96 protein-coding genes and 1 other RNA gene are annotated in these 114,928 nt (G+C 64.8%); 35 read left to right on the plus strand and 62 right to left on the minus strand.

The window, feature by feature from the left end; translation table 11 throughout:
* Positions 1 to 89: 89 nt before the first annotated feature.
* The 9 genes from VE092_RS10505 to VE092_RS10545 all read right to left on the minus strand — a co-directional run bounded on the left by VE092_RS10505 (position 90) and on the right by VE092_RS10545 (position 8,033).
* Positions 90 to 347: a hypothetical protein gene (locus VE092_RS10505; protein WP_324876439.1), complete on the minus strand. Its 258-nt coding sequence runs from the start codon at positions 345 to 347 to the stop codon at positions 90 to 92.
* A 99-nt stretch (positions 348 to 446) separates the two neighbouring features.
* Positions 447 to 710, minus strand: coding sequence for a translation initiation factor IF-1 (infA, locus tag VE092_RS10510; protein WP_102663301.1), 264 nt, complete (start codon positions 708 to 710; stop codon positions 447 to 449).
* Positions 711 to 1,222: 512 nt separating this feature from the next.
* A complete protein-coding gene (locus VE092_RS10515) occupies positions 1,223 to 2,275 on the minus strand; it encodes an ABC transporter substrate-binding protein (RefSeq protein WP_324876442.1) in 1,053 nt (350 codons plus the stop codon).
* On the minus strand, positions 2,272 to 3,480 hold the full coding sequence (locus VE092_RS10520) for an FAD-binding oxidoreductase (RefSeq protein ID WP_324876444.1): 1,209 nt from the start codon (positions 3,478 to 3,480) through the stop codon (positions 2,272 to 2,274). The genes VE092_RS10515 and VE092_RS10520 overlap by 4 nt, the downstream gene beginning before the upstream one ends.
* The gene (locus tag VE092_RS10525; protein ID WP_324876446.1) at positions 3,477 to 4,928 is read right to left on the minus strand and encodes an NAD(P)/FAD-dependent oxidoreductase; all 1,452 of its coding nucleotides are present in this window, start codon (positions 4,926 to 4,928) and stop codon (positions 3,477 to 3,479) included. The genes VE092_RS10520 and VE092_RS10525 overlap by 4 nt, the downstream gene beginning before the upstream one ends.
* The gene (locus VE092_RS10530) at positions 4,925 to 5,239 is read right to left on the minus strand and encodes a (2Fe-2S)-binding protein (protein WP_234295282.1); all 315 of its coding nucleotides are present in this window, start codon (positions 5,237 to 5,239) and stop codon (positions 4,925 to 4,927) included. The genes VE092_RS10525 and VE092_RS10530 overlap by 4 nt, the downstream gene beginning before the upstream one ends.
* Positions 5,236 to 6,030, minus strand: coding sequence for an ABC transporter permease (locus tag VE092_RS10535; protein ID WP_006713200.1), 795 nt, complete (start codon positions 6,028 to 6,030; stop codon positions 5,236 to 5,238). Before VE092_RS10535 ends, VE092_RS10530 begins: the two co-directional genes overlap by 4 nt.
* Positions 6,031 to 6,033: 3 nt before the next feature.
* Positions 6,034 to 6,951: an ABC transporter permease gene (locus tag VE092_RS10540; RefSeq protein WP_414653459.1), complete on the minus strand. Its 918-nt coding sequence runs from the start codon at positions 6,949 to 6,951 to the stop codon at positions 6,034 to 6,036.
* A complete protein-coding gene (locus VE092_RS10545) occupies positions 6,948 to 8,033 on the minus strand; it encodes an ABC transporter ATP-binding protein (protein ID WP_324876452.1) in 1,086 nt (361 codons plus the stop codon). Before VE092_RS10545 ends, VE092_RS10540 begins: the two co-directional genes overlap by 4 nt.
* A 268-nt stretch (positions 8,034 to 8,301) precedes the next feature.
* On the opposite strand from VE092_RS10545, the gene VE092_RS10550 reads away from it, so the two are divergent.
* From VE092_RS10550 to yacG, 9 genes are all read left to right on the plus strand, one after another.
* The gene (locus VE092_RS10550; protein WP_077235791.1) at positions 8,302 to 9,159 is read left to right on the plus strand and encodes an IclR family transcriptional regulator; all 858 of its coding nucleotides are present in this window, start codon (positions 8,302 to 8,304) and stop codon (positions 9,157 to 9,159) included.
* On the plus strand, positions 9,156 to 10,112 hold the full coding sequence (locus tag VE092_RS10555) for a glyoxylate/hydroxypyruvate reductase A (protein WP_324876455.1): 957 nt from the start codon (positions 9,156 to 9,158) through the stop codon (positions 10,110 to 10,112). Before VE092_RS10550 ends, VE092_RS10555 begins: the two co-directional genes overlap by 4 nt.
* A 155-nt stretch (positions 10,113 to 10,267) precedes the next feature.
* Positions 10,268 to 11,560 carry an HlyC/CorC family transporter gene (locus VE092_RS10560; RefSeq protein ID WP_324876456.1) on the plus strand — a complete coding sequence of 431 codons (1,293 nt, stop codon included), beginning with the start codon at positions 10,268 to 10,270 and terminating at the stop codon, positions 11,558 to 11,560.
* Positions 11,561 to 11,665: 105 nt separating this feature from the next.
* Positions 11,666 to 12,802 carry a GspE/PulE family protein gene (locus tag VE092_RS10565; protein WP_324876458.1) on the plus strand — a complete coding sequence of 379 codons (1,137 nt, stop codon included), beginning with the start codon at positions 11,666 to 11,668 and terminating at the stop codon, positions 12,800 to 12,802.
* Positions 12,789 to 14,030 (plus strand): type II secretion system F family protein, encoded by a 1,242-nt coding sequence (locus VE092_RS10570; protein WP_324876460.1) that lies wholly within the window; start codon positions 12,789 to 12,791, stop codon positions 14,028 to 14,030. The genes VE092_RS10565 and VE092_RS10570 overlap by 14 nt, the downstream gene beginning before the upstream one ends.
* 80 nt (positions 14,031 to 14,110) lie before the next feature.
* Complete coding sequence (locus VE092_RS10575; RefSeq protein ID WP_324876463.1) at positions 14,111 to 14,974, plus strand: A24 family peptidase; 864 nt, start codon at positions 14,111 to 14,113, stop codon at positions 14,972 to 14,974.
* 9 nt (positions 14,975 to 14,983) lie between these two features.
* On the plus strand, positions 14,984 to 15,604 hold the full coding sequence (gene coaE / locus VE092_RS10580; RefSeq protein ID WP_324876465.1) for a dephospho-CoA kinase: 621 nt from the start codon (positions 14,984 to 14,986) through the stop codon (positions 15,602 to 15,604).
* A gap of 191 nt (positions 15,605 to 15,795) precedes the next feature.
* A complete protein-coding gene (zapD, locus tag VE092_RS10585) occupies positions 15,796 to 16,551 on the plus strand; it encodes a cell division protein ZapD (RefSeq protein WP_324876467.1) in 756 nt (251 codons plus the stop codon).
* A 29-nt stretch (positions 16,552 to 16,580) separates the two neighbouring features.
* Positions 16,581 to 16,766: a DNA gyrase inhibitor YacG gene (gene yacG / locus VE092_RS10590; RefSeq protein WP_034336666.1), complete on the plus strand. Its 186-nt coding sequence runs from the start codon at positions 16,581 to 16,583 to the stop codon at positions 16,764 to 16,766.
* Positions 16,767 to 16,853: 87 nt separating this feature from the next.
* On the opposite strand, the gene VE092_RS10595 is transcribed toward yacG, so the two are convergent.
* The 7 genes from VE092_RS10595 to VE092_RS10625 form a co-directional block, all read right to left on the minus strand.
* On the minus strand, positions 16,854 to 17,267 hold the full coding sequence (locus VE092_RS10595; RefSeq protein ID WP_324876470.1) for an NUDIX domain-containing protein: 414 nt from the start codon (positions 17,265 to 17,267) through the stop codon (positions 16,854 to 16,856).
* Positions 17,267 to 18,142, minus strand: coding sequence for an ATP-binding protein (locus VE092_RS10600; protein ID WP_006713179.1), 876 nt, complete (start codon positions 18,140 to 18,142; stop codon positions 17,267 to 17,269). Before VE092_RS10600 ends, VE092_RS10595 begins: the two co-directional genes overlap by 1 nt.
* 178 nt (positions 18,143 to 18,320) lie before the next feature.
* A complete protein-coding gene (argJ, locus tag VE092_RS10605; RefSeq protein ID WP_324876473.1) occupies positions 18,321 to 19,556 on the minus strand; it encodes a bifunctional glutamate N-acetyltransferase/amino-acid acetyltransferase ArgJ in 1,236 nt (411 codons plus the stop codon).
* A gap of 35 nt (positions 19,557 to 19,591) precedes the next feature.
* Entirely contained in the window at positions 19,592 to 20,335 is a 744-nt protein-coding gene (locus tag VE092_RS10610) for an SGNH/GDSL hydrolase family protein (protein WP_324876475.1), read from the minus strand.
* Positions 20,336 to 20,353: 18 nt separating this feature from the next.
* The gene (locus tag VE092_RS10615) at positions 20,354 to 21,187 is read right to left on the minus strand and encodes a DUF2272 domain-containing protein (RefSeq protein WP_414653461.1); all 834 of its coding nucleotides are present in this window, start codon (positions 21,185 to 21,187) and stop codon (positions 20,354 to 20,356) included.
* Between the two features lie 139 nt (positions 21,188 to 21,326).
* Complete coding sequence (gene secA / locus VE092_RS10620; RefSeq protein ID WP_324876477.1) at positions 21,327 to 24,080, minus strand: preprotein translocase subunit SecA; 2,754 nt, start codon at positions 24,078 to 24,080, stop codon at positions 21,327 to 21,329.
* A 242-nt stretch (positions 24,081 to 24,322) separates the two neighbouring features.
* The gene (locus VE092_RS10625) at positions 24,323 to 25,300 is read right to left on the minus strand and encodes a M23 family metallopeptidase (protein ID WP_324876479.1); all 978 of its coding nucleotides are present in this window, start codon (positions 25,298 to 25,300) and stop codon (positions 24,323 to 24,325) included.
* A 53-nt stretch (positions 25,301 to 25,353) separates the two neighbouring features.
* Between VE092_RS10625 and VE092_RS10630 the strand changes: the two genes are divergently transcribed.
* Positions 25,354 to 25,908: a DciA family protein gene (locus VE092_RS10630; protein ID WP_324876481.1), complete on the plus strand. Its 555-nt coding sequence runs from the start codon at positions 25,354 to 25,356 to the stop codon at positions 25,906 to 25,908.
* A gap of 74 nt (positions 25,909 to 25,982) precedes the next feature.
* Here the strand turns inward: VE092_RS10630 and lpxC are convergent, their stop codons facing one another.
* The 17 genes from lpxC to mraZ all read right to left on the minus strand — a co-directional run bounded on the left by lpxC (position 25,983) and on the right by mraZ (position 45,940).
* Positions 25,983 to 26,918, minus strand: coding sequence for a UDP-3-O-acyl-N-acetylglucosamine deacetylase (lpxC, locus tag VE092_RS10635; RefSeq protein ID WP_324876483.1), 936 nt, complete (start codon positions 26,916 to 26,918; stop codon positions 25,983 to 25,985).
* Between the two features lie 179 nt (positions 26,919 to 27,097).
* Positions 27,098 to 27,604 (minus strand): peroxiredoxin, encoded by a 507-nt coding sequence (locus VE092_RS10640; RefSeq protein ID WP_006713165.1) that lies wholly within the window; start codon positions 27,602 to 27,604, stop codon positions 27,098 to 27,100.
* 182 nt (positions 27,605 to 27,786) lie between these two features.
* The gene (gene ftsZ / locus VE092_RS10645) at positions 27,787 to 28,974 is read right to left on the minus strand and encodes a cell division protein FtsZ (RefSeq protein WP_324876486.1); all 1,188 of its coding nucleotides are present in this window, start codon (positions 28,972 to 28,974) and stop codon (positions 27,787 to 27,789) included.
* Between the two features lie 335 nt (positions 28,975 to 29,309).
* Entirely contained in the window at positions 29,310 to 30,542 is a 1,233-nt protein-coding gene (ftsA, locus tag VE092_RS10650; RefSeq protein WP_008334543.1) for a cell division protein FtsA, read from the minus strand.
* 10 nt (positions 30,543 to 30,552) lie between these two features.
* Positions 30,553 to 31,323, minus strand: a complete 771-nt coding sequence (locus tag VE092_RS10655; RefSeq protein ID WP_324876488.1) for a cell division protein FtsQ/DivIB — start codon at positions 31,321 to 31,323, stop codon at positions 30,553 to 30,555.
* 30 nt (positions 31,324 to 31,353) lie between these two features.
* The gene (locus VE092_RS10660) at positions 31,354 to 32,358 is read right to left on the minus strand and encodes a D-alanine--D-alanine ligase (protein WP_324876490.1); all 1,005 of its coding nucleotides are present in this window, start codon (positions 32,356 to 32,358) and stop codon (positions 31,354 to 31,356) included.
* A complete protein-coding gene (gene murC / locus VE092_RS10665; protein WP_324876493.1) occupies positions 32,355 to 33,782 on the minus strand; it encodes a UDP-N-acetylmuramate--L-alanine ligase in 1,428 nt (475 codons plus the stop codon). The genes VE092_RS10660 and murC overlap by 4 nt, the downstream gene beginning before the upstream one ends.
* The gene (murG, locus tag VE092_RS10670) at positions 33,779 to 34,861 is read right to left on the minus strand and encodes an undecaprenyldiphospho-muramoylpentapeptide beta-N-acetylglucosaminyltransferase (RefSeq protein WP_324876495.1); all 1,083 of its coding nucleotides are present in this window, start codon (positions 34,859 to 34,861) and stop codon (positions 33,779 to 33,781) included. Before murG ends, murC begins: the two co-directional genes overlap by 4 nt.
* Positions 34,858 to 36,123: a putative lipid II flippase FtsW gene (ftsW, locus tag VE092_RS10675; protein ID WP_324876497.1), complete on the minus strand. Its 1,266-nt coding sequence runs from the start codon at positions 36,121 to 36,123 to the stop codon at positions 34,858 to 34,860. The genes murG and ftsW overlap by 4 nt, the downstream gene beginning before the upstream one ends.
* Positions 36,120 to 38,252, minus strand: a complete 2,133-nt coding sequence (gene murD, locus VE092_RS10680) for a UDP-N-acetylmuramoyl-L-alanine--D-glutamate ligase (protein ID WP_324876499.1) — start codon at positions 38,250 to 38,252, stop codon at positions 36,120 to 36,122. Before murD ends, ftsW begins: the two co-directional genes overlap by 4 nt.
* 95 nt (positions 38,253 to 38,347) lie before the next feature.
* Positions 38,348 to 39,517 carry a phospho-N-acetylmuramoyl-pentapeptide-transferase gene (mraY, locus tag VE092_RS10685; protein WP_324876501.1) on the minus strand — a complete coding sequence of 390 codons (1,170 nt, stop codon included), beginning with the start codon at positions 39,515 to 39,517 and terminating at the stop codon, positions 38,348 to 38,350.
* A gap of 1 nt (position 39,518) precedes the next feature.
* A complete protein-coding gene (locus VE092_RS10690) occupies positions 39,519 to 40,961 on the minus strand; it encodes a UDP-N-acetylmuramoyl-tripeptide--D-alanyl-D-alanine ligase (RefSeq protein ID WP_324876503.1) in 1,443 nt (480 codons plus the stop codon).
* Positions 40,958 to 42,484, minus strand: coding sequence for a UDP-N-acetylmuramoyl-L-alanyl-D-glutamate--2,6-diaminopimelate ligase (locus VE092_RS10695; RefSeq protein ID WP_324876505.1), 1,527 nt, complete (start codon positions 42,482 to 42,484; stop codon positions 40,958 to 40,960). Before VE092_RS10695 ends, VE092_RS10690 begins: the two co-directional genes overlap by 4 nt.
* Complete coding sequence (locus VE092_RS10700; protein WP_324876507.1) at positions 42,484 to 44,262, minus strand: penicillin-binding protein 2; 1,779 nt, start codon at positions 44,260 to 44,262, stop codon at positions 42,484 to 42,486. Before VE092_RS10700 ends, VE092_RS10695 begins: the two co-directional genes overlap by 1 nt.
* Positions 44,259 to 44,531, minus strand: coding sequence for a cell division protein FtsL (gene ftsL, locus VE092_RS10705; RefSeq protein ID WP_324876509.1), 273 nt, complete (start codon positions 44,529 to 44,531; stop codon positions 44,259 to 44,261). Before ftsL ends, VE092_RS10700 begins: the two co-directional genes overlap by 4 nt.
* On the minus strand, positions 44,528 to 45,499 hold the full coding sequence (rsmH, locus tag VE092_RS10710; RefSeq protein ID WP_324876511.1) for a 16S rRNA (cytosine(1402)-N(4))-methyltransferase RsmH: 972 nt from the start codon (positions 45,497 to 45,499) through the stop codon (positions 44,528 to 44,530). The genes ftsL and rsmH overlap by 4 nt, the downstream gene beginning before the upstream one ends.
* Before the next feature lie 12 nt (positions 45,500 to 45,511).
* Positions 45,512 to 45,940 (minus strand): division/cell wall cluster transcriptional repressor MraZ, encoded by a 429-nt coding sequence (gene mraZ / locus VE092_RS10715; RefSeq protein WP_006465511.1) that lies wholly within the window; start codon positions 45,938 to 45,940, stop codon positions 45,512 to 45,514.
* Between the two features lie 871 nt (positions 45,941 to 46,811).
* Between mraZ and VE092_RS10720 the strand changes: the two genes are divergently transcribed.
* Together VE092_RS10720 and VE092_RS10725 are read left to right on the plus strand one after the other, a co-directional pair.
* A complete protein-coding gene (locus VE092_RS10720; protein WP_006465510.1) occupies positions 46,812 to 47,096 on the plus strand; it encodes an HU family DNA-binding protein in 285 nt (94 codons plus the stop codon).
* Between the two features lie 406 nt (positions 47,097 to 47,502).
* Positions 47,503 to 47,982, plus strand: a complete 480-nt coding sequence (locus VE092_RS10725) for a nuclear transport factor 2 family protein (RefSeq protein ID WP_324876514.1) — start codon at positions 47,503 to 47,505, stop codon at positions 47,980 to 47,982.
* A 42-nt stretch (positions 47,983 to 48,024) separates the two neighbouring features.
* Here VE092_RS10725 and VE092_RS10730 read toward each other — a convergent pair whose 3' ends face one another.
* Positions 48,025 to 49,185 (minus strand): enoyl-CoA hydratase/isomerase family protein, encoded by a 1,161-nt coding sequence (locus tag VE092_RS10730; protein WP_324876516.1) that lies wholly within the window; start codon positions 49,183 to 49,185, stop codon positions 48,025 to 48,027.
* Between the two features lie 69 nt (positions 49,186 to 49,254).
* Positions 49,255 to 49,589, minus strand: an RNA gene (gene rnpB / locus VE092_RS10735) — RNase P RNA component class A.
* A gap of 180 nt (positions 49,590 to 49,769) precedes the next feature.
* On the opposite strand from rnpB, the gene VE092_RS10740 reads away from it, so the two are divergent.
* The gene (locus VE092_RS10740; protein WP_324876518.1) at positions 49,770 to 51,035 is read left to right on the plus strand and encodes a D-amino acid dehydrogenase; all 1,266 of its coding nucleotides are present in this window, start codon (positions 49,770 to 49,772) and stop codon (positions 51,033 to 51,035) included.
* A gap of 85 nt (positions 51,036 to 51,120) precedes the next feature.
* Positions 51,121 to 51,873: an HpcH/HpaI aldolase family protein gene (locus VE092_RS10745; RefSeq protein ID WP_324876680.1), complete on the plus strand. Its 753-nt coding sequence runs from the start codon at positions 51,121 to 51,123 to the stop codon at positions 51,871 to 51,873.
* Between the two features lie 26 nt (positions 51,874 to 51,899).
* Here VE092_RS10745 and VE092_RS10750 read toward each other — a convergent pair whose 3' ends face one another.
* The 3 genes from VE092_RS10750 to VE092_RS10760 form a co-directional block, all read right to left on the minus strand.
* Entirely contained in the window at positions 51,900 to 52,907 is a 1,008-nt protein-coding gene (locus tag VE092_RS10750) for an aldo/keto reductase (protein WP_324876520.1), read from the minus strand.
* 125 nt (positions 52,908 to 53,032) lie between these two features.
* The gene (locus tag VE092_RS10755) at positions 53,033 to 54,061 is read right to left on the minus strand and encodes an AraC family transcriptional regulator (protein WP_324876522.1); all 1,029 of its coding nucleotides are present in this window, start codon (positions 54,059 to 54,061) and stop codon (positions 53,033 to 53,035) included.
* 305 nt (positions 54,062 to 54,366) lie between these two features.
* Positions 54,367 to 55,380 carry a LysR family transcriptional regulator gene (locus tag VE092_RS10760; protein ID WP_324876524.1) on the minus strand — a complete coding sequence of 338 codons (1,014 nt, stop codon included), beginning with the start codon at positions 55,378 to 55,380 and terminating at the stop codon, positions 54,367 to 54,369.
* A gap of 420 nt (positions 55,381 to 55,800) precedes the next feature.
* Between VE092_RS10760 and VE092_RS10765 the strand changes: the two genes are divergently transcribed.
* The 5 genes from VE092_RS10765 (at position 55,801) to VE092_RS10785 (ending at position 63,329) form a co-directional block, all read left to right on the plus strand.
* Positions 55,801 to 56,664 carry an alpha/beta hydrolase gene (locus tag VE092_RS10765; RefSeq protein WP_414653462.1) on the plus strand — a complete coding sequence of 288 codons (864 nt, stop codon included), beginning with the start codon at positions 55,801 to 55,803 and terminating at the stop codon, positions 56,662 to 56,664.
* Between the two features lie 10 nt (positions 56,665 to 56,674).
* A complete protein-coding gene (locus VE092_RS10770) occupies positions 56,675 to 57,880 on the plus strand; it encodes an efflux RND transporter periplasmic adaptor subunit (RefSeq protein WP_324876528.1) in 1,206 nt (401 codons plus the stop codon).
* A gap of 102 nt (positions 57,881 to 57,982) precedes the next feature.
* Complete coding sequence (locus tag VE092_RS10775; RefSeq protein ID WP_324876530.1) at positions 57,983 to 61,207, plus strand: multidrug efflux RND transporter permease subunit; 3,225 nt, start codon at positions 57,983 to 57,985, stop codon at positions 61,205 to 61,207.
* A 34-nt stretch (positions 61,208 to 61,241) separates the two neighbouring features.
* Positions 61,242 to 62,759 (plus strand): efflux transporter outer membrane subunit, encoded by a 1,518-nt coding sequence (locus tag VE092_RS10780; RefSeq protein WP_324876532.1) that lies wholly within the window; start codon positions 61,242 to 61,244, stop codon positions 62,757 to 62,759.
* Positions 62,760 to 62,825: 66 nt separating this feature from the next.
* Positions 62,826 to 63,329, plus strand: a complete 504-nt coding sequence (locus VE092_RS10785) for a DUF1993 domain-containing protein (RefSeq protein WP_324876535.1) — start codon at positions 62,826 to 62,828, stop codon at positions 63,327 to 63,329.
* A gap of 118 nt (positions 63,330 to 63,447) precedes the next feature.
* Here the strand turns inward: VE092_RS10785 and VE092_RS10790 are convergent, their stop codons facing one another.
* The 5 genes from VE092_RS10790 to VE092_RS10810 form a co-directional block, all read right to left on the minus strand.
* Positions 63,448 to 64,932, minus strand: coding sequence for a SulP family inorganic anion transporter (locus VE092_RS10790; protein WP_324876537.1), 1,485 nt, complete (start codon positions 64,930 to 64,932; stop codon positions 63,448 to 63,450).
* A gap of 90 nt (positions 64,933 to 65,022) precedes the next feature.
* Positions 65,023 to 65,763, minus strand: coding sequence for a response regulator transcription factor (locus VE092_RS10795; protein ID WP_324876539.1), 741 nt, complete (start codon positions 65,761 to 65,763; stop codon positions 65,023 to 65,025).
* Entirely contained in the window at positions 65,760 to 67,829 is a 2,070-nt protein-coding gene (locus tag VE092_RS10800) for an ATP-binding protein (protein WP_324876541.1), read from the minus strand. The genes VE092_RS10795 and VE092_RS10800 overlap by 4 nt, the downstream gene beginning before the upstream one ends.
* An 8-nt stretch (positions 67,830 to 67,837) precedes the next feature.
* Positions 67,838 to 69,412, minus strand: a complete 1,575-nt coding sequence (locus VE092_RS10805; RefSeq protein WP_324876543.1) for a hypothetical protein — start codon at positions 69,410 to 69,412, stop codon at positions 67,838 to 67,840.
* Between the two features lie 107 nt (positions 69,413 to 69,519).
* Positions 69,520 to 71,175, minus strand: coding sequence for an HD domain-containing phosphohydrolase (locus VE092_RS10810; protein ID WP_324876545.1), 1,656 nt, complete (start codon positions 71,173 to 71,175; stop codon positions 69,520 to 69,522).
* A gap of 452 nt (positions 71,176 to 71,627) precedes the next feature.
* Between VE092_RS10810 and VE092_RS10815 the strand changes: the two genes are divergently transcribed.
* Positions 71,628 to 72,401, plus strand: a complete 774-nt coding sequence (locus VE092_RS10815; RefSeq protein WP_324876547.1) for a 3',5'-cyclic-nucleotide phosphodiesterase — start codon at positions 71,628 to 71,630, stop codon at positions 72,399 to 72,401.
* 88 nt (positions 72,402 to 72,489) lie between these two features.
* On the opposite strand, the gene VE092_RS10820 is transcribed toward VE092_RS10815, so the two are convergent.
* The 4 genes from VE092_RS10820 to VE092_RS10835 form a co-directional block, all read right to left on the minus strand.
* Entirely contained in the window at positions 72,490 to 73,269 is a 780-nt protein-coding gene (locus VE092_RS10820; RefSeq protein ID WP_324876549.1) for a FecR family protein, read from the minus strand.
* A 21-nt stretch (positions 73,270 to 73,290) separates the two neighbouring features.
* The gene (locus VE092_RS10825) at positions 73,291 to 77,502 is read right to left on the minus strand and encodes a filamentous hemagglutinin N-terminal domain-containing protein (RefSeq protein ID WP_324876551.1); all 4,212 of its coding nucleotides are present in this window, start codon (positions 77,500 to 77,502) and stop codon (positions 73,291 to 73,293) included.
* 1 nt (position 77,503) lies between these two features.
* Positions 77,504 to 79,180, minus strand: a complete 1,677-nt coding sequence (locus VE092_RS10830; RefSeq protein ID WP_324876553.1) for a ShlB/FhaC/HecB family hemolysin secretion/activation protein — start codon at positions 79,178 to 79,180, stop codon at positions 77,504 to 77,506.
* Positions 79,181 to 79,713: 533 nt separating this feature from the next.
* Positions 79,714 to 81,987 carry an adenylate/guanylate cyclase domain-containing protein gene (locus tag VE092_RS10835; RefSeq protein WP_324876555.1) on the minus strand — a complete coding sequence of 758 codons (2,274 nt, stop codon included), beginning with the start codon at positions 81,985 to 81,987 and terminating at the stop codon, positions 79,714 to 79,716.
* A gap of 216 nt (positions 81,988 to 82,203) precedes the next feature.
* On the opposite strand from VE092_RS10835, the gene VE092_RS10840 reads away from it, so the two are divergent.
* Positions 82,204 to 83,046: an aldo/keto reductase gene (locus VE092_RS10840; RefSeq protein ID WP_324876557.1), complete on the plus strand. Its 843-nt coding sequence runs from the start codon at positions 82,204 to 82,206 to the stop codon at positions 83,044 to 83,046.
* A 33-nt stretch (positions 83,047 to 83,079) separates the two neighbouring features.
* On the opposite strand, the gene VE092_RS10845 is transcribed toward VE092_RS10840, so the two are convergent.
* The 5 genes from VE092_RS10845 to VE092_RS10865 form a co-directional block, all read right to left on the minus strand.
* Positions 83,080 to 83,745 (minus strand): aspartate/glutamate racemase family protein, encoded by a 666-nt coding sequence (locus VE092_RS10845; protein ID WP_324876559.1) that lies wholly within the window; start codon positions 83,743 to 83,745, stop codon positions 83,080 to 83,082.
* 22 nt (positions 83,746 to 83,767) lie between these two features.
* A complete protein-coding gene (locus VE092_RS10850; protein WP_324876561.1) occupies positions 83,768 to 85,216 on the minus strand; it encodes an MFS transporter in 1,449 nt (482 codons plus the stop codon).
* A gap of 467 nt (positions 85,217 to 85,683) precedes the next feature.
* A complete protein-coding gene (locus VE092_RS10855; protein ID WP_324876563.1) occupies positions 85,684 to 86,532 on the minus strand; it encodes a MurR/RpiR family transcriptional regulator in 849 nt (282 codons plus the stop codon).
* 63 nt (positions 86,533 to 86,595) lie between these two features.
* Positions 86,596 to 87,852, minus strand: coding sequence for an Hsp70 family protein (locus VE092_RS10860; RefSeq protein WP_324876682.1), 1,257 nt, complete (start codon positions 87,850 to 87,852; stop codon positions 86,596 to 86,598).
* Positions 87,853 to 88,016: 164 nt separating this feature from the next.
* Positions 88,017 to 88,760 carry a CDP-diacylglycerol diphosphatase gene (locus VE092_RS10865; protein WP_324876565.1) on the minus strand — a complete coding sequence of 248 codons (744 nt, stop codon included), beginning with the start codon at positions 88,758 to 88,760 and terminating at the stop codon, positions 88,017 to 88,019.
* A 211-nt stretch (positions 88,761 to 88,971) separates the two neighbouring features.
* Here VE092_RS10865 and VE092_RS10870 point away from each other — a divergent pair, with 211 nt between their 5' ends.
* The gene (locus VE092_RS10870) at positions 88,972 to 89,436 is read left to right on the plus strand and encodes an Lrp/AsnC family transcriptional regulator (protein ID WP_077235834.1); all 465 of its coding nucleotides are present in this window, start codon (positions 88,972 to 88,974) and stop codon (positions 89,434 to 89,436) included.
* 131 nt (positions 89,437 to 89,567) lie between these two features.
* Entirely contained in the window at positions 89,568 to 90,662 is a 1,095-nt protein-coding gene (locus tag VE092_RS10875) for a saccharopine dehydrogenase family protein (protein WP_324876570.1), read from the plus strand.
* Positions 90,663 to 90,675: 13 nt separating this feature from the next.
* Here VE092_RS10875 and VE092_RS10880 read toward each other — a convergent pair whose 3' ends face one another.
* From VE092_RS10880 to gcvA, 3 genes are all read right to left on the minus strand, one after another.
* Positions 90,676 to 91,437, minus strand: a complete 762-nt coding sequence (locus VE092_RS10880; RefSeq protein ID WP_324876572.1) for a glucose 1-dehydrogenase — start codon at positions 91,435 to 91,437, stop codon at positions 90,676 to 90,678.
* A gap of 62 nt (positions 91,438 to 91,499) precedes the next feature.
* On the minus strand, positions 91,500 to 92,336 hold the full coding sequence (locus VE092_RS10885) for a DMT family transporter (RefSeq protein WP_324876574.1): 837 nt from the start codon (positions 92,334 to 92,336) through the stop codon (positions 91,500 to 91,502).
* An 89-nt stretch (positions 92,337 to 92,425) separates the two neighbouring features.
* Positions 92,426 to 93,328, minus strand: coding sequence for a transcriptional regulator GcvA (gene gcvA, locus VE092_RS10890; RefSeq protein WP_324876576.1), 903 nt, complete (start codon positions 93,326 to 93,328; stop codon positions 92,426 to 92,428).
* A 139-nt stretch (positions 93,329 to 93,467) separates the two neighbouring features.
* Here gcvA and VE092_RS10895 point away from each other — a divergent pair, with 139 nt between their 5' ends.
* The 3 genes from VE092_RS10895 to VE092_RS10905 all read left to right on the plus strand — a co-directional run bounded on the left by VE092_RS10895 (position 93,468) and on the right by VE092_RS10905 (position 95,661).
* Entirely contained in the window at positions 93,468 to 94,130 is a 663-nt protein-coding gene (locus VE092_RS10895; RefSeq protein WP_324876578.1) for a helix-turn-helix transcriptional regulator, read from the plus strand.
* Between the two features lie 92 nt (positions 94,131 to 94,222).
* Entirely contained in the window at positions 94,223 to 95,203 is a 981-nt protein-coding gene (locus VE092_RS10900; protein WP_324876580.1) for a threo-3-hydroxy-L-aspartate ammonia-lyase, read from the plus strand.
* 98 nt (positions 95,204 to 95,301) lie between these two features.
* Positions 95,302 to 95,661 carry a 5-carboxymethyl-2-hydroxymuconate Delta-isomerase gene (locus tag VE092_RS10905; protein WP_324876582.1) on the plus strand — a complete coding sequence of 120 codons (360 nt, stop codon included), beginning with the start codon at positions 95,302 to 95,304 and terminating at the stop codon, positions 95,659 to 95,661.
* A gap of 174 nt (positions 95,662 to 95,835) precedes the next feature.
* Here the strand turns inward: VE092_RS10905 and VE092_RS10910 are convergent, their stop codons facing one another.
* Positions 95,836 to 96,246 carry a hypothetical protein gene (locus tag VE092_RS10910; RefSeq protein ID WP_324876584.1) on the minus strand — a complete coding sequence of 137 codons (411 nt, stop codon included), beginning with the start codon at positions 96,244 to 96,246 and terminating at the stop codon, positions 95,836 to 95,838.
* 558 nt (positions 96,247 to 96,804) lie between these two features.
* Between VE092_RS10910 and VE092_RS10915 the strand changes: the two genes are divergently transcribed.
* Positions 96,805 to 97,899, plus strand: coding sequence for a GGDEF domain-containing protein (locus VE092_RS10915; protein ID WP_414653465.1), 1,095 nt, complete (start codon positions 96,805 to 96,807; stop codon positions 97,897 to 97,899).
* Between the two features lie 54 nt (positions 97,900 to 97,953).
* Here the strand turns inward: VE092_RS10915 and VE092_RS10920 are convergent, their stop codons facing one another.
* Complete coding sequence (locus VE092_RS10920; RefSeq protein WP_324876586.1) at positions 97,954 to 99,180, minus strand: arabinose transporter; 1,227 nt, start codon at positions 99,178 to 99,180, stop codon at positions 97,954 to 97,956.
* Between the two features lie 176 nt (positions 99,181 to 99,356).
* On the opposite strand from VE092_RS10920, the gene VE092_RS10925 reads away from it, so the two are divergent.
* Positions 99,357 to 99,989: a TetR family transcriptional regulator gene (locus tag VE092_RS10925; protein WP_324876588.1), complete on the plus strand. Its 633-nt coding sequence runs from the start codon at positions 99,357 to 99,359 to the stop codon at positions 99,987 to 99,989.
* On the opposite strand, the gene VE092_RS10930 is transcribed toward VE092_RS10925, so the two are convergent.
* On the minus strand, positions 99,990 to 101,012 hold the full coding sequence (locus tag VE092_RS10930; protein ID WP_324876590.1) for a LacI family DNA-binding transcriptional regulator: 1,023 nt from the start codon (positions 101,010 to 101,012) through the stop codon (positions 99,990 to 99,992). It lies immediately after the preceding gene.
* A gap of 6 nt (positions 101,013 to 101,018) precedes the next feature.
* Between VE092_RS10930 and VE092_RS10935 the strand changes: the two genes are divergently transcribed.
* The 6 genes from VE092_RS10935 to VE092_RS10960 all read left to right on the plus strand — a co-directional run bounded on the left by VE092_RS10935 (position 101,019) and on the right by VE092_RS10960 (position 107,879).
* On the plus strand, positions 101,019 to 101,315 hold the full coding sequence (locus tag VE092_RS10935) for a hypothetical protein (RefSeq protein ID WP_324876592.1): 297 nt from the start codon (positions 101,019 to 101,021) through the stop codon (positions 101,313 to 101,315).
* A gap of 58 nt (positions 101,316 to 101,373) precedes the next feature.
* The gene (locus tag VE092_RS10940; RefSeq protein ID WP_324876594.1) at positions 101,374 to 102,537 is read left to right on the plus strand and encodes a sn-glycerol-3-phosphate ABC transporter ATP-binding protein UgpC; all 1,164 of its coding nucleotides are present in this window, start codon (positions 101,374 to 101,376) and stop codon (positions 102,535 to 102,537) included.
* A 72-nt stretch (positions 102,538 to 102,609) separates the two neighbouring features.
* Positions 102,610 to 104,586 carry a beta-galactosidase gene (locus VE092_RS10945; protein ID WP_324876596.1) on the plus strand — a complete coding sequence of 659 codons (1,977 nt, stop codon included), beginning with the start codon at positions 102,610 to 102,612 and terminating at the stop codon, positions 104,584 to 104,586.
* 150 nt (positions 104,587 to 104,736) lie between these two features.
* On the plus strand, positions 104,737 to 105,984 hold the full coding sequence (locus VE092_RS10950; RefSeq protein WP_324876598.1) for an ABC transporter substrate-binding protein: 1,248 nt from the start codon (positions 104,737 to 104,739) through the stop codon (positions 105,982 to 105,984).
* 90 nt (positions 105,985 to 106,074) lie between these two features.
* A complete protein-coding gene (locus VE092_RS10955) occupies positions 106,075 to 107,007 on the plus strand; it encodes a sugar ABC transporter permease (protein ID WP_324876600.1) in 933 nt (310 codons plus the stop codon).
* Between the two features lie 20 nt (positions 107,008 to 107,027).
* Complete coding sequence (locus VE092_RS10960; RefSeq protein ID WP_324876602.1) at positions 107,028 to 107,879, plus strand: carbohydrate ABC transporter permease; 852 nt, start codon at positions 107,028 to 107,030, stop codon at positions 107,877 to 107,879.
* 11 nt (positions 107,880 to 107,890) lie between these two features.
* On the opposite strand, the gene VE092_RS10965 is transcribed toward VE092_RS10960, so the two are convergent.
* On the minus strand, positions 107,891 to 108,739 hold the full coding sequence (locus tag VE092_RS10965) for a hypothetical protein (protein WP_324876604.1): 849 nt from the start codon (positions 108,737 to 108,739) through the stop codon (positions 107,891 to 107,893).
* A gap of 260 nt (positions 108,740 to 108,999) precedes the next feature.
* On the opposite strand from VE092_RS10965, the gene VE092_RS10970 reads away from it, so the two are divergent.
* Complete coding sequence (locus tag VE092_RS10970; RefSeq protein ID WP_161625977.1) at positions 109,000 to 109,146, plus strand: hypothetical protein; 147 nt, start codon at positions 109,000 to 109,002, stop codon at positions 109,144 to 109,146.
* A gap of 59 nt (positions 109,147 to 109,205) precedes the next feature.
* Here the strand turns inward: VE092_RS10970 and VE092_RS10975 are convergent, their stop codons facing one another.
* From VE092_RS10975 to VE092_RS10985, 3 genes are read right to left on the minus strand one after another with little or no spacing between them, the layout of a single operon-like run.
* Positions 109,206 to 110,678 (minus strand): efflux transporter outer membrane subunit, encoded by a 1,473-nt coding sequence (locus tag VE092_RS10975; RefSeq protein WP_324876608.1) that lies wholly within the window; start codon positions 110,676 to 110,678, stop codon positions 109,206 to 109,208.
* Positions 110,678 to 113,821 (minus strand): efflux RND transporter permease subunit, encoded by a 3,144-nt coding sequence (locus tag VE092_RS10980; RefSeq protein WP_324876610.1) that lies wholly within the window; start codon positions 113,819 to 113,821, stop codon positions 110,678 to 110,680. Before VE092_RS10980 ends, VE092_RS10975 begins: the two co-directional genes overlap by 1 nt.
* On the minus strand, positions 113,818 to 114,900 hold the full coding sequence (locus tag VE092_RS10985; RefSeq protein WP_324876686.1) for an efflux RND transporter periplasmic adaptor subunit: 1,083 nt from the start codon (positions 114,898 to 114,900) through the stop codon (positions 113,818 to 113,820). Before VE092_RS10985 ends, VE092_RS10980 begins: the two co-directional genes overlap by 4 nt.
* Between the last annotated feature and the right edge of the window lie 28 nt (positions 114,901 to 114,928).

Consider the following 114,928-nt stretch of genomic DNA (forward strand, 5'->3'; position numbering starts at 1 on the left):
GCGAGTCAAACGACTCGCTGTTTTTGTTTCTACGATCCGCAGCGCCCCTTCGCTCCGGCGCCCCACATTCCCCAATCTCCGTCCTTGCGTCAGACCGGCATCGTGCCATCCAGCGCCGGATCCAGCTTGTCGATGACAGCCCTGGCCCAGGCCATGCCGCGCTCGATGGCGCCGAGGGCGCTATCGGATCGGCCCGGGAGGCGACGTCGGGGAAACAGCGGCGGCTCGCGCCCACTGTCATGGGCGATCTGCACCGCACTCACTTCCCATCGGCCTCGCTGGCCGCTACAGCGCAGCGATACCCGGAAACCCTTGTACTGCTCCTGATGATCGACCGGAGTATGCATATTCTTTTTCTTTCGCAAAACCGATCCATGAGCACGTGTCCGCCAGACGTGCCGCTGGTCGCGGCGAGGTCAAGGCGGCGTCACGCGTGACGCCAGCCGTCAGCGGCGACGGAAGCCCGGACGGGGGCCGGTGGGGCCGCGCTGCTCCAGGTGACGGAAGATGATGCGACCCTTGTTCAGGTCATAGGGCGACAGTTCCAGGGTGACCTTGTCACCGGCCAGAATCTTGATGAAGTTCTTTTTCATGCGACCAGCCGTATAGGCGATCAGCGAGTGGCCGTTGTCCAGCGCGACACGGAAGCGCGAATCAGGGAGGACTTCGGAAACTTGTCCTTGCATTTCAATCAGTTCTTCTTTTGCCATTTTCTCTTTCTTGTGCATGAGCGCGCGACCTCCAGCGAGGAAGGGCTCGGGGATTTGCAATCTCTGGCTTTGACGACTGGCCACGCAAACAGGCGGCCGGGAGCGTTAAGGTCGGAGGACAGGCGAACGCGCTTGCGGTGAGACCGATAGCGTTGGTTCTTTACTCGGGGAAGCGGATGAAGATGCGGATCACGCGGATTGCAGGGATCGGACTGCGGCAAGGCGCGTGGAGATCAGGATTTCCGCTCTTTTCTTGAGCGATCCCCTCATTATACGCGCATTTTGCCTTTAAGGCCAATGAGCCCCCGGCGCCCCGCTCATCTGCGCCACAGCAGAATCGAGAACGATTGATCCATCCGGCAGATAAGCTGCGGTGCCGGCACAGAAAAAAAGCGCCACCGCGAAGGGTGGCGCCAAAGACTGCCAGAGGTTCTGTCATTGGCTGCAATCGGCCAGATGATCCGGCTGCGCCATAGGAGCAGATCACCCGCCGACCTCGCCTGCACGGCGAATCATCGTTCGATGGTGCGGCTCCAGCGGGTATTCCAGACGGCCCGGTTCTTGTTGATCTCATCCCAGTCCACCGCACGAGCCGCCTTGACGAAGCCATTCATGCGGGCCTGCTCGGCGGCGGCCGCGCCGCTGACCTGGACCTTGGTATTGGTCGGGTTGTAGTTGCCGTTTTCCAGCGCCAGGGCCTGCGCCTGTGGCGACAGCAGGTAGGCTGCCAGTTCCTGGGCCAGTTGCGGCTCGGTGTTGTTGGCAATCACGCACTGCGCCACCATCAGCACGATGGCGCCTTCCTTGGGCTGCACATATTCCACCGGCACGCCCTTGCTCTTGAGGATGGTGGATTGGGTCGGGGTGTAAGGGAACAAGGCGGCTTCCCCGGTCTGCGCCATCTCGGAGATCTTGGCCGAGTTGGAGATGTACTCCAGCACATTGGGGCCGATGGTCGATGGCCAGGCCTTGAAGCCCGGATCGACGTTGGCATCGGTGCCGCCCTTGAGCTGGTTGAAGGCAAGGAAGGCATGCAGGCCGAAGGTCGAGGAAGGCAGCGACTGGAACACCACCCGCCCCTTCAGCTTGGGATCGGCCAGGTCCAGCCAGGAGGTCGGCGGCGCCCAGCCCTTCTCTGCATAGACCTTGGTGTTGTAGGCCAGGCCGGTGACGCTGATGGTCACGCCGGTGGCCATGTCGTCCTTGATGTGCGCCACCGGCAGCAGGTTGGCCAGGTTGGGATTGGGCTTCTGTTTCTCGCACAGGCCCATGCCGACGGCGCGGTACATCACACCATCATCGAGAAACATCAGGTGCATCTGCGGCTTGTCCTTGGCGGCCTGGGCCTTGGCCAGGATATCGGCGGAACCGCCCGGCACCACTGCGATCTTGACGTTGTGCTTCTGTTCGAAGGGGCCGAAGACCGCTTGGGTGAAGGTCTTTTCCATGTTGCCGCCGTTCATGCCGATGTAGAGCGTGCGGGTCTGTGCCTGGGCACCTCCACAGGCCAGCAAGGTCATGCCAAGGGCGGCGGCCAGCGCGCCGGGACGGGAAAGCGACATCATGAGATCTTCCTTTCAGGGTGGGAGGACAGCAGGTCGGAGGTATCTGTGCCATGGGTGCCGACCACGGAGACCGTGGAGACGGCAGGCCTCGGCGCAAAACGGGCAATCGAGAATGCATCCAGGTCGATATTGCTGCGGCCATGCAGCACCAGCTCGGCCAGCGCTTCGCCGGCAGCCGGGCCGATCTGGAAACCGGCGCCGCAGAAGCCGAAGCCATGCAGCAGGCCCGGCTGCGTGCTGCTGGGGCCGATCACCGGGTGGTGGTCCGGCAGGTAGCCTTCCACCCCGCTCCAGGTGCGGATGATGTGGACATGCCGCAGCGCCGGCAGCAAGGCCGCCGCCTGCGGCAGCAGACCGAGGATGGAGTCATGCGAGGCGCGGGCGCGCTGTTCATCCAGCACATAACCGCGACCGCCGCCTAGCACCACGTTGCCACGGGCCACCTGGCGGCAATAGATTGATCCCCCTTCCACGCCCAGGCTCCAGGGCAGGAAATGCGGGATGGGTTCGGTCACCACCATGCTGGGATGACCACTGGTCAAGGGGGCGGCCTCACCGAAGGCTTGCGCCACCCGGTTTGCCCAGGCACCGGCGCAGTTGATCAAGACCTCGGCGCGCAACTGCAAAGGCGCTTCGCCATGCCGTGCTTCGGCCACGAAACTCTGGCCGTCATGGCCCACCTGCAACACTTCGCAACCCTCGATGATGCGCGCCCCGGCCGCCTGCGCAGCGCGGGCGAAGGCTGGCGATACCAGACGCGGATTGGCCTGGCCGTCTTCCGGACACAAGGAGCCGCCGACCGCCGCGCCGCCCAGCCAGGGGCATTGCTCACGCAGGCGCTCGCCGCTGATCAGTTCGATGCCCAACCCATACGGCCGGCTCAGTTCGGCGTAGGCTTCCAGGGCCTGCATGTCGGCTGCGCTACGGGCCAGCTTGAAGTGGCCACTGCGTTCATATTCGCCGGTGGTGCCGATGAGCGACTCCAGCTCGCCCCAGATCTGGTGCGCCCGCTGCGACAGCGGCAACTGCACCTCGGGCCGACCCTGACGACGCACGCCGCCGTAGTTCACGCCACTGGAACGCGAACCACAGAGATCGCGCTCCAGCACCGTCACGCGACGGCCGGCCTTGGCCAGCACCAGCGCAGCCGATGCGCCGACGATGCCGCCGCCGATGATGAGCACTTCAGTAGAAACGGTATTCACGATGCATCCTCCCCGGCATGCAGGGCAATGACCTGCGCCGACGGCAACGCAGCCGCCGGCACATGCATGCCCATGGGAATGGGCTTGATCGGCGCCTGACCGCGCAGGCGACCGACCTCGGCCACCGGTATCGCAGCCGCATGGGCCAGGACCTCCGCTGCCGCGGCACCGCACATGCGTCCCTGACAGCGCCCCATGCCCACGCGGGTCAGGGCCTTCAGGCGATTCATTTCAGCTGCGCCTTTTTCGCGCACGGCTGCGCGCAACTCTCCGGCGCGGATGTTTTCGCAGCGGCAGATCACCAGATCATCGGGGGCGCTGGCTGCCCAGTGCTCCGGGAAGGGAAAGGCCCGCTCCAGCCCCACGCGGAAGGCGCCGATCTGCGCGAGCGTGGCCTCGATCTGCGCCACCCGGGCGCCATCGACGGTAAGGCCGCGATCCTGCAACAGCGCCAGTGCGGCACGCTCACCGGCCAGTTCGGCAGCGTCCGCACCCATGATGCCGGCGCCGTCGCCGGCCAGATATACGCCCGGCACGCTGCTGCGGGTAGCGCGATCGCGCACCGGCAGATGCGCCCGCTGCAGCGGGTCGAAACGGAAGCGGCAACCCAGCAGGTCGGCCAGTTGCGTTTCGGAGCGCAGGGCATAACCGAAGCCGACGGCATCACAATCGATGCGCCGCTCGGCAACTGCCCTGGCACCGGCGCGGGCAGGCAGGTGACGCCGCCAGACCACGCTCTGCACGCGCGACTCGCCCTCCACCCGCAGCACCTCGGCATGGGTGTGGACGGGCACGCCATGCAGCCTCAGCCAGGCCAGATAATAGATGCCCTTGGCCAGCAAGGCCGGCTGGCCCAGCATGGCGGGCAGGGCCGCGATACGGTCGGCCAGGCTGCTGCTGTCGAGCACGGCGGCCACATGGGCACCGGCCTTGGCGTATTGATAGGCCACCAGATACAGCAGCGGACCATTGCCGGCCAACACCACCGAGCGACCGATGGCACATCCCTGGAACTTGAGTGCCACCTGCGCGCCACCCAGCGTATAGACGCCCGGCGTGGTCCAGCCCGGGAAGGGCAGGACACGGTCGGTGGCGCCGGTGGCGACAATGATGTCTTCCCAGGCCAGGGTAGCCGCGGACTGGGCCTGGCTATCCATCAGGTCGAGCAAGCCGGGCTGGGCATTCCACACCAGGGTCTGAGGACGATAATCGATGGCATCGCGCAAGGCATGGAAGGCGGCATGCACCGACTGCGCGCGCCCGGCTTCGAAACCATAGAGCGTCTTGCGGCTGCGCCGGAACCCGCCGGGCGGCTGACGATAGATCTGGCCGCCCGCCTGGGCCGCCTCGTCGATCAGCACCGGCCGCAGGCCATGGGCCAGCAGCGTCTGCGCCGCACGCACACCGGCCGGCCCGGCACCGACGATCACGGGAGGAAGCCGGCTCATGCGCCCTCCCCCTGACCGCTGCGCAATTGCATGCCGGCGCGGATGAAGGTGGAGCAGGCACGCAGGCGTTCACCGCTGTCGGTGGCGATCCAGCAATCCTGGCAGGCGCCCATCATGCAGAAGCCGGCGCGAGGCTGGCCGCTGAATTCATTGCGGCGCAGGCTGCCGGCGCAGGTCAGCACGGCGGTCAGCACGGTATCGCCTTCCAGCGCGGTGACGGCGCGACCATCGAGGGTGAAGCTGACAGTGGCGCGATCCTGCTCGGCCAGCCGTACCAGCTGCGCACCCTGGGGAGAAGCGAAATCGCTCATGTGCGCCCCACCAGTACGCGGTCCAGGCCGTAGACACGATCAAGGATGATCATCGCCACCGCCGTGATGGCCACCATCAGGGCCGACACCGCCGCCATCATCGGATCGATGGATTCGGTGGCGTACATGTACATGCGCACTGGCAGCGTCACCGTCGAGGGCGAAGTCACGAAGATGGACATGGTGACTTCATCGAAGCTGTTGATGAAGGCCAGCAGCCAGCCACCGGTGATGCCCGGCAGGATCATCGGCAGTGTGATGCGCAGGAATACCGTGGAGCGGCTTGCCCCCAGCGACAGCGCGGCCTGCTCGGCACTGCGGTCGAAACCGATCAGCGCGGCCATGATCAGGCGCATGGTGTAGGGCGTCACTACCAGCGAGTGCGCCAGCACCAGCCAGCCGAAACTGCCGGCGCCGCCCACCACCGAGAACAGGCGCAGCAAGGCCACGCCCAGCACCAGGTGGGGAATGATCAGCGGCGACAGGAACAGGCCCTGCAAGGCGCCCGACCAGCGATGCGGATAACGCACCAGCGCCATGGCTGCCGGAATGGCCAGGACGGTGGAGATGGTGGCTGCCGCCAGCGCCAGCCACAGGCTGTTCCAGAAGGAGCTGACGAAATCGGGGAATTCGAATACCGCCTTGAACCAGCGCAGCGAGAATTCCGGCCCGTTCATGGTGAGGGTGTTTTCCGGGGTGAAGGCGATTACGCACACCACCAGGATCGGCGCCAGCGTGAAGAGGATCACCAGCGCATTAAACAGCAATGCAATCGGTCCGTTCTTGTTCATGGTTCAGCCCAGCGCTTTCTTGTAGCGACGTTCGATCATGCGGTTCCAGCCCAGCATGATGACCAGGTTGGCCACCAGCAGCAGCAGCGCGATGGCCGCGCCCAGGGGCCAGTTCAGTTCGTGCAGGTATTCGTCGTAGATGATGGTGGCCATCATCTTCAGGCGACGTCCGCCCAACAGACCCGGAATGGCAAAGGAGCTGGCCGACAGGCCGAAGACGATCAGGCTGCCCGAGAGAATGCCCGGCATGATCTGCGGCAGCACGATACGGCGCAGCACCGTCATGGGCGAGGCGCCCAGCGACAGCGCGGCATTGGCCACACCCCCATCGAGCTTTTGCAGCGAGGTCCACACCGGAATCACCATGAAGGGCAGCATCACGTGCACCAGGGCGATGACGATGGCCGTCTCGGTGTAGAGCAGCTTGACGCGGCTGAAACCCAGCGCCATCAGCAGGCTGTTGATCAGGCCTTCCGGCCCCAGCAGCATGCTCCAGCCGAAGGCCCGCACCACCACCGAAATCATCAGCGGCGCCAGCACCACCAGCAGCATGACGGAACGCCAGGGCTTGCGCATGCGATTGAGGATGTAGGCTTCCGGCGCGCCCAGCACGATGCAGATCAGCGTGACCAGGCCCGAGATCCACAGCGTGCGCCAGAAGATGGCGTAGTAGTAGGGATCGGTGAGCACCGCCTGGTAATGCTCCAGCGTGAAGGTACCGGCCTTGGGACCGGTCTCGGCGTCATAGGCATTGAAGGACAGCACGAAGGTCAGCAGCAGCGGGATCAGCAGCATCACCGTGCACAGCAGGATGGCCGGGGCCGACATCAGCCAGGGCAGGCTGCGCTGGCCGGGGGCCTTGCCGCCTTGCGGTGCCGTCACGACGGGGGCCACCGCCGGCGAGGTACCGGCCGCACTCATGCCGGCACCCGTTCGTCGCTACGGGCGGTGGAGACCAGGCGCAGGTTGAAGTCACTCCAGGCCAGGCCCAGCGTCGCGCCCTGCTCCAGCGCCTCGGCGCCATCGTTGGGGGCCAGCACGGACAGCAGTCCCAGCGGCGTCTGCACCTCGTACATCCATTGGCTACCCAGGAAGAAGCGACGTACCACCTCGCCATTGCAGCGGCCCTGGCCGGGCTCGGTACAGCGGATCTTTTCCGGACGCAGGCCCAGCACCACGCGACCACCGCCACGCAGGCCACTGTCGTTGCTCTCCAGGCTGAGCATCATGCCGCCCACGGCGATATCGGCGCGCTCGCCGGCGGCACCCACCACCTGGCCTTCCAGCAGGTTGGCCTTGCCCACGAAGGTGGAGATGAAGCGATTGGCCGGATGTTCATACACATTGATCGGACGGCCCACCTGGGTGATATGCCCGGTCTCCATCACCACCACGCGATCGCTGATGGACATGGCCTCGCTCTGATCGTGGGTCACCATGATGGTGGTGGTACCGACCTTGCGCTGGATGTCGCGCAGTTCGAATTGCATTTCCTCGCGCAGCTTGGCGTCCAGGTTGGACAGGGGTTCGTCGAGCAGCAGCACGGGCGGTGCGATCACCAGCGCGCGCGCCAGGGCCACGCGCTGACGCTGGCCGCCGGACAGCTCACGCGGATAACGGGCGCCATGCTTTTCCAGGTGCACCAGGGCCAGGGCCTGCGCCACGCGGTCGCGCTTCTCGGCGGGCGCGCACTTGCGCATCTCCAGGCCGAAGGCCACGTTCTGCTCCACCGTCATGTGCGGGAACAGCGCATAGGTCTGGAACACGATGCCCAGGCCACGGGTATTGGGCTTGGCATGGGTGATGTCGCGGCCGTCCAGTTCGATGCGGCCGCCGCTGACGTTCTCGAAGCCCGCAATCATCTGCAGGGTGGTGGTCTTGCCGCAACCGGAGGGGCCCAGCAGGGAAATGAATTCCCCCTTCTCCACCGTCAGGTTGAAGCCCGATACCGCCTGGGTATCGCCGTAGAACTTACTGACATTGGTCAGCGTGAGAAATGACATTGCAAGCTCCCTGTCGCAAAGTTCGGGCGCTGCGCGGCTGGCGGGCTTGTCGGCCGGCGGGCACTCCGATGCATTCATCTGTAAAGTCGCATCCACCTCAAGGACTGGGGTGATATGCGCGTCTCCTGTTTCGTTATTGATGCAATTTCGGTGCCAATTCTGCTATCGTATTTCGATAGACAGGAAATTTTTAATAATTATTTCGTCAGATGGAATAACTCGGAGGGCATGACGCCACCGATTCCACCCAGCAGACAACAGCCCCCTCATGAGCGACGACAACGACGAGGCCTCCTCGACCACCGCCCCGGCCACCCTGCCGGTCAATGGCATCCAGCGCACCTTCGCGGTGTTGCGCGCACTGGCCGATGCACCACCGCAAGGCATGCGGGTGACCCAGGTGGCCAAGGCCATCGGCCTCACGCAAGGCACCACGCACCGCCTGCTGCAGGCTCTGGTCAGCGAAGGCGTGGTGGAGCAGGATGAACGCAGCAAGCTGTACCGCCTGGGGATGGACCTGTTCGCGCTGGCCGCGCGCGCCGGCAATGCCTCCGACCTGCGCAGCCTGTGCCGGCCGGCGCTGCTGCGCCTGTGCGGCAGCCTGGGCGACACTGTCTTCCTGCTGGTGCGCTCGCGCTTCGACGCGGTCTGTGTGGACCGGGTCGACGGTCCCTTCCCGATCCGTGCCTTCACCGGCGACATCGGCGGCCGGGTGGCGCTGGGCGTGGGCCAGGGTGCGCTGTCCATCCTCGCTTTCCTGCCGGAGCAGGAGCGCGAGGAAGTGATCCGCTACAACGTGCCGCGCCTGCGCGAGTTCGGGGTCTATGACGAGGTCTACCTGCGCACCGAAATCGAGCGTGTGCGTGAAACCGGCTATGCGGCACGCCAGGCGGGTCTGCTCGACGGCATGGCCGGCCTGGGCGTGCCGCTGTTCGACTGCAGCGGCGCCATCGTCGGTGCGCTCAGCGTGGGCACGCTGACCTCGCGCCTGACCGAGGAGCGCCTGCCGACCGTGGTACAGATGTTGCAACGGGAAGCCGCGGCGCTGTCGCGCCAGATCAATCCCTTCGACCCGGCATTGCGCCGTCCCATGCATCAGGCCAATCCTGTGGAGCCCCGCCCATGAGTTCTTCCTCCCCCGTACTGCTGGTCAAGTCCGGCGGTGCCGCCGCGCTGCCGGAGTGGCGCGCCAGTTTCCATGAGTTCGCCCCTGGGCTGGGACTGGAGGTGTGCGCCTGGGACGACCCCGAAGTCGATCCGGCCCGGGTGGAATATGTCCTGGTCTGGCAACCCGAGGCGGGGCGCCTGGCCCGCTTCCCCAACCTGAAGGCCATCATCAGCAGTGCAGCCGGCGTGGATCACATCCTGGCCGATCCGCACTTGCCGGACCTGCCCATCGTGCGCATGGTCACGCCCGAAACCCAGCAGCGCATGGCCGAATTCACCGTCATGAGCAGCCTCATGCTGTTGAAGGACATGCCGCGCATCATCGCCCAGCAGGCGCGCGCGCAATGGGTGGAGTTCTCCACCCCGCGCACCGCCCTGGAAACCCGGGTGGGCGTGCTCGGTCTGGGGGCGCTGGGGCTGGCCACGGCGCGCATGCACGCCACCATCGGTTTCGACACCGCCGGCTGGGCGCGCTCGCCGCGCAGCGAAAAGGGACTGAGCTGTTATGCCGGCGCCGACCAGTTGCCGGCCTTCCTGGCGCGCACCGACATCCTGATCTGCCTCCTGCCGGAAACCGAGGACACCCGCCACCTGCTCGATGCCGACCTGCTGCGCCAGTTGCCACGCGGCGCGGCGGTCATCAACGTCGGGCGCGGCAGCCACCTGTGCCTGCCCGACCTGCTGGCCGCGCTGGACGAAGGCCAGCTGTCGGGCGCCGTGCTGGACGTGTTCGATGAAGAGCCCTTGCCTGCCGACGCGGCGGTCTGGCGCCACCCCCGCGTGCTGGTGACGCCGCACGCGGCGGCGACGCCGTCGCGGCGGGAGCGCGCCCGCCAGGCGGCGGTAGCGATCTCGGCCATGCTGGGCGGGCTGCCGCCACCGCATCTGTATGACCGCGTGCGGGGTTACTGAGGGGCAAGCATCCCCTTCCGCGCCGGCCCGGCTTGCGGGATAGGCCTCCATCGTCTAGACTTTGGCGCTCGCTGGCCGCCCTGCCGCCCTCACCGGGGCAAGCAGATCGGCCGAATCCCTCCCTTGTGCGAGGGCAATCAACCTGACGGCAACGTTTGGATACCGTACCCATATGGGTGCAAGCTCTTGCACTCCTGATCCTGATCCTGTTCTCGGCCTTCTTTTCCATGACCGAGACGGCGCTGATGGCCGCCAACCGCCATCGCCTGCGGCACCTGGCCAAACAGGGCAACCGTGCCGCGATCACCATCCTGTGGCTGCTGGACCGCACCGAACGGCTGCTGTCGCTGATCCTCATCGCCAATACCGTCATCAATGCGCTGGCCACGGCCCTGGTAACGGCCCTGGCCATCGCGGCCTTCGGTAACCACCAGCGGGTGATCACCGCGGCCACCGCCTTCGTGGCGGCGCTGCTGATCATCTTTGCCGAGATCGTGCCCAAGGTGATCGGCGCCACCTATCCGGAACGCATCGCCCTGTTCACCAGCTTCGTGCTCAAGCCGCTGATGCGGGTGGCCAAGCCGCTGATCTGGTTCGTCAACATCTTCGTCTCGGCGATCCTCAAGCTGTTGCGCATCAAGACCGGAGCCCGCGCCGCCGAGCAGCGCATCTCGCCGGAAGAACTGCGTTCCATCGTGCTCGAAGGCGGCAGCTTCATCCCGCAGAAGCACAAGAGCATCCTGCTGAACCTGTTCGACCTGGAAAAGATCTCGGTGGAAGACGTGATGACGCCACGCGCCCAGGTCGAGGCCCTGAACCTGGCCGCACCGGTGGAAGAGATCCTGCACCAGCTGGCCACCTGCTACCACAACAAGCTGCCGGTCTACGAAGGGGAAATCAACCACATCGTCGGCATCCTGCATGTGCGCAAGACGGTGTCGCTGTTCCGCCAGGAAGAGGACATCAGCCACGACGATATCCGCGCGCTGCTGTCGGTGCCGTATTACGTGCCGGTGGAAACCGACGTCTTCACCCAGCTTCAGTATTTCCAGGAGAATCACGAACGTCTGGGCATCGTCGTCGATGAATACGGCGAGGTGCAGGGCCTGGTGACGCTGGAAGACATCATCGAAGAGATGATCGGCGAATTCACCACCTCCTCGCCCGGTTCCTCGGGCGAAGGCTTCGGCTGGGACAAGGACGGCAGTTGCCTGCTCGAAGGCAGCACCACCCTGCGCGACATCAACAAGCGTCTGGGCCTGGCGCTGCCGCTGGATGGCCCCAAGACCATCAACGGCCTGCTGCTGGAAACCCTGCAGGACATCCCCGAGGCCAGCGTGGCCGTGAAGTTCGAGGGCTGCGTGATCGAAATCGTGCAGGTCCAGAACCAGGCCATCCGCATGGTCAAGCTGATCGCCATACCGCAGTCGCCGACGCGCGACGATTAGTTCCTGCATCGAACTCTGCCGACATTGCCGCAGGCAATCGGCCGGCCCGCTTTGCCTCGGGCACAGCGGGTGGGAGACTGATCCTCCTTTGCGCGGAGGTCTCCCATGCAAGCTCACGATCCGGCGGTGGCCGATGACGATGTCCCGGTAGTACGCCTGCTGCACAAGCTGCTGGCCGACGCCGTCGGCATGGGTGCCTCCGACCTGCATTTCGAACCCTTCGAACACTTCTTCCGCGTACGCCTGCGCGTCGATGGCGTGCTGCACGAGCTGGCCCAGCCGCCGCTGACGCTGCGCGACAAGCTGGCTACCCGGCTGAAGATCCTGGCGCGCCTGGACATCGCCGAAAAGCGCCTGCCGCAGGACGGCAAGATGCGCCTGGCGCTGGACCGGCGCAGCATCGACCTGCGCGTCTCCACCCTGCCTACGCAATTCGGCGAAAAGATCGTCCTGCGCATTCTCGATACCGCCCAGGCCAGCTTCTCCATCGCCGAACTGGGCTATGAACCGGCCCAGCAGGAAGCGCTGCTGCAAGCCATCGCCCGACCGCATGGGCTGGTGCTGATGACCGGCCCCACCGGCTCGGGCAAGACGGTCTCGCTGTACGCCTGCCTGCAGCGGCTCAACCGCCCCGGAGTCAACATCGCCACTGCCGAGGACCCGGTGGAAATCAACCTGCCCGGCATCAACCAGGTCGGCATCAACGAACGCGCCGGGCTGGACTTCGCCACGGCGCTGCGCGCCTTCCTGCGCCAGGACCCGGATGTGCTGATGGTGGGTGAAATCCGCGACCTGGAAACCGCCGACATCGCGGTCAAGGCGTCCCAGACCGGCCACCTGGTGCTCTCCACCCTGCACACCAACGACGCCCCCTCGACCCTCACGCGCCTGCTCAACATGGGCGTGCCGGCCTACAACATCGCTGCGTCGGTGAGCCTGATCGTGGCACAGCGGCTGGTACGCAAACTGTGCCGCTGCCGGCGGCCGGCGCCGGGCAACCCGTCCACCTATGTCCCCCAGGGCTGCCCGGCCTGCAACCAGAGCGGCTTTCGCGGCCGTACCGGGATCTACCAGGTGATGCCGGTCAGCGCCGCCATGCAGGCCCTGATCCTGGCCCAGGCCGGCACGCTGGATCTGGCGCGCCAGGCGCAGGCCGAGGGCATCATCGACCTGCGCCGCGCCGGTCTGCTCAAGGTCCTGCGCGGCGAAACCAGCATGGGAGAGATCCTTGCCGGCACCTGAACCAAAACACTTCCGCTGGGAAGGCCTGGATCGGCACGGACAGCCACAGCGCGGTGTCCTGCAGGCCAGCGACGAAGCCCAGGCACGGGCCCAACTGCGCCGCCAGGGACTGCGGGTGGCACGCCTGCGGCGAGAGGCAGGTAGTGTCGGTAGCACCACCACCCGGGTCGCCCCACGCAAGCCCTCCCGCGCCCGCATCAGCGACAAGCAGATCGCCCTCTTCACGCGCCAGCTGGCCACCATGCTGCAGGCCGGTCTGCCGCTGCTGCAGGCGCTGGACATCGCCATCCGCGGCGCCGGCCAGGGGCCACTGGCCGGCCTGCTGGGCGAGGTGCGGCAACAGGTGTCAGGCGGTGACAGCCTGCACGCCGCGCTGCAGCGCCATCCGCGCCATTTCGATGGCCTGTTCTGCAACCTGGTGCGCGCCGCCGAGGAGGCCGGCATGCTCGACAGCATGCTGGAGCGCATCGCCCTCTATCGCGAGAAGTCGCTGGCGCTGCGGGGCAAGGTCAGGGCGGCGCTGGCCTATCCGGGCGCGGTGGTGCTGGTGGCGATCGTGGTGACCGCCGTCATCATGCTGTGGGTGGTGCCGGCCTTCGAGCAGATGTTCCAGCAGTTCGGCGCCGAACTGCCGCTGCCCACCCGCATCGTGATGGCCCTGGCGCGCATGCTGGGCCGTTACTGGCCCGCGCTGTTGCTCGGCCTGGCCGTGAGCGGCTTGCTGGCCCTGCATGCCTGGCGCCGCTATCCGGCGCTGCGGGCGCGGGCGCAGCGGCTGAGCCTGTCATTGCCGATCTTCGGCAGGCTGTTGCGACAGGCCGCGCTGGCACGCTGGAGCCGCACTTTCGGCACACTCTTCGGTGCCGGCATCGCCCTGGTGGAAGCGCTGGAGACCGTGGCCGGAGCAGCCGGCAACGTGGTCTTCGCCGAGGCCTCGCTGGCGGTGCGCGATGCGGTGCGCAATGGTGCATCCCTGCATGGCGCGATGCAGGCCACCGGGGTCTTCCCCGACCTGGCGGTGCAGATGACGGCCGTGGGCGAGGAGGCCGGCGCACTGGACGCCATGCTGGGCAAGATCGCCGAACTCAACGAACGCGAGGTCGACGAAGCCGTCAGCGCCCTCACCAGCCTGATGGAACCCGTTATCATGGCGGTGCTTGGCGTGGTCATCGGCGCACTGGTGGTCGCGATGTATCTGCCGGTATTCCGCATGGGTTCGGTGGTGTGACGGTAGGCGGCACGACCGGCCTGCTGCGGCTACTCCCCCCTGCGACCTGACTTCACGACCCGATACGACTGAACCCGACGATGCATTTCCTGGAAGCCTACGCCCTCCCCGGCAATCCCGCCCTGGCCGGCCTGGCGGCCCTGCTGGGCCTGCTGGTGGGTAGCTTCCTGAACGTGGTGATCCACCGCCTGCCCATCATGATGCTGCGCGAGACCGCCAATTTCGTGGCGATGGAGCGCGGCGAAGCCCTGCCGCATCAGGATCGCTACGACCTCTGGCTGCCCCATTCCGCCTGCCCGCACTGCGCCCGGCCGCTGGCGCCGTGGCACAAGCTGCCGGTGCTGAGCTGGATACTGCTGCGCGGCCGTTGCAGCTTTTGCCAGGCCAGGATCAGCACGCGTTATCTGCTGGTGGAGTTGCTGACCGCGCTCCTGTTTGCCCTGGTGGCCTGGCGCTTCGGACTGGGCGCCACCGGGCTGGCCGTCATGCTCTGCAGCGCCTTCCTGATAGCGCTGGCCTTCATCGATGCCGACACCATGCTGCTGCCCGATGACCTGACCCTGCCGCTGCTATGGCTGGGGCTGCTGGTGAACCTGAACCATCGCCTGGTGGCGCTGCCCGATGCAGTGCTGGGCGCGGCAGTCGGCTATGGCGTGCTGTGGCTGATCTTCTGGATCTTCAAGCTGGCCACCGGCAAGGATGGCCTGGGCTATGGCGACTTCAAGCTCATGGCCGCCCTCGGCGCCTGGCTGGGTTGGCAGGCGCTGCCGCTGGTGCTGCTGCTGGCCTCGGTGATGGGCGCCCTGCTGGGCCTGGCGCTGATGGTCGGCGGGCGCCACCAGCGCGGCCAGGCCATTCCCTTCGGCCCCTGCTTGGCCGGCGCCGGCCTGCTGGCCCTGCTGCTGGATGGCACCTGGCTGAACCTGACTCACTTCGCTTACTGAACCCATTCCATGACTTCCTTGACTGAACGCTTCACCATCGGCCTGACCGGCGGCATCGGCAGCGGCAAGACCACCGTGGCCAATCTCTTCGGTGAACTGGGCGCCTCGCTGGTGGATACCGATGCCATCGCCCATGCCCTGACCGCGCCCGAGGGCCTGGCCATTGCCCCCATCCGCGCCCATTTCGGCGACGAATTCATCGATGCGCGAGGCGCCATGGACCGCGCGCGGATGCGCCATCACGTGTTTTCCCATCCCAACGCCCGCCATGCGCTGGAAGCGATCCTGCACCCACTGATCCGCAGCGAGACCATACGCCAGGCCGAGGTCGCCACCGGCAGCTACGTCATCTTCGTGGTACCGCTGCTGGTGGAATCCGGTACCTGGGTGGGGCGCGCCAGCCGCATCCTGGTGGTGGATTGCCCGGAACCGGTACAGGTGGCCCGTGTCATGCAGCGCAACGGCCTGCAGCGCGACGAGGTGGAAGCCATCATGGCCGCCCAGGCCAGCCGTCAGGCGCGGCTGGCGGTGGCCGACGACGTCATCGACAACGGCGGCGACAATGCCGCGCTGCCGGCCCAGGTGCAGGCCCTGCATGCACGCTACCTCGCGTTTGCCGGCGCTGCCTGAGCAGCCGACATGCGGCAGCGCGGGCGCACGGCGTGGCGCTGCCTGCGGCTTCATTTGATGCGGCCTGCATTTGTAATTTTCTGCTGCATGGGTCAGAATCACAGACATTGCAATGTTGACGAGGTTTTTGCACCAGCGTGGCCTGTCAGCGGCCTTCAACAAGTCCGGTTCACCAATAAAGGGATCATGCTTTGATCGTCTACGAATACCCTTTCAATGAGCGTATTCGCACGCTGTTGCGACTGGAAGATCTCTACGAGAAATTCGTCTTCTTCCTGCACCAGGAAAGCCCGCATCAGCATCACATCGCCCTTGCCACCATTTTCGAAATGCTGGAGGTCGCCGGACGCGCCGATCTCAAGTCGGACCTGCTGCAGGAGCTGGAGCGGCAAAAGCAGATCCTGCTGGCCTATCAGTCCAATCCCAATGTCGAGCCGGAGATGCTCAACGCCATCCTGGCCGAGGTGGACCAGGCCAGCAGCGCCCTGGCTGCGGCGCAAGGCAAGACCGGTCAGAACATCCGCGACAACGAATGGCTGATGAGCATCCGCGGTCGCACCATCATCCCGGGCGGCGCCTGCGAATTCGACCTCCCCGCCTATTACGCCTGGCAGCAACATTCCTTCGACCGCCGCTTCCAGGACATCTCCAACTGGTTCGCCCCCCTGATCCCGCTGTTCGACGCCATCGCCATCGTCATGCGATTGCTGCGCGAATCCGGCCATGCGGTGAAGATCAACGCCGAAGGCGGCAGTTACCAGCAGATGCTGCAGGGCAAGGTCTACCAGATGCTGCGCCTGTCGCTGGATATCGAACTGGGCGCGATCCCCGAGATTTCCGCCAACAAGTACATGCTGTGGGTGCGTTTCACCCAGCAGGATGGAGACGAGAAGCCGCGCTCCTTCGAGGGTGAAGTCCCCTTCGAACTGGCCCTGTGCGGCTTTTGACCCATAACGAACGAATTGAAGTAACGCGTATGGCGACGATAGTGGATTGTCCGACCTGTGGCACCAAGGTGGAGTGGAGTGAAAAGAACAAGTATCGGCCGTTCTGCTCCGAGCGCTGCAAGCAAATCGACCTTGGAGCCTGGGCGGAAGAAAAGTACACCATTCCCGCAGTGAACCTGCCGCTGGAAGACGAAGGGGACAAGCCCGTACAGTGATGACGGGCTTTTTCCTTCACATTTGCTCAAATCCCCGCTTTTGAATCCTGCATGGCTGGCAAGGCCAGGGCCAAGGCTTGAGCACGCTCACGCCGGCTCGCCGTAGCGCAACTGGTCCAGCCACTGGATCAGCGGAATGGTCGCCGGCAGCAGCGGCTGCACGCCCACGCTCCCCTGCCAGGCAAAGGCCTGGCCTTCCAGGCTTTGCGGCTCGCCGCGCCACTGGCGGCTGATGTAGAAGTGCAGACGCACATGGGCATGCGGATAGACGTGTTCGACGCCGCACCAGGGCTGGCCATCGATGACCTCAATGCCCAGCTCTTCCTTGAACTCGCGCTGCAAGGCAGCGAAGATGCTCTCCCCCGGTTCCACCTTGCCGCCGGGAAATTCCCAATAGCCCGCATAGGGCTTGCCTTCGGGGCGCTGGCCCAGCAGCACGTCACCGTTGGGCTGCATCAGGATGCCCACGGCGACGTCGATCGGCTTGGCGTCCTGGCGCATCAGGCCTGCGCCTTGCCGGCGTAATCACGGGCGAACTGCCAGGCCACGCGACCCGAGCGGGAACTGCGCTGCAGCGCCCAGCGCAGCGCGTCGGCGCGGGCTTCGGCGATCTGGGCGTCTGTGCAACCGAAGTGGCGCAGCCAGTGGGCGACGATGTCGAGGAAGTCGTCCTGCTTGAAGGGGTAGAAGGTCACCCACAGGCCGAAACGCTCGGAGAGCGAAATCTTTTCTTCCACCGTCTCGCCGGGATGCAGGTCGCCATCCTCGGTGTGGGTATAGGTGCTGTTGTCGGAGAGGCGCTCCGGCATCAGGTGACGGCGGTTGGAGGTGGCGTAGATGAGCACATTGTCCGATTGCGCGGCGATGCTGCCGTCCAGCGCCACCTTCAGCGCCTTGTAGCCGCCCTCGCCTTCCTCGAAGGAAAGATCGTCGCAGAAGACGATGAAGCGCTCCGGGCGCGCCGCCACCAGTTCGACGATGTCCTGCAGGTCGTGCAGGTCGTCCTTGTCCACCTCGATCAGGCGCAGGCCACGGTCGGCGTACTGGTTCAGGCAGGCCTTGATCAGCGAAGACTTGCCGGTGCCACGCGCGCCGGTCAGCAGCACGTTGTTGGCCGGGCGGCCTTCGACGAACTGGCGGGTATTCTGGTCAATCTGTTCCTTTTGCGGGCCGATATTGTGCAGGTCGGACAGGCCGATCCGCGAAATCTGGCCCACGGCCTGCAGGTAGCCGGCACGCTGGGCGGTGGCACCGCGCCACCGGAAGGCGACGGCGGCGTTCCAGTCCGGTTCGCGGGCAGCGGCATTGGGCAGGATGGCTTCGACGCGCGCCAGCAAGGCTTCGGCACGCTGCAGGAATTGGTCTAACTGGGTCATGGTGATCAGTGCCTGGGATGGGCTTGAAAGTAGATGCGACGCCACATTGTGGCGCAACGCGGCGGCGGGCGGCGTGAATAAAATTGTTCCGAGGGCGCGGGCATTCATGTTGCCATCACCATCCCGGTCGCTGCCGGCCCGGGGATGATGGGCCGGCGGCGGCAGTTCCTGTCGGGGATCAGGAACGGTAGTCGGCGTTGATCGACACGTAATCGTGCGACAGGTCGCAGGTCCAGATGGAGGCCTTGGCCGTGCCGCGCGCCAGCTTCACGCGCACCACGATCTCGGCCTTCTTCATGACGCGCTGACCGTCTTCCTCACGGTAATCGGGGTTGCGGCCGCCGTCCTTGGCGACCCAGACATCGTCCAGCCAGAGGTTGATCCTGGACACATCCAGGTCGTCGATGCCGGCATAGCCGATGGCGGCCAGGATGCGACCCAGGTTCGGATCGGAGGCGAAGAAGGCGGTCTTGACCAGCGGCGAGTGGCCGATGGAATAGGCGATCTGGCGGCATTCTTCGACGCTCTTGCCGTCTTCCACGGCCACTTCGATGAACTTGGTGGCGCCTTCGCCATCGCGCACGATCTGGTGCGCCAGATGCTGCGACAGGTCGGTGACGGCGGCGGCCAGTTGCTTGTAGTCGTCGCTGTCGGCGCTGGTGATCTCCAGTTCGCCGGCGCCGGTGGCCATCAGGATGAAGGAATCGTTGGTCGAGGTGTCGCCATCGATGGTGATGCAGTTGAAGGAGTGGTCGGCGGCATCCTTGACCAGCTGGTTCAGCAGCGCCTGCGGCAGCTTGGCGTCGAAGGCCAGGAAGCCCAGCATGGTGGCCATGTTGGGCTTGATCATGCCGGCGCCCTTGCTGATGCCGGTCATCACCACCTGCTTGCCACCGATGCTCAGGGTGCGCGAAGCGGCCTTGGGCTGGGTGTCGGTGGTCATGATGGACTCGGCCGCGTTGAACCAGTTGTCGGCCTTCAAGTTGCCGATGGCCTGCGGCAGGCCGGCGATGATGCGGTCTGCCGGCAGCGGCTCCAGGATCACGCCGGTGGAAAACGGCAGGATCTGCTGCGGCTCCACGCCCATCTGCTGGGCCAGGGCGGCGCAGACCGACCTGGCGCGCTGCAGGCCTTCTTCACCGGTGCCGGCGTTGGCATTGCCGGTATTGATGACCAGCGCGCGGATGGGCTTGGCGGCGCTCAACTGGGCCAGGTTGGCCTGGCAGATCTGCACCGGTGCAGCGCAGAAGCGGTTCTTGGTGAATACGCCGGCCACGGTGGCGGTCTCGGCCAGCTTCATGACCAGCACGTCCTTGCGATTGGACTTGCGCACACCCGCCTCGGCATGGCCGAGTTCGATGCCGGCAACGGCTTTGAGGTCGGAAGGGACGGGGATCGGGGAATTGACGGCCATGGCGAGCTTTCAGCGTAAAAATCGGAACGCGTATTTTAAACACTTTCCGTCACCGGCTGATGACGCAGGAACTCGGTTTCGATGATCTCCGCGCTCATCCTGGCCCATTGCGCATACTGGCCCTGGCCGGGGTGGAAGCGGTCGATGGCCATTTCATGCGGCAGCGCCCATTGCAGCGAGCAATAGCGTAGCGCGGCCTCGGCGCCTATCCAGTCGCGCAGTGCGCGGTCCAGCTTGCGGGCATAGCACCCCAGGTACCAGCGCAGCGGCTGCGGTGCCACCGGCAGCAGGTGCATGGGCGGCAAACCCGAGAAGACGATATGCTCCACGCCGGCCTGGACCATGAGGCGCTCACACAGCAGGCGCAGATTGGCGATGTAGCGCTGCGGCGCCATCTGCGAGGTCACGTCGTTGACGCCCAGCGCCACCACCAGCACGGTGGCCGGGCCGATCTCGTGGCGCGCCAGCAGGTCCAGCGCTTCCAGCGAATTGACGCCGCTCTGCGCCACCAGCTGCCAGGCCACCGGCCGGCCGCTGCGCGCGGCCAGGTGATGCGCCAGGGGCTGGGCCAGGGCCTGCTCCTGGTGCGCCACGCCCACGCCGGCGGCGGACGAATCGCCGACCACCAGCAGACGCAGCGGGATTACCCCGGCGCGCGCGGCGTAGGGCTGCTCCATGCCGCTGCGCGGCCCCTCTGCTTCGGGCAGGCGCAAGGCCGTCCGGCGCAGGCGCCGGGCCTGCCACAGCAGCAGCGGACCGAGCAGGATCTTGGCCAGCATCAGCATGCCGGGTGCCGATCAGGGCAGCAGGTTCTTGACCACCACCAGCCAGGGTCGCTGCGCGATCGGCTGTGCCCGGCCCTGCTCATCCACCGGAATCAGCGATTCGGAGACCGAATTGAAGACATTGCCACCGATCACGCCGGCCCAGCCGTCATCGGCATGCACCTCCACCACCATGTCGCAATGCCCGGCCAGACCCGGACGTATCTCGTCCAGGGTGGTCGCATTGTTGTTGCCGCGCGGGGCGCAGATCAGGTCACCGGGTGCGATGGCCTCGCTCTCGGCAGGGCGCAGCACGAATTGTGGCGAGGGGCGCGACTGCCGTTCCTTGAGGAAGCTCAGGTAGTTGAAGTGGGTTTCGTTGGGGGCGAAATCCTGGGGCGGGACATTGCTGCTGACCATCAGCCAGGAAATGAAAGCGGCCGACCAGGCCTGCTGACAGTCGGCCCCGGTCAGGTTCTTGCCGACCGCATGCCAGTATTCCGCCACGCGCTGCACGGCCTCCCCTTCATCCTCCAGCAAGCCCAGGCGCGGCGCGCTGAAGGGCTCGTGACGCATGTCGATCTGCTGGTTGCCGAAGAAATCCCACTCGGCCTTGGCCGCGGCCACCAGCGCGGCCCGCGTAGGCGGGGCGGTACTGATGGCCACGGCCGGCACACCGGTATTGGTGACCGGGATGGCCGGGGTGACCGGTGCGTAGCCGACGTTGTCACCGTCGCGCCATTGCGGCATGGGGGACGAGGCGCAACCGGCCAGCAGCATGGCGGCGAGGGCCGCGCAGAGCGTGGCGCGCGACAGCGGGGAAGAGCCGAAAGCACGGAAAGCGCGGAAAGGCGTAGCGGACATCATCTTCTTGTTCTCCTGAAGGGCAGACCCTGGCTGCCGGTGCGCTCATGATAAGGCCAGCCGGGCAGGCAGCGCAGCGCCCAGCAAAAAGGCCGTTCACCCGGGCGGGGGAACGGCCTTGCGAGCTACCGCTGGCGTGAAATCAGGCCAGCTTGCCGTGGCACTGCTTGTACTTCTTGCCGCTGCCGCACGGGCAGGGGTCGTTGCGACCGACCTTGGGATATTCCGAACCGTCGTCGCTGTCGGCCTGGGCGGTCGGCGCCAGCAGTTCCTCGGGTGCGGCTTCCGGATTGAAGTCGGCGTGCTGGTAGTTGACGTTGATGGGCGAGCCGCCGGCCATGCTTTCCTCGGCCGCTTCGATTTCCTCGCGGCTCTGGATGCGGACCGTCATGACCACCTTGATCACTTCGTTCTTGATCAGGTCCAGCATCTGGGCGAACAGTTCGAAGGCTTCGCGCTTGTATTCCTGCTTGGGGTTCTTCTGCGCATAACCACGCAGGTGGATGCCCTGGCGCAGGTGATCCAGCGCCGCCAGGTGTTCGCGCCAGTGGTTGTCGATGCTCTGCAGCATGACGCTGCGCTCGAACCCGGCGAAGGCTTCCACGCCGACCACGGCCACCTTGGCATCGTAGGCATCCTTGGCCGCCGTCAGCAGGCGCTCCAGCAGGTCTTCGTCGGACAGGTCCGGCTCGGCGGCCAGCATCGCTTCCAGCGAAACGTCGAGCTGCCATTCGCCCGCCAGCACGGCTTGCAGGCCGGGGATGTCCCACTGCTCTTCCATCGACTCGGCCGGCACGTACTGGCGGAACAGGTCGGTGAAGACGCCATCGCGCAGGGAGGCGATCATCTCGGCCATTTCCACCGATTCCAGCAGCTCGTTGCGCTGCTGATAGATCACCTTGCGCTGGTCGTTGGCGACGTCGTCGTATTCCAGCAATTGCTTGCGGATGTCGAAGTTGCGGGCTTCCACCTTGCGCTGGGCAGATTCGATGGAGCGGCTGACGATGCCGGCCTCGATCGGTTCGCCTTCGGGCATCTTCAGGCGGTCCATGATGGCGCGCACGCGGTCACCGGCGAAGATGCGCAGCAGCGCGTCGTCCAGCGACAGGTAGAAGCGCGAGGAACCCGGATCGCCCTGGCGGCCGGAACGGCCACGCAGCTGGTTGTCCACGCGCCGCGATTCGTGACGTTCGGTACCGATGATGTGCAGGCCGCCGGCGTTGACCACGTGGTCGTGCAGGGACTGCCATTCATCGCGCAGCTGCTGCGACCTGGCGGTCTTGTCGGCATCCGACAGGGATTCGTCGGCTTCGATGAGCTGGATCTGCTTGCCCACGTTGCCGCCCAGCACGATGTCGGTACCGCGACCGGCCATGTTGGTGGCGATGGTGATCATCTTGGGACGACCGGCCTGGGCCACGATCTCTGCTTCGCGGGCGTGCTGCTTGGCGTTCAGGACATTGTGCGGCAGCTTGGACTTGGTCAGGATGCCCGAGAGCAGTTCCGAGTTCTCGATCGAGGTGGTGCCCACCAGCACGGGCTGGCCGCGCTCGTAGCAGTCCTGGATGTCCTTGACCATCGCCATGTACTTCTCTTGCGCGGTCTTGTAGACCTGGTCCTGGCGGTCCTTGCGGGCATTGGGACGGTTGGGCGGGATCACCACGGTTTCCAGGTGATAGATTTCCTGGAATTCGTAGGCTTCGGTATCGGCCGTGCCGGTCATGCCGGATAGCTTGGCATACATGCGGAAGTAGTTCTGGAAGGTGATCGAGGCCAGGGTCTGGTTCTCGTTCTGGATCTTCACGCCTTCCTTGGCTTCCACCGCCTGGTGCAGGCCGTCGGACCAGCGGCGGCCGGTCATGAGACGACCGGTGAATTCGTCCACGATCACCACTTCGCCGTTCTGCACAACGTAGTGCTGGTCGCGGTGGTACAGGGTGTGGGCGCGCAGGGCGGCGTACAGGTGGTGGATCAGGGTGATGTTGGCGGCGTCGTACAGCGACGCGCCCTCGGGCAGCAAGCCCATCTGGGTCAGGATCTCTTCGGCCTTGTCGTGGCCGGCTTCGGTCAGCAGTACCTGGTGGCTCTTCTCGTCCTTGGTATAGTCACCGGGGACTTCCACCTTGCCTTTGCCGTCCGGGGTTTCTTCGCCGATCTGCAGCGTCAGCAGCGGCGGCACCGCATTCATCTTGTGGTACAGCTCGGTGTGGTTCTCGGCCTGGCCGGAGATGATCAGCGGGGTACGCGCTTCGTCGATCAGGATCGAGTCCACTTCGTCGACGATGGCGAAGTTCAGGGCGCGCTGCACGCGGTCGTCGGCATCGAAGACCATGTTGTCGCGCAGGTAGTCGAAGCCGAATTCGTTGTTGGTACCGTAGGTGATGTCGGCCGCGTAGGCCTCCTGCTTGACGTCGTGCTCCATCTGCGACAGGTTCACGCCGGTGGTCAGGCCCAGCCAGCTGTAGAGTTGTCCCATGTCGTCGGCGTCGCGCTGGGCCAGGTAGTCGTTGACGGTGACCACGTGTACGCCCTTGCCGGCCAGGGCATTGAGGTAGGCCGGCAGGGTCGCCATCAGCGTCTTGCCTTCGCCGGTGCGCATTTCGGCGATCTTGCCGAAGTGCAGGGCCATGCCGCCGATGAGCTGGACGTCGAAGTGGCGCATCTTGAGCACCCGACGGCTGGCTTCCCGGCATACCGCGAAGGCTTCCGGCAGGATCGCGTCGAGCGTCTCGCCGCCGGCGATGCGTTGCTTGAATTCGGGCGTCTTGGCTTGCAGTTCGGCGTCGGTCAGCTTCTCGACCGAGGGCTCCAGCGCATTAATCTGGCGGACGATTTTTTGATATTGTTTGAGCAGACGCTGGTTACGGCTGCCGAAAATCTTGGTCAGGAATGACATGCTTGGATTCTATAAAAGCGCCGATGAACGATCCGGCAGATAGACGTTTGGCACCCGGCCGTGGGGTTCCGGCCGACAACGCCCGAAAATAAACCATGGATTCTAGCACGCAGGCCCGTGGCAATGGCTTTGGCGCCCGGCCCGGGGCAGTAAAGCCTTAGATCGGGCGGCTTTGCAAGGTTTCAAGATGGAACGGACGGCGGCAGGAATATTCGTGCCGCCGCGGCGCCTGCCGGTGCGGCTCAGCGGCCGGCCACGAAGACCGGCATCTGCTTGGGCTGGTTGCCGCCATTGGCGCCCAGCGCGAGGAACTTGCGCGGATCCTGGGCGATACCGCGGATGCGCACCTCGAAATGCAGGTGGGCGCCGGTGGAACGACCGGTGGAACCGACATCGGCCACGTGCTGGCCGCGCTTGACGATGTCGCCCACCTTCACGAACAGGCGCGAGGCGTGGGCATAGCGGGTGATGATGTTGTTGCCGTGGTCGATTTCCAGCATATTGCCAAACTGGTAATGATATTCAGAGGCGATCACCACGCCGGCAGCTGCCGCCACGATGCGGGTGCCGACCGGGGCCGGGAAGTCCAGGCCTTCATGGAAGGCATTGTGGCCGGTGAAGGGATCGAGGCGCCAGCCGAAGCTCGACGAGTTGTAGGCGACGTTGACCGGCTGGTTGGTCGGCAGCAGGCGCGACTTGATCTTGTCGCTCATCAGGGTGGATTCGACGGCGTTGAGATAATCGGTCCGATGACCGGCGTCCACCGCAAGGTTGTCCAGCATGCGGCGCAGCTCGTCGAGGCCGACATCGCGGCCCGGGCCGGCCAGACTGGAGACCTCGGCGCCGCCGCGACCGGGCGACTCCTTGAAGTTGAATTCCTCGGGACGGATGCCGGCCAGGCCCTGCACCCGCTCGCCCAGCGCATCCAGGCGCATCATCTGGGCCTGCATCTCGCCGACCTTGACGGCCATCATGGCCAGGTTTTCCTTGAGGAATTTTTCGTTGCGGCCGTCCTCTTCCTGGCTCATCGATACCGCCAGCTTGTGCAGCAGCGGGGAGGCATCGGGGTCTCCGGCCTGGCGCAGCAGGAAGTAGGTGATCAGCGTCGAGGAGCCGGCGATCAGGCCGACCAGCAGGAACATCAGGATGAACAGGTGCTTGCTGCCCAGCGTGACGGAACGGGCTTTGGTGAAACGGGGGTGCAGCAGGATAATTTGCATCTTTGCTCCTTGGTCTCCGGCCGGTCAGACACCGGATGTGATAAGGTTTAAAGATGAAGTACCCATCTACGTTCACCCCTTATCGGCCTGCCCCCACGAGCGCCCAACGCATGGCGAAGAGCACGAAGGGAGCCGCGGATTTCTTGCGGTCGAATTCGACGATGGCGGCGCTGTTGCCCGCCCTGGCTCGCATGGGCACGCTGCAGCGATCAGTCGCCGCGGCATTGCCGACGATGTTTGCGGCCTGTCAGATCTTGCAGTTCGAAGCTGGTGTGCTGGTCATGAGCGCACCCAACGCAGCGCTGGCGGCCCGGCTGAAGCAGCAAACCCCGAAGCTGCAGGACCGCCTGCTGAAGGACGGATGGCAGGTTAATTCAATCCGAATCAAAGTGCAAGTTGGCAAGATGGCCCCTCCCCCGGTGCAGAAACGGGTGCTGGAGCTGACCGATGGCGCCCTCTCCTCCTTTGCCGAACTCAGCAGTACGCTGGCCAGCGACCCGCGTAGCCAGGGTCTGAAGGAAGCCATCGACGCCATGATACGGCGTCGCGCGGCCCGCCCATCATCCAAGGAAACGGGAGAAGCCCCGCCAATTTCCGAAGGAAAATAGACGGGATTCGGGATCTGGATAAAAAATTTACAAGATTGTCAGGCGGTCCCGTCACGCTGACGGTCGGTTGCGCTTCAGTTCAGCGCCCACTCCTGCTTGGCCTGCATCACATAGGTACGCGGGGCCTGCTCGAGGGTATCGAAGCTGACGATTTCATAGGCATCGGGTTGCGACAGCAACTCGCGCAGCAGCAGGTTGTTCAGTCCGTGACCGGACTTGTGGGCGTCGTAGCTGGCCAGCAAGGGATGGCCGATGATGTAGAGGTCGCCGATGGCGTCCAGGATCTTGTGACGCACGAATTCGTTGTCGTAGCGCAGGCCATCGGCGTTGAGGATGCGGTACTCGTCCATGACGATGGCGTTCTCGAACGAACCGCCGCGCGCCAGCCCCATGCCGCGCAGGGTTTCCACGTCCTGCATGAAACCGAACGTGCGCGCGCGGGCGATTTCCTTGACGTAGGAGTCGATGCCGAAATCGACCTCGGCGACCTGGCCGGTGCCATCCACGGCCGGGTGGTTGAATTCGATGAAGAACTTCAGGCGGAAGCCGTCATAGGGTTCCAGGCGCGCCCATTTTTCCTTGTCGCCACTGCCTTCGCGCACTTCCACCGGCTTCTTGACGCGGATGAATTTCTTGGCCGCATTCTGCTCCTGCAGGCCGGCCTGCTGCAGCAGGAAGACGAAGGACGAGGCCGAGCCATCCATGATGGGGATTTCTTCGGCGGTCAGGTCGATATACAGGTTGTCGATGCCCAGGCCGGCGCAGGCCGACAGCAGGTGTTCGACGGTGGAAACCTTGGCACCATCCTTGGTCAGGGTCGAGGCCATGCGGGTGTCGCCCACGCCGGTGGCCATCATCGGCAGCTCGACCACCGGATCCAGGTCGACGCGACGGAAGATGATGCCGGTGTCGGGCGCGGCCGGGCGCAGGGTCAGCTCGACCTTGGTGCCGGAGTGCAGACCCACGCCCGTGGTCTTGACCAGATTCTTGATTGTGCGCTGTTTCAACATCCGGCCATTATAGCCAAGATGCCCTCTCGCCGCCCCGCTACGGCGCGGCTTTGTTGCAAATCGTTCCCATCTGCAAAGACCCGGCAGTGCGGGCTCGCAACGGCTCCTTGTACGACTTGCCATTTCCATAAAGCAAAACGGCATGCCGCAGCATGCCGTCGCAGGATTCCCGGAGGAAATCAGCCCAGCTGGCCCAGCAGGGTCTCGGCGTTGGACACCTCGAACTTGCCCGGTGCTTCCAGGTTCAGCTGCTTGACCACGCCATCTTCGAGCAGCATCGAATAGCGCTGCGAACGCACGCCCATGTTGCGTTCGGTCAGGTCGAACTCCATGCCCAGCGCCTTGGTGAAGGTGGCGCTGCCGTCGCCGAACATGCGCACGATGCCGGTGGCCTTCTGGTCGCGGCCCCAGGCGCCCATGACGAAGGCATCATTGACGGAGAGGCACCAGATCTCGTCCACACCCTTGGCCTTGAACTGGTCCGCCAGGGCGATGTAGCCCGGCACGTGCTTGGCCGAACAGGTCGGAGTGAAGGCGCCGGGCAGGGCGAACAAGGCAATCTTCTTGCCCTTGACCAGGTCCGACACCTTGAAGGCGTTGGGGCCCAGGCTGCAGCCTTCGGTCTCGGTCTCGATGAATTCGGTCAGGGTGCCTTCGGGCAGGCGGTCGCCGATCTTGATGGTCATGGTGTTTCCTCGTCTGGTTGTATAAGTGATCTAGGTGATGAATCTGGCCCGATTGATCGATCGGACAGATGAGTTGCCCGCAGGCGACGCACGAAAAAACGCCGCGCACCAGGCGCGGCGTTAGTATGCCCTGTAACCGGCCGGCCTGCTTCGACTGCGCAGGCCAGCGGCAAAGACCCGACTCAGTCCGCCTGCTTGCGCAGGAAGGCCGGGATGTCGTAGGTCTCCATGCCGTTCTTTTCCAGCGCGCGCACGGTGTCGGAAGCCGACTCGCGACGCCACACGGCCGGGGCCTTCAGGCCACCGAAGGCAGCAGCCGGTTGCGCTGCGCCTTGCGGCATGGCGCCACCGACGGCCATCATCGGTTCGTTGTGGGTACCGGTACGCATGACCGGGGTCTGCACCAGTTGCACAGCCTTGCGGGCACGGCCCAGGCCGGTGGCCACCACGGTGACGCGGATCTCGTCGCCCATGCTGTCGTCGTAGGCGATACCCTGGGCGATGGAAGCGTCAGGGGCAGCGAAGGCACGCACGGTCGCCATCACTTCCTTGATTTCCTTACCCTTCAGGCCACGGCTGGCGGTCACGTTGACCAGCACGCCGCGGGCGCCCGACAGGTCGATGCCGTCCAGCAGCGGCGAGGCCACGGCCTGCTCGGCGGCCACGCGGGCGCGGTCCACGCCGGCAGCGGTGGCGGTACCCATCATGGCCTTGCCCTGCTCGCCCATGATGGTCTTGACGTCGTTGAAGTCGACGTTGATGTGACCCGGGACATTGATGATCTCGGCGATACCGGCCACGGCATTGTTGAGCACGTCATCGGCGTGCGACAGCCATTCGATCATGCTGTCGTCTTCGTAGATCTCTTCCAGCTTTTCATTGAGGATGATGATCAGCGAATCCACATGCTGGGTCAGCTCTTCCAGACCGGCGTCCGCGATGTCCATGCACTTCTGGCCTTCGTAGGAGAACGGCTTGGAGACCACGGCCACGGTCAGCGCGCCCAGCGACTTGGCCACCTGCGCCACCACCGGTGCAGCACCCGTACCTGTGCCGCCACCCATGCCGGCGGCGATGAAGACCATGTGCGCGCCGCGCAGCGAATCCTCGATGCGGGCACGGGTTTCCTCGGCCAGGCGACGCCCGACCTCGGGCTGCATGCCGGCACCCAGACCGGTATCCCCGATCTGGATGACGTTGTGCGCCTTGGATTGCTTGAGCGCCTGGGCGTCCGTGTTGGCGGCGATGAACTCGACGCCAGAGACACCCTTGTTAATCATGTGCTGCACGGCATTGCCGCCAGCACCGCCAACGCCCACGACCTTGATGATCGTACCCAGCGTCGCATTGTCGACCATATCGATTTCCATGATGACTCCTTTAAATATATGTGTCCTGCAGCTGGCAGTTGATAGGCATCACGCGGTGTGACGACTAGCAACTGATCACTGCTGTCTATATGCTCAATTCCCTGTTGTTGCTGCTTTTACTGTTGAAACCAATACTGCCGATGCCACGAATGCTACGAATGAATGTTGCGAGTCATGCCTGATACCGCTATTCCAACAAAACCGTCCTGCCCATCTGCTGACGTCCCGTCCATGTCGACTGCCTGAACCCTACAGCCGTTACGCCAGCGCCCACCAATGCTTTTACATCCTGATGCATTCCGCCAGCCGCGCGTGATGCCTGCGGGACGCGGTCCTCAGAAGTTGCCGAGGAACCATTCCTTCATGCGCTGCCAGACCGCCTTCACCGAACCCTCCTGGCGGGTCACGATGTAGCCGCGCAGGTATTGCTTCTTGGCTTCCTGCAACAGGCCCAGCACGGTCGAGTAGCGCGGGCTGCGCACCACGTCGGCCAGCTGGCCGCTGTATTCGGGAGTCCCCAGGCGGGCCGGCTTCAAGAAGATGTCTTCGGCCAGCTCGGTCATGCCCGGCATCATCGCCGAGCCGCCGGTGAGGACAATGCCGGAGGACAGCACCTCTTCGTAACCCGACTCGCGCACCACCTGGTGCACCAGCGCGAACAGCTCTTCCACGCGCGGCTCGATGACCGCCGCCAAGGCCTGGCGCGACAGCGTGCGCGGATTGCGGTCGCCCAGGCCGGGCACTTCCAGGGTCTCGGTCGGATCGGCCAGGATCTGCTTGGCCACGCCATAACGCAGCTTGATCTCTTCGGCTTCCAGCGTCGGGGTGCGCAGGGCCATGGCGATATCGTTGGTGATCTGGTCACCGGCAATGGGGATCACGGCGGTGTGCCGGATCGCGCCTTCGGTGAACACCGCCACGTCGGTCGTGCCGCCGCCGATATCGACCAGCACCACGCCCAATTCGCGCTCGTCGGTGGTCAGCACCGAATCGGCCGAGGCCATCGGTTGCAGGATCAGGTCCGATACTTCCAGGCCACAGCGGCGCACGCACTTGACGATGTTCTGCACGGCAGAGACAGCGCCGGTGACGATGTGGACCTTCACTTCCAGGCGGATGCCGCTCATGCCGATGGGCTCACGCACATCTTCCTGGTTGTCGACGATGAATTCCTGCGGGACCGTGTGCAGCAGTTGCTGGTCGGTCGGGATGTTGACCGCCTTGGCGGTCTCGATCACGCGGGAGACGTCGGCCGCCGTGACTTCCTTGTCCTTGATGGCCACCATGCCGCTGGAGTTGAAGCTGCGGATGTGGCTGCCGGCGATCCCGGTATAGACATTGCGGATCTTGCAGTCGGCCATCAGCTCGGCCTCTTCCAGGGCGCGCTGGATGGACTCGACGGTGGCCTCGATATTGACCACCACGCCCTTCTTGAGGCCCTTGGATTCGGACTGCCCCAGCCCGATCACTTCATGGCGGCCGTCGGGCAGCACCTCGGCCACCACCGCCACCACTTTCGAGGTGCCGATGTCGAGGCCGACGATCAGATTCTTTGCGTCTTTTGTCATAGTGTTCCGCTTATTTCTTTTTCCCGTTCATCGCCGCCAGCACCATTCCATCCGCCTTCAGGGCCATCCCGTTGGGATAGCGCAAGTCGACGCTTTCTATCTTGCCCTGCAATCGTTCCACCAGTTGCGGATACACCGCCACCAGCCTGGCCACACGTTCCTTCAGGACCGCATCGCCCTGATCACGCCCCAGTTCGACCGTCATGCCGTTGTCCAGGCGCACCGTCCAGGCATAGCGATTGGACAGCACCAGCGACTCCGGCTCCAGCTTGATCGGTGCGAACCACTGGCGGAACTGCGCCAGACGCTCCACCACCTGCTTCTCGCTGCCGGGCGGGCCATCGAATTCCAGCAGGTCACCGTCGTCCTCGGCCTCGGCCAGGTTGGCGGTGAACACATCGCCCTTCTGCGACAACAACTTGCCATCTTCACCCCAGGTACCCAGGGCCTTGTGTTCCTCGATCTTCACCACCAGCCGGTCCGGCCATTCACGCCGTACCATGGCCTTGCGCACCCAGGGCACGGCCTCGAAGGCCGCCCGCACCGCCGTCAGGTCGGCGGTGAAGAAATTGCCATGGATGCGCGGCACCGCTGTCGCCCGCACCGTCAACGCGTTGACCTTTTCCAGCGGCAACTCGCTGGCCGATTCAATGCGTATCGTGTGCAGCGTAAACATCGGCCGCTGCGCCACCCACCACAAACCTGATGCCACCAGGGCCAGCAGCACCAGCGCAATGAGCGCACTGCTGATGGCGTTGAGCATCTTGACGTCCTGCCACATCGACGCGCGCGCTCCCTTAGACCCGAACCATCACGACTGGCCCGCCTGCGGCGTCCAGTCCTTGGAAGGCGTCATGTCCAGCGCCGCCATCTGCAGGATCTCGCAACACAGGTCTTCGTAGCTCATGCCCACCGCCTTGGCCGCCATCGGCACCAGCGAATGACCGGTCATGCCGGGCGAAGTGTTGATTTCCAGCAGGTAGGGTTCGGCCTTGCCGTCGGCTTCCCGCAGCATGAAATCGACGCGGCTCCAGCCACGGCAACCCAGCGCATTGAAAGCCTGTACCGCCAGATCACGCAGATGGCGAGTCAGTTCCTCGTCAAGCGGGGCCGGACACAAATATTTCGTGTCATCGGTGAAATACTTGTTCTGGTAATCATAGTTACCCTCCGGTGCGCGGATTTCGATGACCGGCAAGGCACGCGCCTCACGGCCCGTCCCCAGCACCGGCACGGTCAGCTCGCGACCGCGGATGAATTCTTCGGCCAGCACCACGCTATCGTAGCGGGCGCACAGGTCGAAGCCTTCCTGCATGTCCGAATAGCCGTTGACCTTGGCGATGCCGATGGTCGAGCCTTCGTGCGGGGCCTTGAGCATCAGAGGCAGGCCCAGTTCGTCCGGTACCAGGCGCAGCTGCTCGCGGCTGGTGGCCTTGGCGTCCAGCGTCAGGAAGCGCGGCGTGGGCAGGCCGTGCGAGAGCCAGATGCGCTTGGTCATGACCTTGTCCATGGCAATGCTGGAAGCCATCACTCCGGGGCCGGTATAGGGCAGGCCCATCTGTTCCAGCGCACCCTGCAGAGTGCCGTCTTCGCCGTAGCGTCCATGCAGGGCGATGAAGACGCGATCGAACTTCTCGGCCTGCAGTTCGCCCAGCGAGCGCACGGCGGGGTCGAAGGGATGCGCATCCACGCCCTTGCTGCGCAAGGCTTGCAGCACGCCATTGCCCGACATCATCGACACTTCGCGTTCGGCCGAACGGCCGCCGAAGAGCACGCCGACGCGGCCGAAGGCCTTGATCTGGTCCTGGCTGATCATGCGGCCCCCTGTTCGTTCTTGCCGCCGGCCTGCGCCACCAGGCGCGCCGGTACGGCGGAAATCGATCCCGCACCCATGGTCATGACCACATCGCCATCGCGCACCACGTTGCGGATGGTCTCGGGCATGTCGCCGATGTCATCGACGAATACCGGCTCCACCTTGCCGGCCGCGCGCAGGGCATGCGCCAACGAACGGCCGTCGGCGGCCACGATGGGCGCTTCACCGGCCGCATAGACCTCACCCAGTACCAGCACGTCCGGCGAGGACAGCACCTTGACGAAGTCCTCGAACAGATCGCGGGTGCGGGTATAGCGGTGCGGCTGGAAGGCCAGCACCAGGCGGCGGCCCGGATAGGCGCCACGGGCGGCGGCAATGGTGGCGGCGGTTTCGACCGGATGGTGACCGTAGTCGTCCACCAGGGTGAAGTGGCCGGCCGGCTTGCCCTGGGCATCGATGATCGGTACTTCGCCGTAGCGGGTGAAGCGGCGACCGACGCCATTGAATTCGGTCAGCGCCTTCTGGGTGGCGGCGTCGTCCACGTCCAGCTCGCGGGCAATGGCGATGGCGGCGCAGGCGTTCTGCACGTTGTGCATGCCGGGCTGGTTCAGGCTCACCTGCATGGGTGCATAGCCGTCCTGGATCACGGTGAACTCCATCTTGCCGTCCACCGCCTTGGCGTCGATGGCACGCACGTCGGCGTCGTCATGGAATCCGTAGGTGAGGATGGGCTTGGAGACCATCGGCATGATCTCACGCACATGCGGATCATCCAGGCACAGCACGGCCACGCCGTAGAACGGCAGGCGCTGGGTGAATTCGACGAAGGCCTGCTTCAGACGCGCGAAGTCATGGTTGTAGGTCTCCATGTGATCGGCGTCGATGTTGGTGATCACCTCAATGACCGGCGTCAGGTTGAGGAAGGAGGCATCGGATTCGTCGGCCTCGGCCACGATGAATTCCCCGGTACCCAGCTTGGCATTGGCGCCGGCGCTGGTGAGGCGGCCACCGATGACGAAGGTGGGGTCCAGTCCGCCCTGCGCCAGTACGCTGGCCACCAGGCTGGTGGTGGTGGTCTTGCCGTGGGTGCCGGCGATGGCAATGCCCTTCTTCAGGCGCATCAGCTCGCCCAGCATCACCGCACGGGGCACGATGGGGATGTGCTTCTTGCGCGCTGCCAGCACTTCCGGATTGTCACCCTTGACGGCGGTGGAGGTGACGATGGCGTCGGCGCCTTCGATGTTCTCGGCCGCATGGCCGTAGCGGATGCAGGCACCCAGTTGCGCCAGGCGCTGGGTGGCGGCGTTGCTGCCCAGATCGGAGCCGGAGACGCCATAGCCCAGGTTCAGCAGAACCTCGGCGATGCCGCTCATCCCGGAGCCGCCGATACCGACGAAGTGGATGTTCTTGACGCGATGCTTCATGGTGTTACCAGTCCTTCCAGCACGCGCGCGATTGCCTCGTTGGCATCGCGCCGGCCTTGTTCGTATGCCGCCTGTGCCATTTCATGGCATGCAGCGCGGTCCAGTTTCTGCAGCAAACCGGCCAGGTGTTCCGGCGTCAGTTCGCGTTGTGGCAGGTGGATCGCCGCCTTGTTGGCGGCCATCCACCTGGCGTTGTCGATCTGGTGCGAGGTCGTCGAGACCGCCAGCGGCACCAGCACGCTGGCCACGCCAGCGGCGGTCAGCTCGGAGACCGTGATCGCGCCGGCGCGGCAGATCACCAGATCGGCCTCGGCGTAGCGACGCGGCATGTCGTCGATGAAATCGAGCACCTCGGCCTGTACGCCGGCAGCTTCATAGGCCGCGCGCAGCGCGACGATATGCTGCTTGCCTGACTGATGCGTGACTTGCGGACGCAACTCGACAGGCAGGCGGGCCAGCGCGGCAGGCACGTTGTCGTTCAGTACCTTGGCACCCAGGCTGCCGCCCACCACCAGGATCTTCAGCGGGCCGCTGCGCGTGGCATAACGCTCGCCTGGTTGCGGCAGGGCGATGATTTCCTTGCGCACCGGATTGCCGGTGACCTCGGCCTTTCCGGCTGCCCGGCCGAAATCGGCGGGGAAACCGAACAGCACCTTGTCGGCCAGCGGCGTGAGGGTCTTGTTGGACAGCAGCAGCGCCGCATCGGCATTGACCAGCACCAGCGGCTTGCCGCGCAGGCGCGCCATCGCGCCACCCGGCACGGTGACGTAGCCCCCCATGCCCAGCACCACGTCCGGGCGACGCTGGCCGAGGATGCTGAAGCATCGGAAGAAGCTCGCCGCCAGGCGCCACACGCCCTTGACCGTATGCATCAGGCCCTTGCCGCGCAGACCGGCGAAGACGATGCTGTCCATCTCCACGCCGTGGCGCGGTACCAGATCGCACTCCATGCCGTGCGTGGTGCCCAGCCAGGATACCTGCCAGCCACGTGCACGCATGGTCTCGGCAATGGCCAGGCCGGGGAAGATATGGCCACCGGTCCCGGCCGCCATGATCAGCAGCTTGCGCGGCGCGCTCATAGGCGACCTCCGCGCATCAGGACCCGGTTTTCGTAATCGATGCGCAACAGGATGGCCAGGCCGACGCAGTTCAACAGCACGCCCGATCCCCCGTAGCTCATCAGTGGCAAGGTCAGGCCCTTGGTGGGCAAGAGACCCAGGTTCACCCCCATGTTGATGAAAGCCTGCACACCCAGCCAGATGCCGATGCCCTTGGCCACCAGGCCGGCAAAGGTCAGGTCCAGCGCGATGGCCTGGCGGCCGATCTCGAAGGCGTGCTTGACCAGCCAGTAGAACAGCAGCACCACCACCAGCACGCCGACGAAACCGAGTTCCTCGCCGATCACCGCCAGCAGGAAGTCGGTATGCGCCTCCGGCAGGTAATGCAATTTTTCCACGCTGCTGCCCAGGCCCACGCCGAACAGCTCGCCACGCCCGAAGGCGATCAGCGAGTGCGACAGCTGGTAGGCCTTGCCCAGCGCATTTTCTTCTTCCCAGGGATTAAGGTAGGCGAAGATGCGCTCGCGCCGCCAGGGCGAGGTCACGATGACCAGCGAGAACACGCCTACCAGCGTGGCGCCGATGCCGCCGAACCAGACGCCATTGATACCTCCCAGGAACAGGATGCCCATGGCGATGCAGACGATCACGCCGAAGGCGCCAAGGTCGGGTTCCAGCAGCAGCAACAGACCTACCAGGCCGACGGCTGCGGCCATCGGGAAGAAACCCTTGACCAGCTTGTGCATCACCGCCTGCTTGCGCACCGTGTAGTCGGCCGCATAGAGGACGATGAACAGCTTCATCAGTTCGGAAGGCTGCAGGTTGATGATCTTCAGCGAGAGCCAGCGCTTGGCGCCGTTGACGCCCTTGCCCACGCCGGGTACCAGCACCATCAGCAGCAGGATCAGGGTGATGCCGAACAGGTAGGGCGCCCACTTCTGCCAGGTCTCGATGCGCACGCGGAAGGCCAGCGCACCGGCGATGATGGAGACCACGATGAAGATCGCCTGGCGGATCAGGAAGTGGTAATTCGAGTAAGAGGCGTACTTGGGCGAATCCGGCAAGGCCACCGAGGCCGAATACACCATCACCATGCCGAACAGCATCAGCAGCAGGACCACCCAGATCAGTGGCTGGTCGTATTCCATCATGCGCGAGCGCTGTTCGAAACCGATGCTGCCCGATGCGCTGCCACGGCCACTGCGCGCACGTCCGGCGGCCACCGGAGCGGCCTCCTTGAGACCGCCCAGCCAGCTGCGCATCGAGGACAGGTTCAGTTTCATGCCAGCACCTCGCCACGCGAGAGCGCCAGCTCACGCACCGCGTCCACGAAGACCTCGGCGCGATGGGCGTAGTTGCGGAACATGTCCAGGCTGGCGCAGGCCGGGGACAGCAGCACGATGTCGCCGGCGCGCGCGATCTCGCCGGCCTTTTCGACAGCGGCTTCCAGGCTGGCGCAATCGATCAGCTCGACACCGCTGTCGGCCAGCGCTGCCCGGATGGCGGGGGCGTCACGACCGATCAGCAATACGGCGCGTGCATATTTCTGCACCGGCAGGTCCAGTGGCGAAAAGTCCTGGCCCTTGCCATCGCCACCGGCGATCAGCACGATGCGGTTTGGACGACCACCCAGGCCCAGTCCGTTCAGGGCCGCCACGGTGGCGCCGACATTGGTGCCCTTGCTGTCGTCGTAGTAATCCACTTCCTGGATCACGCCGACCAGCTCCACCCGGTGCGGCTCGCCGGTGTAGTCGCGCAGGCCGTGCAGCAGCGGCGCCATCGGCAGGTCGATGGCGCGGCACAAGGCCAGCGCGGCCAGTGCATTCATGGCGTTGTGGGCGCCGCGGATCTTGAGGGCATCGGCCGGCATCAGGCGCTTCAGGGTGACCGGAGGCGGCAGCATGTCCTTCTGCTTGCGGCGCCGCTTGCCTTCCGGCACCTCGTCGTCTTCATGCACGAAGGCATTGGCCAGCCACAGCATGCCGTTGTCATTGACCAGGCCAAAGCTGTTGGGCGCGGTCGGTTCATCCAGGCCGAAGGTCGACAGCGGCGCGGCGCCGGAGGCCATCTCCATCACCAGCGCATCATCACGATTGAGCACGCGCACGGTACCCTGGCCGAAGATACGGGCCTTGTCGGCGGCATAGTTTTCCATGCTGCCGTGCCAGTCCAGATGGTCCTGGGTCAGGTTCAGCACGGTGGCCGCATGCGGCTGCAGGCTGTGCGTGGTGTGCAGCTGGAAGCTGGACAGTTCCAGCACCCAGGCCTGCGGCATGCTGCCGCGATAGGTCGGTTCGGGCGGCGGCGGTGGCGGGACTTCGACCAGCGCGTCTTCCTCGGCCTTGCGGGAGACTTCCATGAAGTCGCCCAGGTTCATCGCTTCGCCAGTCGTGGCGGGCATATCGGGTTCGGCCTGCGGCACGACGTCGGAGGCCACTTGCAGGGTGGCGGCGACGGCGGGGTCGACTGTTTCTGCAGCGACCGGCGTTTCGGCCAGCTCAGCGCTTTCAGGGACTTCGCTCGCCTCAGTGGTCTCAGTAATCTCAGCGACCTGCAGGTCTGTTTCGACAGCCTCGTTCGGCTGTTGCGCCGGCCCGGTCGCTTCACCGTCGTCAGCCGTTGCCAGCAGGTCCAGCTGCGGGGCAGCGGGTGCATCAGTCGACAGATCAGCAGACAATTCAGCGGACGATTCAGCCGGCAGATCGGCCTGCAGCACCGGCACGGAAATCGCTGCCGCTTCTTCGATACGGGCGGCGGCGCGGCGATGCTTTTCGGCCTCGGCTGCCTGCTGGGCATCCAGCACCGCTTGCTGGGCGGCTTGCGCCTCGGCTTCGGCCTGCGCCTGGGCTGCGGCGATCGCATCCTGCTCGGCCAGTTCGGCCAGGAAGACCTTGTCCCGGATCACCGCTTCGCGCAACACATCCAGCGCGGCCGGGCTGATATTGCCGGCCACTTGCACCGACAGGCCGGCACGCTGACACAGCAGGCCGGTCAGGCGCGTCACCGTGGTCTTGCCGTTGGTGCCGGTGATGGCCAGGACCTTGGGCTGGTACAGCGTTTCTTCGCGCAAGGCGGCCAACGCCTGGGCGAACAGTTCGATCTCACCCCACAGCGGCAGGCCACGCTCGGCGATGGCCGGCATCAAGGGGGCCAGCGCGCCTCCGGGTGCCAGGCCCGGACTGACGGTGACAAAGTCCACGCCCTCCAGCAGGGACGGCGACAAGGCCTGACCCAACACGGCCTGGGCCTCGGGTGCCTCACCGCGCAGGGCGGCCAGGCGCTCGGCCAGGGCCGCTTCGCCTCGGGTATCGGCCACGCGCACGCTGGCGCCGCAGTAGACCAGCCACCGCGCCATTGCCAGGCCGGACTCACCGAGTCCGAGCACCAGAACGTGTTTGCCCGAGTAATTCATCGTTGTTTCCAAACTCACTTCTCTAAGACCTGCCTGCTACAAAGGCGCCACTGGCTGATTCGCGAGGGGCGCCGTGTTTTCTTTCATTGCGGGGATCAGCGCAGCTTCAGCGTCGACAAGCCCACCAGCACCAGCATCATGGTGATGATCCAGAACCGCACTACCACCTGGGTTTCCTTCCAGCCCTTCTGCTCGTAGTGATGGTGCAGCGGCGCCATCAGCAGGACGCGACGGCCGGTGCCGAAACGCTTCTTCGTATATTTGAAATAGGCCACCTGGATCATCACCGAGAGGGTCTCCACCACGAAGATGCCACCCATGATGAAGAGCACGATTTCCTGGCGCACGATCACGGCGATGGTGCCCAGTGCGCCGCCCAGCGCCAGCGCGCCGACGTCACCCATGAACACCTGCGCCGGGTAGGCGTTGTACCAGAGGAAGGCCAGGCCGGCGCCGCCCATGGCGCCGCAGAAGATCAGCAGTTCGCCGGCGCCCGGAATGTGCGGGATGAACAGATATTTGGCGTAGCTGGCATTGCCGGTCAGGTAGGCGAACAGGCCCAGGGCCGCCCCCACCAGCACGGTCGGCATGATGGCCAGGCCATCCAGGCCATCGGTCAGGTTGACGGCATTGCTGGTGCCGACGATGACGAAATAGGTCAGCGCGATGAAGCCCCACACCCCCAGCGGATAGCTGACGGTCTTGAAGAAGGGCACGATCAGGTCGGCCTTGGGCGGCAGGTCCAGGCTGAAGCCGGAACGCACCCAGGCCACGAACAGGTCGAAGACCTTCATGTTGCTCACTTCCGAGACCGAGAAGGCCAGGTAGAAGGCCGCCACCAGGCCGATCAGCGACTGCCAGAAATACTTTTCACGCGAGCGCATGCCCTGCGGGTCGCGATAGACCACCTTGCGATAGTCATCGACCCAGCCGACGGCGCCGAAACCGAGCGTGACGATCAGCACGATCCAGACGAAACGGTTGGACAGGTCGGCCCACAGCAACGTGGAAATGCCAATGCCGATCAGGATCAGCACGCCGCCCATGGTGGGGGTACCGGACTTGATCAGGTGGGTCTGGGGACCATCGGTGCGCACCGCCTGGCCGACCTTCATGCGGGTCAGCATGCGGATCACGGCCGGGCCTGCGATCATGCCGATCAACAACGCCGTCAGCGTGGCAAACACCGCGCGGAAGGTGATGAAGTTGAACAGGCGCAGAAAGCCGAAATCCTGTTGAAAATTCTGTGCGAGCCAGACCAGCATGCTAATGGGTCTCCTGTTGATGTTGCGTGTTGGATTCAACGTTGACCAGATGCTGTACAACTCGCTCCATCTTCATGAAGCGTGAACCTTTTACCAAAACGGTCGCGCCTTGCGGTGCGGCCTGCTCCACCGCTGCATTGAGGGCAGCGATATCGTCGAAATGCCTTGCCTGTGCGCCAAATGCCGCGACGGCGTGCCTGCTCAGTTCGCCCAACGCGAAGAACAACGGGATGCCGCGGCTGTGCGCGTAGGCGCCGATCTCGGCGTGGAATTGCGGCCCCTGGTCGCCGACCTCGCCCATGTCGCCCAGCACCAGCACGCGTGGCCCGCCGATGGCGGCCAGCACGTCGATGGCGGCGCGCACCGAATCGGGGTTGGCGTTGTAGGTGTCATCGATCACCAGAGCTCCGCTGACGGCCTGCTTGCGTTGCAGACGGCCATTGACCGGGGCAAAGCTTTCCAGCCCGCGCACCACGGCCTCGACCGCGATGCCGGCACCCAGTGCGCAGGCAACTGCTGCCAGCGCATTGCGGACATTGTGTTCACCCACCGCGGCCAGTTCGAGCTTGAACTGTGCCGGGGGGACGGCCAGTCCCTTGACGGTAACCTGCAGGCTGCTGCCGAACGTGCCGGCCTGATAGGTGGCGCTGACATCGGCTTGCGGCGTGAGGCCGAAGCTCAGCACGCGCCGCGCGCCGGCCTCTTCGCGCCAGAGGGCGGTGAAGTCGTCGTCGGCCGGGAATACGGCCACGCCATCGGCCGGCAGGTGGCGGATCACGGCGCCGTTTTCACGCGCTACTGCTTCCACGCTGGCCATGAATTCCTGATGCTCGCGCTGGGCATTGTTGACCAGGCCCAACGTCGGCGCGGCGATGCGCGAGAGGACCGCGATCTCGCCCGGATGGTTCATGCCCATCTCGATGACGGCAGCCTGATGCTGGTCGCGCAGGCGGAACAGCGTCAGCGGCACACCGATCTCGTTATTGAAGTTGCCACGCGTGCCCAGGTAGCCGTCTTCACCGAAGGCGGCGGCCAGGATCGCGGCGATCATTTCCTTGACCGTGGTCTTGCCGTTGCTGCCGGTCACGCCGATGACCGGGATCGTGCGGCGGTGACGCCAGCCATGGGCGATCTGGCCCAGCGCGGCGCGGCTGTCCGGCACCACGATGGCCGGCAGTGTCAGACCCGGTGGTACGCGTTCGACCACCACGGCGGAAGCGCCCTGGGCGGCCACGGCATCAAGGAAGTCGTGCGCATCGAAACGCTCGCCGCGCAGCGCCACAAACACGTTGCCGGGCTTGACCGCCCGGCTGTCGGTGACGACGTCGTTGAGGATCAGCTCACCGGCCGGCGCATTGATGACGCCGGGCACCGTATGGGCCGAGGCCGCAGCCTCGGCGGTGCGGATCCATTCCAGCATCTGGCTGAAGTCGAACCGCATCATGCGCCCCCCATCATGGTGGAGCGCGCAGCCAGCGCCAGGGCGACATGGTCGGCGTCGAGGAAGGGCAACTTCTTGCCGGCGATTTCCTGGTAGGCCTCATGACCCTTGCCGGCCAGCAGCACCACATCGGCGCGGGTGGCGTGGCGGATGGCCCACAGGATGGCGCCGGCGCGGTCGGCCAGCACGACCGGTTCCACGCGGCTCATGCCGGCGCGGATCTGGTCGATGATGGCTTGCGGATCTTCGCTGCGCGGGTTGTCGCTGGTGAGCACCACCTGGTCGGCCTGCTCGGCGATCTGGCCCATCTGCGGGCGCTTGCCCGGATCGCGATCGCCCCCGCAGCCGAACACGCACCACAGCTGGCCGCCGCGCTGGGTGGCGACCTGGCGCAGCGCGGACAGGGTCTTGTCCAGCGCATCGGGGGTATGCGCGTAATCGATGACGATCAGCGGCACGTCCGGCCCGCCGAACTGCTGCATGCGGCCGGGCGCGGGCGTGAGCGCGGCGGCCGCTGCGACGACGACGTCCCAGGCCAGACCCTGGGTCAGCAACACACCCATGATGCCCAGCACATTGCTGACATTGAAGCGTCCCACCAGCTGGGTCTTGACCTGGCCGCTGCCGAAAGGCGAATCGACATGGAACACGGTACCCGCATGGCTGCTGCGCAACTGGCTGGCGCGCAGCGTGGGGATGCCGGTCGCCTGGGCGTCGGGCTCCTCGGTCAGCGCGTAGCCGATCACCGGCACCTGGCGACCCGCCAGCAAGGGCAGCAGGCGCAGGCCCATGGGATCGTCCAGGTTGAGCACCGCGTGCTTCAGGCCGGGCCACTGGAACAGCTTGCGCTTGGCGTCTTCGTAGGTCTGCATGTCACCGTGGAAATCCAGGTGATCACGCGTGAAATTGGTGAACAGGGCCACATCCACGTGCATGCCGTTCATGCGCCCTTGCGCCAACCCGATCGAGGAAGCCTCGATGGCCAGCGCGCCGACGCGCGCCTGGGCCAGCCGGGACAGACTGCGCTGCAGCAGTACGGCATCGGGGGTGGTATAGCCGGTCACGTCGAAACCCTGCTGCTTGCCACCGATGAAGCTGCCCACGCCCAGCGTGCCGATCACACCCGCGTTGTTGATGCCCGGCAGGCGCGACAGGGCGCTACCCAGCCACCAGGAGCAGGAGGTCTTGCCGTTGGTCCCGGTGACGGCCACGGTCAGCATGCCCTGGTCGGGCTGCCCATACCAGGCGGCGGCGATCTCGCCGGCCTGCGCCTTGAGGTCGGGCACGGCCAGGTGCGGTTCGTCGATCTCGTCCGGCCAGGTGTAGCCCTCGGCTTCATAGACGACCGCAGCCGCACCGCGCTCGACGGCATCGGCGACATAGGAGCGTCCATCAGCATCGCCCACGTAGGCGAAGAAGACATCGCCCGGCGCCACGCGGCGCGAATCGGAAGTCAGTTGCGCAGACGGCGCCGCCTGGCGCAGCCAGGCGAGGATATCTTGCAGGCTCAGAACGCGCGGGGACATTACATGCTCTCCTCAAGCGGTTCTTTGGGAATGATGATGTTGGTCACGCTGGAGTCCGGCGGCACATTCAGCGCGCGCAGGGCATTGGCGGCGACGTTGGCGAACACCGGACCGGCCACCGGGCCGCCGAAGTGCTGGCCTTGCGGCTCGTCGATCATGACCGAGATGATCAGGCGCGGGTCCGACATCGGGGCGATGCCCGAGAACGATGCCACATACTTGCGCACGTACTTGCCGCCTTCGATCTTGTAGGCGGTACCGGTCTTGCCGCCCACGCGGTAGCCCGGCACCTGGGCCTGGGGCGCGGTACCGCCGGGGGCGACCACGGTTTCCAGCATGCGGCGCATCTGCAGGGCGGTATCGGCCGAGATCACGCGCTGGCCGATGGGCGAGTCGGTGACCTTGGTGAAGGACAGCGGAATGATGTCGCCATTGCGGGCGAAGATCAGGTACGCATGCGCCAGCTGGATCAGCGATACCGAGATGCCGTGACCATAGCTCATGGTGGCCTGTTCGATCGGCCGCCATGACTTGTACGGACGCACGCGGCCGGCCACGGCGCCCGGGAAGCCGAACTTGGGCTGCTGGCCGAAACCGACCGTGGTGAACATCTCCCACATCTCTTCGGGCGGCATGCCCAGGGCGATCTTGGCGGTACCGATGTTGGATGATTTCTCGATGATCTGGGCCACCGTCAGCGGGCCATGGGCATGCGAGTCGCCGATGGTGGCGGTGCCGATGGTCATCTTGCCGGGCGCGGTCTGGAACACCGTGGAGGGCGTGACGCGATGGGTATCCAGTGCCAGCGCCACCGTGAACGGCTTGAGCGTCGAGCCGGGTTCGAAGGTATCGGTCACCACGCGGTTGCGCAGTTGCGCACCGGTCAGCACCGAGCGGTCGTTGGGGTTGTAGGTGGGCAGGTTGGCCAGCGCCAGCACCTCGCCGGTCTTGGCGTCGACCACGATGATGCCGCCGGCCTTGGCCTTGAATTTCTCCACCGCTTCCTTCAGTTGGGTGAAGGCGATGTACTGGATCTTGCTGTCGATGGACAGGGTCAGGTCGCGGCCGTCATGCGGTTCACGGATGGATTCGATGTCTTCCACCACGCGGCCCAGGCGGTCCTTGATGACGCGCCGGCTGCCGGTCACGCCGGCCAGGGTCTTCTGGGCGGCCAGTTCCATGCCGTCCTGGCCGGCATCCTCGATGTTGGTGAAGCCGACCACGTGCGCCATCACCTCGCCCTCAGGGTAGAAGCGCTTGTATTCCTTGCGGGTCTCGATGCCGGGAATGCCCAGCTTGACGATCTTGTCGGCGGTATCCTGCTCGACCTGGCGCTTCAGGTAGACGAAGCTGCGATCGGAATCGAGTTTCTTGCGCAGCTCGGCATCGCTCATCTCCAGCAGCTTGGCCAGTTGCACCAGCTTGTCCTTGGGCGCCGCCTGGACGTCATCGGGAATGGCCCAGATCGCCTTGACCGGCACCGACGAGGCCAGCACCTGGCCATTGCGGTCGGTGATCTTGCCGCGCGTGGCGGGCAATTCCAGGGTACGGGCGTAGCGGGATGCGCCCTGCTTCTGCAGAAAATCGGTCGACACGCCCTGCAGCCACAGGGCGCGCACCACCAGCGCGACGAAGGCGACGAACAGCACGAACAGCACGAAGCGCGAGCGCCAGGCCGGCAGCTTGACCTGCAGGATGGGATTGGAGGAGAAAGCCACGCCCTTGGAAGCCGCCACACGGCTGCTGGCCAGGTTGGGACGGGGAGGCATCTTGGTCATTGCGCCCCCACGGTCAGGTATTGGGTGCGGGCCGCAGTGACCGGCATCATGTTCAGGTCACGTCGGGCCAGCTCCTCGATGCGGGCGTTCTTGCCCAGGGTGGACTGGTCCAGTTGCAATTGCGCCCAGTCGACGTCGAGCTGGCGGGCCGCGCTCTGGGCGCGTTCCAGCTCGATGAACAGGCTGCGGGCCTTGTATTGAGCGCTGACCACCGATAGCGCGCACGCCACCAGCAGGGCCGTCAGCAGCAGGCACAGGCGGCCGATCACGCAGCCACTCCAGCGGCAGGCGCCGCGATCAGTTCCAGGCCGCGCATCACCGCCGAGCGCGCACGCGGGTTGGACTCGACCTCGGCGGCACTGGGCATGACCCGTGGCAGCAGGCGCGCAGGGGCCTGCGGCAGGTCGATCGCACGAATCGGCAGGCGGCGGTCGGGCTGCGGTGCATGGGCCTTGGATGCCATGAACTGCTTGACGATGCGATCTTCCAGCGAGTGAAAGCTGATCACGACCAATCTCCCGTGCTGCGCCATCTGACGGAACGCTTTTTCCAGTCCTACCTCGAGTTCTTCAAGCTCTTGATTGACGAAAATCCGTACAGCCTGAAATGTGCGAGTGGCCGGATCTTTGCCTTTCTCGCGGGTTTTGACGGCCTGTGCCACGAGCGCGGCAAGCTGTCGTGTGCTTGAAATTGGCTGGATTGCCCGGCCAGCAACAATCTTCTTTGCAATCTGAAGAGCAAACCGTTCTTCCCCATAATCACGTATCACCTTTGCAATCTGCTGTTCGTCTGCCGTTGCCAGCCAATCCGCTGCCGACATGCCACGCGTGGTATCCATGCGCATGTCCAGCGGGCCATCCAAGCGAAAACTGAAGCCGCGCGCGGCGTCATCCACCTGCGGCGACGAAATACCCAAATCCATCAACACCCCGTCGACCTGCGCGATGCCGCGTGCGGCAAGCGCTTGGTCCATGGTCGCGAAGCTGTCGTGCACGATCTCGAAGCGTGCATCGTCGATCTTCTGCGCCGTGGCAATGGCCAACGGGTCCTTATCAAATGCGATCAGACGGCCCTGCGGACCCAACCTGGAGAGGATGGCGCGGCTATGACCGCCGCGACCAAAGGTACCGTCCAGATAAACGCCATTGGCGCGCTCGCCCTCGATGGCCAGCGCGTCCACGGCTTCTTCCAACAGCACGGTGCGGTGCTGCAGCTCGGGCACCGGTTGCAGATTCATCTTGTCCGGCCGTCAGAAGGAAAAATTACTCAACACATCCGGCATACCGCCCGCCACAGCCTCGGCTTCACTTTCAGCCAGCTTGACGGCATCCCAGATTTCGAAATGGCTACCCATGCCCAGCAACATCACGTCGCGCTGCAAACCAACGGCGGCGCGCAATTCCGGCGCGATCAGGATGCGGCCGGCGCTGTCGAGCTCCACATCCTGGGCATTGCCCAGGAAGATGCGCTGCCAGGCACGGGCCGACATCGGCCAGTTGGCGATCTGCTCACGGTGAGTCTCCCAGGTCGGGCGCGGGAAGAACAGCAGGCAGCCATGCGGATGGCGCGTCACGGTGGCGCGCCCTTCGCACTGCACAATCAGGGCGTCACGATGCTTGGCCGGAATGGTCATCCGTCCTTTGGCATCGAGATTGAGTGCTGACGCGCCCTGGAACACTGTTTTTTCCTTCGCCTGCGGCGAGTGAGATTGCTGATCGGGTGTCGTGTCATGCCGGGCAAATGCAAATGAATCCGCCAAATGCCCCACAAAAAAACACTTTTTGACACTGCCGCCCACTTTAGAGGATGCACTATTGCAGGTCAAGCGGTATACGTGGGGAAAAACCGGGATTTTGCTAATAAAGTCAAAGACTTAGCGCACTTCCTTAAAACACCGCTTTTCGAAGTTTTTTGAAGAAAATGAAGGACTTAGCATTTACATTGAAGGTGCAACCTGAGCTTTACACATGTGTTTATCGTCAGAATTGCGTAGCGGCGCGGATTTGCGGCGCACGGAAGAGCTGACGTGCGCGATTTCGGGGCAGCCCCGGCGTGGCGGGATGAAAGTCCCCGACACCCGTCGATTTGCGAGTGCACAGAGAAACCGACATGGATTTTGCAGTGCAACTTTAGTTCAAGAATTCTTCACTGATTGCTGATGGGATGAGAAGAAATCCAGCATTGCCCACCGGGCAGCCAGCGCTCACGGCGAGCCAGAAAAATGCGGCGGACCTTGCCGGAAAAAGTGGCGGTCGGTGCGCCAGCACAGCAGCAAGCTTCATGAAATTCTTTATCAAATGATTGAAAGGACGCGTTTTTGTTTTGACTTACGCGCCGACCACCTTTTACTATCCGTGTCTTTGGGAAGATCGATACGCCAAAACGGAGCTTTCATGGTCCGTTCGCCGATGCTGAAAAGCACGTCGATTTTTTTCAATCAAGGTCGGTCAAGACCAGGTCAAATCGGCTGAAAACGCAGATAGGGCTTGCGAATCCGGCTCATTCCAGTGCTAAAATCTGGGCACCTTAACAGTGAAAGGAATTTTCAAGTGAACAAATCTGAATTGGTTGACGTTATCGCCGCCGACACCGAGATCTCCAAGGCAGCAGCCCAGCGCGCGCTGGACTCCGTCATCGAGAACATCATCAAGGCCGTGACCAAGGGCGATACCGTGCAATTGGTTGGCTTCGGTTCCTTCTCGACCGGCAAGCGCGCTGCCCGCACCGGCCGTAACCCGCAAACCGGCGAAGAAATCAAGATCGCCGCTGCTACCACCGTGAAGTTCTCGGCTGGCAAGGCTTTCAAGGAAGCCGTGAACAAGAAGAAGAAATAATTTCACGCATTTGAATGCCATGAAACAGATTCATGGCATTCAAATCGAGGCCGATCCCGTGTGGATCGGCCGTCCCTCTCCGCAGTCCCCCTGTCCTGCCCCGCCGTCCCCTTCGCTTTCTCCTCCCGCTTTCTCCGCCTTGTCGCCACCTGCGCCCCTATCGGCAAGCACAGCTGTTTGCCTGCGCAGCACATACAGCAACGAGAACCGGCACTTCCTTTCATCTCCGTTTGCCAATGCGCAGCACTGCGCCTAGAATTTTTTCGGCTTCATCTCCGGCTGAAAAGCGGCCCGCAAGCAGTCTAGCGCCGACGCCGCAGTACCGATGCCCCGCTATACTGTTTTGCCTTCGCCCCGCCGCATCCATACCCTGCCGGCTCGCCCGGCCCACCCGAGGAGACCGTCGATGAACAGCCCCGCCCAGCGCCCACCGTTGCCACCCTTCACCCGCGAGACCGCCGCCATGAAGGCCCGCGCCGCAGAGGACGCCTGGAATTCCTGCGACCCGCAACGCGTTTCGCTGGCCTACACCGAGGACAGCCGCTGGCGCAACCGCGCCGACTTCATCACCGGCCGCGCCGAGATCGTCACCTTCCTCACGCGCAAGTGGACCCGCGAGCAGGATTACCGCCTCATCAAGGAAGTCTGGGCGCACGAAGGCAACCGCATCGCCGTGCGCTTCGCCTATGAATGGCATGACGATTCGGGACACTGGTACCGTTCCTACGGCAACGAGAACTGGGAATTCGACGAGCATGGCCTGATGCGGACCCGCCATGCTTCCATCAATGACCTGCCCATCAAGGAGTCCGAGCGCAAGTTCCACTGGGACCGCTCGGCCCCGCGCCCGGCCGATCATCCCGGCCTGAGCGAACTGGGTCTCTAATCCGACCGTCGCTGCGGCCGGGGCCGGCCCTGCCTTCAGACTTCAGGCACCCAGGTCGGCCAGCGGATGCTGGTCTGGCGACCAGGGATCGGCGAAGAAGCCCTCCACCCATTGCGGTGTGGCAGCGGCCAGGGAAGCCGGATTCCATTGCGGCTTCTGGTCCTTCTCGATGATCAGGGCCCGGATGCCTTCAACGAAATCCGGCCGCGCCGCGCAATGCAGCGATACCACGAATTCCAGCCGGAACACCTCGGCCAGCGACAAGGGCCGCACGCGCTTTTGCAAGGCGTAACCTAGCCACGCCGAACCAGGCGACCCGGCGCGCAGGGTTGCCATGGCCTTGGTCAACCAGGGGTCATCGGTCTGCAGAGAGAGAATGCCGTCCACGATCTCCGGCAGGCTGGGCTGGCGGCACAGGGCCTCGATCAGGTCGTAATGCGTGCGCAGGTTGGACGGCGCGAACACCGCCGAGCCTTCCTGCACCGATGCCCCCTGCGCAGCCGCCAGTACGCGATCGAGCAACTCCGCATCCTGCCCCTGGCCCCACGGCTGCTGCAGCAGCGCATCGATCACCGACTGCTTGGCCGCCTGCGCCACCCGGTAATCGGCCAGGCCGGCGAAGAGCGCATCGTTGGCATTCAGGTTGGCCCCGGTCAGCGCCAGGAACACCCCGGTCTTGCCCGGCATGCGTGCCAGGAACCAGCTGCCACCCACGTCCGGATACAGGCCGATGGTGATTTCCGGCATCGCCAGGCGCGACTTTTCAGTGACCACCCGATGGCTGCAACCGGCCATCAGACCGATGCCACCGCCCATGACGATGCCATGCCCCCAACACAGGATGGGCTTGGCGAAGCTGTGGATAAGATAATCCAGGCGATATTCCTGCTCGAAGAATTCGGCCGCGTAGTGATTGGCACGGATGTCCTCGCGCTCGGGCGAGGCGTGATGTTCACGCATGGCGCGATACAGTTGCTGCAGGTCGCCACCGGCGCAGAAGGCCTTCTCGCCCTGCGCCTGCAGCAGCACCATCGCCACGCCGGGGTCGGCCTGCCATTGTTGCAGTTGCGGCGTCAACAGCCTGACCATCTCCAGCGAAATGGCATGCAGGGTCTTTTCGGAAGCGAGGGTGGCGATGCCGATGCGGCGGCCATTGGCGGCCGTCAATTCTTCGAACAATACGGGTGCGGCAACTTGGTTCATGGGTCTCCTGGGGTCTCTTGCGCGAACCCGCAGTGCCCGCGGGCCGCAGTTTTTTAATGGAAGGAAATTCAGTGAAGCAGGCCGGTAGGCCGGATTCTGTTACGGCGGGAAACCCGCTATGACAGCCATTCCTCTAGGCGACGGATCACTCCGCCGCTCAAGCTTTCTACCCGCACGCTCCGCGAGCCACATCAACGCGTGCCTATTTGAAATTGCTCCGGGTGGAGGTTACCGCGTTTCACCGTAACTTAATACGCTCGTCTCTGTGGCCCTGTTCCTCGCCTTATACCGGCTTGCGCCGGCTTTCAGCGGACGGCCGTTAACCGTCACCCTGCTCTGTGGAGTCCGGACCTTCCTCCCGCCGCCTCCTTGCGAAGGCGGCCAGCGGCTGTCTGGCCTGCATCGGGCGCTATTGTAGCGCAGCATCGCCCGGCGCCGGAGATTGCCGGTGCAAAACCCTTGTGCGCAAGCGCACAAGTTCATGCCGATTCGGCATGTGACACCTGTCCGGCTCTTCGGTAGTCTCCTGCTGATCCGCCGCCGGCCCGCGCCGCGCGGTTCTTCACTGACTTCAACGAAACACCATGCATATCTGCGTATTGGGCGCCGGCGTAATCGGCGTGACCACTGCCTACCGTCTCCTGCAGGATGGCCACCAGGTCAGCCTGATCGATGCCCGCGACCAGCCCGGCGCCGGCACCAGCCAGGGCAATGGCGCCCAGCTCAGCTACTCCTACGTGGCGCCGCTGGCCGATCCCTCGGTCTGGTCCAAATGGGCTTACTACATGTTCAGCAAGGACTCGCCGCTGACCTTCAAACCCACCCTGGACGGCGCGCAATATCGCTGGCTGGCCGAATTCCTGCGCTGCTGCAACGCCGAACGCGTACGGCGCACCACCATCGATCTGCTGCAACTGGCCTTCTATAGCCGCGACCAGCTGACCCAGTGGAATGCCGGCCTGAACCTGTCCTTCGACTACCAGCGCTCCGGCAAGCTGGTGATGTTCACCGATGCCCAGGGACTGGACGGGGCCGCGGCCCAGGTGCGCTTCCAGGCGCAATACGGTTGCCAGCAGGAAGTGCTGGGCGCGGCCGAATGCATCCGCATCGAACCCGCGCTGGGACGTTCGCAGCGCGACTGGGCCGGCGGTGTCTACACCCCCAGCGAAGAAGCCGGCGACTGCCCGCAGTTCTGCCGCGCCCTGGTGGCGGTGATGCAGGCCGATCCCAACTTCCGCTTCCTGGGCGGTAGGCGCGTGGGTGGTGTGCGCCGAGCGGGGTCTGCCCTGCGCGCGGTGCAGGCCGGGACCGAATGGATCGAGGCCGACCGCTTCGTCCTGGCGCTGGGCGCCGACAGTACCGAATTTGCCCGCCAGGTGGCACTGCAGCTGCCGCTCTACCCGCTCAAGGGCTACAGCATCACCGTCCCGCTGGAGGACGACGCCAGCCGCGCTGCCGCCCCACAGGTCTCGATCACCGACATCGCCCGCAAGATCGTCTACGCCCGTCTCGGGCAGCGTCTGAGAGTGGCCGGCCGCATCGAACTGGTCGGTCAGGACCGCGGCATCCCGCGCCGTGCCATCGAAGAACTCAAGAACGGCATGCGCGAGCTGTTCCCCGATTGCCGGCTGGGCGACGATGCCACGCTGTCACCGTGGATGGGATTCCGCCCCGCCACCCCCAGCGGGGTGCCCATCGTGGGGCCGTCGCCGGTGGACAACCTGTACCTCAACATCGGCCAGGGTGCGCTGGGCTGGACCCTGGCCTGCGGCAGCGCGGCCCTGCTGGCTGACCAGATCGCCGGCCGCACCCGCGCCATCGACGACACGCCTTTCCAGTACCGGGCCTGAAGAAGTTTCATGCGAGGCGCCCGCAATCGGAATTAACATGGAGCCTCGCCAGCGCCCTGCTGGCCTGATCCATGGGAGACGAACGATGCGGGAAAACCGGCTGCGCACCCTCTTCGCGCAACAGCAACTGGCCCTCTCGGGCTGGATTTCGATGGGCAATTCACTGCTGGCCGAAGTGGTCGCGCACAGCGGCTACGATGCGGTCACGGTGGACCTGCAGCACGGCCCCTTCTCCATCGAATCGGCCCTGCCGATGCTGCAGGCCATCTCCAGCACCCAGGCGGTGCCGCTGGTGCGCTGTTCCGAGAACAGCCTCGGCGAAATCAACAAGCTGCTCGATGCCGGCGCCTATGGCGTCATCTGTCCGCTGATCAACACCGCCGAGGACGCCGAACGCTTCGTGCGCGCCTGCCACTACTCCCCCCGCGGCGGCCGCAGCTATGGCCCGGCGCGCGGCTTCCTGTATGGTGGTCCCGATTATTTCGCCCACGCCAACCAGACCATCCTCACGCTGGCCATGATCGAAACCCGTGAAGGCTACGCCAATGCCGAAGCGATCCTGCAGGTACCCGACCTGGACGGTATCTTCATCGGCCCCAGCGACCTGGCCATCGAACTCGGCCTGCCCCCGGACGCCTACGGCGACCAGCGTCTCAACGACGCCATCGATCATCTGCTGGCGCTGGCGCGCAAGCTGGGCAAGTACGTGGGAATCTTCGCCGGCACCATGGACATGGCGCAGCGCATGAAGGCGATCGGCATGGACCTGGTGGTGCCGGGCACCGACATCCAGCAGATCAAGGCCGAAGGGGCGAGACGTATCAGCGCCTTGCGCTGATACCGTCGCTCAGGGCTGAGCCTGGCTCAGCCCCGCACCACCCGACCAAAGAACGGATAGTTGGGATCGTTGTAGCCATGCGTGGACGCATGCCCCGGCGTGACCAGGCTATCCACCAGCGACTCTTCCTCGGCCGTGATCTTCAGCGCGGCCGCATCGTAGTAGTCCTCCATCTGCGCCAGCGTACGCGGGCCGGCGATGACGCTGCTGATGGCCGAATTGGCCAATACCCAGGCGGTGGCGAACTGGCCCAGCTTGATGCCGCGCTGCTCGCAGTGCTGCTGCAGGCGCTGCGCGATCAGCAGCGATTCTTCGCGGAATTCGGTTTCCATCATGCGCTTGTCGCCGCGTCCGGCACGGGTATCCTCGGCCGGCTTCTGGCCCGGCTGGTACTTGCCGGTCAGCACGCCACGCGCGATCGGGCTGTACGGCACCACGCCCAGGCCATAGTGGGCGCAGGCCGGCAGGATTTCCACTTCCGGCTGGCGGTTCAGCAGGTTGTAGTAAGGCTGGCAGACCAGCGGCAGCGGCACGTTGTTCTTCTCACACAGGCGTGCAATCTCGGCAATGCGCCAGCCACGGAAATTGGACACACCAAAGCCACGGATCTTGCCGGCGCGGATCAGGTCGCCCAGGGCCTGCACCGCCTCTTCCAGGTTCTCGTCCTGGTAGTCGCGGTGCATGTAGAGGATGTCCAGGTAATCGGTATCGAGACGCTTGAGGATGTTCTCGGTCTCGCGCACGATCCAGGTGCGCGAATAGTTGGACTCATTGGGCCGGTTGCTCATCGGATTGCCCAGCTTGCTGGCCAGCACCCACTCATGGCGCTGCCCGGCCAGCAGCTTGCCGACGATCTCCTCCGACTTGCCTTTGGTATAGACGTCGGCCGTGTCGATGAAATTGACGCCGTGTTCGCGGGCCGAAGCCACGATGCGGCCGGATTCCTGCAGGTCGGTCTGGTCACCGAACATCATGGAACCCAGGCACAGGGCCGATACCTTGAGGTTGCTCTTGCCGAGGCGACGATAGTGCATGCTGTCTCCGAATCGAAAAATGGGTGTGGATAAGTTAGGGCCTGTTCACACTCGCAGATTTAGTGTGAACAGGCCCTAAGTACGGCCGATCATTCTAGCGCCGTGCCGCTGCCCCTGCCGGGGACTCACAGCACCGGCGCTTCCTCTTCCTGCCAGCGCCGCTTGTCGCGCAAGGGCGGGGCGCCGAACAGTCGGCTGTATTCGCGACTGAACTGCGACGAGCTCTCGTAACCGACCCGGTGCGCCGCCGTCGCCACGCTGGCGTCGGCCGTCAGGATCAGCTTGCGCGCTTCCTGCAGGCGCAGGTTCTTCTGGTATTGCAAGGGGCTCATGGCCGTCACCATCTTGAAGTGATGATGCAGTGACGACACGCTCATGTGCACCTCACGCGCCACGTCCTCGATGCGCAAGGCCTGGTCGTAACCGTCCTTGATCAGGCGGATGGCCTTGGCCACGCGGTTCATCTGGCTGTCCTGCAGCACCGTCTGGCGCAGCAGCGCCCCCTGCCCGTTCATCAACAGCCGGTACAAAATCTCCCGCCGTATCATCGGTGCCAGGATAGGCACGTCGCGTGGCGTCTCGTGCAGCCGCAACAGGCGCAACACGGCATCAAGCAGTTCCACGTCGAGCCGGTTCACGTACAGCCCGCGCGCCGCCCCCTCGCCGAGGTGCGCCGCCGCCGGCAGGTTCTCGTCACCGATCAGTTCGCCGATCTCCTGAGTATCCAGTTCCAGCCGCAGGCCGAGATAGGGCTCATCGGGACTGGTCACCATCACCTTGCCCACCACCGGCAGATCCACCGAGGCCACCAGGTAGTGCATGGGATCGTATTCGTAGATTTCATCCCCCACGAAGATGCGCTTGGAACCCTGCGCGATCACCGCGAAGACCGGCTTCTGCACCGCGTGCTTGGGACCGGTGGGGCAGGTGATGCGATAGATTTCCAGGTCGGGGATGGCGGTGGCCAGCATGCCTTCGCTGCCGGCGGTATAGCGTGCCAGCAGTTGCAGCAGCTCCTGCTGCATGGCGTGGAAACGGGCATCGGCGGCCAGGTCGGCCTCGGAGCGGACGGGCGCCACCGAGGTGGGCGAGCTGTCATGCTCCAGCAAGAGCAGAGGCGCGGAATCCTGGACAGCGTGCAGATCGAGATCCATGGTGTTCTCTCAACAAGGGACAAGCGGCAGCTTAACGCTTGCGCAGCGCTGCCTGATTCTCCGGAAATCACACGCGGAGGATCAGGCAAGAAGTTTGCAGAATCAGGTATGCCCGGCAGCGATTGAGCGCGATCATGATGAGCCCGTCACGGCACCATCGGCCCGCATGCCGCACACACAGGCCACCCGGTGCCACGACACAGAAAACAGGAACAGAGAATCAGGCAGAAAATCGGCAACTTTCGGCACGCGAAAACCAGCCACATCCCTGCATAATCCTCCCCGAACCGATCAGCACCGAACCGTCAGAACACGCTCTCGGCAATGTTGTACTGCTCGACCACGGTGCGCACGGTACTGACGTCAGGCTTGTTGACGAAGCGGCATTCGCTCTCTTCCATTCCCATGGTGCAGGCCTTGTGCAGCGGACAGGTGGCGAACAGTTCGGCCACCCAGTCGACGAAGGCGCGCACCTTGGGCGAGAGATGGCGATTGTGCAGGTACACCACGGAAATCGGCATGGGTGCCGGCTTCCACTGCGACAGCAGTTCGACCAGGCGGCCTTCCTCGATGTGGCGCGTCACCATGTACAGCGGCGCCTGCACCATGCCGAAGCCCTGCAGGGCGCATTCGACGTAGGCATCGGCCTCGTTGACCGAGAGCTTGCCATCCATCTTCACCTCGCGCGTGACGCCATCGACCACGAAGTCCCAGTCGATGGTGCGGCCGGTGCGGCTGGAGAAGTAATGCACCGCCTTGTGCTGCTGCAGGTCCTCGATGGTATGCGGTACGCCGTAGCGTTCGAGGTAGGACGGTGCAGCACAGGTGACCGTCTGGAAGGTGCCGATGCGACGCGCCACCATCGATGAATCCTGCAGCTCGCCGATGCGGATCACGCAGTCCACCGCCTCCTGCACCATGTCCACCGGGCGGTCGCCCATGCCCATGACCAGCTCGATGTCGGGGTACTTGGTATAGAAGTCGCACAGGTTGGGCAACAGCATGAGGCGCCCTACCGAACCGGGTACGTCGATACGCAGGCGCCCTTGCGGCCCGCGCGTGACATTGCGGAAGGATTGTTCTGTTTCATCGACGTCGGCCAGGATGCGCACACAGCGCTCGTAGTAGGCCGCCCCGTCGGGGGTGAGACTGATGCGGCGCGTGGTGCGGTTCAGCAGGCGCACCTGCAGCATGCTCTCCAACCCCTGGATCAGGGTCGTGACGGTAGTGCGCGGCAGGTTCAGGTTGTCGGCTGCCCGCGTGAAGCTGTTGGCATCCACCACAGCGGTAAAGACTTGCATGGCCTGGAAACGGTCCATCGCTCTCTCCTAAGTGCCGGCGTCCGAGAGACATCGGAGCGGCAAGCGGGGGCAGGACTAGCACAGGCAAGACCAGGCGCCGCCCCCGGCGCGCCGATTGGCCTGGTCCGGGCGGCTCGGCCATACGACCAGGCCCACCCGACATTGAATCAATTTACAACAAATAACCGCCAATTACATGGCAACTACACGCTTCCCCGCGCTATTGCACCAGTAAAACACTGGTGCGATCAGTCAGGAAATCCGTACTTGGCAGCCTCAGACACCCCAGAAAGGAGCCCCGCCATGACCGAACTTGTCATCGCGATTGTTCAGACCTACCGAACAGTGTTGTTGGATTATATGTGTTTATTTGCGACCCTGCTGTGCCGCACAATCCGTCCCATTCTTGGACAAGTGGCTTCGGCCCGGGCGCACATCATGCAAGCCTCGCATTCGCTGGATATCCGCAATTTTTTCGTTCCCGGCCCCCTGGGACGCATCCCCGTGCGCCTCTACCAGCCGGTGCAGGCCGCCGCCAAAGGCGAGCAACGGGCGCTGGTGATGTACTTCCACGGAGGTGGTTTCACCAGTGGTTCGCTGGATGATGCCGATGCCCCGGCCAGCTTCATCGCCCATCACGGCCAAGCCGTGGTGCTGTCGGTAGGCTATGCGCTGGCGCCGGCCAAACCCTTCCCGGCCGCCCCGGAAGACGCCTTCGCCGCCGCCAGCTGGGCCTGCAAGCACGCCGACGAACTCAATGTCGACCTCGACCGCATGGTGGTGGCCGGCGACGATGCCGGTGGCAGCCTGGCCGCCAGCCTCACTCTTATGACCCGCGACCGCTGCGGCAAGCCGCTGGCCGCGCAGGTGCTGATCAGCCCGATGCTGGACCCCAGCATGCGCCTGCTGGGCGATGCCGGCCGCCTGCAATCGGACCTCACTGCCGAAACCTGCGCCGCCAGCTATCGCCAGTACCTGCCGCAGACCATGCAGCGCCTGCACCCTTATGCCGCACCGCTGGAGGTGAGCCGCCTGGCCGGCCTGCCGCCGGCCTTCATTGCCACTGCCGAGCGCGACGTGCTCTGCCCGGAGGCCGAGAAGTACGCCTCCAGCCTGATCCGCGCCGGGGTGCCCACACAGGTCTCGCGCTTTGCCGGCATCACGCACGGCGCCCTGCGCACGCACCTGCCGCTGCTCAAGGAAATCGTCAATTTCCTGCGCTGCCGCTTCGCCAGCCTGCAACGCGATGAATCCAGTACCGACTTCATGCCCTTCAAGCTCCACCCCTCCACTCCCTTCTGAGGATAAGAACATGCAAACTCCCGCCCCACTGCGCAAGCGCTTCGCCCTTACTGCCACCGTCCTGGCCGTCATCGCCCTCACGGTCGGCGGTGCCATCTCGGTGGTCGGCCTGTCGGCCAATGCCTCCACCGCCCCCACTGCAGCGGCTGCCGGTGCACCGGTCGATGTGGCCGAAGTGGTCCAGCGCCAGATCATCGATTGGCAGTCCTACTCCGGCCGTATCGAAGCGGTCGACCGCGTCGAAGTGCGGCCCCTGGTGGGCGGCACCCTGACCGCCGTGCATTTCAAGGATGGCGCGCTGGTCAAGAAGGGCGATGTGCTCTTCACCATCGACCCGCGTCCCTATGAAGCCGGAGTGGCCCGCGCCGAAGCCCAACTGGCGGGCGCCGAAGCCCGTGCCGGTTACACCGCCACCGACCTGGCACGCGGCCAGCGCCTGCTGGGCGACAACGCCATCGCCAAGCGCGACTTCGAGGAAAAGCAGAACGCCGCCCGCGAAGCCTCGGCCAATGTCGCCGCCGCCCGCGCCGCCCTGCGCGCCGCCCGCCTGAACCTGGAATACACCCGCATCACCGCCCCGGTCGCGGGCCGCATCTCGCGCGCCGAAGTCACGCTGGGCAACGTAGTCACCCCGGGCGCAGCCAACGCCCCGCTGACCACGCTGGTCTCGGTGGCCAAGGTGTATGCCTCCTTCGACGTCGATGAACAGAGCTTCCTGAAATACGTCAACCCGGCCCGCGCCGCCGGTGCCACCGTGCCGGTGGAACTGGGCCTGGCCAATGAGGACGGCTACTCGCGCAAGGGCCGCGTGGGCTCGGTAGACAACCGCCTGGATACCGCTTCGGGCACCATCCGCGTGCGCGCCATCTTCGACAATGCCGACGGCCAGCTGGTCCCGGGCCTGTACGCCCGCGTGCGCCTGGGTGGCGGTGCCCCGCACGAGGCCGTGCTGATCGATGAAAAGGCCGTCGGTACCGACCAGGACAAGCGCTACGTGATGGTGGCCGACAAGGACAATCACGCCAACTACCGCCAGGTGGTGGTGGGTGCCGGTCATGACGGCCTGGTGGTGATCGAGAAGGGTCTGCAGCCGGGCGAACGCATCGTGGTCAACGGCCTGCAACGCATCCGTCCGGGTGACGCCATCACCCCGACCGTGGTGCCGATGCAGGCCCAGGCGACCAAGGCAGCGGACGCCAAGGCCGGCAAGGCCTGATCCCGCACCGGACCTCTCTCGCATTCAAGGAAGAACAAGCCGCGGGGGCGCATCGCCCTCCCGCAAGGGCGTCTGCATCCCGACGGCTGACAAGGAACCTACATGAATATCTCCAAATTCTTCATCGACCGCCCGATCTTCGCGGGTGTGCTGTCGGTACTGCTCCTGCTGGGCGGCGTGCTGGCCATGCTGCAGCTGCCCATCTCGGAATATCCCGAAGTGGTGCCGCCCTCGGTGGTGGTGCGCGCGCAGTATCCCGGCGCCAACCCCAAGGTGATCGCTGAAACCGTGGCCTCGCCGCTGGAAGAGCAGATCAACGGCGTGGAAAACATGCTCTACATGCAGTCGCAGGCCAACAGCGACGGCAACCTCACCATCACCGTCAACTTCCGCCTGGGCGTGGACCCCGACAAGGCGCAGCAGCTGGTGCAGAACCGCGTCTCGCAAGCCCTGCCACGCCTGCCGGAAGATGTGCAGCGCCTGGGCGTGACCACGCTCAAGTCCTCGCCCACCCTGACCATGGTGGTGCACCTGACCTCGCCCGACAATCGCTACGACACCACCTACCTGCGCAACTACGCGGTCCTGAACGTCAAGGACCGCCTGGCACGCATCCAGGGCGTGGGTGAAGTGGGCCTGTTCGGCTCGGGCAACTACGCCATGCGCGTCTGGCTCGACCCCAACAAGGTGGCCCAGCGCGGCCTGACCGCCAGTGACGTGGTGCGCTCCATCCGCGAACAGAACGTGCAGGTGGCCGCCGGTGTGATCGGTGCCTCGCCCAGTTCGCCGGATACCCCGCTGCAGCTGTCGGTGAACGCGCAAGGCCGCCTGAAGACCGAAGGCGAATTCCGCGACATCATCCTGAAGGCCTCGCCGGACGGCGCCACCACCCGCCTGGGCGATGTCGCCCGGGTGGAACTGGCCGCCTCCGAATACGGCCTGCGCTCGCTGCTGGACAACAAGCCGGCCGTGGCCATCCCCATCTTCCAGGCCCCCGGCGCCAACGCGCTGGATGTCTCGACCCAGGTGCGCGCAGCGATGAAGGAACTGTCGGCCGACTTCCCCAGTTCGGTCAGCTACAGCATCGTCTATGACCCGACCCAGTTCGTGCGTGCTTCCATCGAAGCAGTGGTCCACACCCTGCTGGAAGCGATCGCCCTGGTGGTGATCGTGGTGATCATCTTCCTGCAGACCTGGCGGGCTTCCATCATTCCGCTGTTGGCGGTGCCGGTCTCCATCATCGGTACCTTCTCGCTGATGCTGGGCTTCGGCTACACCATCAATGCGCTGTCGCTGTTCGGCATGGTGCTGGCCATCGGTATCGTGGTCGATGACGCCATCGTGGTGGTCGAAAACGTCGAACGCAACATCGGCGCCGGCCTCTCGCCGCGTGACGCCACCTATCGCGCCATGCAGGAAGTGTCCGGCCCCATCATCGCCATTGCCCTGACGCTGGTCGCGGTGTTCGTGCCGCTGGCCTTCATGACCGGCCTGACCGGCCAGTTCTACAAGCAGTTCGCGATGACCATTGCGATCTCCACCGTCATCTCGGCCTTCAACTCGCTGACCCTGTCCCCAGCCCTGGCCGCCCTGCTGCTCAAGGGTCATGGCGACAAGCCGGACTGGCTGACGCGCCAGATGGACCGCTTCCTCGGTGGCTTCTTCATCCGCTTCAACCGCTTCTTCAACCGCGCTTCCGACAACTACGGCAGCGGCGTGACCGGCGTGATCAAGCGCAAGGGCGCCACCATGGGTGTCTACGTGGTGCTGCTGGCCGCGACCCTGGGCATCTCCTACATCGTCCCCGGCGGCTTCGTGCCGGGCCAGGACAAGCAATACCTGGTGGCCTTCGCGCAACTGCCCAACGGTGCTTCGATTGACCGCAGCGAAGAAGTGATGCGCAAGATGAGCGACATCATGTTGAAGGAACCCGGTGTGGCCAGCGCCATTGCCTTCCCCGGCTTGTCCATCAACGGTTTCACCAACAGTTCCTCGGCCGGTATCGTCTTCGTGGGCCTGAAGCCCTTCGAAGAGCGCAAGAGCAAGGAGCTCTCGGGCAATGCCATCGCCGCCTCGCTGAATAAGAAGTTCGGCGGCATCAAGGAAGCCTTCACCGCGGTCTTCCCGCCGCCGCCGGTGATGGGCCTGGGTACCCTGGGTGGCTTCAAGATGCAGATCGAAGACCGTGACGCACTGGGCTACGCCGAACTGGACAAGGCCGCACAGGCCTTCATGAAGGCCGCCGCCAAGGAACCGGCGCTGGGTCCGATGTTCTCCAGCTACCAGATCAACGTCCCGCAACTGGATGTGGAACTGGATCGCGTCAAGGCCAAGCAGCTCGGCATCCCGGTGACCGATGTCTTCAACACCATGCAGATCTACCTGGGTTCGCTGTACGTGAACGACTTCAACCGCTTCGGCCGTGTCTACCAGGTCCGTGCCCAGGCTGACGCGCCCTTCCGCGCCAAGGCCGAGGACATCGCGCAACTGAAGACCCGCAACAGCGCCGGTGAGATGGTGCCGCTGTCCTCGGTGGTGAAGGTCAAGCAGACCTTCGGCCCGGAAATGGTGGTGCGCTACAACGGCTACACCGCCGCCGACATCAACGGCGGCCCGGCCCCGGGTTACTCCTCGGACCAGGCCCAGGCGGCCGCCGAACGCGTGGCAGCAGCAACCCTGCCGCGTGGCATCAAGTTCGAATGGACCGACCTGACCTACCAGAAGATCCTCGCAGGCAATGCCGGCGTGTGGGTGTTCCCGATCAGCGTGCTGCTGGTGTTCCTGGTGCTGGCTGCCCTGTATGAAAGCCTGACCCTGCCGCTGGCCGTGATCCTGATCGTCCCCATGAGCATCCTGGCCGCCCTGACCGGCGTCTGGCTGACCCGTGGCGACAACAACATCTTCACCCAGATCGGCCTGATGGTCTTGGTGGGCCTGTCGGCCAAGAACGCCATCCTGATCGTGGAATTCGCCCGCGAACTGGAGATGCAGGGCCGCAGCGCCATACAAGCCGCCATCGAAGCCAGCCGCCTGCGTCTGCGCCCGATCCTGATGACCTCGATCGCCTTCATCATGGGTGTGGTGCCGCTGGTGACTTCCTCTGGCGCCGGTTCGGAAATGCGCCATGCGATGGGCATCGCGGTGTTCTTCGGCATGCTGGGCGTGACCCTGTTCGGTCTGTTCCTGACCCCGGTGTTCTACGTCCTGCTGCGCACCATCGACCGCCGCCAGCTGCATTCGGCCTCGCATCATGAAGCGCCGATGACCGCCGGTTCGCACGTGCCGCAGGTGAGCCACGCCGCCCCTGGCCCGCAGGATGATCGCTGATCCCCCGGATCAGCCCATGAATGGAGCAAGAAAAATGATGACTCAATCGATGACCCGCCTGCTGCGCCCCGTGCGCATCGGCTCGGCCCTGCTGGCCACCTTGCTGGTGCTGGCAGGCTGCTCGGTGGCCCCTACCTACGAGCGTCCCTCGGTGGATACCCCGGCCGCCTTCAAGGAAGCCGCCCCCATCACCCAGACCGGTGAAAACGGCAGCCAATGGAAGGCCGCCCAGCCCGCCGAAGACATCGCCCGTGGCGAATGGTGGAAGATCTTCGGCGATGATCAGTTGAACGCCCTGGAAGACCGCGCTCAGCAAGCCAACCAGGACCTCAAGGCGGCCGCCGCGCGGCTGGGCCAGGCACGCGCACTGACCCGCGATGCACGCTCCGGCTACTTCCCGCAGATCGACGCCGGTCTGGGTGCCACGCGTCAACGGCCCTCGCCGGCCTCGCAAGGCTTGCCGGCCGATGCCAATACCCAGCCCAACACCCTGTATCGGGCACAACTGGGCGTGTCCTATGAGGTCGACCTGTTCGGCCGCGTCGCCTCCACCGTGGACGCCGCCACCGCCGATGCCCAGCGCAGCGAAGCGCTGTTCCACTCGGTGCTGCTGGCCTTGCAGGCGGACGTCGCGCAACAGTATTTCCAGGTGCGCGAACTGGATGCCGCCGCCGAGCTCTATCGCGGCACCGTCGACCTGCGCCAGGAATCGCTGCGCCTGGTACAGCGCCGTTTCGATGAAGGCGACATCAGCGAGGTGGACGTGGCCCGCGCCCGCGCCGAACTGGCCTCGGCCCAATCGGAAGCGCTGGGCATTGCCCGCCAGCGCGCCACCGCCGAACACGCCCTGGCCATCCTCTTGGGCCGTACCCCGGCCGAGTTCGCGCTACCGCCGCAACCGCTGAAGCGACTGGCGATCTCGGTTCCGGCCGGTCTGCCCTCGGCCTTGCTGGAGCGCCGTCCCGACATCGCTGCCGCCGAACGTGCCATGGCCGCCGCCAATGCCCGCGTGGGCGTGGCCAAGTCGGCCTTCTTCCCTGCCCTTAACCTGACCGGTGGTCTGGGCTACGAGTCGGCCCAACTGGGTGATCTCTTCAACTGGTCCAGCCGTACCTTCCTGTTGGGCCCGCTGGTGGGCACTGCCCTGACCATGCCGATCTTCGATGGCGGCCGTCGCCAGGCCGGTGTCGATCGCGCCCGCGCCAGCTATGAAGAACAGGTCGCCACCTATCGCGGCACGGTCCTCAATGCCTTCCGCGAAGTGGAAGACAACCTGGCCAACCTGCGCATCCTGGACGACCAGAACCGCGCCCAGGACGAAGCGGTCGCCGCGTCCTCGCGTGCGGCCCGACTCTCGCACACCCAGTATCGTGAAGGCGCGGTTAGCTACTTCAACGTCATCGATGCCGACCGCACCGTGCTGCAACTGCAGCGCGCCTCGGTCACTCTCGATGGCGAGCGCGCCCGCTCCACGGTCAACCTGATCCGCGCCCTCGGCGGCGGCTGGAGTGCGCCGCAGCCGGCTGGGACGCAGGTATCTTCACGGCAGTAATGTTCCAGTCTCCGGATGCGCTAGCGCATCCGGAGACTGTCATCCACCTTCATCCCAGGAAAAAAAATGTCCATCACCCTGCACGAAGTCGGCATCACCCCGCTGATCCGCGCCCTGCACAATCTGTCCTCCCTGCTCGACAAGGCCGAGCAACATGCCGACCAGCACAAGCTGGAACCGCAGCAGCTGCTCTCGGCACGCCTGTACGAAGACATGTATCCGCTGACCGCCCAGGTACAGCGCGCCAGCGACACCGCCAAGGCCACCGCCAGCCGTCTCTCGGGCGTGGCCGCGCCGGCCTTCAGCGATGACGAGACCAGCTTCGACGAACTGCAGGCCCGCATCAACAAGACCATCGTCTTCCTCGAATCCATTCCCGCCGACGCGGTCGATGACCAGGAAGAGCGTGTCATCACCATGAAGCTGCGCGGCGAAGAGCTTAGCATGAGCGCGCGCGAATACCTGCTGGTATTCGGCCTGCCCAACTTCTTCTTCCACGTCACCACCGCCTACGACATCCTGCGTCACCAGGGCGTCAAGTTGGGCAAGATGGATTTCCTGGGTCTGTAATCCCGGCACACCCAGACAAAAACGGCCCGCATCCTGCGATGCGAGCCGCTTTCCAGACCAGTTTCCCGTGGTACTTTGGCCCGCCTCCTTATCGAGGGCGGGCGTTTTTTTTCATGGCTCAGTCCACATGCGGTACACCCGCCCGCTGCAGCAACTGGCGGCATCGCCGGGACAGTGCCACCACGCGCAAGTCCTTGCCCAGCCGCACATAGCGCTCGGCCAGCGTCTGCACGGCGGCAATGGCCGAATGGTCGGCCAGGCGCAGGTGGCGGCAATCCAGTGTGACCTGTCGCGGGTCGTCCTGGGTCGCGAACAGTTCCAGGAAGCGCGTGGTCGAGGCAAAGAACAGGGTGCCATGCGGCAGGTAGGTACGGCTGCCATCCTCTTCATCGACCACCTCGGCACGCACCTCGCGTGCGTGTTCCCAGGCGAAGTTGAGCGCGGCGATCACGATGCCGCACAACACCGCCACCGCCAGGTCGGTCAAGACGGTAATGATGGTGACGGCGATGATGACCAGTGCATCGTTCCTCGGCACCTTGCCCAGCACCCGCAGCGAGCCCCAGGCAAAGGTCTCCTGCGCCACCACGAACATGACGCCGGCCAGTGCCGCCAGCGGGATGCGCTCGATGGCCGGTGACAGGAACAGGATGAACAGCAGGATCATCACCCCCGCCACCACGCCCGAGAGTCGCGAACGGCCGCCGGAGCCGAGGTTGATCATGGTCTGACCGATCATGGCGCAGCCGCCCATGCCGCCGAACAGGCCCGAGACCACATTGGCCGCGCCCAGCGCCAGGCATTCCCGGTTGGGCTGGCCACGGCTGGCGGTGATTTCGTCGGTCAGGTTGAAGGTCAGCAGCGTTTCCAGCAGGCCGACGATGGCCATGAGCACCGCATACGGACCAATGATGCGCAGCGTCTCCAGGGTCAACGGCACGCTGGGCAGATGCAGCGGCGGCAAGCCACCGGCGATCTGCGCCATGTCGCCCAGGGTACGCGTGTGCAGGCCACTGGCGTAGGTCAGCAGACCCACTCCGAGAATGGCTGCCAGTGCCGGTGGAATGGCCTTGGTCACGCGTGGCAGGAGCCACACCACCAGCATGGTCGCCAGCGTCAGGCCGATCATGATCCACAGCGACGTCCCCTGCAGCCACTGCGGCCCGGACGGCGTACTGGTACGGAAATGTTCCAGCTGCGACAGCGCAATCACGATGGCCAGGCCATTGACGAAGCCCAGCATCACCGGATGCGGCACCATGCGCACCAGCTTGCCCAGCCTGAGCGCACCGAAGGCCAGCATGATCAGGCCTGACAACACCACCGTGGCCAGGAAATACTGCGCCCCGTGTTGCACCACCAGCGCCACGATCACCACCGCCATCGAACCGGCGGCGCCCGAGATCATTCCCGGCCGGCCACCGAACAGCGCGGTGATGGTGCAGATGAAGAAGGCGCCATACAGCCCCATGAGCGGATTCAACTGCGCCACCAGGGCGAAGGCGATGCATTCGGGCACCAGGGCGAAGGAAGTGGTGAGGCCGGCCAGCACGTTCTGGCGGAGTTCGCGCAGGCGCGATGACGGAGGGGTGACGGTGGTCATGGAAGAAACATGGAACAGAAAATGGACAGGCGCGCAGGTGCGCCGCAGGAACCGCAATGCGTCAGGGAGGGACGCGCCGACCGTCCCGCACTAGCCCCACAGGGTCTCGATCTCGGCATCCAGGAAATAACCGGCGCCGCGCTCGGTGCGCAGCAGGGTCGGGTTCTTGGGATCGGCTTCCAGCTTGCGGCGCAGTCGCAGGATCTGGACATCGATGGCACGGTCATAGACTTCGTCGAAGGCGCGCGTGCTCTCCAGCAGGTGCTCGCGCGAGACGATGCGCCCCGGCGCACCCAGGAAGGCCACCAGCAGGCTGAATTCGGCATTGGTCAGGCTCACCTGGCGCTGGTCCGGTGCGGTCAGGCGACGGGTGTTCAGGTTCAGGTCCCAGCCGGCGAAGCGGTAGGCACGCGGGTGCTTGCTGCGGGTCACCGGCGCCGCAGGGGCGGCTGGCGTGGCGGTACGGCGCAGCACGGCGCGCATGCGGGCCAGCACTTCGCGCGGCGAAAACGGCTTGGTGATGTAATCGTCGGCCCCCAGCTCCAGGCCCATCACCATGTCGGCCTCTTCATTGCGCCCGGTCACGCAGATGATGGACATGCTGCTCTCGGCCCGCCAGCGGCGCGCCAGTTCGGCGCCATCGATGTCGGGCAGGCCGAGATCCAGCAGCACCATGTCATAGACCGATTTCTGGACGGCGCTCTGGGCCTGGGCACCGGTGGCGGCGCTGTCGACCGAGAGGCCGTGGCCGCTCAGGTAATCGACCAGCAATTGGCGCATGGCCTGGTCGTCATCGACGACCAGCACCCGGATGGGAGGGGTAGTGCTCATGGAGTTCCTTGTTCGGTATCGGGCAGCGCGGTCATGATAGCGCGTCGCAATGCAGCTCGCTCAAGCGGCTTGGTCAGGCCGGCAACGCCCAGCGTCCTTGCCAGGTCCAGCACGTGGGCCTGACCGGAGCACAACACCACCGGCAGATCGGCGCGCAGTTCGCGCAGGGCCGCGATGAGGGCATCACCCTGCATCTGCGGCATGTCCAGGTCGGTGATCACCAGATCCACCGCCAGCGGTTCCAGGGCGAATTCCTCCAGCGCCAGCAGCGGGTCGTCGAAGACGATGGGCGCATAGCCCAGCGCATCCAGCCATTGTGCGCACAATGTGCGCTGGCCCGCATCGTCGTCGACCACGAAGATGCATTGGCCCTGGCCGCTGGCGACTTGCTCGTCGTGCGGCTGGTCGGCGTCGGACGTCGGTTCCGGCGTTGCCACTGGCGACGCCAGGTCAGTGGCGGCCGCAGCCGGCAGCAGCAGCCGGAAGCGCGTGCCCCTGGCATCACTGGCAACGGCCACGCCGCCTTCGTGTTCGATGGCGATGCCGGCCACGATGGCCAGACCCAGTCCGGTTCCCTTGCCGCCCGGACCATCGCGCGTGGTGAAGAAGGGTTCGAACAGCCGCGACAGGTGCTGCGGGGCGATGCCGCTGCCGTCATCCACCACCTCCAGCCACACCGCCTGCTGTTGCGGCAAGTCGCCGGCCAGGGGCGCTTCGGCTGGCGCCTCTCCGGCATGCAGGCTGACCACCACCCGGCTGCGCGCGGCCTGGCTGGCATTGCGGATCAGGTTCAGGGCCACGCGCGCGAGCTGCCCGGCATGGCCTTGTACTGCCAGCGGCTGGGCCGGTGGCCGGAACTCGATCACCACGCCGGCCCGGCACAAGGGACGGGCCAGCCGCACCGCCTCGGCCACCGGCTCGCGCAGGTCCAGCAGGATGCGCTGGCGATCTCCGCGACGTCCCGCCAGCAGGATCTGTTCCGTCAGTTCGCGCCCCCGACGCACTGCCGATACCACCTCCGACAGGGGGCGCTGGGCCGGCGCGGCCGGGTCCAGTTGTTCCTGGGCCAGTTCGGCATAGCCACCCGCAGCGCCCAACACATTGTTGAAGTCATGGGCGATGCCACCGGCCATCAAGCCCAGCGATTCGAAGCGGCGCATCTGTTCCATCCGTGCCGCCAGCGCCTGCCGCTCGCGCATGGCCACGGCGATGAAGAAGGTCAGCATGGCCAGGCCGGCCAGGTCGACCTGCAGGCTCCAGGTGCTGTCCAGCCCTTCCTGGCGATAGGGGCCCATATCGTAGAGCGTGAGCAAAACCGCCATCACCGCGGCCAGGCTGGTCACCAGCGTGGCACTGCGCATGCCGCCGTACAGGGCGGCCCCGGCCAGCACCAGCGACAGCAGCACACGCTGCACTTCGCCCGACCAATCGCAGGCGGCACAGGCCAGCAATACCCCCACCACGGCCGCGGCACCGAGCAAGGAGGGCCGGTCGCCGCGCAGGCTGCGCCAGTGCAGCTGCGACCAGACCAGCCAGGTCGGCGTCAGTACCAGGATCGCCAGACCATTTCCCACCAGCAGGGTGCGCCATTCGGCCCACCAGCCGGCCGGCATCACATCGGCCGCCAGGCTTGCCCCCACGGCAGCCACCAGTGCCACCACCAGCAAGGGCAGCAGGGCCACGAAGCGGCCCAGCTTGTAGAGACCGTCGAACTGCCCGTCGCGACTGACGAAGCGTCGTCCCAGCCAGATGCAGGCGACGATCTGCACCACGTTCAACAGCGCGAAACCGGCGTCGACCTGCAGCGGCAGGCTATCCCGGTCGCCCACCACCAGCATGGCCACGAACACCGCCAGCAGATACGGGAACCAGTCGCGCGCCGGCTTGCGCCACAGCAGCGCGATCATCAGCGCGGGGGCCGGGGCGGCAATCGGCGCCAGGGTGGTGCTGTCCTGCAGGTTGGCGGCAGGACTGGCAAGGAGCGTGTAGATCACGCCACACAGCACTGCCGACAGCAGGCTGCGGAACATGGCGGCCAGCGGGCGTTGAGGGAGAGATGGGGTCATGGCCAGCCTCAGTTGCGCGAATACAGGACCCGCAGCGCCACCCTGCGCTCTTCCGGCGGCAGCTGGTTGACTGCACGCAGGTAGGCGATGGAGGCATCACAGGTGGCATCCGGATCGGCCTGGCGCCGCAAGGGCGACGACAGCAGCTTCAACTGCTCCTGCGTCAGCGGCGCCAGCGCCTTGCGGAAGACGCGGGTACGCTCGGCCAGGGTATAGCGACCGGCATTGGCCGGATCGGCATCGCGCAACAGGCGCTGGGTCATCTGCTGCTCGCGGTTGGCGAATTCCTGCGGCAGCACGGCCTGCGGCGCCTCGCGGCCGGCGGCGGCGTCCGCGCGCGAGCGTGGATAGATCAGTTCGGTGCAGGCCGCCGTGCTGATGCCACGCAAGGCCACCGCCTCATCCAGCAGCAATTGCTGGAACTCGGCGAGCGACTCGTCGGAGGCGATCGGCAGCAGGCGGCGGCTCAACAAGCCGACCTGTTCACGCCCGACCGCCAGGATGTCGGCATCGGACGCATGCGCCTGGACCTTGGCCCAGGCCAGGTCGATGGTGCGGGCAAACTCGGCAGGATGGTAGCGCGCCATGATGTCGAACAGCGCGCCCTTCTTGAACTCGGCCTCCAGGATGTCGCGTGAGGTGGCGATGGTAGCGATCTGCGCGGTCTCGCCGCCCGGTGCCAGGCGCGTCAGCACGCCCGCCTGTAACAGCTGGCCCAGTTCCGGATACCAGCTGCGGGCGGCCGGGGTATCGGCAATATGTTCGATGAAATCGTGCGGCAGACCCAGCTTGCCGTAGGTATCGAAGGTCAGCTTGCGGTCGAAGCTCTTGTTGATGCGGTCGTCACCCCCCACCGTGTAGAGCGTATGAAAACCGATATGCGCACGCGGGTCCATGGCGCGGTCGCGGCCGGCCAGGAAGGCCAGCGTGCAGGAAGAGGAACACTCCTGCTCCACATAGGTATTGAGCCGGTGGCGACGGATCACCTCGCCCACCAGCTTGCCCTCGCGCACCCAGCCCCCGGCCGAATACAGCACCACGGTCTGCACCGAAGGATGCTGTTGCAGCAGGCGTTCCAGGCCATCGGCCGCGCCATCGTTCATGCCACCCTGCAGCAGCAGCGACTTGCCGTCCACTCGCAACTGATAGACCACCGGCGGCCCCAGTTGCTTGCCCAGGGCGATCTCGAACTGCTCGCGCAGGGAGGGCGCGGCGCGCCAGGTACTGGTGGCCATGCTGATGGCACCACAGACGATGAGGAACTTGACCACCACCTCGGCCCAGCGGCGTCCACCCCGCGCCACGTGCTTGCTGGCCGAACGCCAGCAGCCGCAGACGCCCCAGGTCCAGGCCAGGTAGCTGAAGGCGGCGATGCCCAGCACGCCGGCCATGCCATAGCGGGCCGGCATGTCGTTGGTCAGGCGCGCCAGCACCGAGATCGCCAGCGCCGGCACCAGCGACGTGAGCAGGACGGTGTGCAGCCAGTAGGAGCGGCCCAGCGAATAATCGCCGCGCCAATGACGGCGCAGGAAACTGGCAGGCGGGCTGGCGGGAGCGGAAGATCGGGTTACTGCCTGGGACACGTGGTGCTTTTCCTCGATGCGATCCCGCGCGTTGCGGTCTCGTCTTCAATGACGGGTAACTTCATACAGCCCAAAGCATACCCCAGCTGTGCCGGGCGCTTCGGCTCTCAGCCGCCGTGACCGGGAATACGCGACAGGTCGACTTCGTCGATCTGGCTGGGATGCATGAACTCTTCGGCATACTTTTCATAGATGCGTTCCCGTACGAACAGGTCGAACAGGTCCGGGTCGATATGGTCGCGCGCCTTGAAGCCAGCCAGGATCTCCACCGCCTCGTTGAGCGTATTGCCGCGCTTGTAAGGGCGGTCGGCGGCCGTGACGGCCTCGAAGATGTCAGCCACCGCCATGACGCGCGCCTGCACCGACATCTGGTCCCGCGTCAGTCCCTTGGGGTAGCCCTTGCCATCCATGCGCTCGTGGTGGCCGCCGGCAAATTCGGTGACCCGCGAGAGCTGCTTGGGCCAGGGTAGCGACTCCAGCATGCGGATGGTGATGACGATGTGGTTATTGATGATGGCGCGCTCGGCGTCGTTGAGCGTCCCGGCGCGGATGCGCAGGTTGCCGGCCTCTTCGTCGTCGAGCAGCTTGCGTAGCTGGCCGTCGGGGCCGCGCCAGGTCCGCTCGGCGATATCCAGTACGCGCTGCTGGTCTTCGGCGCGCATGCCTTCGTTGCCATAGTTGATCTTGCGCAGGAAGGCACGCTCCTCGTCCATCTGCAGCAGTTCGGCCTGCAGGGCGGCCTCCATCGTGGCCGACTGCTCCGCGCTCAGGGCCGCCCCCAGGGCCAGCTTTTGCTGCAGCATGCGGATCTCGGCATCGCGCTTGAGGACTTCGAAACGGGTATCGACCAGGTGGATACGGTCGAAGATGGTCTCCAGCTTGGTCGCCTTTTCCACGATGTGGCTGGGCGTGCCGATCTTGCCGCAATCGTGCAGCAGCGCCGCCAGCCACAGCTCGCGGCGGTCGGCATCGGTCATGCGGAAATCGGCCAGCGGCCCCTCGGTGGTGTTATGCGCGGCTTCGGCCAGCATCATCGCCAGTTGCGGCACCTGCTCGCAATGGCGACCGGTATGCGGTGACTTTTCGCCGATGCCGATGTTGATCAGCTTGATCAGGCTTTCGAACAGGCTTTCCAGGCGACCGATCAACTGCTGGTTGGTCATCGCCATGGCCGCCTGCGACGCCAGTGCCTCGATGAAGCGCTGGTCGGTCTCGGAGAAGGGGACCGGTTCGCCAGTGTCGGCGTCGATGGCATTGATGAGCTGCAGCACGCCCACCAGCTCGCCCTCATGGTCCTGCATCGGCACCGTCAGGATGGACTTGGACAGGTAGCCGTACTTCTCGTCGAACAGGCGCATGCCGTTGAAGTTGAAGCCACTGGCCTGGTACACATCCGGGATGTTGACCGAGTTGCGGGTATTGGCGGAATAGGCCGCCACCGCCGCCAGGTTGGGCTGGCCGTCCGGCAGCGTCAGGGCGATGTCGGGGATCGAGATCGGCTGACCGCTGCTGCCGCCCTGGTGCATCTTGAGGGTCTGGTTGACCGAGATGTAGAAGCTCAGCGCGTCGCCGCTTTCGGTGATGCGATAGAGGGTGCCGCCGTCGGCGCGGGTGATGTCACGCGCGGTCAGCAGGATGCGTTCAAGCAACAGGGGGATATCGCGATTGCTGCCCAGCTCGCGGCACAGTTCGGTGAGCCGCTCCAGCCGGTGCGCGATGTCGCGATGCTGGCCGGCGCTGGGGGTGAGATCGTGGATGTTCATGTCGCCATCTCCCCCGCACGGCAGTTGTGGCACTGGCCGGTGTGGCAGGCTTGGGCTGCTGGATGGACTGCTGGCGACATGCTGCTCCCTGAAGCGTTGGCGTATGGACGTGGCGCAGTGATTGCCCGATGGCAAGTCCGCGTTTTTTTCAGATGCTTTTTCGGCATCATGGCGATTCTAGAACGGCCACGCAGAGCGTCTTGCCGCGAACTTGGGGGGAATTGGCCTCCAATTCTACGCTTGCAAGCAGCCTCTCAGCACAAGTCCGTACGGTAGCGCTCAGGGATATCCCGATTGCGCTGAGGCCCCGAATCCCTTACCATCCCGATATGTTGCATAATTTGCCACATATTCCGCAAAACCAGTCCCGGTGGGGATTTCCGGGCTGCAACCTGTACCGTGGCGGGCTGGCCCGGGCACAGGAAACTAACACTCTATAAGCGGCAACGACGATGCGCATAGAAATTCTCGGCTGCAGCGGGGGCATCGGTGGCAATGGCATGCGCACCACCTCCCTGCTCATCGATGACGATATCCTGATCGACGCCGGGACCGGCGTGGGCGACCTGTCGCTGCAGCGACTGGCGGCCATCGATCACGTCTTCATCACGCATGCCCATCTGGACCACATCGCCTGCCTGCCCCTGATGATCGACAGCGTGGGCGACATGCGCAGCACGCCACTGACCATGCATGCCACCGCCCAGACCATGGAGATCATCCGCAAGCATATCTTCAACTGGCACATCTGGCCGGACTTCAGCGTCATCCCGAATGCCGAGCGACCCTTCCTGCGCTTCGCCACCCTCGAACCCGGCCAGACGGTGCGCATCGGCCAGCGCAGCATCACGCCACTGCCAGCCTCGCACACCGTGCCGGCGGTGGGTTACCACCTGCGCAACGAGCACAGCGGCGGCTCGCTGGCCTTCAGCGGCGACACCTCGATCTGTCCGGCGCTGTGGGAAGCACTCAACCGCATCGACGCCCTGCGCTATCTGATCATCGAAGCCGCCTTCGCCGACCGCGACCGCGAACTGGCGCTGCTGTCCAAGCACCTGTGCCCCAGCCTGCTGCTGCAGGAGCTGCAACAGCTGCAGGGCCGGCCCGAGGTGCTGGTCACCCATGCCAAACCCGGTCAGCTGCAGGAGATCGCCAGCCAGATCAGCCAGGGCAGCGGCCCTCATCAACCGCGCATGCTCGCCACCGGCACCATTCTCGAATTCTGAGCCACCCGGGCGGCAGCAAAAAGGGCGCCGCACGCAAGTGCCGGCGCCCTTTTCGCTCAGGCATGCAGGTACGCCTGCATGCCCTGCCTCACTGCACTACACAGGCATCGAGCTTGGCCGCGCCGATCTTCTGCGTGCCATTGTTGGCATTGCTGCTGATGGACGGCGGCATGGTCACCGGTACGCCCTGCGACGGCGGTATGATCACCGGCGGCACGTTCATCGACTGCACGTATCCGAACTGACCCGCGCTGAAGAGCTGCGAACCGCCCGGGTTGCTGACCAAGATGGCACCGGTCACCACATCCACATGCAGGCCATTGGCCGGCGGTTGCCCGCTCGGCGTTGGCACGCCGGCGCAATCGTTCTGGCAGTACAGGGCGCCGAAATGGGTGCCGCGGATACCGATGGTGGCCGTGGGCGTATCGAAGTTGACGGCTTCGTGATTACGCTTGCCCACCAGCCCGGTCACGGCGCGCAGGCCGCCCTTGACCAGTCCGATGGCCACCGAGTCGTTCTTGGGCTCCTTCTCGTCATAGATGTACTTGTTCACCGCCACTTCGGTACCCGGCCGCAGCACGATCTCCGCATTGTCCAGGAACTTGACGCGGGTGTAGGTCTCACGCTCGGTGATCAGGGTATCGCCCTGCAGGATCGCCGACTTCACCGCCAGCACCACGCGCGAACCGTCGGCATGACGCGCCGTGAGTACGCCCGACAGATGGGTCACCTGGCCCACCACCGGCTGCCCCTGGGCGTGGGCCGGTGCAGTCCCGGCCAGCAACCACAGTGCCAGGCCCAGCGCCAGCAGTTGCGCGACCACATGATGCCGGATCAGCCCCGGCAGGTTTTGCTTGAAGGATTTCATAGGCTCAATTCATCCGGTTGATCAGGTGCACATCGGCAGCGGTTTCTTGACCTGCTTGCGATCCGCACCCTCATCGCCGAAGTTGTCGGCAGTACCGCCCACGGTCTGACCGCTGGCATTGTTCTGCTGCACGACATCGCCGGTATGGTAGGCCGCCGTATCGGACAGCTGCGCATTGTTCAGCGTGGCCTGCAGGTTCTGGCTCTGCTGGTTCTGCTGCTGCTGCACCGCCTGCGCAGTCTGGCTGGTAGCCGAACTGCTGCTGCCACTGCTGCCACTGCTACTGCTCGCCGCGACCGGCGTGCGGGTTCCGTTGGCGTCGGTGATGGTCACCCCCTGGGCGTAACCGATCACCGCGCCCGAATCCACCGATAGCAGCGCCACGCCCGGCGGCGAGGTGGAGATGTTGGCATTGATGGTCATCGAATCGCCGGCCGAGAGCGTGATGTTGCCGCCGGTGGAGACCAGTACGCCATTGACGATCAGCGTGTCATTGCTGCCCGAGGAGGCGCCGGCGGTCAGCGTGATGCTGCCGGTGGCGCTCACGCCGCCCGAACCGATGGTCAGCGGGCTATGCGTGACCAGGCTCACGGATCCGTTGGAACTCTTGACCTGGCCGGTGGTGTTGATACCCAGCAGCGACAGCTTGCTGGCCGCGCTGGTGACCGTGCCATTGGCGCTGGTGGGCAGACTGCCGAGGAAATCGGCATTGCTGCCGATGGCCGTGGTCTGCGCACCGCCCGTATTGTCGATGCTGATATTGCCGCGCGTGGTGTTCACGCCATTGATGCTGACCACGCTGGCGTCGCTGGTATTGAGCGAGTTGGTGAAACTGATGTCCCCCGTGCCGTTGTTGTTGGCCGCGAAGCCGGCCACCTGGTTACCCGAATTGCTGAGCTTGATGCCGCTGGTGGCCGCCGCGATCAACTGCCGCTTCACCCGCAGCGAAGTACCGCTGTTCTGGCTGACGTTGCCGCTCTGCGCTTCCAGTACCAGGTTGTTGGCGGTGATATTGCCCACGGCCAGAGCGCCGCTGGCCTGCGACAGCGCTGCGTCGGCCAGGGTCAGGTTGCCACCGGTCTGGGTAAAGCCTTCGGCCACCACCAGGCGCGAGCCGGTATTGCCGGTCACGGTGCCGTTGGAGACGGTCAGGTTGGACAGACGGACATCGCCACCCAGTGTCAGGTTACCGGCGGTCAGATTGACCGTCATGCCGGACTGCGAGGCATTGGCGATGGTCACGCTGCCCTTCAGGAGCGTGGTCTCCCCCTCGATCATGTCAGTACCGCCGATGTTGAGGGTGCCATTGCCGCTGGTGGTGCCATTGAGGACCAGGGCCGTGGTGGCATTGGCAGCCGCCGAACTGCCGACACTGACGTTGGCCGTCCCCTGGATGCTGGCACTGTTGCGCACCGTCAGGTTGCCGCTCTGCTGATACAGCTGGCCGCCCTGGGCGATCTGCAGACTACCGATCACGTCATCCCCGCTGTCATGCCGCAGGCTGGTGTTGGCCGCGATGATCACGGTATCGATCTGGGTCGGAAGATAGGTGTCGCTGGTGCTCTCCCCCTGGCTGTCGGCCCAGCTGTAGCGGCTGCCCCAACCACCCTCGCTGTTAGCCGCGTAGAAGGTCTCGGCGCCCCTGAACTGCAGGCTGAGCGAGCCACCCGAGCCGTAGACCGCCTTGATCATCTTCTCGTCGCTACCGACTTTGACCACATCGCCGGTCACGTAGCGGAAATAGCTGTCCCCGACGCCGGATTCGCTGAAACCGAAATCGAAGACATCAAAGCTGGCGTTGCTCGTCGGAACATAGTTGCCGAGCAGTCGTGTCTTGAGGGTACCGTCCAGGTTGACCGAGCTGGTGTTGAGGGTGATGCGGTCATAGCTGCTTGGGCCGGCGATGTCGACCAGCATTCTGCCGACCGCATTCTGCGTGAAACTGTTGGCAGTGATGGTGAGGCTGCCCACCGTGCCATCGCCACCCGGCGCCAGGGTACCGTTGTTGATGACCGAACCACTGGCGGTGAGCGTGCCGTTTCCGGAAATGGTGCCGTTGGCCTCATTGGTGATCTGCTTGACGCTGATCGTGGCGCCGGCCATGGTCAGCGTGCCGTTGTTGGTGAAGCTATTATTGCTGCCGCGGATGGCGGTCTGGTTGCCCAGGTTCATCTGACCATTGTTGACCAGTCCGTTCGAACCATCCAGGCTCAGGTTCTGGCCCACGCCGCTGATGTTGAGCGTGCCATTGTTGGTCCAGGTGGCATTACCCGATGCGGTCAGGGCTGTACTGGCTGCATTGAGCAGTATCTTGCCGTTGGCATTGTTGACCACATCGCCACTGGAGGTGACCGAAGCGCTGGAATTGACGTTGATGGTGCCGTTGTTGCTGATCCCGCCGCTGCCCACGGACAGGTTGTTGCTGCCACCGGCCAACAGGTTCACGGTGCCATTGTTGTTCACCGAATCGACGTTGAGCTGGCTGCCGCTCATCGTCAATACGCCGGCACTGCCCAGCTCCAGGGCAGCGGCAGTCAACAACCCTCCCGTACCGAGATCGACCGTGCCATTGCTGATGAGCAGATTCCCTTTGTTGGAGCCATCCTTGACGTCCATCGTGCCACCGTTGAGCACGACGCGCGCATTATTGCCGATGGTCGTCTGGTGACTGGAACTGACCACCGCCACCCTGAAACTGTCCGTCTGCACTTCCTGGTAGCCGCTTTCGAGGTTCAGGTCCAGCTTGCCCGCCGTGCTGGTGATGTTGGCGTTGATGGTGATGTTGTTGGCTGCCTGCAGCGTCAACGTCGCATTGTAATCACTGGTCTTTTCGATGGCGGCGCTGACGGTGATGTTGCCGGCCTGGTCGCCGCCATCCGTGCCTGTCGTCAGGCGCACGCTGGTGCCGTTGTTGAGCTGGTTGCTGATGGTACTGGCGCTGATCTGCGAGCCGTCTTCACCGGAATACACGGCATAGGAGGTGCCACAGCTGCCACCACTGCCGGTCAGGGTGCCATTGGCCACCACCTCCAGATCATACGGATCGATCAGCCAGGTGCCGCCCGAACCGACCGTGGGCACCTTCACCACGTCCAGTTGCTTCAGGCCCGAGGTTTCGACGAAACCGCCCTGCCCCGGCGCGCCGGTGGCCGAGACATCGCCATCGATGAAGGCCTTGTTGCTGGCGAACAGCGTGACGTTGCCGCCCTTGGTGCCATCGGCGGTGATGCTGGAACTGGCGGTGGTGGTGAGGTCCTGCGAAGCCCGCAGGAAGATGCGACCACCTTCGCGCACCACGCTAGAGGCGCTGATGACGCCGCTGTTGGTGATCAGGCCTGCAGCCACGCCGATGCGCCCGGCTTCGGCGGTGATGCTGCCCAGGTTGGTGACGTTGCCGGCGCTACCGGTGACGTTGACCGTCACGCCCGGCGTAGCGGTATCGGCCAGGGTCACGGTCTGGCCGGCGGCCAGGATCACCTCGCCCTGCGGGCTCTTGATGATGCCGCTGTTGGAGACACTGCTGCCGATCAGGTAGACGCTGCCACCGGTGGCCGATTCGATCTTGCCCTGGTTGTCCACCAGACCGGCCGTACCCTGCCTGGCGAAGTTGAGCTTGCCGGCCAGGAAATCACTATCGCTGATGGCCAGCGAGGTGGCGATGAAACGCGCCGCATCGATGGTACCGCTGGGGCCGATCACCACGCCGTTGGGGTTGTATAACACCACGGTGCCGGTGGCGGACAGCTTGCCGTAGATCTGCGAGATATCCGCACCGCTCACCTTGGCCAGCAATGCCGCTGCGGCATTGGGCTGGTTGACGTTGACCGCGGCATTGGCGCCGATGCTGAAGGAAGCGAACTGGGCGATGGCCTGCGGCGAGAGCTGGTTGATGTTGAGCGTACTGCCGTTCTGGTTGAAGGTGACATTGCCATTGACCACGCTCCAGCCGGTAGGCAGGGTACCGGGCGCGGGCGCCGCCGCCAGTACCGGTGCCTGCCAGGCACCGCACACCGCGGCCGCCGCCAGCGAGATGCGCAGGCCGGGCGCCAGCAGGCGTTGCCAGGAGCGACGCAGCAGACGCGACAGCAGTTGCGGCAGCGGCTTGCTGGGGCGCCAGGACAGGGTCAGCTTGCGCTTGCCCACCCGCACCGTGATCGACGGCGGCAGCAATTCGATGGCCGGCTGAGCCGGGCGTAGCGTGGAAGCAGAAGCGGAGGTGGATGTCGAAGTCATGTCAGAACCCCAGGATTGCGCTCAGATGGGCGTTGAGATCGCCGCGTTGTTCGGTCACCGAATTGCCATTGAGCAGCACGCGCGCCACGTCCAGGCGCAGGCTGAAATCGCGGCCCAGGGTGTAGCGTACGCCGGCACCGAAGCTGGCCAGCGTCACCGTGGAGGGCAGTGTAGAGACCGAGGTCACATTGTTGTTGGCGCCGCGGCCGGCATCGAAGAAGGCCAGCAGCCGCATGTTGCCGCGCAGCTCGCGCCGCGCCAGCAGGTCGGGGGTATAGACTTCGCTGTTGAGTACCACGCCGCTGTCGGCGGCCACGGCGCGCTCGGTGAAGCCGCGCACGGTGTTGGCACCGGCCAGGCCGAACTGTTCCACCGGCGGCAGAGCATGCGGAGAAATCTGTAAGGTGCTGGCCAGGCGCACCTGCCAGTCGCTCTCGAAGCCCTTGAACCAGGAGGCGCCGCCCCGGATGGCGATGAAATTGTCCATCGAGCGGCGCGAACCGGTGAAGAGCGAATAGCGATCCGTCACGTTCAGGGTATCGTTGCGCCGCACCTGGCCGGTGGCCATGTTGCGGGCGATGCCGAGGTTGTAGTCGATGATCTGACCCACGCTCTGGCGCTGCGCGCTGTAGCTGACCGACAGCGGCAGGGTCGAGTACGGTACGCAGGTATTGATGCTGGCGCCATTGAGCAGGCCGCCGGCGATGGCGCAGGAGGATTCGACCTTCTTGTAGTCCGCACCGAAGACCAGCTTGCTGCTCCACTCGCCGCTGCGGGCGAAGAAATGGTTCCAGCGCAGTGCATAGACTTCGCCACGGCCGGTGATGTTGAGGGTGGAATTGAGGGCCAGCGTCTGACCCGAGCTGACATTGGATTTACCGTAGATGAAATCCAGGCTGTCGCCCAGCGCGTACAGCGGTATCCGGTAGCCCAGGGAATACAGGTCGACCTTGGCGCCGGAAGGCGCATCGGGCGAGGTGGTATAGGCCACCGTGGCCACGTGGTCGCGGTTGAACAGGTTGGAATGCTGCAGGGCCACACCGGTGCGCCAGCGGCCGGTATCGGCGCTGCCGGTATTGTCGGCGGTGAGCAGCAGGCGCAGCGGATTTTCATCCTTGACCGCGATGGCGGCATCGATCTGGTTGCTGACCTCGGAAGCCGTCAGGGTCACGTTGACCTGCTTGCCCGGATTGTCGTTGGCCAGTTGCACCGATTCGGAAATACGGCGCAGGTTGGGCGTACGCCCTTCCTGCAAATCGGGGAGGCTGGCGCGGATGTTCTGTTCGCTGAAATAGCGGTTGTCGCTCACCACCACCTTGCCGATGGCCGCCTCGACCACCTCCAGCCGCACCACCCCGCCGCTCAGCTCCTGCTCCGGCACGCTGACCTGGACGGCACTGTAGCCGGCACTGCGATAGGCATTTTCCAGGGCTTCCAGGGCCTGCTGGATATCGCCGTAGACGCGCCCGGTACCGGTAAAGGGTGCCACCGCCGCATCGATACGGGATTGCGGCAGCAGGCTGTTGCCCTGCACCTGGTAGCTGCGAATATCGAAGCGCTCATCATTGGGCGCCGGCGCCGCAGCGGTCGGCCCGGAAGCCAGCGGTTGCGCCACGGCACCGACGGCCGCACCCAGCAGCGCCATCCCCATCACGTAATGCTGCAAGCATCGTTTCATCGTCTCAGCAGCCTCGCCTGCGGCAAGGCCCTCCCTGTTTTCTTGTTTGCGATGCGCATCGCCGGTGCGACGCACTCCCTGTCCTTCACGCGCCGCGCCGGCCCGATCACCCCTGATCGATGGCGCAGGTCTGCACGCGCGGACGGCACACCGATGCCCTGACCACGGAGAGACACACCTGCGAAAACGCGAAAAGGAACCCCTGAAGCAGAAATCTCCGACCGCCGACGTTCCCCTTCTTGCGGGAGGGGTGGATCGCTGCCGGAGACGCTGTCACCTTGCCGGGTGGCAGCGCTTATTGATGCTTGTAAAGTATACTGACTACTCCTGACGGCGTCGACAACAATTGACGTTTAACCGCCTCCAGTGGGCGTTTGCGCCACTTTAAGCGAGACGAAATTGCCGCATGGAAATGATCCGCGCCGAGGACATGTAAAGAATTCCAACGCTCCCCAGCGGCCGGGAACAACTGTCCAGCGCGCCCGCCCGAGCGGGTCCGGAGGCGGCGCGATGAAACACGAGGTGGCCCCGGCTCATTTGGTCTCGAAGGTGGTGACGCCATCCCAGTCGGCCGGTGGCGGCGCCTGGCGATAATGGGCGATGCGCTCCAGATAGAGCGTATAGAGACCGCGCGGTTGTTCCTGCTGCAATACCTGCAGGGCCGCCTGTGCATCGTCCCAGCGTTGCGCGCGCACCAGTGCCAGCGCCGCATGCCAGCGCTCGACCTCGGCGCTCAGGCCGGCGTCAAGTTCGCTCTCCAGCGCCAGCGGTTCGTAGATCGGCACCGGCTCGTTCTTGCCCTTGACCCGCACCCGGTCCAGCTCGCGGTAGGCGAACTGCGGCGCGGCCTGACGCGTGGCCTGGCCCACCAGCACACCCACGCCATAGACCTTGGTGATCGATTCCAGTCGCGAGGACAGGTTCACCGCATCCCCCATGACCGTATACGCCTTGCGGATCTTCGAGCCCATGTCGCCCACGCGCATCTGCCCGCTGTTGAGGCCGATACCGATCTTCAGCGGCGGCCAGTTGCGACGGATGAATTCCTCGTTGAGCAGCAGCGTGGTCTGCTGCATCTTCAGCGCCGTGGCGACGGCCCGCGCGGCGTGGTCGGGCAGTTCCAGCGGTGCACCCCAGAACGCCATGACGGCGTCGCCGATGTACTTGTCCAGGGTGCCGCGATTGCCGCGGATGTCTTCCGACATCGCCGTGAGGTAGACGTTGATGTACTCGCGCAGCTCATTGGGCTGCAGGCTCTCGGAGATGGTGGTGAAACCGCGCACGTCGGAAAACATCACGGTCAGCTCGCGGATCTCGCCCTCCATGTTGTAGCTCTCTGGATTGGCCGCCATTTCGGCGACCAGCTCCGGCGCCACATATTCACCGAACAGATTGACGATGGCCTTGCGGTTGCGATACTCGAACAGGTAGCCCCAGGCCAGGTTGCTGATGAACAGCAGCGCCACCAGCAGCAGCGCGGTGGCCAGCGGGAGCACCATCCCGGCGCTGTCGTAGAGCCAGAAGTTGAGTCCGCCCAGGGCACCGCCGGCAGCCAGCGTGAGCAGCATCGATGCCAGCGGACCCAGCATCGGCAACAGCAGGCCCAGCAGCAGTCCCACCAGCAGTACCTGCAGGGCATCGTAACCCTGTGCGAAATCGGGCCGCGCCTTGAAGTCGTCGTCGATGATGGAGGCAATCAGGTTGGCGTGGATTTCCACCCCCGGGTAGACCGGGTTGACCGGCGTGGCCCGCAGGTCGTTCAGGCCCGGCACGGTGGTGCCGACCAGCATGATGCGGCCATCCAGCTGGTCATGCGGATAGGTGCCGCGGATCACGTCCACCGCCGGCACGTAGCGGAAGGCGCCGCCCTTGGGCCCGCCGGCGCCGCGATAGGTCACCAGCGTGGTCAGGTGCCGCTCCACCGGGATGAACAGGGGCTGCGGCCTGGCTTCCACGGCAATGCCGGCAAGTGCACCGTAGTCGCGCAACTGCCCCTCGAACAGCACATCCTGGCGCTGCAGGAAGACCGGCTTGATGCGCCTGCCACCCAGCGCCACGCGCGAGGTCGCCAGTGCCAGCGATTCGTAGAAATGATCACCCACCTGCGCAATGAGCGGCACGGCGCGGATCAGGCCGTCATCATCCGGGATGGGATTGAAGAAGCCGCCCGCCCGGGCCGCCGCCTGCAACTGCGGCAGGTTGGCACCGTAGGCCTGCCAGTGGGTCACGTCCAGCGCACGACCACCCAGGTCGGCCACGCTGAAGGCCGGCGGTGGCAACTGCCCCTTGGCGATGGCACCCGACTCATTGGAGAGGTTATAGCCCATCACCACCGGCTGCCCCTGCAGGGCCTCGGCCAGGCGGGCATCGTAGTCCATCTGCGGCTTGAGCACCTGCAGCTGTCGCGCCAGCTGCGGCACATCCTTCAGCGGTCCCTGCGCCAGCTGTTCCAGCCGGCCATAGCCGGAGCTGGTATCGGGCTCGGCGAACACCACGTCGAAGCCCACCGATTGCGCCTGGTAGGTCTGCGTCATCTGCCGCACCAGTTGCGCCACCACGTCGCGGCTCCAGGGCCAGCGGCCGATCTCGGCGATGCTCTTTTCGTCGATGTCGATGATGACGATGCGCGGGTCCAGGTCGGGCTTGGCCACCCGCATGCGCAGGTCATAGAAGAACAGGTCCAGTCGCTCCACCAGGCGGTTGGGCAGCATGCCCATGACCTGTGCACCCGCCACGCCGGTCAGTACCAGCGCCAGCAACCAGCGCGCCCAGTATTTGCCAAAGGCGGTACGCAAACGACGCAGCATGGACTTTCCCCCGGATTCCCTTTTTGATTGGCTGCGATCATGCCAGTAGTTGGACGCCGCCACAATCGGCGCACTGCGGCCATATTGCCTGACAGCATCACCGGCGATCGGCCGGGCATGGATGAGCACCATTGGCGCAGCGCGATGAACCGATGGCGAAAATGGGTTCTAATGATTTCCCATCCAATCTTTTCACCCCTCTTGCTGGAGCCACAGATGAAGCCCATCCCGCTGATCACGCTGCGCAATGGCGCGCAGGTCCCCGTTCTCGGACAAGGTACCTGGAACATGGGCGAATCCCGCGCCACTGCCGCCACCGAGGTACGCGCCCTGCAGGCCGGCATCGATCTGGGCATGACCCTGATCGATACGGCCGAGATGTACGCCGACGGCAATGCCGAACGCATCGTGGCACAGGCCATCGCCAGCCGGCACGAACAGGTCTATCTGGTCAGCAAGGTCTTGCCGCACAACGCCAGCAAGCGCGGCACCATCGCCGCCTGCGAGGCCAGCCTCAAGCGCCTGGGCACCGAGCATATCGATCTCTACCTGCTGCACTGGCGCGGCTCCCATCCACTGGCCGCGACCATCGAAGGCATGCAGGCCCTGGTGGCGCAAGGCAAGATCGGTGGCTGGGGAGTGAGCAACCTGGATACCGACGACATGGCGGAATTGCTGGAGGAACCGGAGGGCGAGCACAGCCTGTGCAACCAGGTGCTCTACAACCTGTCCCGTCGCGGCATCGAATACGACCTGCTGCCGCAGGCGCAGGAAAACGGGATGGCCGTCATGGCCTATTCGCCCATCGAACAAGGGCGCATCCTGAAGAACCCGGCCTTGCACGCCGTAGCGCAACGTCACGGCGCGACGCCGGCGCAGGTGGCGCTGGCCTGGGTGATGCGACAACCGGGCGTGATCGCCATTCCCAAGGCGGCCGACGTCGCCCACGTCGAGGCCAACCGCGCCTGCCTGGCGCTGGCCCTGGACGAGACCGACCTCAAGGAACTGGATGCCGCCTTTCCGCCGCCCCGCCGCAAGGTGCCGCTGGCGATGCTGTGAGCGCTGCTGCGCTCAAGGGCCTGCAGGCAATCTTCAGGCTGCCGCCTCCAGCGCCTGCAAGGACTTCAGCAGATGACGCACCGCTGCCGGGATCGGTGCGATCACCGGCACCGTGAATCGCCGTGCCAGGGCAATGGCCGCCTGGCCCAGCGGGCCGCCGCCGATCACCACCGCCTGCGCGCCATCGATCTCCACGCATTCGCGCACGGCCTGGGCAAGGGCCTCTTCCAGTGCCTGCGGATCGGTCGCCAGCACACGCGGATCGCCCGCCGTCAGGCGGATACCGGTATAGAGTCCGCCTACCCCGGCCTGCACCGCCTTCTCGCCGATCACCCCGGCCAGTTCCGGCGTAACGGTGGCGATGCCGAAACGGCGACCGCCCTGGGCGGCCTCCAGCATCGAGGCTTCGCACAGGCCTGCCACCGGGCGTCCATCCAGCGCGCGCAGGCGTTCGATACCCGGATCACCGAAGGCGCTGATGATCGCGCCCACGCTATGCCGCCCGGCCTCGCGCCAGTTGCGTTCCACCTCGGGCGCGGCCGCCGCCAGCTCGTCGGCATTGACGATCATCCCCGGCCCCCGCCCGGCACTGACGCCACTGATGCCATAAGCGGCCGGCAGCTCGGCGCGGGCGATGGCCACCATCATGTCGGTGGTGGCACGGGAAGCGTTGGGGTTGATCAGCAGGATATGCGGCATGCCAGTCTCGACAGAAAATGCATCAGCTACGCGCGGCCACCGCCTGCACCGGCGCTTCGGGGGCGTCGTCCTGCAGCGGCGCATCGGGCGACTTGCCATAGGTTTCGGGAACGGTGCGCACGGCCAGCGTGAAGATGCCATACATGGCCGCGATCATGCCGAACACGCCGGCCAGACCGAAGGCGTCGAACAGGCGTCCGGCCACCAGCGGCATGAAGGCGCCGGCAGCGGTGCCGGTGGCCAGGATGAAGGCGGTGCCGAAGGCGCGCACCCGGGTGGGATAGAGTTCCGGCGCAAAGATCCAGATGGTGGTGTTGAGCAGCAGCACGAAGAACTGGAATACCGCACCGGCCGCCAGGATCAGCACGATGTTCTTGGCCAGGAAACCGATGGTCAGCGCCGCCAGGCAGGCGCCGATGGCACCTGCCGTCAGCACGCGCTTGCGCGGCAGGTGGAAGCCGAAGGCCGAGGCGGCAATTGCACCCAGCAGGCTGCCGCTCTGCATCACCATGGTAAACAACAGGCTCTTGGACATGGTGTAACCCAGGCTCACCAGGATGGTCGGCATGAGCGTCAACACCGAGATCTGCGCGCCATAGGTCATCCAGATGGCAATGCACAGTGGCAGCGTGCGGCGGGCCAGCGCCCCCTGGAAGATTTCCATCGAGCGTACCTTCACCGGTGCCGCCTGCTCGCGCTTGCCATCATCGCTGATCCAGGTCTGGCCCTGCGGCGCCGGGCCGGACAGCTTGCCGCTGGCCAGGCGCGCCAGCACCTGATTGGCCTCGGCGATCTTGTGGCGCGACAGCAGGAAGCGCGGGGTCTCCGGGATGTAGCGACGGTAGAAGGCACCCAGCAGGGCCGGCAGCATCAGGCAGAAGAACAGCCAGCGCCAGCTGTTCTCGCCCGGGAACAGGGTGAAGACCAGCAAGCCGAAGGCCGGTGCCAGGAAATTGCCCATGCCGCCGGCACCGACGTTGACCAGCCCCACCGCCGTACCACGGAACTTGCTGGAGCAGAACTCGGCCAGCATGGTGACCGCAATGGCGATCTCGCCTCCCAGGCCAAAGCCGACGATGGCGCGACCGATGGCCATGACGGTGAGGTCCGGTGCCAGCGCACAGATGCCCGCACCCAGCGTAAACAGCAGCAGATCCAGGCTCAGCATGACACGACGGCCATAGCGGTCCGCCACCAGCCCGGAGACGATGCGACCGATGGCTGCGCTGGCGAAGGTGACGGTATTGAGCAGGCCGATATCGGTGGCAGACAGCCCCCACTGCTGCTTGAGCAGGGGACCGACCAGGCCGATGGCGTTCTGTTCGAAACTATCGAACAGGCAACCAATCAGGATCAGGAAGATGATGGTGTGGTGCGAACGGGTCACGCCGATCTTGTCCAGCGCGCCGTCCAGCTCGGCTACGCGCGGCGAATTCGGGATGTCCGGCGACGAAAGTGTGGGTCCAGCCATGGTCTGCTCCTCGTGCGTAGGGATGGCAAATGAATGCTGCTCGGTCTGCGGTCGAATCAAGGCTGTGGAACCACGGCTACTGCATGTCACCGTTCGGATACTGTAGTCCAGCATGCCCGCAAATGGAAGTTTGATTTCAATAAATATCATTTTATGAAATTCAAATTTCATTCACGCCAGGCTATTAGCAATCTGCATGCCAGCAATGCCGAATGCATGAAATCCAGCTTTCAGGAACATCGGGGTAGCCGGCAAAGTCGCCAGGAGTGGGGATGTCGGAAGAGATAGGAAGCCAGGTCGCCCGTTGGCGCCACCCTTTCAGGTGTGCCATCGGGTGCGCCCCGCCGGGGCAGCGACAGATGCCTGGACAGTCATCGCGCACCGTACCAGTGCGCCACCTGCATGAAAACAGGGAGTCAAGCTGGTGGATTCTCTGAAATCAATATTTCAAAGCGGCAAGCCGGGGATTACTCGAAATCCCCCAGCTCCTCATGCTCCTGCTCCACCGCCGCCAGCCGCTTGCGCCCGGCGGCACCGCTGGCGTCGATGACCAGGGTGGCCAACAAGTCGCACAAGGCCATCACGCCGACATGGTTGTCCAGCGGACCGGGACCGCGACACTGGGCCTGCAGCGACCAGTGGGCCTGGGTGCAATCCGGAGAGGCATGGTCGCTGATGTAGAGGATATGGGCACCGGCACGCACGGCCGCCTGTAGCAGGCGGTCCATCTGGCTGGTCTGGCGACGGGTACCGAAGACGATGACGCAATCCCGCTCGGACAGGCCGGCGGTGTATTCGGCCAGGGTCTCGCCGGGACCGGGGATGGCCGTCACCCGCGGCAGCACCTGGATGATCTGCCAGCGCAGGTACAGCGCAAAAGCCTGGCTGCTGCGGCTGCCGAAGATCAGCACCTGCGGGGCGCCGACGATGGCGCGGGCGATCTCGGCCATGGTGGCATCGGACAGGCGCTCGAAGGTGGCTGCCAGATTGGCCTGCGACTGCTGGAAGTGCGCCGCCACCGAGCGCAGCTGGCGTGCCGCACCGGCACTGCTGCCGTGGAACAGGGGCGAGCCGACTTCCTGCTCCTCGCGCACGTGACGGCGGGCCTCTTCGTAGCTGTCATAGCCGATACGGCGGATGAACCGGCTCACCGTGGAGGGCGACACGCCGGCCAGCTGCGCCAGCTCGTTGCCGGCGTAGCTGGCCAGTTCACCCGGGAATTCCAGCAGGAAGTCCGCCAGCAGGCGCTCGGTGCTCGACAGCTCGTCCAGCTTGCTGCGCACCCGGCGCACGAAGGATTCGGAAGAAGGTCTCATGGTGGCGCGGGCCGGGCCCGCTGCGGTGCTATCAGGATCGCCGCATTGTATAGCAGCGCAGCCTCAGCCGAACTTGCGCGCGGCATCGATGGCCAGCCCGCTGCCGATGCTGCCGAACAGGTCACCTTCCACATGCCGGGCATTGGGCGCCAGCGCCCCGATGCGTTCGCGCAGCAGACGCACGCCGCTGGAACCGCCGGTGAAGAACACGCTGTCGATATCGTCGGCGCGCAGACCGGCCTGCTTCAGCAGCGCCAACACGGTCTGTTCTACCGCCTGCACCAGGTGATCGACGGCGGCATCGAAATCGCTGCGCTGCAATTGCAGCTGCTCTGGATTGCGCAAGCGCTCCAGGTCCAGCACGGTCTGCTCCGCAGAGGACAGCGCGATCTTGCCGGCCTCCACCTGCAGCGCCAGCCAGTGGCCGCAACGCTGCTCCACCACATCGAGCAGGCGGGAGAAGCGCTCGCGGTCGGCCACCTCGCGCCCCACGTCCTGCAATTGCTGCCAGGCCTTGCGGGTGTAGAGCTGGTTGATGGTATGCCAGGTGGCCAGGTTGAAGTAATAGCTGGAGGGGATCTCGGCATTGCCCTGCAGCCGGCCGCCCAGGCCCAGCAGCGGCATGACGCAGGCCAGGCTGAAATACTTGTCGAAGTCGGTGCCGCCGATATGTACGCCGCCATTGGCCAGGATGTCGTCACGGCGCTCGCTGCGCTGCGCCCGCTGCGGCGACAGGCGCACCAGCGAAAAGTCGGAGGTACCCCCGCCGATGTCGACGATCAGGACCAGCTCTTCCCGGTCAATGCGCGACTCGTAGTCGAAGGCGGCGGCAATCGGTTCGAACTGGAAGGCGATATCCTTGAAACCGACGTCACGCGCGATCTCTTCCAGCGTATCCTGCGCCAGCTGATCGGCCGCCGCATCGTCGTCCACGAAATGCACCGGACGACCCAGCACCACGCTGGAGAACGAGGTGCCGGCGGCACGCTGGGCGCGCTGCTTCAATTCACCGATGAACTGCGACAGCAGGCCGCGATAGGGCAGTGCCCGACCGCCGACCTCGGTCTGGCCGTCGATGGCACCCGAGCCCAGCAGGCTCTTGAGCGAGCGCATCAGGCGGCCTTCATAGCCGGCCAGGTATTCCCCCAGTCCGGCGCGACCATAGCTGAAGCTGTTCTCGTCGGCGTTGAAGAACACCACCGATGGCAGCGTCGCACGGCCCTCTTCCAGCGGCAGCAGCAGGGACTCCCCGGCATCCGGGCGCAGCCAGCCGACGGTGGAATTGGAGGTGCCGAAATCCACACCGCACGCGTTCGCCATCGCCATCGATCACTCCTTGTTTTTTCGGCCGGCAATCATATAGAAAAGCACCGTGCTTGTCTGCACGGCTGTCCGGCAGCGTTTGAAGCAAGCAACATGCCGTGCGCATTTCCTTGCCGTGGAGACAATATCAGGAAGACAAGGGGCGCCGGGTGGCCGCGGCCTCACCAGCGACAGGCGTGATCCATCAGGACTTCGGCGCTGCCCGGTTCCTGCAGGTCGAAGTTGACCGGCATGTTGACCAGGAAGAAGCCGACACTGCCGTCGGCCAGGCGCGCCCCGGTCAGCAGCAAGGACTGCGAGGCCATGTTGGCGGCTGCATAGGTGCTGCGGGCGGCGGCCAGCCGGAAGGGGTCATCTTGCTGCAGGGCATCGGCAGGCAATCGCATGACCCAATAACGATGTCCCTCGAAATGCCAGGGTAGCCACTGCTTCACCGGATCGTCGCGGTGTCCGGCCAGGCTGGCGGCGACGTCGCGCCGCATGCAGTCCATGTGCAGATGCAGGTGCAATTGCGAACGTGCGGCGGCGGAGTTGATTTCCACACCCAGCTGTTCATCTCCCAGCGGGCGCCCCAGCTTCTGCGCCACGCGCCAGCGCTGTTCCCAGGCATAGGCCCAGTAGCGGGGCACATCGTCCCTCAACAGTTCCGGACTTTCGATACCGGTCAGGCGCCGGGTCGGCATCAGCAGATACTGGGCCGGACCCACCAGGTCCTTCAGGATGACGAAGCCGCGCTGCAGATCCACCATGGCGCAGGGCTGCGGCTGCCCCCGCTCCTGCATGGACGGTACGCATTGCTGGCTGGTGATTTCCCACAGCTTGTGGGGATCGGCGGCTGCGGTGGCGGACGGGCTGCACAGCAGCAAGAGAGGGCAGATCAGGAGCAGGCAAGAGAATGGTCGCATCGATGTCATTCCCGGCAGTAGGGCCACGGCGGCCCGGTTGCAGTGGGTGGCAGGCTGCGTAGATTAACACCTGGGCATGTCGGCACCGTGACAGCGACCATGGCAGGTACGTGGGCCCGCGCCTCTCCCATCTCATCCTGGACTACACTGACGCTCTGTAGCGCCATTTCGTCATTGTGTCGTATCCATCAACAGGACAGGAGAACCGGAAATGATCAGGCTGGACCACCTCGACGACATCGATCGGCAACTGCTCTCCATCCTGCAACTGAATGCCCGGGAACCGGTGGCCGAGATTGCCCGCCGTCTGGGCGTGGCGCGCACCACCGTGATTGCACGCATCGCCCGGCTGGAGCAGGCCGGCGTCATCGGCGGCTATACCCTCAAGCTCGGAAACGATGTGGTCGATCCCAGTCTGCAAGCCTATGTGGGCGTCACGGTGCAGCCGCGCGCCGGGCGCGATGTGGTCCGCCGCTTCGGGCGCATCGCCGAGGTCCAGCAATTGTGTGCCGTCAGCGGCGAGTTCGACTACGTCGCCTGGCTGCGCGTGAGCACCCCCGAACAACTGGACAAGATCCTCGACCAGATCGGCGAGATGGAAGGCGTCATCAAGACCACCACCTCGGTGGTGCTGGCGCGCAAGATCGACCGGGGCGATGTGGCCAAGACCCGCTGACGCTACATAGTGACTAATTGACGCTACATATCGTCTGCAATGTTGCTGCTTTCTGACGATCTGCCAATGTATTCTGTCGTGACGGCTACCTAGAATGAATCATCCGTTCACCTTCATTCTGGAGAGTCATCATGCGTACCGTCCTCCTCGGCTCCGGCCACATCGGCCAGACCATCGCCCGCCTGCTGGCCACTGCCGGTGATGGCCGCACTGGTCACCACACCCACGACTACAGCGTCACCATCGCCGACCGCGACGCCCACGCCTTGCAGGCGGTCTCAGGCCTGAATGTCGAAAAGACGGTGGTCGATTCCACCGACCCACAGGCACTGGCGGCACTGCTGCGTCAGGCCGATGTGGTCGTCAATGCCCTGCCCTATCACATGGCGGTGCCGGTGGCGACGGTGGCACGCCAGACCGGCACCCACTATTTCGACCTCACCGAAGATGTGCAGGCGACCGCAGCGATTGCAGCGCTGGCGGCGGATGCCCCCACGGTCTTCATGCCGCAATGCGGACTGGCGCCGGGCTTCATCGGCATCGCCGCGCATCACCTGGCGGCCGGTTTCGACGAGGTACACGACATCAAGATGCGGGTGGGCGCCCTGCCGCAGTTCCCCACCAATGAATTGAAGTACAACCTGACCTGGAGCGTGGATGGTCTCATCAACGAATACTGCCATCCCTGCGCGGCGCTGCGTGATGGCGAGCGGGTCAGCGTCGACGCCCTGGCCGACCTCGAACATTTTTCGCTGGACGGTGTGGAGTACGAAGCCTTCAATACCTCCGGCGGCCTGGGCAGCCTGTGCGAGACGCTGGCCGGCAAGGTGCGCAATCTGGACTACAAGTCGGTACGCTATCCCGGTCACCAGCAGCGCATGAAATTCCTGCTGGGCGATCTTGGCCTGCGCCATGACCAGGCCTTGCTCAAGGACATCCTGCGCAAGAGCGTGCCGGCCACCATGCAGGACGTGGTACTGGTGTTCGTCACCGTGAGCGGGCTGCGCGATGGCAAGCTGATGCAAGAGGTCTTCACCCGCAAGATCTTTGCGCGGCAGACCGATGGCCGCTGGCAGAGCGCCATCCAGACCAGCACCGCAGCCGGTGTCTGTGCGGCGCTGGACCTGTTTCGCGAAGGCAGGCTGCCGGCCCGGGGTTTCATCCGGCAGGAGCAGATCGCCCTGCCGGATCTACTGGCCAACCGGTTCGGCGCGGTCTATGCCTGAGGCAGTGGCCGGCTCACTTACCGCCGGTGACATCGAGAAAGGTGCCGGTAATGAACGATGCTTCTTCGCTGGCCAGCCACAGCACCGCGCGCGCCACCTCTTCGGGCTGGCCGCCCCGGCCCATCGGGATACTTTCCCTGACCCGGTTGACCCGATCCGGCTCGCCGCCACTGGCATGCATCTCGGTGTAGATGTGTCCCGGCCGGACACAGTTCACGCGGATGCCTTCGCGTGCCACTTCCTTGGCGAAGCCGGTGGTGAAGGTCTCCAGCGCGCCCTTGGAGGCAGCGTAGTCGACATATTCATTGGGGCTGCCGAGCCGGGCGGAGGCCGAGGAAATATTGACCACCGCGCCGCCGCGTCCCTGGTAGCGATAGGCCATGCGCCGCAGCGCCTGCTGGGCGCACAGCATGGGACCAATGGCGTTGACCGCGAAGACACGCTGCATGCGCGCGTAGCCCAGGTCTTCGAGCCGTGACTGGCGCTCCAGCATCGCGGCATTGTTGACCAGCACGTCGATGCGTCCGAAGCTGTCATCGATGGCGGCGAAGAGCCTGGCCACCTGCTCCGGATCGGCGCTGTCGGCCTGCACCACCAGGGCGCGCTGGCCCAACCTGCGCACGTCGTCTGCGACGGATTGCGCGGCCTGCTCGTTGGCGAGGTAGCTCAGCGCGACATCGTAGCCGCGTGCCGCCGCCAGTCGGGCCGTGGCGGCGCCCATGCCACGGCTACCGCCGGTGATGAGGATCAGAGGGGATGAGGAAGGGACGGACATGGTCGTTCTCCGAGAAAGTAAAACGTGAAACCTGTCTGGCAGTGCCTGGGCACATGTCGGCTTCAGCCGATCAGGACCGTGCCGGCAGCGATGGCGGCGCACGCCAGCAGGCGCGCCAGGCCCAGGGATTCACCCAGGAACAGGTAGCCGATCAGCGCCGCGAACAGCACGCTGGTCTCGCGCAGTGCCGAGACCGCGCCCATCGGTGCCAGGTCCATGGCGTAGATGACGATGCCGTAGGCCAGCAGCGAGACCAGTCCACCGGCGAAGGCGCGAGTGAATCCCGGCTGCAACATGAAGAGCACACGCGGGCCACGTGGCCGGCGCAGCGCGAGGTAGACCAGCGGCATGAGCAGCCCCCAGCCCGCTGACATCCATGCGGTATAGGCCAGCGGCGCCCCCGAAAGACGCACGCCGATGCCATCGACCACGCTGTAGGCAGCAATGAAACAACCGGTCGCCAGCGCATAAGGCAGGCCCGGCAGCGCCAGCCCGCCCTGGCGAAATGCCAGGGCCAAGATGCCACCCGACACCAGTACGATACCCAGCAGAACGACCGCGCTCATCTGTTCGCCCGCGAACACGGCCGCGCCCAGGGTCACCAGCACCGGCGAACATCCGCGTGCGATCGGATAGGTCTGGCCCAACTCACCGGCACGATAGCTGCGCACCAGAAACAGGTTGTACCCCACATGCAGCAACGCCGAGCCGGCCGCATAAGGCCAGCTGGCCGCTAGCGGCGAAGCCAGGAAGGGCATGGCAGCGAGGCTGGCCAGCGCCACTGCCATGCACATCACGGTCATCGACCAGAGGCGGTCGCCGCCGGCACGCAGCAAGGCGTTCCAGGTGGCATGCAGGAAGGCGGCGAAGAGGATGAGCAACACGATGGGCAAGGACATGCGCCATGATAAGCACGACCGGGCGCGGACCCAAGCGAAGTCTCCTCATCCCGGCATGAGCAATCGCTCATGCTACGCCGTCATCAAGATCAATAGCCTTGTGCAGCCTGCAGGGATTGCGCCATCATCCACGCGCGGAAGCTGGCCACATGCGGCTGCACCTCCACACCCTGGGGACAGACGAAGTAGTAGGCCAGGGGCGAAGGCAGGGCCAGCGTGAACAGCCTGACCAGACTGCCGCTGGCCAGCTCCTGCTCCACATGGCCGCTGCGGGCCAGGGCCACGCCCTGGCCCAGCAGGGCTGCTTCGATGGTCATGTTGGTATCGGCCAGGCGTACGTTCTCGCGCAGGGCCGGTGCCGTCACGCCGGCTTGCTGGAACCACAGGTCCCACTTGGGCACCATGTCGGCGCCGGCACGGGTGAGCAGGGGATAGCGCAGCAGGTCGGCCGGCTTGCGCGGCTTGCCCAGGCGCTGCAGCAAGCCCGGGCTGACCACCGGGAAGATCTGTTCACGGAACAGGAACTCCGAGAACAGACCCGGATAGGGTCCGGTACCCAAGCGGATGGCTACGTCCGGCTCGCCGGGCATGAAGCGGATGGCGGCGTCGGTGGTCTCCAGCGTGACCAGGATGTCGGGATGGGCCTGCGCCAGATCGGGAAGGCGCGGCAACAGCCACTTGAGCGCGAAGGAATAGGTGGTGCTGACCTTGAGCCTGACGCGTCCATTCTGCTCGCGCAGTTCGCCCAGGGTGGATTCCAGCTTCATGAAGAACTCCCGCACCACCGGTGCCAGCGCCGCACCGGCCGGGGTCAGCGTGAGCGACTTGCCACGCTGGAACAACTGCATGCCCCAGAGTTCTTCCAGATGCCGCAGCTGGTGGCTGACCGCGCTCTGGGTGACGTGCAATTCCTCGGAGGCGGCGGTGAAGGTGGCGTGCCGGGTCGCGACTTCGAAGGCGCGCAAGGTGGCGGTGGGGGGCAGGTCTCGCATGGGCCGGACTCTCGGAACGGGAGGTCGTCAGCATCGCCAACCTCGTATGAACGGATGCTCATGATAGCAAGCGCCTGCCAGGGCTGCGCACGGCAAGCTGCGGGCGGGGGAGTATACGTAAAGTCTAATTTTAGATAATATGTATTGCATGACCTCACGCTCCCGCAAAAAGAAAACTGACCGTCCCGACCATGCCCTGCTGCTGTCGCAATTGGAGCAGGTTGCCCTTGGGCTGGGCGAGACCTTCGCGCCTTTCTGCGAAGTGGTGCTGCACGACCTGCGCGACGCGGACCATTCCATCGTGGCCTTGCACAACAACCTGTCCGGACGCGAAGTGGGCGACGCCACCACCGAACTGGGCCTGGCGCGCATTGCCGACGAGAGCTATCCGCAAGTGCTGACCAATTATGCCAATACCCTGCCCGATGGTCGCCAGGCCAAGAGCACCTCGATCGGCATCAAGGACGCCGATGGCAAGTACGTGGCGGCGCTGTGCATGAACATCGACCTGACGCTGTTCGGCGCCTTGCAGGGCATGCTGCGCCAGTTCGGCGGCATCGATGGCGCAGTGCGCGTGGCCGAGACGCTGGAGCCGGCCGGTGCGGACGCCCTGCGCAGTCGTATCGACGATTTTGCGACGCGCCTGTCGACCACGCCGCGCAGCCTCAAGGCCGAGGACCGCCGCCAATTGATGCGCGAGCTGCGCCAGAGCGGCTGCATGGATGTGCGCCGGGCGGCCGAGATCGTGGCAGCGCACCTGGGCGTCTCGCGTGCGACGGTCTACAACGACGAGAAAGGCTGAGGCGCGCCGCAACGATGTCGGCTCCTCCTTCTGATTGCGCTAACGAATCCCTCCGACCCCATCGACTCCACCCTGCCTTCCAAAGGAAAACCATGATCCCCGTTTCCAGTGCCACCGAATTGCCCAGCTTCGCCGATGTCCTGCTGGCCGCCGAACGCATCAAGCCCTGGGCGCACAGAACGCCGGTGCTGCGTTCGCGTACCGCCGATGCCGAGCTTGGCGCGCAACTGTTCTTCAAGTGCGAAAACTTCCAGCGCATGGGCGCCTTCAAGTTCCGTGGGGCGATGAATGCACTGTCGCAATTCGATGCAGACCAGCGTCGCCACGGGGTGATCACCTTCTCTTCCGGCAATCACGCGCAGGGGACAGCGCTGGCCGCGCAGTTGCTGGGCATCCCCGCAGTGATCGTGATGCCGCAGGATGCGCCGGCGGCCAAGGTCGCCGCCACCCGTGGCTATGGCGCCGAAGTGGTCACCTATGACCGTTACACCGAAGACCGCGAAGCCATCGGCGCGCGCCTGGCGGCCGAGCGCAAGATGACGCTGATCCCGCCCTACGATCATCCGCACGTGATGGCCGGCCAGGGCACGGCCACGCTGGAATTGCTGCAGGAGACCGGACCGCTGGATGCGCTGTTCGTCTGCCTGGGTGGTGGCGGCCTGCTGTCGGGTGCGGCACTGGCGGCCCGCGCGCTGGCGCCGGACTGCAAGATCTACGGCGTGGAGCCGGAGGCCGGCAATGATGGCCAGCAATCGCTGCGCGCCGGTCATGTGGTCCACATCGATACCCCCAAGACCATCGCCGATGGTGCGCAGACCCAGCACCTGGGCAAGTACACCTTCGAGGTGATCCGCCAGTTGGTGGACGACATCCACACCGTCAGCGACGCAGAACTGATTGCCGGCCTGCGCTTCTTCGCCGAACGCATGAAGATGGTGGTGGAGCCGACCGGCTGCCTGGGCTTTGCCGCCGCCCGCAAGCTCAAGGACCAGTTGCAGGGCAAGCGGGTGGGCGTGATCATCAGCGGCGGCAATGTGGACCTGGGCAAGCTTTCCGCTTACCTGGCCGGCTAATCGTTTACACCAATATCCTCGTCGGCGGTTTTGACTTACAGTCGCAGGCAGCCTTAGCCCGTACACCCTTCATCTACCTAACAAGGATTGGAACCACCATGCCCCATCTCGTTGTGGAATACACCGGCAATCTCACCCTCGACGTACACCCCACCCTGCTCAAGCTCAACCAGGCCCTGGTGGCCAGCGGACACTTTGATGAAAACGCCATCAAGGCGCGCGCCGTGCGTCTGGACGACTACCTGGTCGGCACCGCCGCCGATGCCAAGCGCGCCTTCGTGGCACTGCGCCTGTCCATCCTGACCGGCCGCACGCTGGAAGAAAAGAAGCAGGTTGCCGACCTGCTGGGCGCGGCCATCCAGAAGGATCAGAGCTGGCCGGCACAGACCCAGGTGCAGATTACGGTGGACGTGGTGGACATGCAGCGCGAGACCTACTTCAAGCTTGCCGTGCAGTAAGCGCGACCGCACCTCACGACATGCGAGGGTAGAACTGTTCCCTTGAGCTGCGTGGGTGCAGGAATGCAGGAACGAAAAAGCCGTCCGGTATTTGCCGGACGGCTTCTCTTTTGCTGCTGTCGAGGCGGCTGCGCTGACCGGTATTGTTCTTCTGCAAGGTCAGCAGCAACGGTCTCAAGAAGCCAGCGCAGGCTCCCGCGCGACTTCGCGGAATTGCACCACATTGCCTTCCGGATCGTAGCCATCGCAGGCACGGAAGTCCGGCCCGCTCCATTCGGCGTCGGCGGGCTTCATGCCACCGCCGAGCTGTTGCGTGCTCAACCTGGTCTGGGCCAGCGAGCGCACCGGCAGGAACAGCTTGACCGGCACGTTCTCACGCAACACCGGCGGCACGCTGATTTCCAACGTGGCTGCGGCAGCGGGCGGAACGGCATGGATCACCAACAGGAAATCCTCGGCCTCGATCACTACCTTTTCAGCATGGGCATGCTTGGGAACCACCGCCAGCACCTGCGCATAGAACGCGGCGAGGCGGGCTACATCTTTGGCGAACAGGACTGCGCCTGCTTTGGGCTGGGTCGACATCTCTGCTTTCAAAAACGTTGATCGGATCTGCGGAACGGCAGAGTTTATTTAGGACCAGGCAGCTTTGCAAGCATTAATCGTCACCTTGTGGCGACACGGTTTTGTCGCTCTGCGGCGACGCCTCAATGTCGCCTTTTTTGGCTCTATTGCAGAGCAATATAAGAATCCGCTGACACGCGAAAGTGGCGCTGTCCGATGCTCATTTCAGGGTCGCCGGACTATCCTTGCGCATCGCGGTGAAGACAACTATCAGAACGTCAATTGTCGGCATGATCAGCGAAGCTGTACTTATGTGATCTGATTGGCATCGTTTGCGCTACGAGCAGGTATAAATTGTAAGCGGATGTTCCAAATCGGTTTACTTCGGAACGTGATCTGCTACCTTGATGTCGCAGGGCAACATGATGTGCGGTGATGTACGGTTGATGAAGAAGAAAAATATTTCCGTCCGCACACCAGACCACCAGAACATCCTGCACCGTCCTTCCCCACTGCCTCACACGAAGCACCGACGGTGAACCAAATAAAACGAAACCCAACCCTCACGAGCAACGCGCCATGAACATTCGAGATTTGCACGCCCAGTACACTCCCGAACGCTCCCTCTTCCAGCGTACCCAGGGCCGCCAGCGCGGCCTGGCCAATACCCGCATCGAACTGGCCCATACCGACAGCGACGCCGACGCCTGGCTGGAACCGGCACTCTCCGACTTCATCTCGCTGGCCTCCAGCGTGTGCGGCACTCCCATGGGCATGTTCAGCCAGCTGCACGCCGACATCGGCCTGCAGCAGCCCTATCTGTCGGTGATCAATGGCCGTGGCGACAGTCGCAATCAGTGGTGGCACTTCCCCGGCCAGACCGGCGTGCTGCGCAATGCGGTGGACTTTTCCTTGTGCGATATGGCGGCCCGCACGCCGGGTGTGGTGACCGAAATCACCGATCTGCGTACCGTCGAGCGTTTTGCTGTCAGTGCCCTGGCCAATGGCACCCCACCGGTGCGCTTCTACGCCGCCGTTCCGCTGGTGTCGGGCAATGGCGACATCATGGGCACGCTGTGCGTGATGGACCGCGAACCACGCGCCCTGAGCGCTACGCAACGTGATGCCTTCCTGAAGCTGGGGCGCCAGCTCGAGGCCCTGCTCGACAGCCATCGCGCCATGCAGAAGCTGGAGCAGCAGACCATGACCGACTCCCTGACCGGCATCGGCAATCGTCGCAGCTTCGATTCGCGCCTGCGCGAAGAGTGGACCCGCCATCTGCGCAATGCGCGACCGCTGTCGATGCTGATGGTGGATGTGGATTATTTCAAGCAGTACAACGACACCTACGGTCACCCGGCCGGCGATGCCCTGCTGCAGCAGCTGGCAAGGGTGCTACGCTCGCCGCTGCGTGCCAGCGATTTCCTGGCCCGCTACGGCGGCGACGAGTTTTCGCTGATCCTGCCCGACACCGACGAGACCGGTGCACAGCAGGTGGCCGATCGCATCAAGCAGGCGGTGGCACGGGTCAAGTGGCCGCATACCGACATCGAGATCAGCCTGGGCGCAGCCACCGTAACGCCCTCTGAAATGTGCGATTTCAGTGCGCTGCTGCATGCGGCCGACCAGGCCATGTACCAGCGCAAGCACGGCCGCAATCCACGCAACGCCTGAAGTCTGCAGGGCCCGCTGCAAACCAATGACGCCGCTGCACAGACAGCGGCGTTTTCATGTTCCCTCGCCGGGTGAGCGCATCAGATGCAGCGCCACCAGCATCGACAATCCCACCAGCACCGCTCCCGCCAGATACACACCCTGCACACCCACCTGGCTGGCCAATGCGCCGGCCAGGGGGCTGGTCACGCCCAGCGACAGATCAAGGAAAGCCACGTAGGCGCCCATGGCGAGGCCACGGGTCTGGGGTGGCGCACGGCGCATCGCCTCCACGCCGAAGCCGGGGAAGGCCAGCGAATAGCCGAAGCCGGTCAGGGCTGCACCGGCATAGGCCAGCACGCTGGCATCGGCCTGCCAGATCAGCAACTGACCCAGGGCTTCGATCAGCACGCAGACCAGTGCCACCCTGGCGCCACCGATGCGATCAGGCAGATGCGCAAACAGCAGGCGGGCGATGATGAAGGCCATGCCGAAGCTGGTGAAGGCCAGCGAAGAATCGCCCCAGCCACGTGCGGCGAACAGCAGCGCGATGAAGGCCGTGATGACACCGAATCCGACACTGGACAGGGCCAGCCCCAGCCCAGGTTGCCATACCGCACCCAACACCTTGTAGAAGGGCGTGCGACGACTGGCGCTGGGCGCCACCGGGCGCAGGCCGGCGATGACCACCAGCGCCAGCAGGGCAATGGCCAGGCTCACCAGGCAGATGCCGGCAAATCCATACACATGGCTGACCGCCACCCCCAGCGGCGCCCCGCAGGCCATGGCGGCATAGATGGCGATACCCAGCCAGGCCATGACCTTGCCGCCATGCTGCGGGCCGACCAGCGCAATGCCCCAGCTCATGGTGCCGGTGACCACCAGGCTTTCGCCCAGGGCCAGCACCACGCGGCCGACGAGCAGGACCAGCACCGACAGCGCAGGTCGATCCAATAGGGCCAGGGAAGCAAGATAGATCAGCGCCGAAATCGCAGCCGCGATGAAGCCCATGACCACCGCGCGCTTGGCCCCGTGCAGGTCGGCCTGGTTGCCAGCCCAGGCACGGGACAACAGGGCGGCCGCGAACTGTGCGCCGACCACCACGCCGACCATGGTGGCATTCATGCCCAGGGCATCCTTCAGGTGCAGGGGCAATACTGGCAGCTGCAGGCCGATGGTGAGAAAGGCAATGAAGACCGCCAGCGTCAGCGGAGCGAGCTTGAGAAAGACGATGAAGGCCGCCGCGCCGGGGCTGGCCAGCGGCGTCAGGGAAGCAGGCTTGTCAGCCGGTTTGATATTCATGGTATGTCCTTGGAGATAGACGAGGTGAGGATGCCTGCCGGGCCTGCACCGTTCCGATTGAAGGTCGCGGCCACCCAGGCTAGAATGCGACGAATCCGTCACATCCTGTCGATACGCAGTATGCGATCATTTCGTCAGGTTTTCCATTCGCATTCCCTACGAGCACTTCCTGCACCATGCCCAAGCCCCGCCGCCCCCAGATTTCCCTGCGCAAGACGCCGCAGCAGGCCCGTTCCACCGAGTTGGTCGCCGCCATTCTCGAAGCGGCTGTTCAGGTTTTGCTACGCGAGGGGGCGCAACGATTCACGACGGCGCGGGTGGCCGAGCGGGCTGGCGTGAGCGTGGGATCGGTGTACCAGTATTTCCCCAACAAGGCGGCCATCCTGTTCCGCCTGCAGGCCGACGAATGGCAGCAGACCACCGGGATGGTGCGCCAGCTCCTGCAGGACCAGCGCAAGCCACCGGCCCGCCGCCTGCGCGAACTGGTGCATGCCTTCATCCGCAGTGAATTCGAGGAAGCCAGCGTCAGGCTGGCGCTGGCCGATGCGGCCCCGCTCTATCGCGATGCGGCGGAGTCCGAAGCCTTGATCCAGGAGTGGGATGCGATCATCGCCGCCTTCATGCGCGAGGCCCTGCCAGGGGTGCCGGCAGCGCGACGCAAGCGCGCTGGCGAACTGGTGATGACCACGCTCTCTTCGGTGGGCGAACATCTCTCGCGCAGCGCGCAACAACCCAAGGCCGTCCGCGCCTATGGCGAAGCCATGGCCGACATGTTCTGTGCCTATCTGGAGAGCCTGCAGGTGCGCTGATCAGCCCTTGCGCTTGCGTGGCGCTGCGGTCGAGGCGCGCTCCACCAGTTGCGGCGTGGCGGTCACCCGCATCACCGGCGAAGGACTGCGGCGCTCGATCAGCGCCAGCAGCAGATCGATGGACATGCGCGCCGCCTCTTCGGTCGGCACTGCCACCGTGGTCAAGGCCGGACGCGAGACCCGCGCCCACTGGATATCGGTGATGCCGGTGACGGAAATGTCACGCGGCACGTTCAGCCCGAGATCGGCGATGGCGTTCATCGCACCCAGCGCCGGCAGGTCATTGCTGGCGAAGATGGCGGTGACCTGCGGATGCTCCCTGAGCAGTTCCATGGTGGCGCGATAGCCAGCCTCGACGGTGTCGTTGATATAGCGCGTACGCTGCAAGGGATGCTTGTGACCGGCCTGCGCGCAGGCGCTGGAAAATCCGCGATAACGTTCGGCATGGATGCCGCTCTTCTTGCTGCCCACCAGCGCCGCGAAGTGCTGGTGTCCCAGGTCCAGCAGATGGCGCGCGGCGATGGTACCGGCCTGGTAGAAGTCCACCGCGATGCTGGGCAGTTCGGGCGGTGCATCGGGCTTTTCCCACATGCACAGTACCACCGGCGCACCCCGCTGTTCGGTCTTGCGCAACTCATCCATGGGCAGGTTGGCATTCATGATCAGCACCCCGTCCGATAGCGTGCCGGCGATCTGGTCCAGATAGGCACGTCCGATATCGGGATCGTCATTGGTATTGCAGACGATCAGGAAGCGCCCGCGCTCGCGCGCCGCGCGTTCGGCTGCCAGGGCGAATTCCGGATAGAACGGATTGGCGATGCTGGAGACCACCAGCGCCAGCGTCGGCGCCCGTCCCTCGGCCAGGGCGCGGGCCGTCAGGTGCGGCCGATAGCCGAGCTGGGCCACTGCGTCCAGCACACGCTGGCGCGTCTGCTCGCCGACCTTGCCGCGCTGGCGCAGGACGTTGGAGACGGTGGCCGAGGTGACACCGGCCAGACGGGCGACTTCGGATAAGGTGGTCATGGCTGCATGGAGTTGGAAGCCCTCGCATTCAATCCGCTTATGTCGGGCTTGTCAACGCAGTCCACCATCACGGCGCGTGCCGATAGCGCGGCAGCTGACAATTTCCTGTCGGCCTGCGGTTACAGGATTGTTGTTGCAGGGCCGATTCAAGATGGGTATGATCGACCGAAATTATTTGCCACCACCAAGGCGGCAACACGATCAGAACAACGACGTGGAGACAACCCCGATTGCACACAGGAAACTCAGGCGATCTTTTTTTTGGATAGTTTGATTAAGCGCTTAACCTCAGGCTCGACCTGACGTCCGCCCTGCCCTTGCGGCGTCCTGCCCTGCAATCCATTTCTGTAAGGAAGATGTGATGGCCAGCATCAGCTTGCGTGCAGCACAAAAAGCCTACGGCGATGCGCCGCCGGTGATCCGCAATGTGGACCTCGACATTGGCGAGCATGAATTCTGTGTCTTCCTCGGCCCTTCCGGCTGTGGCAAGTCGACCCTGCTGCGGGTGATCGCGGGCCTGGAAGACCTCTCCTCCGGTGACCTCTTCATCGGCGGGCGCCGCGTCAACGATGTGCCCTCGGCACAGCGCTCGGTGGCCATGGTGTTCCAGAGTTATGCGCTGTTCCCGCACATGACGGTGTTCGAGAACATGAGCTTCGGGCTGACCCTGGCCAAGCTGCCCAAGGCCGAGATCGAACAGAAGGTGCGCGAGGCCGCACGCATCCTGCAGCTGGAAGAACTGCTGCAGCGCAAGCCCAAGGAATTGTCGGGGGGCCAGCGCCAGCGGGTGGCGATCGGACGTGCCATCGTGCGCCGGCCGGGCGTGTTCCTGTTCGACGAACCGCTGTCCAACCTGGATGCCACGCTGCGCAGCCAGACCCGCATCGAGATCGCCCGCCTGCATCGCCAGTTCGCGCAGGCCAGCGTGGTCTATGTCACGCACGATCAGGTCGAAGCCATGACCCTGGCAGATCGCATCGTGCTGCTGCATGCCGGAGCCGACACGCAGCGCTTCGGCAGCATCGCCCAGGTCGGCACACCCATGGAGCTGTACCACCATCCGCGTAACCGCTTCGTGGCCGGCTTCATCGGTTCACCGCGCATGAACTTCATGCCGGTACAGGTGGTCGGCGTGCAGGACCAGGGCATCCTGGTGCGCCTGACCAGGAGCGACGAGACCGTGCTGGTGGCCGCGCAGGGCGTCGTACAGCCGGGCCAGATGCTGACGCTGGGCGTGCGCCCCGAACATATGGAGATCGGCCATGGCAGCCCTGCTGGCCAGCAGAGCCAGTACGGCATCACCCGTGAGGTGGTGTTGGTGGAACGCCTGGGCGAGCAGACCTACGTGCATCTGGATGAGCCAGCCGGGCAGCCCCTGGTCGCCAAGGCGGCGGGGGACGCCCACATCGCCCGTGGCGAACGGCTGCGCGTCTCGGTGTCTCCCGACTGCACCTATCTCTTCGACCAGGACGGCGTGGCGCTGGCGCGCAGGCAGCCGGCTCCCGGTCTGGCTGCGGCGGCCTGAACCACGGGCTGCGGCCGCGACCACTGCCGCACCTCTCCTTCCACGCTTCACTACCGCTAAGGAATCACGACCATGTCGTTACGATTGGGAGTCTGTTACTACCCTGAACATTGGCCCGAGGCCATGTGGGAAAGCGATGCGCAGCGCATGCAGGCGCTGGGCATCAAGCAGGTGCGCATCGGCGAATTCGCCTGGAGCCGCATCGAACCGTCGCCGGGTGACCTGCGCTGGGACTGGCTGGACCGCGCCATCGAGGTGCTGGCCCGGCATGGTCTGGAGGTGGTGATGTGCACCCCGACTGCGACGCCCCCCAAGTGGCTCATCGACCGCCATGACGATGTGCTGGCAGTCGACGCCCAGGGTCGCCAGCGCGCCTTCGGTTCGCGTCGTCACTATGATTTCTCGTCCGACTCCTATTACGAAGAATCACAACGCATCGTGCGCCTGCTGGGCGAGCGTTATGGCCAGCACCCGGCCGTGACCGCCTGGCAGCTGGACAACGAATATGGTTGCCACCAGACCGTGGTCAGCTATTCACCGTCGGCGCAGCGCCGCTTCCGCCAGTGGCTGCGCCAGCGCTATGGGAGCATCGACGCGCTCAACAGCGCCTGGGGTACGGTGTTCTGGAGCATGGAATATCGCAGCTTCGATGAGATCGATGCGCCCATCGGCACGGTGACCGAGGCTCATCCTTCGCATCGCCTGGACTACCGCCGCTTCGCCTCCGACGAGGTGGTGCGCTACAACCGCATGCAGGTCGAGATGTTGCGTCCGCTCTCGCCGGGTCGCTTGATGGTGCACAACTTCATGCAGATGTTCCTGGAGTTCGATCACTATCCGGTCGCGGCCGACCTGGACGTGGCCACCTGGGATAGCTATCCGCTGGGCGCGCTGGAGGTGATGTGGTTCGACCAGGACACCAAGGCGCGCTGGCTGCGCACCGGCCATCCGGATTTTGCCAGCTTCAACCACGACCTCTATCGCGGCATGTCGGCCCAGCCCTTCTGGGTGATGGAGCAGCAGCCGGGGCCGGTGAACTGGGCACATTGGAACCCGCATCCGCTGCCGGGCATGGTGCGCCTGTGGAGCTGGGAAGCCTTCGCCCATGGTGCCGGCTGTGTCTCCTACTTCCGCTGGCGCCAGTGCCCGTTCGCGCAGGAACAGATGCATGCCGGCCTGAACCGTCCCGACAATCGCCTCGACGTAGGCGGCTCGGAGGCCGAGCGCGTGGCGCAGGAAATCCTCGCGGTCGAAGCCAGCCATGGTGCGCTGGCCCAGCCACGCGGCAAGGTGGCGCTACTGTTCGACTACGACGCCAAGTGGCTCTTCGAGATCCATTTCCAGGGGATCGACTTCGAATACGCGCACTTCGCCTTCGACTATTACTCCACCCTGCGTGCGCTGGGGCTGGATGTGGACATCGTGCCGCTGCAGGCGAACCTCGATGGCTACGCCATGATCGTGGTACCGCCGCTGCCCATCGTGCCGGACGAACTGCCGGGTCGCATCGCCAAAAGCGGTGCGCAGGTGGTGTTCGGCCCGCGCAGCGGTTCCAAGACCGGCTCGCTGCAGATTCCTGACACGCTGCCGCCAGGCCCGCTGCAAGCGTTGCTGCCGATGCGCGTCTGGCGTGTGGAATCGATGCGTCCCAACGTCAGCGAGCCGGTGCAATGGGGTAGCGAACAAGGACAGGGACGCTACTGGCGCGACCTGATCGAAGCCGATGGCGATGGTCTGCAGACCATCGCCCGCTTCGGGGATGGCCATCCCGCCATCGTGCGCAAGGAACGGGCCCATTATCTGGCCGGCATCTTCGATGCCGAACTGACCACACGCTATTTCGAAGAGGTCGCGCGCGCCGCCGGGTTGACGCCCCAGCGTCTGCCGGAAGGCCTGCGCCTGCAACAGCGCGGCGGCCTGCAATTCGCCTTCAACTACAGCGATGCGCCGATACAGCTGCCGCAGACCGATACCGCACAGTTCCTGGTGGGACAGGCCCGCCTGGAACCGCAGGGCGTGGCGATCTACCGCAGCAGCAAACCCGATTAGGCAGGACGCCGGCCTCACTCTGGAAGAATGCACGGCAGCCACGGCTGCCGCTGCACAAGCAGGCAAAAGACCTGCGCAAGTCACAAGCCGCGTAAGACGCTCACAGGATCGATAACGCAGCTGTTTTGAAACCAACATTCGGAGACAACAATGAAGAAGATGATTCGCATGACCGTGATCGCCGGCTGCCTGGCCGCCTCCACCGCCTGGAGCGCCGCCGCCATGGCTGGCACGCTGGCCGTCAACATCGCCTACAAGGGCGCCGTGCAGCGCAATGTGTGGCAATCCACCGTGGACGAATTCAAGAAGGCCAACCCGGACGTGGACGTCAAGGTCTCCTTCATCGAGGAAGAAGCCTACAAGGTACAGCTGCCAGGCTGGTTGTCGACCCAGGCGCCGGACATCATCAACTGGCACAACGGCGAGCGCATGGCGTTCTACGCCAGCCGCGGCCTGCTGGAAGACCTGAGCGAAGACTGGAAGAAGAACGGCTGGGACAGCACCTATGCTTCCACCAAGGAAGCCTCGTCCTGGCAGGGCAAGCAGTATTCGGCACCGACCGTGTACTACTCCTGGGGCATGTTCTACCGCAAGGACCTGTTCAAGAAGGTCGGCATCGCCAGCGAACCCAAGACCTGGGATGAATTCCTGGAGGCCTGCAAGAAACTCAAGGCCGCCGGCATCGCCCCGGTCGCCGTCGGTGGTCGCGACGCCTGGACCCTGGCCGGCTGGTTCGATTACCTCGACCTGCGCATCAACGGCAATGCCTTCCACCAGCAGCTGATGGCCGGCGACGTGGCCTACACCGACCCGCGCGTGAAAAAGGTCTATACCGCCTGGAAGAGCCTGATCGACAACAAGGTCTTCATCGACAACGCCCTGTCCTACGACCTGGACGGCGCCCAGCCGTTTCTGTTTCAGGGCAAGGCCGCCATGATGCTGATGGGTACCTTCATCGCCAAGGGCTTCCCGGCCAAGCTGGCACCGGAGATGGGTTACTTCCAGTTCCCTATCATTGATGCCGCCGTGCCGACGGCCGAGGAAGGTCCGACCGAATCGATCCACATCCCGGCCAAGGCACGCAACAAGGCCGATGCGCACCGCTTCATCGCCTTCGTGGGAACACCCGCCATCAGTGCCAAGCTGGCCGAGGGCCTGGGATCGCTGCCGGCCAACAGCAAGTCGCCGGCACCGAGCGACCCGATCTCGCGCATCGGCTTCGAGATCCTGTCCAATGCCAAGGGCGGCATCTCGCAGTTCTATGATCGCGACATGACCAAGGAAATGGCCGATGAAGGCATGAAGGGCATGCAGAAGTTCGTCAGCGATCCGAACAAGCTCGATGATGTCCTCAACGATCTGGAACAGGCCCGCAAGCGCATCTACAAGAAGTCCTGATCGCAAGCAGCACGCAGTAGTGATCCACCCGGGCCATGGCGTCGCAGACAGCGGCGGCAATGGCCCGCAGAAATTGAAGGAGACTCCGCCATGCTCGCGCCCACTTCCGCCGCGCAGCCGCCTGCGGCCGATGCCGCGGCCACCCCTGCCAAGCCGGTCAGCGGACCGCAGGGTAGCGCCGCCCGCCGCAACCGCGCCGCCTTCTGGTTCCTGGCGCCGGCCTGCGTGATGACGCTGGTCTATGTGCTCTATCCGATCCTGTACACCATCTATCTCAGCTTCTTCAGCTGGGATGGCATGACCGCGCCCAAGTTCGTCGGCCTGGCCAACTACATCGAACTGTTCCACGCGCCGACCTTCTACACGGCGCTCAAGAACAATGTGCTATGGCTGCTGATGTTCCTGCTGGCGCCGCCCATGGGCCTGGCCATCGCGCTCTACCTGAACCAGAAGATGCGTGGCATGCGCGTGGTGAAGTCGCTGTTCTTCGCGCCCTTCGTGCTCTCGGGGGTGGTGGTGGGACTGATCTACAGCTGGTTCTACGATCCCAGCTTCGGCCTGCTGTCACTGATCCTGGGTCATGGCGTACCGGTACTGGGCGACGCCCGCTACGCCACCTTCGGCATCATCTTTGCGGCGCTGTGGCCGCAGACTGCCTATTGCATGATCCTCTATCTCACCGGGCTGACGGCACTGAACCACGACCAGGTGGAAGCGGCGCGCATGGAAGGCGCCAAGGGCTGGAGCATGCTGCGCTACGTGATCCTGCCGCAGCTGCGCTCGACCACCTTCATGGCCTTCGTGGTCAGCATCATCGGCGCGTTGCGCAGCTTCGACCTGATCTCGGTGATGACCAGCGGCGGACCTTACGAGAGTTCGACCGTGCTGGCCTACTACGCCTACGACCAGGCCATCAAGTATTACCGCCAGGGTTACTCGGCCGCGGTGGCAGTGACGCTGTTCGCCATCATGCTGGTCTACATCATCTACCAACTGCGCCGCATGCTGCGCGCCGAACGCTAACGAAGAAAAGAGGGATCGCCATGTTTCCCATGCCGATAGAAAAATGGAAGCCGATCAACCGGGCTCTTTACCGTCTCTCGGTGCCGGTGGCCCTGCTGATCTGGCTGCTGCCGATGCTGACCGCGCTGGTGACCTCGGTGCGCTCCAACGACGAACTGATGGCCGGCAACTACTGGGGCTGGCCGCAGGACTTCGCCATGCTGGAGAACTACCGCGAAGCGCTGACCGCCTCGCCCATGCTGCATTACTTCTGGAACAGCTGCCTGATCACCATTCCCTCGGTGATCGGCGCGATCTCGCTGGCGGCGATGGCCGGCTTTGCGCTATCGACCTACCAGTTCCGGGGCAATACGGTGCTCTTCGCCACCTTCGTGGCCTGCAACTTCGTGCCACAGCAGATCCTGATGATCCCGGTGCGGGACCTGTCGCTGTCGCTGGGCCTGTTCAATACCATCACCGGGATGATGTTGTTCCACATCGCCATGCAGACCGGCTTCTGTACGCTGTTCCTGCGCAATTTCATCAAGCAGCTGCCCTTCGAGATGATCGAGGCGGCACGCATCGAAGGCGCCAGCGAGTGGACCGTGTTCTACCGCATCGTGCTGCCGCTGATCCGGCCCGCGCTGGCGGCCCTGGCGGTGCTGGTCTTCACCTTCGTCTGGAACGATTACTTCTGGGCGCTGGTGCTGACCCAGGGGGACGACGTGGCGCCCATCACGGTGGGCGTGGCGGCCCTGCGCGGACAGTGGACCACCGCCTGGAACCTGGTCTCGGCCGGTTCCATCCTGGCGGCGTTGCCCTCGGTGATCCTGTTCTTCGTGATGCAGAAGCAATTCGTGGCCGGCCTCACCTTCGGGGCCAGCAAGGGCTGAGCCCGCTGCGCCTATTGTGTAGCAGCAGGCGTGGCGGCCACCTCGGGTGGCCCGCTCTTGGGCGGTGGCGGCGGCACATCGGTGTGGATCATCAATACCGTGCACTGTCGCGCCACCATGCCATTCTTGGCCAGCTGCGGGCCCTTGCCGTTATAGATCTTGGCATTGCCCATGAAGACGCCATCGATCTTGAAGGTCCAGGTGTTGGCGGGATTCTCGAAACGGTAACCCATGCCATCCAGGCTCAGCGATTCGCCCATGATGGTGCCGGACATCACCTCCTCTGCAATCTTGGTACGGCGCTTGAGGCTCACACGGTTACCATCGACCTCGGCGATGAAATTTGCCTGGAACGGCTTGGAATCCTTGTTGAAGCGGTTGGCATCGCAGGACATGACGGCACGCCAGCGGCCATCAGGCGGGGTCGGATCGGGACTGGCCGTACCGCCCGCGACGCCAGCCGAAGGCAGGACGCCGAGACGGCTGCCCAGCGTCACAGTGACCGAGTCAGGATAATCGAAACCGGCACCGCTGCTGCGATCGACCACATAGCCGATCGGGCCACCCAGCAGCAGGTTTCCCCACACATTGGTGTTGGCGCGCGAGACCACGTTCTGCTGACCGCTCACACCGTCCTTGGCGCATTCCACCAGCAAATCACCCGTGCTCTTCTTGATGGCCACGCTGCCAGGGGTCTTGACGTACCACTTGCCGACGTCGTTGCTCAGCGTGCAGCTTGCACCCGAGATGATCTGGCTGCCCTGGTTGGCAATTACTGAAATGGGTTGCGTCTGCGTGCCCGTGATGGAGGCACAACCAGCCAGCAGCAGTGCTGCAAGGCATACCAGCATTCTCGACATGGATTCCCCGATTCTCTTCTGTCCGCTCGCGCGGATTTCATTGTTGTTGTGGTTCGTGGCGGCGATAACGCTGCCCCTGAAGACCTACCACCACGCGAGAATATAGCCGAGCTGTTTGCCGGTTGACTGACGAATAACTGACAGCGGAGAAAAATTATTTCAACTGAAATGCGGGCGTCGCATTTTGACATCCGGGCATGACCGGTCCGGCGCAAGATGACTCCATCGACACAGCAATCCGCCACCACAAGGAGCCCATCATGCACACCACCACCCTGCGCCTGGCCGTCTTCATCGGTACGATGAGCATCGCGTTCGAAGCCCACGCCGGTCGCGGCGGGGCGATGCTGATGAAGGACCTGACCCGGCTGTTCAGCCACTTGTTCCAGCAGTACATGGGCGGTTGAGGAGAGGAAGGGATAGGGATGGAACGGGAGCGCCCGCTGGGTGCTCCCTTCCGGAACGTTCAGGGCTTGGCCGCCGCCTGCTGGGGCGGTACTTCGATGCCCACGCCCATGGCCTGGAACAGGGTGGCGGTATCGCTCATGCGGCTGGCCGTGGCACGCACCTCGCCCAGCCTGGCATTGAGATACTGGCGTTCGCCTGCGCGTGCGGCACTGGCCGGGTAGGCGCCCAGCTGGGCGCGTCGCTGGGCATTGCGCCAGCCCTGCTCGCTGGCCGCGCGCGCTGCCGTGGAGGCTTGCAGCGCATCCGCATCCTGGGTCAGCGCCACCAGGCTATCGGCCACGTTCTGGAAGGCATTCAACACGGTCTGGCGATAATTGGCCTCGGCCGCGAGATAGGCCTCTTTGGAAGCATCACGCCGGGCGCTGAGAGCGCCGCCGTGGAACAGCGGCTGCGTCAGCGAAGCCCCCAGTCCCCACACCGCACCCGCGCCTCTGGTCGCCTTGGCCCAGGTAAAACCGGACTGGCCGAAGGAGGCGCTGATGGACAGGCTGGGGAACATCTCGGCCGTGGCCAGAGCCTGCTCGGCGGCAGCCACCTTCAATGCGGCGTCGGCGGCCAGGATATCGGGCCGCTGGCGCAGCAGTTCCGAAGGCAAGGTCATCGGCACTTCGCCGGGTAGTTGCAGACGGGTGATGTCCAGGTCGGCCGGAGCAGCGTCCGGGGTGCGTCCCATCAGCACCGCCAGCGCATGGCGCGAGGCCTGCCACTGTGCTTTCATGGCGGGCAGGCTGGCGCGCAGCGACTGCGCGCTGGCCTGCGCCGACAGCAACTCATCCTGTGACACCGCACCCAGCGCCAGCCGGCGCTGCATCTCCTCGACATCGGCATCGGCCAGCGCCACCAGGCGTTCGGTATGCATCACCTGCGCGTGCAGGGAAGCCGCGTTGATGGCCGTGATCACCACATTGGCCGCCACCGAGCGACGTGCCGCGTCGAACTGGTAGGACTGTGCATCCACCTGGGCCGCCGCCGCCGAGTTGGCGAAGCGCTCCACGCCAAACAGGTCGAAGGTGTAGCTGGCGCGGATCTGGCCGGCGAAGACGTTGTACAGATTGGTGGTCGGTCCCAGATTGGGCAGCCCCAGGGCGCGTTGGCGCTGGGCCTGGCCGACCGCATCGATGGTGGGCCACAGCGATTCATCGATCTGGGCGCGCAACTGCAGGCGGGCGGCGGCCAGGTTGCGATCAGCCTGGGCCAGCGAATGGTTGCTGCGCAGGGCCTCCTCCACCCATGCGGAGAGTTCCGGCGAGTCATAGGCACGCCACCACTGCGGCACGGCGCGTTGGCCGAGCACGAATTTCTGACGCGCCTCCTGCGGCCCCAGGGTGGCGGGTGTGGCATCGACGGCGTAGTGGGCCGGCTGGGGCGAGGCCGGTGCCTCGCCGGTCGGACCCAGGGCGCAACCGGAGACCAGCAGCGCTGCGGCCAGCGTCAGGGTGCGCGGGGCGGGGGGAAAACGGACGGCGCTCATCAGTGGCTCCCTTGCGCAGCGTTGTCGCGGTGATGGGTTTCATCCGGCTTGACCCGGTAGCACAGCGCATACAGGGCCGGCAGGTAGAACAGGGTCAGGATGGTGGCGATGGTGATGCCGCCCATCAGGGCGGTGGCCATCGGGCCGAAGAAGTTGCTGCGCAACAGCGGGATCAGCGCCAGCACGGCCGCGGCCGCAGTCAGCGTGATCGGGCGGAAGCGACGCACGGTGGCGCCGACGATGGCGTCGAAGCGGCCACGGCCGGCGGCGATGTCCTGCTCGATCTGGTCCACCAGGATCACCGAGTTGCGCATGATGATGCCCAGCATGGCGATGGTCCCCAGCATGGCGACGAAGCCGAAAGGCTGGCCGAACAGCAGCAACGCGCCGACCACGCCGATCAGACCCAGCGGGGCGGTCATCACCACCATCAGGGTACGGCCGAAGCTTTGCAGCTGCACCATGAGCAACAGCAGTACGGCGATGAACATCAGCGGCATCTGCGCCGAGATCGAGGACTGTGCCTTGGCGTTTTCTTCCACCGGGCCGCCGACGTCGATACGGTAGCCCACCGGCAGCTCGGCGCGCAGCGCGTCGAGCTTCTGGTTGACATCGTTGGTCACGTCGATACCCTGCACGCCTGCTCGCACATCGGCCAGCACGGTGATGGTGGGCTGGCGATTGCGTTCCCAGATGACGCCGTATTCCAGCGTGTTGTGGAACTTGCCCAGGGTCGCCAGCGGCACCGGGCCGTTGGCGGTGGGCATGGACAGTGTGGCCAGGCGCGAGGGGTCGACGCGTTCGCTGCGCGGGGCGCGCAGATCGACGCTGATGAGCTTGTCGCGCTCGCGGTACTGGGTGATGGTGTAGCCCGACAGTTGCATGGCCAGGAAATTGGAAATCTGCTGGCTGCTCAGGCCCAGCTCACCGGCGCGTTTCTGGTCGATCTCGAAGGAGACCGAACGCTGCGCCGGTTCATCCCAGTCGAACTGGATGTTGGTGGCGCGGGTCTCCTTGCGCATTTCGGCGGCCACCTGTTCGGCGATGGCACGCACCTTGGGAATCTGCTCGCCACTGATGCGGAACTGCACCGGGAAGCCGACCGGCGGACCGTTTTCCAGGCGCGTCATGCGGGTACGCACGCCGCTGAACTGCTTGCGCAGCGGCTCTTCCAGCGCCTTCGCCAGGGCTTCCCGATCTTCCACCGACTTGGCGGTGACCACGAACTGGGCAAAGTTGGGGCTGGCCAGTTGCTGGTCGAGCGGCAGGTAGAAGCGCGGTGCACCGACACCGACGAAGCTGACGTAGTGATCGATCTGCGGCCGGTCCTTGAGCAGGGCTTCCATGCGGATGGCTTCGCGCTGGGTGGCCTCGAAGGAGGCGCGCTCGGGCAGGTGCAGGTCGATCAGCAGTTCGGGCCGGTCGGAGCTGGGGAAGAACTGTTGCGGCACCAGCGCGAAGGCGGCCAGCGAAGCGATGAAGAGCAAGGTGGTGGCGATCACCACGCGGCCACGGAAGGCCACGCACCAGGACACCGAGCGCCGCAGCAGGGTGTAGATGCGGGTCTGGTAGATGGGGTGATCGTGGTCTTCCTCGTCATGGCCGGCATGCGGATTGGCGGCGATCTGTTCGTCGCTGAGCGCGCCCGGCTTTTCCTTGAGGATGTGATAGCCCAGCAGCGGAATCAGCACCACCGCCGCCAGCCACGACAGCAGCAACGCGATGGCCGAGACCTCGAAGATGGAACGGGTGTATTCGCCGGTCCCGGACTTGGCCAGGGCAATCGGCAGGAAACCGGCCACCGTCACCAGGGTACCGGTGAGCATCGGGAACGCGGTGCTGGTGTAGGCGAAGGCGGCAGCGCGGCGGCGGTTCCAGCCCTGCTCCAGCTTCACCGCCATCATCTCGACGGCGATGATGGCGTCATCCACCAGTAGACCCAGCGCCAGCACCAGGGTGCCCAGCGAGACCTTGTGCAGACCGATGTCGAACATGTACATGAACAGCGAGGTCACCGCCAGCACGATCGGGATCGAGATCACCACCACCATGCCGGTGCGGATGCCCAGCGAGACCAGGCTCACCACCAGCACGATGGCGACAGCCTCGGCCACGGCTTCGAGGAAATCGTCGACCGATTTTTCCACGGCGTGCGGCATGCTGGAGACCGCCGTCAGGGTCAGGCCGGCCGGCAGGCGCTTGCGCAATTCTTCAGTACGCGCATCCAGGGCCTTGCCCAGGCGGATGACGTCGCCACCGGGCTGCATGGTCACGCCGATGCCCAGCACCGGCTGGCCGTTGGCGCGCATTTCCTGTTCCTGGGGTTCGTCGTAGCCGCGATGGATGGTGGCGATGTCACCCAGCCGGAAATTGCGGTTGTTGAGGTGGATGATCTTGTCTTCCAGTGCCCGCAGGTTGTCGAACTGGCCGGTAGGACGCACATAGACGCGGTCGTTGCCGGTGGTGATCAGGCCGCCCGGCACCACGGCGTTCTGGCCGCCGATGGCATCGGCCAGTTGCTGCGGGCTGATGCCCAGGCGCGTCATGCGGGGGTTGCCGATGTCGATGTAGATGTGTTCCTGGCGCTCGCCGAAGTAATCGATCTTGGCCACGCCCGGCACGTGCAGCAGTTCGCCGCGCAACTGGTCGGCATAGTCGCGCAGTTGTGCGGGCGTGAAGCCGTCGCCGGCCAGTGCATAGATGTTGGTGTAGACGTCGCCGAATTCGTCATTGAAGTAAGGTCCCTTGACGCCTTGCGGCAGGGTGGCGGCGACGTCGCCGACCTTCTTGCGCACCTGATACCAGGTCTGCGGCACCTGCGATGCGGGCGCGGTGTCCTTGATGGTGAAGAACAGCTGCGACTGGCCGGCACGGGAATAGCTGCGCAGGAAGTCCACATCCGGCGTTTCCTGCAGCTTGCGGGCGATGCGGTCGGTGATCTGCTCCTGTACCTGGCGCGCAGTGGCACCGGGCCAGTCGGTCTGGATCACCATGACCTTGAAGGTGAAGGGCGGGTCTTCGGACTGCGAGAGCCGGTTGTAGGAGCCCATGCCCAGCAGCGTCACCAGCGCCAGGATGAAGGTCACCAGCGCCTGGTGCTGCAGCGTCCAGGCGGAGAGATTGAAACGGCCGGGCGCGCTCATAGGGCGAAGTCCTCGGCATGCAGCGGAGCGACCGGCTTGACCTTCTCGCCAGCGGTCAGGGTATGCACGCCCTGCACCACCACCTTGTCTTCCACGGCCACGCCCTGCGACAGCGAAATGCTGCGCTCGCCATAGGCGGTCACCGTCACCGGACGCAGTTCCAGCTTGCCGTCGGCGCCGACGATCCAGACCGCCGGCTTGTCCCCCTGATGGAACAGCGCCGTCGCCGGCAGCAGCAATACCTTGGCCTGACCTGAACCGACTTCGGGCGTGATCACGACATCCCCGGTCATGCCCAGGCGCACACTGGCGTCGGGCTGTTCCAGGGTGACCTTGACGCGGTAGGTGCGGCTCTGCGGGTCGGCGGCGGGACTGACTTCACGCACCTTGCCCTTGAAACTCTTGCCTGGCAATGCGGCCAGCGTCACGGTGGCCGGCAGGCCCGGCTGCAGCCCGGCCAGCTGGCGGTCGGCGACATCGGTCACCACATCCACCGCGCCCGACCAGGCCAGCGAATAGACCGGCTGGCCGGGGTTGAGCACGTCCCCGGTATTGGCCTGTTCGGCACTGATGACGCCGTCGTGCTGGGTCACCAGGGTGGTGTAGTCGCGCTGGTTGCCGGCCACCGAGGCACGTGCCTGGGCCGCCTGGAACTGCGCCAGTGCAGCGGCGCGGGCATCCTGGCTCTGCTCCAGTTGCTGGGCGCTGATCAGCTGTTCGCGAGCCTGGGCGGTATCGCGCTGCAACTGTTTCTCGGCGGCGTCCAGGTGCTGGCGTGCCGAGGCCAGTTCGGCGCGGGCGGAGGCGGCGTTCTGATCGGCATCCGACGGGTCCAGGCGCGCCAGCACCTGGCCCTTGCGCACCACGTCGCCCAGGTGCACGCGGCGCTCCACCAGCTGGCCGGCGACACGGAAGGACATCGAGGTCACATAGCGCGACTGCACCTCGGCCGGCAGGTGCAAGGGCTGGCCGCCGTCGCGCTGCAGGGGTTGCAGGGTCACCACTTCGCGCGGGGCATCGGCCACCGGGGCCGGCTTGCTGCAGGCCGACAGCGCCAGGACCAGTGCGACGGTGGCCATGCCCAGCGGCAGATGGCGCGAAAGAACA

This window comes from Herbaspirillum sp., assembly GCF_035644555.1.
Classification (GTDB): domain Bacteria; phylum Pseudomonadota; class Gammaproteobacteria; order Burkholderiales; family Burkholderiaceae_D; genus Herbaspirillum.

What these genes read in the sequence shown, in the direction of transcription:
- VE092_RS10895 (WP_324876578.1), top strand. Translation starts at nt 93,468, where the DNA reads ATGTATTGCATGACCTCACGCTCCCGCAAAAAGAAAACTGACCGTCCC.
- ftsZ (WP_324876486.1), bottom strand. Translation starts at nt 28,974, where the DNA reads ATGGAAATCGATATGGTCGACAATGCGACGCTGGGTACGATCATCAAG.
- lpxC (WP_324876483.1), bottom strand. Translation starts at nt 26,918, where the DNA reads ATGTTGAAACAGCGCACAATCAAGAATCTGGTCAAGACCACGGGCGTG.
- VE092_RS10910 (WP_324876584.1), bottom strand. Translation starts at nt 96,246, where the DNA reads ATGTCGACCCAGCCCAAAGCAGGCGCAGTCCTGTTCGCCAAAGATGTA.
- VE092_RS10850 (WP_324876561.1), bottom strand. Translation starts at nt 85,216, where the DNA reads ATGGCTGGACCCACACTTTCGTCGCCGGACATCCCGAATTCGCCGCGC.
- VE092_RS10535 (WP_006713200.1), bottom strand. Translation starts at nt 6,030, where the DNA reads ATGAACAAGAACGGACCGATTGCATTGCTGTTTAATGCGCTGGTGATC.
- VE092_RS10745 (WP_324876680.1), top strand. Translation starts at nt 51,121, where the DNA reads ATGCGGGAAAACCGGCTGCGCACCCTCTTCGCGCAACAGCAACTGGCC.
- secA (WP_324876477.1), bottom strand. Translation starts at nt 24,080, where the DNA reads ATGTCATTCCTGACCAAGATTTTCGGCAGCCGTAACCAGCGTCTGCTC.
- VE092_RS10515 (WP_324876442.1), bottom strand. Translation starts at nt 2,275, where the DNA reads ATGATGTCGCTTTCCCGTCCCGGCGCGCTGGCCGCCGCCCTTGGCATG.
- VE092_RS10950 (WP_324876598.1), top strand. Translation starts at nt 104,737, where the DNA reads ATGAAGAAGATGATTCGCATGACCGTGATCGCCGGCTGCCTGGCCGCC.
- VE092_RS10785 (WP_324876535.1), top strand. Translation starts at nt 62,826, where the DNA reads ATGTCCATCACCCTGCACGAAGTCGGCATCACCCCGCTGATCCGCGCC.
- VE092_RS10755 (WP_324876522.1), bottom strand. Translation starts at nt 54,061, where the DNA reads ATGGATCTCGATCTGCACGCTGTCCAGGATTCCGCGCCTCTGCTCTTG.
- VE092_RS10795 (WP_324876539.1), bottom strand. Translation starts at nt 65,763, where the DNA reads ATGAGCACTACCCCTCCCATCCGGGTGCTGGTCGTCGATGACGACCAG.
- VE092_RS10835 (WP_324876555.1), bottom strand. Translation starts at nt 81,987, where the DNA reads ATGCTGCGTCGTTTGCGTACCGCCTTTGGCAAATACTGGGCGCGCTGG.
- VE092_RS10555 (WP_324876455.1), top strand. Translation starts at nt 9,156, where the DNA reads ATGAGTTCTTCCTCCCCCGTACTGCTGGTCAAGTCCGGCGGTGCCGCC.
- VE092_RS10655 (WP_324876488.1), bottom strand. Translation starts at nt 31,323, where the DNA reads ATGTGGCAGGACGTCAAGATGCTCAACGCCATCAGCAGTGCGCTCATT.
- murG (WP_324876495.1), bottom strand. Translation starts at nt 34,861, where the DNA reads ATGAGCGCGCCGCGCAAGCTGCTGATCATGGCGGCCGGGACCGGTGGC.
- VE092_RS10695 (WP_324876505.1), bottom strand. Translation starts at nt 42,484, where the DNA reads ATGTCCCCGCGCGTTCTGAGCCTGCAAGATATCCTCGCCTGGCTGCGC.
- VE092_RS10815 (WP_324876547.1), top strand. Translation starts at nt 71,628, where the DNA reads ATGCGCATAGAAATTCTCGGCTGCAGCGGGGGCATCGGTGGCAATGGC.
- VE092_RS10610 (WP_324876475.1), bottom strand. Translation starts at nt 20,335, where the DNA reads ATGCTGGCCAAGATCCTGCTCGGTCCGCTGCTGCTGTGGCAGGCCCGG.
- VE092_RS10955 (WP_324876600.1), top strand. Translation starts at nt 106,075, where the DNA reads ATGCTCGCGCCCACTTCCGCCGCGCAGCCGCCTGCGGCCGATGCCGCG.
- VE092_RS10615 (WP_414653461.1), bottom strand. Translation starts at nt 21,187, where the DNA reads ATGATGTCCGCTACGCCTTTCCGCGCTTTCCGTGCTTTCGGCTCTTCC.
- VE092_RS10865 (WP_324876565.1), bottom strand. Translation starts at nt 88,760, where the DNA reads ATGCGACCATTCTCTTGCCTGCTCCTGATCTGCCCTCTCTTGCTGCTG.
- VE092_RS10945 (WP_324876596.1), top strand. Translation starts at nt 102,610, where the DNA reads ATGTCGTTACGATTGGGAGTCTGTTACTACCCTGAACATTGGCCCGAG.
- murC (WP_324876493.1), bottom strand. Translation starts at nt 33,782, where the DNA reads ATGAAGCATCGCGTCAAGAACATCCACTTCGTCGGTATCGGCGGCTCC.
- VE092_RS10830 (WP_324876553.1), bottom strand. Translation starts at nt 79,180, where the DNA reads ATGAAACGATGCTTGCAGCATTACGTGATGGGGATGGCGCTGCTGGGT.
- VE092_RS10980 (WP_324876610.1), bottom strand. Translation starts at nt 113,821, where the DNA reads ATGAGCGCGCCCGGCCGTTTCAATCTCTCCGCCTGGACGCTGCAGCAC.
- VE092_RS10640 (WP_006713165.1), bottom strand. Translation starts at nt 27,604, where the DNA reads ATGACCATCAAGATCGGCGACCGCCTGCCCGAAGGCACCCTGACCGAA.
- VE092_RS10960 (WP_324876602.1), top strand. Translation starts at nt 107,028, where the DNA reads ATGTTTCCCATGCCGATAGAAAAATGGAAGCCGATCAACCGGGCTCTT.
- yacG (WP_034336666.1), top strand. Translation starts at nt 16,581, where the DNA reads ATGGCGACGATAGTGGATTGTCCGACCTGTGGCACCAAGGTGGAGTGG.
- VE092_RS10940 (WP_324876594.1), top strand. Translation starts at nt 101,374, where the DNA reads ATGGCCAGCATCAGCTTGCGTGCAGCACAAAAAGCCTACGGCGATGCG.
- VE092_RS10770 (WP_324876528.1), top strand. Translation starts at nt 56,675, where the DNA reads ATGCAAACTCCCGCCCCACTGCGCAAGCGCTTCGCCCTTACTGCCACC.
- VE092_RS10725 (WP_324876514.1), top strand. Translation starts at nt 47,503, where the DNA reads ATGAACAGCCCCGCCCAGCGCCCACCGTTGCCACCCTTCACCCGCGAG.
- VE092_RS10930 (WP_324876590.1), bottom strand. Translation starts at nt 101,012, where the DNA reads ATGACCACCTTATCCGAAGTCGCCCGTCTGGCCGGTGTCACCTCGGCC.
- VE092_RS10780 (WP_324876532.1), top strand. Translation starts at nt 61,242, where the DNA reads ATGATGACTCAATCGATGACCCGCCTGCTGCGCCCCGTGCGCATCGGC.
- VE092_RS10775 (WP_324876530.1), top strand. Translation starts at nt 57,983, where the DNA reads ATGAATATCTCCAAATTCTTCATCGACCGCCCGATCTTCGCGGGTGTG.
- VE092_RS10700 (WP_324876507.1), bottom strand. Translation starts at nt 44,262, where the DNA reads ATGACCAAGATGCCTCCCCGTCCCAACCTGGCCAGCAGCCGTGTGGCG.
- VE092_RS10845 (WP_324876559.1), bottom strand. Translation starts at nt 83,745, where the DNA reads ATGCCGCATATCCTGCTGATCAACCCCAACGCTTCCCGTGCCACCACC.
- VE092_RS10575 (WP_324876463.1), top strand. Translation starts at nt 14,111, where the DNA reads ATGCATTTCCTGGAAGCCTACGCCCTCCCCGGCAATCCCGCCCTGGCC.
- VE092_RS10750 (WP_324876520.1), bottom strand. Translation starts at nt 52,907, where the DNA reads ATGCACTATCGTCGCCTCGGCAAGAGCAACCTCAAGGTATCGGCCCTG.
- gcvA (WP_324876576.1), bottom strand. Translation starts at nt 93,328, where the DNA reads ATGCGAGACCTGCCCCCCACCGCCACCTTGCGCGCCTTCGAAGTCGCG.
- VE092_RS10800 (WP_324876541.1), bottom strand. Translation starts at nt 67,829, where the DNA reads ATGACCCCATCTCTCCCTCAACGCCCGCTGGCCGCCATGTTCCGCAGC.
- VE092_RS10820 (WP_324876549.1), bottom strand. Translation starts at nt 73,269, where the DNA reads ATGAAATCCTTCAAGCAAAACCTGCCGGGGCTGATCCGGCATCATGTG.
- VE092_RS10660 (WP_324876490.1), bottom strand. Translation starts at nt 32,358, where the DNA reads ATGATCAGCCAGGACCAGATCAAGGCCTTCGGCCGCGTCGGCGTGCTC.
- VE092_RS10530 (WP_234295282.1), bottom strand. Translation starts at nt 5,239, where the DNA reads ATGAGCGATTTCGCTTCTCCCCAGGGTGCGCAGCTGGTACGGCTGGCC.
- VE092_RS10905 (WP_324876582.1), top strand. Translation starts at nt 95,302, where the DNA reads ATGCCCCATCTCGTTGTGGAATACACCGGCAATCTCACCCTCGACGTA.
- murD (WP_324876499.1), bottom strand. Translation starts at nt 38,252, where the DNA reads ATGAATTACTCGGGCAAACACGTTCTGGTGCTCGGACTCGGTGAGTCC.
- VE092_RS10920 (WP_324876586.1), bottom strand. Translation starts at nt 99,180, where the DNA reads ATGAATATCAAACCGGCTGACAAGCCTGCTTCCCTGACGCCGCTGGCC.
- VE092_RS10525 (WP_324876446.1), bottom strand. Translation starts at nt 4,928, where the DNA reads ATGAGCCGGCTTCCTCCCGTGATCGTCGGTGCCGGGCCGGCCGGTGTG.
- VE092_RS10880 (WP_324876572.1), bottom strand. Translation starts at nt 91,437, where the DNA reads ATGTCCGTCCCTTCCTCATCCCCTCTGATCCTCATCACCGGCGGTAGC.
- VE092_RS10625 (WP_324876479.1), bottom strand. Translation starts at nt 25,300, where the DNA reads ATGCAAATTATCCTGCTGCACCCCCGTTTCACCAAAGCCCGTTCCGTC.
- VE092_RS10740 (WP_324876518.1), top strand. Translation starts at nt 49,770, where the DNA reads ATGCATATCTGCGTATTGGGCGCCGGCGTAATCGGCGTGACCACTGCC.
- VE092_RS10505 (WP_324876439.1), bottom strand. Translation starts at nt 347, where the DNA reads ATGCATACTCCGGTCGATCATCAGGAGCAGTACAAGGGTTTCCGGGTA.
- VE092_RS10860 (WP_324876682.1), bottom strand. Translation starts at nt 87,852, where the DNA reads ATGGCGAACGCGTGCGGTGTGGATTTCGGCACCTCCAATTCCACCGTC.
- VE092_RS10870 (WP_077235834.1), top strand. Translation starts at nt 88,972, where the DNA reads ATGATCAGGCTGGACCACCTCGACGACATCGATCGGCAACTGCTCTCC.
- VE092_RS10690 (WP_324876503.1), bottom strand. Translation starts at nt 40,961, where the DNA reads ATGATGCGGTTCGACTTCAGCCAGATGCTGGAATGGATCCGCACCGCC.
- VE092_RS10885 (WP_324876574.1), bottom strand. Translation starts at nt 92,336, where the DNA reads ATGTCCTTGCCCATCGTGTTGCTCATCCTCTTCGCCGCCTTCCTGCAT.
- coaE (WP_324876465.1), top strand. Translation starts at nt 14,984, where the DNA reads ATGACTTCCTTGACTGAACGCTTCACCATCGGCCTGACCGGCGGCATC.
- VE092_RS10840 (WP_324876557.1), top strand. Translation starts at nt 82,204, where the DNA reads ATGAAGCCCATCCCGCTGATCACGCTGCGCAATGGCGCGCAGGTCCCC.
- VE092_RS10760 (WP_324876524.1), bottom strand. Translation starts at nt 55,380, where the DNA reads ATGGACCGTTTCCAGGCCATGCAAGTCTTTACCGCTGTGGTGGATGCC.
- VE092_RS10540 (WP_414653459.1), bottom strand. Translation starts at nt 6,951, where the DNA reads ATGAGTGCGGCCGGTACCTCGCCGGCGGTGGCCCCCGTCGTGACGGCA.
- VE092_RS10790 (WP_324876537.1), bottom strand. Translation starts at nt 64,932, where the DNA reads ATGACCACCGTCACCCCTCCGTCATCGCGCCTGCGCGAACTCCGCCAG.
- VE092_RS10565 (WP_324876458.1), top strand. Translation starts at nt 11,666, where the DNA reads ATGCAAGCTCACGATCCGGCGGTGGCCGATGACGATGTCCCGGTAGTA.
- VE092_RS10935 (WP_324876592.1), top strand. Translation starts at nt 101,019, where the DNA reads ATGGAGTTGGAAGCCCTCGCATTCAATCCGCTTATGTCGGGCTTGTCA.
- VE092_RS10875 (WP_324876570.1), top strand. Translation starts at nt 89,568, where the DNA reads ATGCGTACCGTCCTCCTCGGCTCCGGCCACATCGGCCAGACCATCGCC.
- VE092_RS10600 (WP_006713179.1), bottom strand. Translation starts at nt 18,142, where the DNA reads ATGACCCAGTTAGACCAATTCCTGCAGCGTGCCGAAGCCTTGCTGGCG.
- VE092_RS10810 (WP_324876545.1), bottom strand. Translation starts at nt 71,175, where the DNA reads ATGAACATCCACGATCTCACCCCCAGCGCCGGCCAGCATCGCGACATC.
- VE092_RS10825 (WP_324876551.1), bottom strand. Translation starts at nt 77,502, where the DNA reads ATGACTTCGACATCCACCTCCGCTTCTGCTTCCACGCTACGCCCGGCT.
- VE092_RS10985 (WP_324876686.1), bottom strand. Translation starts at nt 114,900, where the DNA reads ATGGCCACCGTCGCACTGGTCCTGGCGCTGTCGGCCTGCAGCAAGCCG.
- rsmH (WP_324876511.1), bottom strand. Translation starts at nt 45,499, where the DNA reads ATGAATCTGCAACCGGTGCCCGAGCTGCAGCACCGCACCGTGCTGTTG.
- VE092_RS10855 (WP_324876563.1), bottom strand. Translation starts at nt 86,532, where the DNA reads ATGAGACCTTCTTCCGAATCCTTCGTGCGCCGGGTGCGCAGCAAGCTG.
- VE092_RS10765 (WP_414653462.1), top strand. Translation starts at nt 55,801, where the DNA reads ATGCAAGCCTCGCATTCGCTGGATATCCGCAATTTTTTCGTTCCCGGC.
- ftsA (WP_008334543.1), bottom strand. Translation starts at nt 30,542, where the DNA reads ATGACAAAAGACGCAAAGAATCTGATCGTCGGCCTCGACATCGGCACC.
- VE092_RS10970 (WP_161625977.1), top strand. Translation starts at nt 109,000, where the DNA reads ATGCACACCACCACCCTGCGCCTGGCCGTCTTCATCGGTACGATGAGC.
- infA (WP_102663301.1), bottom strand. Translation starts at nt 710, where the DNA reads ATGGCAAAAGAAGAACTGATTGAAATGCAAGGACAAGTTTCCGAAGTC.
- VE092_RS10965 (WP_324876604.1), bottom strand. Translation starts at nt 108,739, where the DNA reads ATGTCGAGAATGCTGGTATGCCTTGCAGCACTGCTGCTGGCTGGTTGT.
- VE092_RS10730 (WP_324876516.1), bottom strand. Translation starts at nt 49,185, where the DNA reads ATGAACCAAGTTGCCGCACCCGTATTGTTCGAAGAATTGACGGCCGCC.
- VE092_RS10595 (WP_324876470.1), bottom strand. Translation starts at nt 17,267, where the DNA reads ATGCGCCAGGACGCCAAGCCGATCGACGTCGCCGTGGGCATCCTGATG.
- VE092_RS10900 (WP_324876580.1), top strand. Translation starts at nt 94,223, where the DNA reads ATGATCCCCGTTTCCAGTGCCACCGAATTGCCCAGCTTCGCCGATGTC.
- argJ (WP_324876473.1), bottom strand. Translation starts at nt 19,556, where the DNA reads ATGGCCGTCAATTCCCCGATCCCCGTCCCTTCCGACCTCAAAGCCGTT.
- VE092_RS10545 (WP_324876452.1), bottom strand. Translation starts at nt 8,033, where the DNA reads ATGTCATTTCTCACGCTGACCAATGTCAGTAAGTTCTACGGCGATACC.
- VE092_RS10975 (WP_324876608.1), bottom strand. Translation starts at nt 110,678, where the DNA reads ATGAGCGCCGTCCGTTTTCCCCCCGCCCCGCGCACCCTGACGCTGGCC.
- VE092_RS10925 (WP_324876588.1), top strand. Translation starts at nt 99,357, where the DNA reads ATGCCCAAGCCCCGCCGCCCCCAGATTTCCCTGCGCAAGACGCCGCAG.
- VE092_RS10630 (WP_324876481.1), top strand. Translation starts at nt 25,354, where the DNA reads ATGAAGTACCCATCTACGTTCACCCCTTATCGGCCTGCCCCCACGAGC.
- ftsW (WP_324876497.1), bottom strand. Translation starts at nt 36,123, where the DNA reads ATGAAACTGAACCTGTCCTCGATGCGCAGCTGGCTGGGCGGTCTCAAG.
- VE092_RS10550 (WP_077235791.1), top strand. Translation starts at nt 8,302, where the DNA reads ATGAGCGACGACAACGACGAGGCCTCCTCGACCACCGCCCCGGCCACC.
- mraY (WP_324876501.1), bottom strand. Translation starts at nt 39,517, where the DNA reads ATGCTGGTCTGGCTCGCACAGAATTTTCAACAGGATTTCGGCTTTCTG.
- VE092_RS10915 (WP_414653465.1), top strand. Translation starts at nt 96,805, where the DNA reads ATGAACATTCGAGATTTGCACGCCCAGTACACTCCCGAACGCTCCCTC.